The organism is uncultured Streptococcus sp. (assembly GCF_963536705.1).
Lineage (GTDB): Bacteria > Bacillota > Bacilli > Lactobacillales > Streptococcaceae > Streptococcus.
Map to the genome: position 1 here is coordinate 1 of NZ_CAUTAP010000008.1, position 99,334 is coordinate 99,334.

Sequence of the window (99,334 nt, forward strand, 5' to 3'; positions counted from 1 at the left end):
TCAACTAGGATAACAACTATTTTTACTACTTTTCCATGATTATAGGGAGATTATAATCGTTGTTGTTTCAACGGTAGCAAACTGGTTTTTACATAAAGTAATTGATAAACCCAATATAGATCAGAAAGAATTACTTGAAGCTACCGCACAATATAGAAAGTTATTGATACCTGACCTAATAATTAAAGGAGTGGGATTGATTCTATCCTTAATTCTCTATCCTCCGATTATGATGTATAGTGTTTTAATTGCGGCATTTTACATCATAACTTTAAAAACACTATCTGAAAAAAGAGTGAATAACTAAAAAACGGTGACCAAAGTTAGGTGTATTATTTTAATGCTTACAGACCTAAACTATTCCCCTATTTATAATCTATTGATTCATATTTTATGAAATTAATCAGTAGATATCGTTCTGAAAAGCCTTGATAATACGCTGTTTTTAGTCCAACTGAAACCCATACTTTCCAAACCAGGCTTGAAAAAAGCTCGTAAAGCATCACAATTTAGTAAACGTTAAAACTTATTTAAACTTATTGAAAGCATTTCGTATCAAAAATACGGGATGCTTTTTCTGTTCACCCCAAATTTTTGTAACTAGGTGATACTTGAAATTAATACAAATTTGGTTGTTTTTGATAAATCTAAGCAACACTACATGATGAAGTGAAAGGGGATGAATCTTTGATAGTATTCACTTATTGTGAAATATGATATATTTATTAATTAGATGGATGAATACTTCTAGAGTTAAATATAGTATAATAGGGACATACTTTTTGGTTTATTTTTGTTTGTAGTCGGATTATGAAAGAATATCCAATATTATGCGATAAGATAGAATGTTACAAAAAAGAAAGGGGATGCAATCCGATGAAGAAAGACAGATTAATTGTATTGACAGATGCTGTTCTAGCAATTATTATGACCATCTTGGTTTTAGAGTTAGAAAAACCAACAACACCAAGTCTTGAAGCTTTTTGGGATTTACGGCAAAATTTCTTTGCTTGTTTTCTTTCCTTTTTCTGGTTGGGATCGTTATGGATGGCACTAAACACATTATGGGAAAAGGTTGAGAAAATTTCCTCAGAAATTATTTGGTGGAATTTGTTTCTACTCTTGGAGCGGCAGGAGTTCTCTTTGGAGAATTTCATGCCATCCAAGATACCAGTCTGAATGATGTGGTGGACCGGATCTATATAAATGTCAAGGATTTACCGTTTCAGTCCTTGGGAGCTTTAGCTAATATCCTGTCTGATATTAAGAAGGGACTGATTCAAGACAGTCATATCTGGTCTTTCTTCCAGTCATTTTTCAAACAATATCAGTTGATAATCAGCTTAAATCAGATCTATCAGTTTGTCTATCTTTCTCTGATGGAGATCATGTCCTATCTTCACTTTGATTATTGGAAAAAAACGGCTCGGTCAGGAGCTAGTATGAATAAGGAGAACAAATGAAACGTTTAAAAATGTTATGGCATATTATGCAGGTTACGGGTTTTACTCGGTTTGCTCTGAGTTTTGTGACCTTTGTTTTTGGGTCAGGAGGCGTGCTTTTCCTAGTTGAACCTGCTATCACAAATTACGGAGACGGTCTTTGGTATGCTTTTGTGACTTCGACGACTGTCGGCTACGGGGATCTCCTAGCTGTGACCTTGATTGGAAGGATTACCAGTGTCTTCTTGACGATTTATGGGCTCATATTTTTTGGCTGTTTATCAGCTGTTATTTTTAATTATTATACCGATTTAAATAAGGAAAGAGGAGAGGACAAATGACTGCCAATTATTCAACACGGGAATACCGTGAGAAATTATACGATGACCTTCATGTTCGATTGAGAGATACAGCGATTTTGATGTGTGCAATTTTTATTGCCTCTATCGGACTAAATATGAATTCAACAGCTGTCATTATAGGAGCCATGTTGATTTCACCTCTCATGACACCGATTGTTGGACTGGGATTCGGTTTAGCTATTTTTGATACGCGTTTAATCAAGCAATCTCTAGAGGTTTTATTGACTCAAGTGTTGGTCAGTTTGCTTGTCTCGACTCTGTATTTCTGGATTTCTCCCTTGTCTTATGCAAGTAGCGAGTTGATTGCACGAACCTCTCCAACCATTTGGGATGTCCTCATTGCTATTGCTGGTGGGATTGCTGGTGTGATCGGTTCAAGGAAAAAAGAAGCAAACAATATCGTGCCAGGAGTAGCCATTGCTACAGCTCTGATGCCGCCTATCTGTACTGCTGGCTATGGTTTAGCTAATGGGAATGTACGATTTTTATTGGGGGCTCTCTATCTTTTCTTGATCAACTGTGTCTTTATCATGCTAGCCAACATTGTTGGAACAAGAATTTTGATGAGAAAATCTCCTTTAACTTCATTTAAAGAGCTGAGCATTAAAATGAGAATTGGCTTGATATCTTTGATTGTATTGTTGATTCTTCCAGCTAGCTATTCGGCAGTTACTCTGACAATAGAACAAGCGCGCAAAGAAGGGATCAAACAGTTTGTAGGAAAAGAGTTCGCCAATTATACGGTTATTAATCAAGTCTACAAGTCAAGTAACAATGAATTGGTCTTGACGGTTGTTGGAGATCCGATTTCAGAAGAAGAATTAGAAACAATTCGCCAAAAACAAGCCTCTTACGGTATTCAATCTGTTCAATTGAAAGTCAAGCAATTCCATAATTCGGCAAAATTAGATAGTGAGACGATTAAGGAATTTTACGAAAACATTGACAAGTATATCGATCAAAAACTCTCTGAAAAAGATTCACAAAACGATCTCGTAAAAGAAAATGAAGCAGACAAGGATTGAGGACAATGAACTGAATCGGTTTTTACGCCGTGTTTTTCTTGTATCTTCCTCTTTCTTACTTATAGCAGGTTGTTTTTGCTTGAATAAGAAATAAATTAGAAGTTCTATCATCTAAGAAAAATGATGAACAAAAAATCATTTAACTAATGGTGTGAACGTTTAGTGTTTATCAGCTCCATTCTCTGTAATTTTGGGGGTAAAATCCACACCATTCGGATAAAATTAGTTGAATTTGATTGGAAAAAAGCTTTTATAAAAGCGGAGAAAAGTCTTGATATTACGCTGTTTTTAGTCCAACTGAAATTCATACTTTCCAAACCAGGTCTTAAGAAAGCTCGTAAAGCGTCACAATTCTCAAAACGTTAATCAATACGATACTATCAACATTTACAGACATTCAAGAATTTCTCTTGGATGTCTTTTTTGATGTAAAAAACAATTTAACCTAAAAATACACCAAGATTCAAAATCTTGGTGTATTATCTTTTTTTAGATAATTGTTCTCTAAAAAGTTTTGTCATTTGTTTTTGTCCGGCAGGAGTACCTAGTGCTTCTTTGCTTATTTCTCCTTTAAATATTTGTTCCATTAAAAATAGGTAAGCCTCGCCTAAAGCAGTTGTAATTAATCCAGCAGTGGTTCCAGAAATCGTTCCGCCAACTGCTGTTCCTACTCCGGGAATAAATTTGAGTATATTAGAGACAATTGTTTTTCCGAGGAATGTTGCTCCCCCAGACCCTAAGGTTGAGGATACAAAGGCGGTTAGAAAAGTTTTATTTATATCAAGGCCAAATATTACAGTGATGCCAGTAATCATGCTTATCTGGGTTGGAACAAGCATGAATGCATCTGCGAATGGAACTGGAGCGAAACCTTCACCAAAACTTGCTGCTACTGCAGTCGCAATGACTGCCCTAGCATGTTTTTTTTTAGATTCCAGAGATACTTTTTGGATATTTTGGAGAGTATCTTGTAGTTCAGTTGGCAATACCTCAGACATTACATCAATCAAAGTATCTAATCCAAAAGCTTTAGCGACATATTCCTCATCAAAATCCATATCTTGAGCTAAAATTGGCACAACTTTACAAACATCTAAGTTTTCCTGCTCAACATGAGCTTTCATTTCTAGTGCTTTCTTCTTAGGTACAGATTGAGTAAGGACAACAATGATAGGTACCTTAGACGTTTTATTCTTCTCAGAAAACTCTCTAAGCCATTCCACTTCCGAACTATCGAAAGTACGGTTTGAACCGACATTAATACAATACCAAATGCAGTGGATCACCTCATTGATATCATTAGAAGAGTAACCGTTGTTAATTAGGTTAATCACTTCATCTTTGACACTCTCCTGTTGGGTATATGATAATTCAAAGCCGGGTGTATCATAGATAGCCAAAGGATATCCATTTTTTTCAATTTTGCGAATTTCCTGAGTTACTGGTCTACCCAATCCAGTATCGGCAAAATTACCTCTAAACAAACTGTTGATTAGTGTGCTTTTACCGACACCTGATTTCCCAATTACGATGATGTTTAATCTTTTTAAATTGTGAATTCTATCATTAATCGCATTGAGACATTGTTGCGCAATATTGTCAGTATTAATTTGCATGTTCTTCTACCTTTTTATATTCAGATTTTTTAACCAATTTGTCCTTGCAATCAAAAGTTACTTTTCGATGATTAGTTATTTTTACTTGCTTTTTATACAAATAATTTGTAGTTTTTTTCAAAACTTTAGGCAGAATCACTGTAGAAGCTAGAATTAAAACTCCACTTCCTAAGATATATTTTACTTTAGAAGAATTTCTTTTTTTGTTACCTTTTGTCTTTGACATAATATTTCTCACTAATATGATTTTTAAAATAATTATATCATATAAGAAATTAAAAGAGTCAATTTAATGATTTTGGTTATCTCTTTGTTTTAAAGATTTTAGAACAACTTCTCCGATAGAAATTGAAGTAATGTTAGCAGAGTTCTATTAGGTGTAATGAAGAGGATGTAAAGATCTTGAAGATAGAGAAGTAGTTATGTGGTTTTCAGCCTGTCTGGCTCTCCAAGGTACAAGAAAAATAAACCACCTGCCTTGCGTGTGTGGTCCCTAGATGGGTGGCTATGATTTGTAAAATAAGTCTAAGTAAATTGCTTGATAAGATTTAGTAATTTATAGATTTTAAAAAATTTATATAGTAAACTAGATGTGTAGCATTGGGTTTTGAGTGACTGAAAAATTAGTATGGATCGTACCAGTTGTTTTAGAGAATTAATGTGGTATCAAAAAAATTAAGGAGACGTTATGGAGAAACGAACGAAAATCATAATTGCAACAATTGCAACAATAGTTGCGCTCGTAAGTCTGGGAGGATGTGCCATGACTCAAAAAGAAAGTAATAAACAAGATAAGAAAATTACTTCTTCAAAAAAGGCTATCAAAGATGATAAAGAAGCTATCAAGCAAAAACAGCTCGCTTATCTCAAAGAACATGAGCAAGAAATTATAGATTTGGTAAAAGCTCAAAGTCCAAAAGTCGAATCAGTTCAGATTGATTGGGAAGAGACGCAATGGAGTGATGGTGGGCTTACAAATCCCGAGTATTATATTAATGTTTTTGGGCGAATCAATAATATTGAAGAATCGGGTTGGGGAGTGGATATACCGATTAATGATGATGAAAGTGTAAATCTTGAAGAAATGATTATAGGTAATTACATAAGTATCGGAGGTGAACCGATTGACTAATTAGAATTTGAAAAGTTTTAATAATATATGCTTCGTTAGAGGAATCATTCTATAGGCATAAAACTAATAGACATTCAAGAGCTATTTCTTGGATGTCTTTTTTCCATTATTCAACTTCCCATAAAATTCTTCTATTACTTTCATAGAAATTATATATTAGCCAGATAGGGGCAATCATAGTAAAATAGCTATCAAAATAGACTAAAGGAGTTTGGAATGAAGTTAGTTTCTTTATGGTCAAAGGTTTCTCTGGGCTTGCAACTCTTGATTGCTTTGATTTTGGGTGTTCTTGTTGCTCTTATCTGGCCGCAGTTTTCGGCTTTTTACCAATTTCTGGGTCAAGCTTTTATCAGTTTGATTAATATGGTGATTATTCCACTGGTCTTTCCAGTTGTGGTCGTAGCTGTGGCTGGTGTGATCGGCAAGAAATCTTTCGGGAAGCTTTTGTCAAAGAGTCTGCTCTATTTCTTTGGGGTCACGACGGCGATTACTTTTATTTTTGTCTTTGCATCTTATTATCTGGGCTTTGGTCAGGGAGTCAATATCGGTCAGGCGGGATCCAGCATTGACGGGATTGCCAAAAGTATTCAGTTGGATGAGTTTTTGCTTAGCTTCATTCCCTCTAATATCGTCAAGTCGCTTTCAGAAGGGGCTTTGCTTCCTATCATCGTCTTTGCGATATTTTTGGGTTATGGTCTTGGGAGTCTTAAGGAAGACAAGTCACAGAAGTTTATTGATTTATTACAAATTTGGATTGAGGCTATTTATAAAATTGTCGGTGTGATTGTGAAGCTGTCTCCGATTGGTATTTTTGGTTTTATTGCTAAGGATGTGGCTACGACAGGAGTTGACAAGTTGGCCGGTTTGGGGCAATTTGTAGCAGGGACTTATCTGGCTTATGGGGTTCTAGCTTTAGTGATTTTTCCTTTGATTGCTCTTACTTTCAGAATTCCTTATCTAACAAGCTTGCAACGGATTTGGAGTCTTTTGACTTTGGCTTTTGTCTCTGGCAGTTCCAGTGTTGTCCTGCCGCCGCTGTTGAAAGATTTAAAGAAGCAGGGCTATGATGAGCATGTCATAGATTTGGTTGTGCCTTTGGGTTACACTTTTAATCTTGAAGGGGCTGCTGTTTATTTCTCTGTAGCAACTATTTTTATTGCCCATGCTTATGGGATTGCTTTTTCTGTATCAGGACTTTTCTTTACTGTTTTGCTTTTGACTTTGATTGGTAAAACAGCTGCGACGGTGCCTTCTGGAGCGATTGTTGTCTTGCTGGCAGCTGCGCCTCAGCTAGGCCTACCGGTGGAAGGCGTTGCCTTGATTTTTGCGGTTGATTTCTTTGTCAATGCTGGTCGAACTGCCCTCAATGTTCTAGGCCAGGTCTTGGCCGTCAGTGTTATTGAAAAGACGGAAGGCAATGTAGTAGAAGAATCGAAAAGCAGCAAGCTGGCTGTTCGGTATTCATAATGGAGAGGAGACTTATGAGCCAAGCAAAAGTATACGTTATTCATGAAAATTTGGAGTGGACGCAGCACTTGGTCAAGTGGCTGGAGGAAAAAGATGTGCCCTATGAACTATGGGATTTGTCAAGTGGGATTCTAGATTTGCAGAGTCCGCCCCCAACAGGAATTTTCTACAATCGGATGTCTGCTTCTTCTCATACGCGTGGACACCGCTATGCACCTGAATTTACAGAGCAAGTTCTAACTTGGCTGGAAGCTCACGGTCGTAAAGTCATCAACGGCAGCGGGGCTATTAATTTAGAAATAAGTAAGATTAAACAATATTTGAAGCTTTCTGAAGTTGGAATTGCTTATCCAGAGACAGTAGCCGTTTTGGGACAGGAGAATATTCTTGAGGCGGCTAGAAAGCTTAATATTTATCCTCTGATTACCAAGCATAATCGGGCTGGGAAAGGTTTGGGAGTACAGCTCTTCAATAGTGAGGAAGAGTTGGAAGCCTATGTAGACGGTCCTGCTTTTGAGCCTTCTGTGGATGGGATTACCCTGCTTCAGGCCTATATCAAGCCTGCGGATGGTCGGATTCGTCGTTCGGAGTTTATCAACCAGAAGTTTCTTTATACAGTGTCCATCGATTCATCAGAAGGCTTTCAGCTTTGCCCGGCAGATGGGTGTCAGATTGGACAAAGGCCTGCTCAGCTAGAGACCTCGGATAAGTTTCAAATCACGGAGCCGCTGCCTGCTAGTCAAAGGCAGGCTTACGAGACATTTCTAGCTCAGGCTGGTATTGATGTGGCGGCTATTGAGTGGGTAGAGTCGGAGGCAGGTCAGATCTATGTCTATGATGTGAACACCAATACCAACTATAATCCGACAGCAGAAGAAAAAGCAGGAATTTTTGCTCATCAGCATCTGGCAGAATATCTAAAGAACGAGCTGGCAGCATCCTATCCAGAATAAATTTAAAACAAACAAAAGCTTTCCGTTTAGGAGGCTTTTTGTTTTTTTTCATTTCGAAAATATGACATCTGTCATTTTGTTTTTATGACAAACGTTAGGTGAAGCGCTTACAAAAATTTGTTATATTTAGATTATTGAGATTGCTTCTTTTTTATAAAGGAGTTAGGTGCTAAATGAGGTGTTCATTTTGAACAAGAAAAGGTGAAAGGAGTGCGTTATGTAGAAGTGATTTGGTTGTGAGGAGTCTGATTTTATTTTTAGAATATTGAGGTGTGTCATGAAAAATCATCTGGAAAAAGTGTGTAAAAATTGGTTTATGAGAAAAAGCGGCAAGCGTTGGGTTTTTGGGTGTGCCCTGCTGGCTTTTGGAGCATTCTTGTTAGATGGGGGTGGAGTGGTTTATGCGGATGAGGCTAAGGCTAATCCAGCTCCTGCGCAGGTCTTGCAGGCTGATTCATCAGCTGTCTCAGAGCCTGAGAGCGGACAAACAGCTGCTCCTACAAGGAATGCCGATAAGACAGAGAATCTTGTAGCTGGGGAGACTGCTCCAACTGCAGCGACGGAAGCGGATGGTCAGGATGCAGCAGTAGAGTCAGCCAACCAAAAGGCTGATAAGGATAATCAAGTCACAGCAAACGCTAAAGAGACCAAACAGGAAGAAGACGAACAGCCAGCAGCGAAGGAAGTTGCTTCGGAAAAACTCCCTGCCGCAGAGACTGTAGATAAGCAGTCAGGCTTCAATACTAATTTGGCAGAAGCCAAGGGAGACAAAAATGGAGTTTGGGAAGTCCGGGAGCAAGGTCTTTATAGTGATGCCAGAGGCAAAGGTGATAGTTTCTTTTACTCACAAAGTCAGGGCAAGGATTTTGTTTACTCAACGGATGTAACTTTCCTCAGTAAGGAAGGGGCGGCAGCCCTCATTTTCCGCAGTAATAATAATCCGGATGACAAGAGCAGCTATGCAGTTAATATTGATGGTAGTAGCAACAATGTGAAGTTTTGGCGTTGGCAAGGCGGGCGTGACTATCAGTTTATCAATGAAAAACATATCGAGCCAACGGATGATAATAAATATCGTCTCAAGGTCGTTTCTATCGGCTCTTGGGTATCCTACTATGTCAATGATATTCTAGTAGCCAGTTCAGGAGATTACACACTTCAGAGAGATGATAAGGGGCAGAATACTTACTTGTCAGAAGGATATTTTGGCTTACTTAACTGGAATAGTGAGCTGCTTTTTCAAAATACCTTTTATAAAGAAATCACTTCTCAGTCTAATCCCGAGTTGGAGGATATAAGGGTAACTTCTTCGGTTGGGAAAGTAGAGCAGAAAGGTCAGTTTAGTGCTCCTATTACCATCCAGTATGTCAAACATGATGCTGAGACGGTAGACTTGACCGTCGTAGCAAAAAATCCTGCTGCCAAGGTAAGCGTGACCGATGCTGCAGGTAGGGTTTATAGTGATTTGAAGAATATCCCGCTGGCAGTGGGGGCAAACTATTTGACTGTGACCAGCACTGTGACGGATGCGGATGGGCAGGAGGTCAGCCTGACTTACCGGCTTAATGTCCATCGTCGGCAGGCAGATGAGGTATACTACAATGAGCTCTATCGCGGTCAGTATCATTATTCGGTCAAGGACGGTTGGGCCAATGATCCCAACGGGCTGGTTTATTACAAGGGAGTCTATCATTTCTTCTATCAGTTTTATGACGATACCAAGTGGGGGCCTATGCACTGGGGTCATGCGACCAGCAAGGATTTGATTCATTGGGAAGAACAGCCGATTGCCTTTTATCCGGATGCTAATGGAGCTATGTTCTCAGGCTCTATCGTCGCAGATACCACCAATTCCTCTGGTTTGTTTGACAATGACCAGGGCGGTTTAGTCGCGCTGATTACTGCCGATGGAAATGGTCAGCGCATCAAGTTGGCCTATAGTAAAGATGAGGGTCGGACTTGGACGAAGCTTGATCAAATTGCAGCTGACTGGACGGATGATCCACTGCAATCTCAGGATTTTCGTGACCCCAAGGTCTTCCGTTGGGAGGGTAAATGGTTTATGGTCGTTGCAGGCGGACCGCTGAGAATTTATTCGTCTGATAATCTGCGTAATTGGAAGGTTGAGTCAACCTATGCGGATCTCCATACGGAGTGTCCAGATCTCTATCCTCTACTGGCAGATGATGGTAGCCTAAAATGGGTCCTGTCTCGTGGCGGGCGCTCCTATAAGGTTGGTGATTTTAGACAGGTGGAGGGCAAGTGGACTTTCGTCCCAGATGCTGAGTTTGCTCAGGCTGATCAGGTCATGAACTTTGGTAAAGACTCTTATGCGGCCATGACTTACTACGTTCAGGACTTTGGCAGCAAGGCTAATCCAATCCTACCCGACATTATTGAGTCTAACTGGATGAATACCTGGGAAGATTACTGTAATCTGGTAGCCGATACCGTCGGTCAGAAGTTCAACGGGACCTTCAATCTTAACCTCAAACTAGGCCTTATCAAGCAAGACGGAAGCTATCGGCTGACTCAGACGCCAATAGCAGCCTATCAGTCTCTGCGTCAGGAAGACAAGGCTGTATTGTATAAAGACGTGGAAGTTAGTGAGGAGAATGGGCTGTTGAAAGATTTTTCCGGTGATCAGTATGAAATTGTCTCTACTTTCCGGCCAAGTGAAACGACCAAGAAAGTCGGTTTTAACCTGCGGGTTGGAGATGGAGAAGTGACTAGAGTTACCTATGATTTAGAAAAGGAAACTCTCTCTATTGACCGCAGCCAGTCCGGCATTCTTCTCAGTAATAAATTTGCTCAGGTGGATAGTCAGTCCGTCAAGCGCAATGCGGATGGCAGCATAGATCTGCATCTCTATGTGGATCGCTCCAGCCTAGAAGTCTTTGCCAAAGGGTATACTGTAGCGGGTGCCAATCAGATTTTCCCTGCGCCAAATAGCCTTGCGGCTAGTGTGTTTGTAGAAGGTGGTGCTGCTAAGGCTGACATTGCTCTTTATCCGCTGAAGGGCATCTGGAAAGACAAGCAGGTAGTGACCAAACCACTGGAACTAGTGCAGGCTTCTCCTGTAACAAATAATATTTATGTCGGTGATAGTTTGGATTTGAAAGCATATGTCATGCCAGCAAGCGTCTCTCAAGCGGTCAGCTGGAGTGTGGATCAGCCAGACCTAGTCTCTGTCACGGAAGATGGCAACAAGCTACGAGTGACTGCTCTGCAAAGGGGTGTGGTCAAGGTAAGGGCAACCTCTAAGGAAAATCCAATTCTTTCCAAGGTTTTCACCATCAATATCAGCCGTAATGACTTTAAGACCAATGTTCCAGATCTAAAAGCTGTTTCCGGTAAGTGGTATGTCGACGGTGAAAGCCTCTATAATCAGAATACCAGCTCCAATGATTATTATATGGGAGGTCAGAAGATTCCTTTCCCTGAGTATAACTTGGATGTGGATCTCAAGTATCAAAAAGGCTTGATTAACATCTTCTATGCGTCTGAAAATGTTGACCCTCGCAATGCTTATTCTATTCAATTTGGCGATAATGATAAGATTCGACTTTACCGCTTTATGGGAGAAACGATTGCAGAAAGTAGCATGAATGGCAAGCATCTTAATGACGGCCAGTTCCACCATGTTAAGCTAGTGAAAACTAAAAATGGTGTCAGTGTATCTGTGGACGGTGTAGAATACCTGAACCACCAATTTGATACGGTTGAGCCTTATTATAATGATGCCTACGTCGGTCTGGGACTCTGGGATGGGGACTTGGAAGCACGCAATTTCTTTGTGACCAATCTTCATGCCCCAGCAGTTAATAAGGCTTCTCTGCAGAAAGTGGTAGACAGTACGGCTAGTCTAGATCCAAGCCTTTACACAGATGAGACAGTTCAGGCTTACCAGTCAGCCTTGGCTCGAGCCCAGTCTCTCTTGGCAGATGAAAAAGCGGAGCAGGCAGATTTAGATAGAGCAGAGAAGGATCTGAGGACAGCTTTAGCTGCCCTGGATCTGAAACCAAGTCATCAGGTCACTCCGGAAGAAGGGATAAAGGACCTAGTGGAAGAAAAGCCTTTCTTAGAAATCGTAATGGAAGAAATTGCATATCGGACTCGAGAACAGGAAAATCCAGAACTGGAACAAGGGCAGCGGCGGATACTTGTAGCTGGTCAAAAGGGTCAAAAGCGAGTCTTTGTAGAAGTCTTGAACGGTCAGCGAACCGTCCTCGGTCAGGAAGTGCTCTCTCTAGCAGTTGATGAACTAGTAGAAGTTGGCAGCAAGGTGGTGGCTGAAAGTGCTAAACAGCCTTTGACAAGGACCCAGCCTCAAGCTCTCAATCAAGGTGAGGAAGGGAAAGTTATTTCGTCGCCAAGATTGCAGCCAGCTCCCGACTCAGCTCTGCCTAAGACTGGCACTCAAGAAGATAAGTTTCTGCCTCTGGCTGGTTTAGCTTTTCTGGGAATGGGGCTTCTAGCTGGAAGGAAGAAACAAGAAGACTAAGATGCTAAGCGATGGTTATTTGCACATAAAAAGGATGGGTGTTTTCCCATCCTTTTTTGATATAGATACGGCCTGTGAAATGATTAGTTTTTAGCTGAGCACGCTCCAGTATCTGGCAAGAAATTCTACTACATCCATCTGCTTGATTTTTAATCCTCTATCTGAACTTGCATCCGGATGAACATATCGCGGTGCTGCTCCTGGAGTTGTGGCTGTTCATGGATGACCTCGCAGATATAATCCCCCACAGGAGTATATCCAGCTTGGGACAGAGCCTGGTAAAAATGCGGCAGAGCTTTAAGTTCATCTGCAAAGGAAGGGCAATAAGCAACAGCATAATTTCCTGCCGGCAGCAATATTCGATTTAAGTGAGGGAGTTCATTGGGAGTATGATGGAAGAGACAGAGTTGCTTGGAAATCCATCTTTCTTTTTGGAAATCTTCTTGTTTCATAATGGAGCCGACGCGGCTGAAATGGGTAAAAAAAGGACTGTAACGCATAATTTCTTGCTTGAAGCAGCGGAGAGCAAGTTCGTATTCTTCACTTTTCATTTGATAAATATTTTGATCAATTTCAAAAATAAGCAGCTGACGCTCAGGAAAAGTTAGGATCTCCAGTTCATGCTCCCTTTGTTTTTCGCCATAAATCCGTGCACCAGACCGAAAAATTTCGATTTCTTGGATTTGTTTTTCTAAATTCTCTTTTTCCTCTAGAAGGCGCTGATAGCGCTCCTCGATAAGCTGGTGCAGTTGGAAATGGTCTTTGTCAGATAGGATTTCTTTGATGTCTTCTAGAGAAAAATTCAGTTGACGCAGGTACTGAATGGAGTCAACCAGAGAAGATTGATTGATGTGGTAGTAGCGATAGTTGGTTTCTGGATCGACTTTATAGGGTTTTAAAAGATCGATTTGGTCATAGAATCGTAGAGATTGGATGGAAATCTGATTTATTTGGGAAAACTCTCCGATGCGCAAAATTTTTTTCATTTTTTCAAACCCTCTATTGACTCTCTAGTTACTAGAGATATTATACTATAATTGTGAAAGAAATAACAATAAATGGAGGGTTTGCCATGAGAAATACAAAAATTCGTGCTGTCCAATATGGCTGCGGCAAGATGTCTAAAGTGATTTTCAAGTACCTACTGGATCACGGTGTAGAAATCGTGGGAGCTATTGATAACAATCCTGCTGTAGTAGGACAGGATGTTGGTGATTTTGCAGAGCTAGGCCATAAGACTGGTGTCCTGATTTCTGATAATGCTGAACGTGTCTTTGGAGAGTGTGACCCAGACATTGCCATTGTCACCATTGCTTCCTATATGCCGGAAATGTATGATTTTTTTGAAACAGCCATCAAGCATGGAGTTAATATCATCACGACCTGTGAGGAAGCGATCTACCCTTGGACGACCTCACCGTCTGAAACAAATCGCTTGGACAAGCTGGCTAAAAAATATGGTGTCACTGTAATGGGTTCAGGCATGCAGGATATTTACTGGATTAATATGCCTTGCTTGGCTATGTCTGGCCTTAATCGCATTCAAAAGGTGAAAGGGATTGTCAGCTATAATGTGGAAGATTATGGTCTGGCTCTCGCAGAAGCACATGGTGCTGGTTACGATTCAGAGCGATTTGAAAAGGAAATTGCCAGTGCTGAGAGTCTGCCGTCCTATATGTGGAATGCTGCTGAAGCTATCTGCTCTAAGATGAACTGGACTATTCAGGATATTTCGCAAAAGAGCGTTCCTTATATTCTGGATGAAGATGTTTATTCTGAAACGCTGGGACGCACAGTCCCGGCAGGGCAAGTAACGGGGATGTCAGCTGTGACGACCATTCATACCCACCAAGGAATTGAGTTGGAAGTAGAGTGTATTGGCAAGGTCTATCGTGAAAATGACGGAGATATGTGTGATTGGGAAATTACTGGTGAGCCAAATCTAGTCTTCTCAGTCAGCAAGCCTGATACTGTAGCCTTGACCTGTGCCACTATCGTCAATCGAATCCCTTCTGTGTTAGACGCACCGGCAGGTTATGTGACTTCAGAGTTGGCGCGTGAGTTGGCCTATCCGACCTATCCGCTTCATACCTATGTGGAAAAATAGAGAGTTTATAACTAAAAATACACCTCCCGCATCAATTGGGAGGTGTATTTTTAAGTATTAGTCTTCCTTTTTCTTTAAGAGGAAGAGTCCAGCTGCTCCTGCAACCAGAAGTCCAGCTAGCACGAAGCTAGCACGTGTTTCTTGGCTTCCGGTCTCTGGTAGAGTCTGATTGTTGTAGGTCAGGGCTACTGTCCGAGCCGGCGGATTGACAGTGGCAGGTTTCCAGTCAAGTACAGTCTGACTTGGCGCTTGGTAGGTTGGGTCAGGTGTCGCAGGACTTGGGAGGTCTGTCAGCTCGGCCAACTGGCTGCCAAAGATAGCATTGGAAATCCAGCGGTAGAAATGAACAGGGTGAAGGCGGTTAGTCGGATTGCCGGCGTAGACAAAGAGAGGCTTCTCGTTATAGGTACCAGCAATGGCTACGACTTTGTTGGCTAGTTGCTCATTGCCAGGCCACCAGCCAGCGATATAGAAGTCACTTCCGGCAATGCTGGCAAGAGTTCTAAAGTTGGCAGGAATCTTAGCAATCCAGTTACCAGAGTTGGAGTAAAAGAGTCCATCCTTCTTGTAGCCGCTGGTCAGCGGGTCTTGGTCTTGGATAACGGCCTTCATCAGTCCTTCATAATCACTGCCGTTCTTGAAGCGCTCAGCGTCAAATCCATCTAGGATACCTAGTTTTTCCAAGCGCTGCATAGCAGAGCCTCCGACGACGATGGTTGGCTTAAGTCCGACAAGTGACTTGTCATAGTTGTTGCTTTCAAGGACGATGACGTCCGCTTCTTCTGGGCGGTCAACGATTTCAAAGCCCATATTCTTCAGAGCTAAGGCAGTATGAGCTGGTGCGTCCACACCTGCCCATGAAAATTGATGCGGTGGTGCGTAGACCTTGAGAGGCTTCAGAGTTGGTCCCTGTGGAATCTTATAGAGGGCATCACCGTAAATGGCATAGCGATCCAGAAGGCTGGTAAAGGTCGGCGTATCAACGATATAGCCATCGTCTGTCAGATAGACCTTTTTTCCTTCTGCAAGCGCTTGATTGACGGCCTTAACGGCACTTTCAGACGTATTGGCAATGACATAATAAGGAGCTTTCTCGTCAACCAGACTGGTACGTGCAGCACGGAGGGCTGTCACCTCTCCTAGCTTGCCTTCAAAGAGCTTGTCGCCAAAGACTGGCTGGGCTTTGAAGCCTTTCATATCAGGGAAATTGACAACCAATTCCGCATACATAGCTGCCCACTTGGATTCATCTGAGCCCTTGTAGAGGACATGATTGGCATAGCCACGCTTAGCTTGCGCCATATCGACAACCAGATCACCTTTTTTATAGTTGCCGCTGTCTTCTTTGAGTTCTTTGACAAGCACACCGTTGCGCTTGAAATAGTCAATCATATTAAAGGCTTCTTGGCTATCGTTATCTTTATCTAGCCCCATCGGGATGACATAGTAGTCTGGGAAGAATTTTTCCTGGCCTTTTTTAATCCGGCCTACGACCTGACCATCAGGTCCGACGAGTTCATTTTCTGCCTTAGGATCTTCGACCTTATTAATACCGCGCAGGTAGAAGTTGAGACGCATCTCCATGAGTTTATCTGGGTTCTTAGCGAGATAGTCCAGACCTCCTAGGACCGCATAATATCCAGCCTTGTAGGACTCTTGATTGCCCTCTGGGATTTCGATAGTATGTCCCAGGATGCCATGGTACATAGAATAAACCGCTGTGTAGCCGGAGAAGGAATCGTCCCATCCGTCTCCCCAGTCGAGTTTTGGAATGATGTATTTGTCGTAGCCAGAGTTGGCAACGCCGGCCCGCCCCATATGATGGGCATTGTCCAGCATGAGGTCTGCCAAAAGGTCATATTCAAAGTTAGGATCATGCGGCGGGGTTGCTGGCTCAATCAGGAATTCCTTGACAAAGCCATGGATATCATAGAGGGCAATTGGGTTCCATTTGTTAATCAATCCAGCAACGGTGCGGGTTTCAGGATTGGCTTGGTAGCCAGTATCTCGGTTAGGGTCAAGGCCATTGGCCAGAGCCCGCGTGTTGAGGACATCGCCGTCAGGGTTCTCCGTAAAGTCAAAGAGGAAGATAAACTTCTTCAGTAAATCTTGGATGTTGAGAGTGACAAGTTTTTCAGAACCATCGGCAGCGGTTGTTTTGAAGCTGACTTGGTCTTTGGTCGCAAAGGTCTTAAATAGACCTGTGATAATATCAATCCCAGGCTGTTCATCAGCGTGGGTGTTGTTAATGAGCACAGGCAGTTTGTAGTCCAGATTGCCATTTTTGAGAGCTGCCAGCATTTCTGCTGGTTTGGTCAAGGCCTCCGGATTAGTTGTGCTGAGGTAGTCGTCAATGCTCTTTTGGTCAGAACTGATGATACCCAGCTTGATATCACGACCCTGAGCGCTCTTTCCTATGTTCTCAATCTGTACCAAGCGGTCCGTTTTAGCATCCTGTCTGCTCTTTTCAATAGCTGCCAGCATTTCCTCATGACTGTGGAAGTCTTCGTAAGGGCGCAAGATGATATTTTTACGAATGGTCAGTCTCAGGTCCTGACTCGTACCGACCAATTCATGGCTCCCGATAAAGTTTCGATAAGTGCGGCGGATATTGTTGGGAGAGCGCAGGCTGAGATCTTGTCCGAAAAGTTCCTTAAACTGCAGATTCAGATGAAGGTCATTTCCGTCAGCCTTTTCCTCAATTGTGACAAAGGGTTGGCCGGTAAAGGTGCCGCTGTCCATGTTCCAGGTTTTCCAGTCAGCAATCGGTTTATTGTCCAGAGTCCAGGTCAGCTTGCCTGCCTGAGAGCCCTGTCCTTGGACGGTATCCTTGAGCTCTGCAGACTCAGACATATAAACGGTGCCATCAGACAGCTGGGTCTTGGCTTCTTCAGAAGCAGCTGCTCTTGTTTGAGCTGCTGCAGAGACAGCTGGATTGTCCGCTGCAGGAGCAGGATTCTGTTCTTTTTCTCCTGTCTGATTTGGAGCAGCTTGAGCAGCTTCTGTCGCAGGAGTTACAGTCTCTACCTGATTGGCAGCCGGCTGTGACTCAGTGCTGTTCTGCTGGTCAGCTGCGGCCTTGCCCTGAGCTAAAACAGCCATCAATACTGCGGCTGATAAACTCAAAGCCTGAGTATAGAGACGCTTCTTGTATGAATCGTTCATTAGGAAATCTCCTTTGTGTAAAATATTCTATATTTAGTATAACAAATGTCGAAAGCGCTTTCAAACAAAAATAGAAAAAACATACAAAGATGTTCAAAATAGTTTCTCAGGTGAATTGCTGAGCATATGAGATTTTCCTTGTTCTGAGTGCTATTTGCAATATCCGAACCTTCTGTCTTTATTTTCTGAAATAGTATACAAAATCCTCGAATTTATGCTACAATGAGACAAACTAAAAATGATTGGAGCCAAGCATGAAAGCAATTATTACCGTTGTCGGAAAAGATAAAACAGGGATTGTAGCCGGAGTTTCCACTAAGATTGCGGAGCTGGGGCTGAATATTGACGATATTTCCCAAACCGTTTTGGAGGAATATTTTACCATGATGGCCTTGGTCTCAAGCGATGAAAAGCAAGATTTTACGGCCCTTCGCAATGAGTTTGAAGCTTTCGGCCAAGAGCTCAATGTCAAAATCAACATTCAAAGCGCAGCCATTTTTGATGCCATGTACAATATCTAAGGAGTGAAGGATGGATATTAGACAAGTAACAGAAACCATTGCCATGATTGAGGAGCAGAATTTTGATATTCGGACCATCACCATGGGCATTTCACTCTTGGACTGTATCGACACAGATATTGATCGGGCGGCGGAGAAGATTTACCAAAAAATCACGACCAAAGCCAAAGACCTAGTGGCAGTTGGGGATGAAATTTCTGCTGAGCTGGGAATTCCCATCGTCAACAAGCGGGTATCAGTGACTCCGATTTCTCTGATTGGGGCAGCGACAGACAGCAGTGACTACGTGCCTCTGGCTATGGCTTTAGACAAGGCAGCTAAGGAAATCGGTGTTGACTTTATCGGTGGTTTCTCTGCCTTGGTTCAAAAGGGCTATCAAAAAGGCGATGAAATCCTCATTAATTCTATTCCACGTGCTTTGGCTGAGACGGACAAGGTCTGCTCCTCTGTCAATATCGGATCGACCAAGACCGGTATTAACATGACGGCAGTTGCGGATATGGGGCGGATTATCAAGGAAACAGCCCAGTTTTCTGACATGGGGGCGGCCAAGCTAGTCGTCTTTGCCAATGCGGTAGAGGACAATCCTTTCATGGCAGGCGCCTTTCACGGTGTCGGTGAAGCAGATGTGGTCATCAATGTCGGTGTTTCTGGGCCAGGTGTTGTCAAGCGAGCCTTGGAAAAGGTACGTGGTGAGAGCTTTGACGTGGTGGCTGAAACGGTCAAGAAAACAGCCTTCAAAATCACTCGTATCGGTCAGTTAGTCGGTCAGATGGCCAGCGAGCGTCTGGGCGTCAAGTTCGGGATTGTTGACTTGAGTCTGGCTCCAACACCGGCAGTCGGAGATTCAGTGGCTCGTGTCTTGGAAGAAATGGGCTTGGAAACAGTTGGTACTCATGGCACGACAGCGGCACTTGCCCTGCTCAATGACCAAGTTAAAAAAGGCGGTGTCATGGCCTGCAATCAGGTTGGTGGTCTGTCTGGTGCTTTCATTCCTGTGTCAGAAGACGAGGGCATGATTGCGGCAGTGCAGAATGGCTCGCTCAATCTAGAAAAGTTGGAAGCGATGACAGCTATCTGCTCGGTAGGCTTGGATATGATTGCCATTCCAGAGGCGACACCTGCTGAAACCATCGCGGCCATGATTGCGGATGAGGCGGCGATTGGCGTTATCAATCAAAAGACGATAGCTGTGCGGATTATTCCGAAGGGCAAGGAAGGCGATATGATTGAATTTGGAGGGCTCTTGGGAACAGCTCCGGTCATGAAGGTCAATCAGGCTTCGTCAGCTGCCTTTATTGCGCGGGGTGGTCAGATTCCAGCGCCTATTCACAGCTTTAAAAATTAAAAAGCTAGATTTGAAACAGCTTTTAAGAAAGCATCGTCAAGGACAGCTATTCAGTTTCCGAGTAGGAGTTTGCGGGATTGAATCTAGCTGGATGCTTGAAATATAGGGGATTATAAGGAGATTGTTTAGGTTATGAATAAAAGAGAGCTAGCTGAGCTGGCCCTTGATTTAGGTTTGGATTTTGATAAGGAGAGCGGCATTATATATGGCCGTAGAAGGGATTATGCTTTTTATCTAGAGACCATAACAGATGGCGATGAATTTGCGATTTTCTTTTCAGTCAGATGTGAGCAGGGCTATATCGGTCGAGATGCCTTGGAAGCTTTGATCAATGATTCTGAGGTTTTGATTGATTTTGAGAGAGCTGGCTATAACCTGGCCTGTCAGATTTTAGCTAATCAGGATCGGGATCTGCTGCCGGATATTTTGGAGGAGGCTATCGAGGACTGCACCCGCTACTTTGAGGAGCAAGGGCTGGTTAGCGCCTGTGAAAAAACCGGTGAAACCGGAGATGTGGACTTGTATCAGATCAAAGGAGATTGGCTCTTTCTCACGCCATCTAGCTATGAACGGATGGTTTCCATCTCGCAGGATAAGGTGACAAAGCGCTCCCTTCCTCATCAAAGTCCGCAGAAAATACATTATTTTCTGGGTGTTCTCGGAGCATTCTTGACGAGCTTACTTGGTGCATGTCTTGTCTTCTTTCTGACAGGTGCATCCTTGGCCATGGGCTTCATATCAGGTTTTACACTGCTATTTAGCATTGCTTGCTATGAAAAGTTTGTCAAAGGCATTTCTGTTTTAGGAATTGTAGCAAGTTTCTTTTTTACTTTAGCAATGAGCTTTGTAGCTGTTCAAATTGGTTATGCCAATTCTTTTTATCAAGGGGAAGGCAATATTTTGCAAGCCGTTATCGCTATTAATAAAGCGGATCTATCCGGACAGTTTGGTCTTAATTATTGGCTCCATTATCTGTACATTATTTTTGGATGTGTCAGTGCTGTAAAAGTTCATATTAAGTCTCTATAGTTAATTAGATGCTGACTTCACGGTGAGCCGCAGTCTATCAAGATGAGGAAGCGTGTTCTCCCTCTTCTTTATCCTAAAGAATCCGAAGGTCTATACTATAATAAACAAAGAAAAAATAAAAGAGGTGAAGTATGTCAAAAACAAGACTCTATGTTATCCGTCATGGCAAGACCATGTTCAATACTATCGGCCGGGCTCAAGGTTGGTCTGATACCCCGCTGACTGCTAAAGGTGAGCGCGGTATTCGTGAGCTGGGTATCGGATTGCGAGAGTCTGGCTTGCCTTTCGTTAAGGCCTTTTCCAGTGATAGCGGCCGGACCATTCAGACTATGGGGATTATCCTAGAGGAGCTGGACCTGACTGGCCAGATTCCCTATCGCTATGACAAGCGCATCAGGGAATGGTGCTTTGGCAGTTTTGATGGTGCTTATGGGGGTGAGCTTTTTCATGGCGTTATCCCACGTGTTCTTAAGACGGATAATTACAAAGAACTCAGTTGGCCAGATTTGGCGAATGGCCTGGTAGAAGTGGATTCGGCAGGTTGGGCTGAGCCTTGGGACAAGCTAAGCGGTCGGATTTTAGAAGGATTTGAAGCCATTGCTAGAGAGGTAGAGTCCTCTGGTGGCGGAAATGCTCTGGTCGTCAGCCACAGCATGACCATTGGTACCTTGGCTTATCTGATTGATGAGAATATCACGAAAAATCCTAATGTCGAAAACGGCAGTGTCACAGTGCTGGAGTATGAAGATGGTCGCTTTAGCATTCAAGCTCTGGGCAATGTGACTTACCGTCAGGTCGGCGCAGCCATATTAGACCGAGAAAATCAAGAATGAGCAGGAGTTTTGAGACACCTGCTTTTGCTTTGAAAGCCAGATGGCGCCAATTTCTTCATAAAATGGTATAATATGAAAAGAATAACGGAGGAAATGAAATGGCAAAAACAAGATTATACTTGGTTCGTCATGGAAAAACCATGTTTAATACTATCGGCCGGGCTCAAGGCTGGTCTGATACCCCATTGACAGAAGTCGGGGAACGTGGCATTCATGAGTTGGGCATTGGCTTGAGAGAAACTGGGCTTGATTTCAAATTGGCCCGTTCCAGCGACAGTGGCCGGACTATTCAGACCATGGGCATTATTCTAGAGGAACTGGGCCTGACAGATCAGATTCCTTATACCTTTGACAAACGGATTCGTGAATGGTGTTTTGGCAGTTTTGATGGTGGTTATGATGGAGAGCTCTTTATGGGTGTGATGCCTCGGGTTTTCAATATTGAGCACGTTCATCAGCTCAGCTATGCTGAGTTGGCAGAAGGCCTTGTAGAAGTCGATACAGCGGGCTGGGCAGAAAATTGGGAAAAGCTTAGCGGCCGAATTTGGGAAGGCTTTTCAGCCATAGCTGAGGAACTGGAAGCTGCTGGCGGTGGCAATGCCCTTGTAGTCAGCCACGGCATGACCATCGGAACCTTTGTCTATCTAATCAATCGAACTCGGCCTCATGGTTTGGACAATGGCAGTGTGACGGTTGTAGACTATGAAGACGGTAAATTCACAGTAGCTTGCGTCGGAGACATGTCTTATCGAGAGGCCGGTGCCAAAGTAATGGAGGAAGAAGTTGAAGCGCGCTAAACATCGCAAAGAAAAGAGAAAATCGAAGTCTAAAAAGATTGGGTTGACACTTTTGCTGTTAATCGTCTTGTGTCTGGCAGCTGGAGGAACGGCGATTTATTTCCGTCCGTCCTTGTTACAAGATCTGCTTGCAAAGATTCAGTTTTCAGGTTCGTCTAGTAGTTCTGCTACGAAAGGCTCTTCTGGCTCAGAGAGCTCGCAGTCTGATTTGCCCAAGGTGTCTTCTACTGACTGGAATTTGATTTTGGTCAATCGTGACAACCAGCAAGAAGAAAAAACACCTAATCTGATTCAGATCGGAGAGGTACAGGTCGACAGCCGCATTGCTGAAAATACTCGGCAATTTCTAGCAGCAGCCCAGGCGATAGCTCCTGAAGAAACTCTAATCTCTGGCTATCGCAGCCGAGCAGAGCAGGAGGAACTCTATAACGAAAAAGTTGCTGGGGAAGTCGCCAAAGGCTTGTCGAATGAAGAAGCAGTTAGCATCGTGCTGAAACAGGTGCAGCTTCCAGGAGCCAGTGAGCATCAAACGGGCTTGGCTATTGATATGAGTGCTCCAGAAGGCCAGGAGGATGAAGTGGCAGCCAAGATTGCTGAGCTAGCTCCCCAATATGGCTTTGTCCTTCGCTATCCGGATGGCAAGAGTGACGTTACTGGAGTTGATTTTGAGAACTGGCATTACCGTTATGTCGGTGTGGAGAATGCCCAGTATATGCAGAAGCATAATCTGGTTCTGGAAGAATACATCGCCCTACTCAAGGCAGCGGGAAAATAAAAAAGTAAGTCAGGTGTTCCTGGCTTTTTTTATGCTGATTTAGATTTCTAATCCTTTTAGCTTCTGATTAAAGCAGCTTTAGCAACAAACATAGAGATACAAAAACGAACCACTTTCTGTAAAAAATATTTATAAATCCTTGACAACTATATCGGACTGCGATATAATTTTTATATCAAGGTTCGATATATCGAGGTGAAAGTGAGATGAGAAGATGAGTGGATTGACAGAAAAGCTTAGGAGAGTCTATGTGCCAATGACAGAGACAGGTTTTTATATCCTCTTCTGTCTTCAGAAAGAAAGGCATGGCTACAGTATTACTCAAAAAGTCAAGGATCTGACAGAAGGACAGCTATCTATCAGCCCTGGAACCATGTATGGAACCTTGGCAAAGATGGAAAAAGATGGTCTGATTGCCTTTGTTCGTGAGGAAGAAAAGAGAAAACTCTATTCTATCACAGAGCTTGGAAGACAGATTTTAGAGTTGGAAATCCAGCGGATTGAGCGCCTTTACCGCAATAGTAAGGAGGAAGTTTGATGGAAAAGAAAATTGTCTATAAAATCTTTACCATTGCAGACTATGACAGAGAAGCAGCTTATTTTAAAAAAATGCACATCCAGGGCTGGAAATTGAAGAAAGTAAGTTATTCTCCCTTTCTTGTTGCAGTTCGTTATACTTTTGAAGCATGTCCGCCTCAGGAAGTGGCCTATCAATTAGATTTTCGCCCCATGAAGAAGGCGGAGCAAGAATCCTATTATCAACTGTTTGAGGATTGTGGCTGGGAGCATATTACAAACTTTAATCAATTTTCTTATTTCCGCAAGCCAGTTTCTCAGATTGATGCGGAGAGCAATCTTGAAATCTATAATGACGCATGGTCTAAGCTAGAAATGGTCAAACGTTTACTTGTATGGCGGTTTTTACCAGCCATCATGGTTTTGTGTGTCACTACCTATCTCATTCTAGATATTTCCCAGAGAAGTTTGAAAGCAAGTCTGTTATTCAAATCAATCTTAGTAATAGACTGTCTTATATTGCTCATTCTGTTCTGTCAACTGGTCCATATTGCCTTGCGTTTTTGGAAAATGAGGCAGGAGCTGAAAGACTGATTGCAGTTTTGTTAAATACTGTTATGAAAGCGAGGAAAACAATGAACAAGACCATTATTGAAGTGCAAGGCTTGAAAAAGAAGTTCAAGGAGCAAGAAGCCCTGGCAGGAATCGATTTTTCCATCCGAGAGGGAGAGATTTTTGGCTTTCTAGGGCCTTCTGGATCTGGTAAAACCACGACTATCAATATTTTGACTGGTCAGTTGTCTGCAGATGCTGGGACAGCTCATGTGCTGTCTGCACCGGTTGAGGATTTAAAGGTAGAAATCCTGGAGCAGATTGGGATTGTCAGCGATGGCAGCGGTTTTTATGAAAAGATGTCACTTTATAAAAATCTCAAGGCTTATGCTATGCTCTTTGGTGTTAAGATGACAGAAGTCGATGAACTTCTCCGAAAAGTGGGGCTTTATGATAGTCGCAACAAGGTGGCTGAAAAACTATCTACGGGTATGAAGCAGCGCATGTTACTGGTGCGTGCCTTGATTAATCGACCTAAATTGCTCTTCTTGGATGAGCCAACCAGTGGCTTAGATCCGTCAACCTCTCGCACCATTCACGAATTGCTGCTGGAACTAAAAGCTCAGGGGACAACTATTTTTTTGACGACTCATGATATGCAAGAAGCTACCCTCTTGTGTGATCGCTTGGCCTTGCTAAGTAAAGGAAAATTAGTCGAAGTGGGCAGTCCGCATGAGATAATCCAAAAGTATAATACAGATAAGAAGGTTCGTTTAGAATATGAAGATTTGACGATGAAGACAGTTACCTTTGATGAACTGCAAGGTGGTTTGGATTTGTCCAACGTTATCAGTATTCATTCCTGCGAACCAACTTTGGAAGATGTTTTTATCACGTTGACAGGAGGTACCTTAAATGTCTAATAAATTCAAAGGTATGATTTGGCTGAGAGGTCAAGTGACACTAGCTAATAAAAGTATTCTATTGCAGGTTTTTATGCCGATTTTCCTCATTTTTCTCTATAAATTTATTTTTTCTCTGAATGGAGCAGGTAAGGAAATTGGAGTGGATAAACTAGCTATTATGTTGCTTACGATCTCTCTGCCTTTCTCTCTAGCCATGTCAGTTGGAACACCCATTATCATCATTCTAGCTGAGGAAAGAGAAAAACATAATTTGCAAAGTTTGCGCTTGGCTGGTGTGACAGCTGGTCAATACATTCTTTCTGCTTTAATCTGGCCAGCGATTATTGGGATTTTTTATATCGTTATTACCCCAATTTTGGTGGGAGCCAAGCTTTCTAATCAGGTATTCAGCTATAGTTTGGTACTCTTATTGACCATGCTGGTCTTGATTTTCTTCTTTTTAATGGTTGGTCTGTTTTGTAAAAATCAGGTCATGGCACAATCCCTTAGTGTTCCAGCCATGCTCTTGGCGGCATTTATTCCTATGTTTTCAAATATGAGCGAGGATTTATTTAAGGTGCTGCGTTATAGCTTTATGGGCCTCTTTACTAGTTATATGAAAGATTGGTCTCATTTCCATTTATGGAGCGGAGAATTTTTGGCTCTGCTACTTTGGCTGCTTCTTTTTGCAGGAATTTCTTTCTATTTGATGCGCCGTTTGCAAATCTTGGACGACTAATCTAGGTCGCCAGACCGATTTTTAGCACTCTTGTAAAAAGAGTGCTAATTTTTTGAGTTTTTGTCTTGACTTTGGTGTGGAAGAGTGTATAATAGAATCATGAGTTAGCACTCGAGCCGGTTGAGTGCTAATTGAGATTGGAATCTTGATTGGAGGTGATGCCGTGGTCACGGAGCGTCAAAATGAGATTTTGAATTTGATTATTGATATCTTTACCAAGACTCACGAGCCGGTCGGCTCCAAAGCCCTGCAGGATTCTATCAATTCCAGTAGTGCCACCATCCGAAACGATATGGCAGCTTTGGAAAAGCAGGGGCTTCTGGAAAAGGCGCATACGTCCAGCGGCCGTAAGCCTAGCGTGGCTGGTTTTCAGTACTTTGTCAAGCATTCTCTGTCCTTTGATCGTCTCGCTGAGAATGAACTTTATGAGGTTATCAAAGCCTTTGACCATGAGTTTTTCAACTTGGAGGACATTCTTCAACAGGCAGCAGACCTTTTGACCAAGCTCAGTGGATGCACGGTTGTTGCACTGGATGTAGAACCCAGTCGGCAGCGTTTGACAGCTTTTGACATCGTTGTGCTCAGTCAGCACACGGCTCTGGCGGTCTTCACCTTGGATGAGTCCAATACCATTACTAGTCAGTTTATGATTCCGCGCAACTTCTTAAAAGAAGACCTGGATAGGCTTAAAGGCCTAGTAAGGGAGCGGTTTTTGGGACAGACAGTGCTGGACATCCATTACAAGATTCGGACGGAAATTCCGCAGATTATCCAGCGCTATTTCACTACGACGGACAATGTCATCCAGCTCTTTGAGCATATCTTTGGTGATATTTTCAAGGAAAATGTGATTCTGTCTGGCAAGGTTCAGCTCTTGGAATTCTCAGATCTGACGGCCTATCAGTTTTTTGATGACCCGCAGAAAGTAGCATTTGAAATTCGCGACAGTTTGGCTGAAGATCAGATGCAAAGCGTGCGCGTGGCAGACAGTAGAGAAAGCTGTTTGGCTGATCTAACACTGATTTCCAGCAAATTTCTGATTCCTTATCGAGGATTTGGAGTGCTGGCAGTTGTCGGTCCAGTCAATCTTGACTATCAACGGCTGGTCAGTCAGATGAATGTCGTCAACCGCGTGCTGACCATGAAACTGACCGACTTCTATCGTTACCTTAGCAGTAATCACTATGAAGTCCATTAAATATAGTATAAATATTCCTAAAAAGGAGGTGCCTTGTGGCAAAACATAAACAAGAAGAACATCCAGAAGATGTGGAAGTAAAAGAGGAAGCTGTAGAAACAGCTGAACAAGCTGAATCAGCAAGCCCTGAAAAATCAGAGTTAGAACTAGCCAATGAACGGGCAGAAGATTTTGAAAACAAATATCTCCGCGCTCATGCAGAAATGCAGAACATCCAGCGCCGAGCAAATGAAGAACGCCAGCAGCTGCAAAGATACCGCAGCCAGGACTTGGCAAAAGCTATTTTGCCTTCGATAGATAATCTGGAGCGCGCGCTTGCCGTTGAAGGTCTGACAGATGATGTCAAAAAAGGACTGGAAATGGTGCAGGAAAGCTTGATTCATGCTCTCAAAGAAGAGGGCATCGAAGAAATCCCAGCTGACGGAACTTTTGACCATAACTATCACATGGCCATTCAAACAGTTCCAGCCGACGATGAGCACCCAGTTGACACTATCGCGCAGGTCTTCCAAAAAGGCTACAAACTTCATGATCGTATCCTGCGCCCAGCAATGGTAGTGGTCTATAACTAGGCTAGAAAACTTGAAAAATCTTGTCCGAAACGACAATAAACTATGAAGAAAGATAAAAAATTGTTCAGCTTTGCAATAGTGAGCGAAGCGAACCAAAGAGTATCAAAAATAAAATTAAAGTAAAAAGAGGTAAAAATATGTCTAAAATTATTGGTATTGACTTAGGTACAACAAACTCAGCAGTTGCAGTTCTTGAAGGAACTGAAAGCAAAATCATCGCAAACCCAGAAGGAAATCGCACAACACCATCTGTAGTGTCATTCAAAAATGGTGAAATCATCGTTGGTGATGCGGCAAAACGTCAAGCAGTGACAAACCCAGATACAATCATTTCCATCAAATCAAAAATGGGAACATCTGAAAAAGTAGCTGCTAACGGTAAAGAATATACTCCACAAGAAATCTCAGCTATGATTCTGCAATACTTGAAAGGCTATGCAGAAGAGTACCTTGGTGAAAAAGTAAGCAAAGCGGTTATCACAGTACCAGCTTACTTTAACGATGCACAGCGTCAAGCGACTAAAGACGCTGGTAAAATCGCTGGTCTTGAAGTAGAACGTATCGTCAACGAACCAACTGCAGCAGCACTTGCTTACGGTCTTGACAAACAAGATAAAGAAGAAAAAATCTTGGTCTTTGACTTGGGTGGTGGTACCTTCGACGTTTCAATCCTTGAGTTAGGTGATGGTGTATTTGATGTACTGGCAACTGCTGGTGACAACAAACTCGGTGGTGATGACTTTGACCAAAAGATTATCGACCACATGGTGGCTGAGTTCAAGAAAGAGAACGGCATCGACTTGTCAAATGACAAGATGGCGCTTCAACGGTTGAAAGATGCAGCTGAAAAGGCTAAAAAAGATCTTTCAGGTGTAACTTCAACTCAAATCAGCTTGCCGTTTATCACAGCTGGCGACGCTGGACCTCTCCACTTGGAAATGACTTTGACTCGTGCTAAATTCGACGATTTGACTCGTGACTTGGTAGAGCGCACTAAAGAACCAGTTCGCCGTGCTCTTTCTGACGCAGGCTTGAGCTTGTCAGAAATCGACGAAGTAATCTTGGTTGGTGGTTCAACTCGTATTCCAGCTGTTGTAGAAGCTGTTAAGGCTGAAACTGGTAAAGAGCCAAACAAATCAGTGAACCCTGATGAAGTAGTTGCTATGGGAGCAGCTATCCAAGGTGGTGTTATCACTGGTGATGTCAAAGACGTTGTACTTCTTGACGTAACACCATTGTCACTTGGTATCGAAACAATGGGTGGCGTCTTCACTAAGCTGATTGACCGCAACACAACAATTCCAACTTCTAAATCACAAGTCTTCTCTACAGCAGCGGACAACCAACCAGCCGTTGATATCCATGTTCTTCAAGGTGAACGCCCAATGGCAGCAGACAACAAGACTCTTGGACGTTTCCAATTGACAGATATCCCAGCAGCTCCTCGTGGAATCCCTCAAATCGAAGTAACCTTTGACATCGATAAGAACGGTATCGTATCTGTTAAGGCTAAAGACCTTGGAACTCAAAAAGAACAACACATTGTTATCCAATCTAACAGCGGCCTGACTGACGAAGAAATCGACCGTATGATGAAGGATGCGGAAGCAAATGCTGAAGCAGATAAGAAACGTAAAGAAGAAGTTGACCTTCGTAACGAAGTTGACCAAGCTATCTTTGCGACTGAAAAGACTATCAAGGAAACAGAAGGCAAAGGCTTCGACGCAGAGCGTGACGCTGCCCAAGCTGCTCTTGATGAACTTAAGAAAGCGCAAGAAGATAATAACTTGGACGACATGAAAGCGAAATTGGAAGCTCTCAACGAAAAAGCTCAAGCGTTGGCAGTGAAACTCTATGAACAAGCTGCTGCGGCTCAACAAGCCCAAGCAGGAGCAGAAGGAGCTGAAAACGCGGGCTCAACTAAAGCAGACGACGATGTTGTAGACGGAGAGTTTACTGAGAAATAGGCGGTGAGACAGAACTAAAAATTGAAAGTTTTTAGTTCGTAGTCGAACCCCCGCGAGGATGATTAGGATTTTTGGGAGTCTGAAAGACGAACCTAAAATCCAATCAGCTACCGCGTCAAAAATTTTTCAAAAAATATTGTTTTGAAAATTTCACGTCGTAATGATAGGAAGAAATCCAGAGGTTGCAACCCAGCCTCTGTTTTTCGCTAAACTAGAGGGTGACGCTTATGAAGAAAGTGCTCTGTTTAATTTATCCTAATTTTTCACTTTATGAAGTAGTTGGTCTGACCAGTACTTTAGCTCTATCTTTTGGTGTTGAGGTTGATTATGTTGGTACAGATAGAAATGTTATAAGATCGGAAGATGGACTTCCCTGTCAACCTACTGGAACACTGGATGAAGTAGTTATCGAAGACTATTCTTGTGTCATTTTGCCAGGAATGATAAATATTGTCCCTACTCTGCATGATGAAAAATTGATTTCTTTCCTAAGAAGTTTGAAGCAGCAAGAAGTTTTAATTGCAGCTATTTCCTCAGCGCCCATTTTATTGGCGAAAGCAGGTTTATTGAAGGACACTAAATTTACTGGTGGGATTTGGCAAAACTTCTTTGACTATTTTGAATTTCTTCCACGGGAGAATTTCAAAGCTAAAGCGGTCCTGCAAGATAAGAACATCATTACGGCTGTTGGCTTTGCACATCAAGCGTTTGCGAGAAAAGTGCTTCTTAGTCTAGGTTTGGTAGATAATGCTGACAACTATTTTAAAGAACGGAATCAATATTCGGAAGAGGACTTGATATTCACTTTATCAGAAGAAGAGTTTGCTGAAATGAAGCATGAATTTGAAAATACCCTCTGATCAATATTTTCTAAAATTTAAAGAAAGGAACTGAACCCGACCTAAATTCTTGGAAAAAAAGAGAAATCAGCCTAGGAGCATCGCTCCGTTGCCTGATTTCCTATTTTTCAGTCGAATTTTACGGTCTTGGTATCTTATATGAACAATACAGAATATTATGACCGTCTAGGTGTCTCTAAGAATGCTTCTCAGGATGAGATCAAGAGAGCCTATCGGAAATTATCTAAAAAGTACCACCCCGACATTAATAAGGAAGCTGGGGCGGAGGACAAATATAAAGAAGTCCAAGAGGCTTATGAAACGCTGAGCGACGAGCAAAAGCGGGCAGCCTATGATCAATACGGTGCAGCGGGAGCTAATGGTGGCTTTGGCGGTGGTGCAGGCGGCTTCGGTGGCTTTGATGGCTCCGGCTTTGGCGGCTTTGAAGATATCTTCTCCAGCTTCTTTGGTGGTGGCGCTTCGCGTAATCCTAATGCTCCGCGCCAAGGGGATGATCTTCAGTATCGTGTAAATCTCCGCTTTGAAGAAGCGATTTTCGGAGCTGAGAAGGAAATCAAGTATAACCGCGAAGCGACTTGTCGTACCTGTGACGGGTCTGGTGCTAAGCCAGGAACTAGCCCTGTTACCTGTGGTCGCTGCCATGGCTCAGGTGTCATCAATGTTGATACCCAGACACCGCTTGGCATGATGCGTCGGCAAGTGACCTGTGATGTCTGTCATGGCCGAGGAAAAGAAATCAAAAGTCCTTGTGAAACCTGTCACGGAACGGGTCATGAAAAACAGGCTCACAGCGTTAAGGTGAAAATCCCAGCTGGTGTGGAAACTGGTCAGCAGGTCCGTCTGTCTGGTCAAGGTGAAGCAGGCTTTAATGGCGGCCCTTATGGTGATCTTTATGTTGTGGTCCAAGTTGAGCCGAGTGACAAGTTTGAGCGAGATGGCTCTACCATTTACTACAAGCTCAATCTCAACTTTGTCCAAGCAGCTCTTGGTGACAGTGTGGATATTCCAACTGTTCACGGGGATGTGGAGCTGAATATCCCAGAAGGAACACAGACTGGCAAGCGTTTCCGTCTGCGTGGCAAGGGAGCACCGAGTCTGCGTGGTGGAAGCATGGGTGACCAGTATGTTACTGTCAATGTTGTGACACCGACTGGCCTCAACGACCGTCAAAAAGCGGCCCTCAAAGAATTTGCGGAAGCTGGCAATATCTCGGTCAATCCTAAGAAAAAAGGCTTCTTCGACAAAATGAAAGATGCCTTGGAAGATTTGTAATCATATAAAAAGGAGCAGCCTAATGCTGTTCTTTTTATGTTTTCTAGAAGGACATTTGGCAAATGTAGCCAAGTAAGAGAGCAGCTCTAATCAGCCTTTTAATTAAAAGAAATTCACAATAAAAAGCGTAAAGAGATTTTCTCTATTTACTTTTACAAAAATTAATTGTTTTTTTAAGTAAAATCTATTGTAAAAATTTCCTAAAAGATATATGATAATACTATATGTATAAAACGCATCTTTTTAGCCTGCTGGGGAGTTGGTTAGGAAGATAATGGGAGATTAACTTTATACATTTTAGGAAAAAGGGGATTTATAAAGTGAAACGTTTTGAAAAAGTGCAGGAGCGAATTCAGAAATATTCGATTCGCAAATTGTCTGTCGGTGTGGGCTCAGTTGCCATTGCAGCTCTGATTTTTGGGAGCTCTTTGTCCAGTTCGACTGTTGCTGCGGATGAAGTTGGAGGCGGTGCGACTGCTCACTATACTTATGTTGAAGAGCAAGAGCTAACAGAGCAGGAAAAAGGTCTGATTAAGAAAGGTCTGCCTGAAAATCTGCAAACAGGGGAAAATTATTACTTGATTTATCGGAAGCAAGATGGGCAAACTGTCTTGCCGAGTACAGGAAATAACGGTCAGCCGCTTCTCGGCTTATTTGCGGGAACGGCTATTTTGGCTGTCTTGGTATTCTCACGAAAGAAATCTGGTAAGTTACTAGGAGTGCTTTTGCTAGGTAGCTTGGGACAAACTGTGTTGCAGTCTCCTCAAGCGTTTGCGCTAGAAAATCGGGAATTGCTTTCCTATAACCGTCAAGTTGCGGTTTCGTCAGCAGTTTCTGAAGCGGATGTGACTATTGCAGGCTATAACTATATCGGTTACTTTACCGCTTCTGATTTGCGTACTTTGACAGAGACCAAGATAACCTCTTTGCCAGCTGGTCAAGAGGCTCAAGCGCAAGCAGAAGTGTCAGAAGCTGCAAAAGAGGATTCTGATTCTATTGATCGAGCTGCTCAAGCAGGGTTGCTGTATCAGCTGAATCCTGATGAAAGTGATTCTGGCCATATAGGGAATCTTCCAACTCCAGCTCCAACTCCAAATCTTAGTCCAGCTCCTCAGCCGTCAAATCCACCTATAGAAACGGCAAAAGGGGAAAGTTTACAAGAACCTGCCTTGCCAGAGTACAGCGGTGCTGTGAACGGTGAGTCGCTAGTTCAAGCGGAAACTCCAGTCTATACTGCCCCAGTTGGTACAGTTGGAGACACGGCTCCGGTTGAGCCCGCCCTCCCAGAATACACAGGCGGAGTTAATGGCGAATCGCTAGTTCAAGCAGACAATCCAGTATATGATGCTCCAGTAGCTACAGTTAGTGACACGGCTCCGGTTGAGCCTGCCCTCCCAGAATATACAGGCGGCGTTAACGGCGAGTCGGCAGTTCAAGCAGACAATCCAGTATATGATGCTCCGGTAGCTACAGTTAGTGACACGGCTCCGGTTGAGCCAGCTTTGCCAGAATACACAGGTGGCGTTAATGGTGAGTCAACAGTTCAGCCAGAACAGCCTAGTCTGCATACAGACATCAAGCTAGAAACGATTGAACCTCAAGTTGTCAACAAGACAGATGATAGCAAGTACCTTGATGAAGAGACCACTGTCGATGGAACTCCAGGACAAAAAGAAATTGTAACCAGCTATGAAGTCTTGGACGGGAATCGCATATCGGATCCACAAACAACTGAAAGAATCTTGCATGAAGCAGTTGATACAGTGGTCACTCGGGGTAGCAAGGCTCGCATCAATAAAGAAGAATTGAGCAAGCAGCTAGCTTTAGCAGCGGCTGTGGATCCAGGAGTTTACACCAATCAATCCTACCAGCAGCTGCAAGCAATTAAGAATATGGCTGCGACGGTTTATCAAACTTCGTCAAGTCAAGATGAAGTAGATGCGGGTGTCAACCAACTCAAGCAGGCTTTGGCTGACTTATTAGCCCTTAAAGCAGCCCCGACTCTGACTGTTTCAGCAGTTAAGAAGGATGAATTGCAGAAATCAGTTCAGGTCCAATACCAGCTAACGGACAGAGATCAAGCCTTTACTAATGCTCATGTTCGTCTGAAGAAGGATGGCCAGCTGATAGCAGAGCAGAACTTGGCTGCAGGCCAACTAGCAGCCAACTTCACTGGTTTGGACTACTATACACCTTATAAGATTGAGACGACTCTGTCCTATGACTTAGGAAATGGCCCTGAAAGTCAAGAATTAGCTCAAGAAACAGTCCAGCTGGACCTGAAGAAGGTGGAGCTCAAGTCCATTACTAATGTCGCCTTGATGAAAGTTGAAAATGGTCAGACAAAATTGATGCCTACTCTGGCTGAAAAACCAGCAAATCTGGATCAATATTACCTGCACTTTACATCCGACCAGTTCAAGGACACTGTCCTGCCAGTTACCTCTATCGAGGAAGTGGTTGTTGATAACCAGCCTGTCTTCAAGATCCAGGCTCAGCTGCCAGACTTGCTGCAAAGAAGCGCAACGGGTCTTCAAAATAGCTTTGATTTCTATCTGGAAAAAGCCAAGAAGCGTGAAGGAAATGTCTACTATGACTTCCAAGACCTTTTGGACGGCATCAAGGAAAATCCTTCTGGAACCTTTATTCTGGGTCGCAGTATCAGTGCCAAGTTGATTGATAAACCTGCCAACAGCAAGTCTTATCTGCAAGGTGAATTCAAAGGCCAGCTGATTGGTGGTCAAAATGGCGAGCGCCATGCGATTTTAGACTTGGCACATCCTCTATTTGATACGATTACTGGCGGAACGGTCAAGGATATTGACTTTAAGCGAGTCAATATGATTTATCCAGATTCGCAAGCGGGCGATACAATTGCGACAATTGCTGCTCGCTTGAAGAATAAAGGAGTAATCGAAAACGTCAATGTCCAAGGATACTTGGAAGGAAGAGACCATATTGCCGGTTTGGTTAACAATATAGAAGGCCAATCTCGAGTTGAAAATGTCTCCTTTAAGGGACGAATTAAGTCCAAGGGTGGAAACTCTGTGACAGGCGGTATCGCAGGAAGTAACGCTATGTCCTTGGTGAAACGCGCCTATGTCGAAGCCGATATTTGGGTCAAGAGTGGCCAAAATGCAGGTATGCTGGTCGCTCAAAACTTCACTGACTATTCAGGTTCAGGCTGGGGTAATTGGGGCAGATTGATGCAATCAGTTGCCAAAGGTAAGTTAGAGGATGCAGGCTCAAGAAATTCAGCTGGTATCGCTGCTTCCATTTGGCCGTATGGAACTATCAATGACACAGTCAGCTATGCCACAGTAGTGAACGGTAAAGAGCTCTTTAGCTCAGATAATGAGATTACCGACGCTTGGATGGGGCAAAAACTCCAAAACCTTTTTGGTGTTCAGGGACTCAGCTCTGGAACCAAGACAGGAAAAGATGCCAAGTTCCGCCGCTTGACAGAAGCTGAAGCGGAGCAAAAAGTCAAGAGCTATCGGATTACGGCTCTTGAACAAACCAGCGCAAATGAAGTAACAACTGAGAAGCTAAATGCTGCTATCCTGAGAACAAGTACTTATCAAGATAAACCAGGATACAAGGCAGAAAATGAACAGCTTTATCAGAACCTAGAGCGCTTTATGCCTTTCTACAATCAAGAGTTCTTGATTCATGAGGCCAATAAGCTGGTGGATGCTGCTAAGGCGGGCGATTTGTTGACTAAGAAAGTTCTATCAGTTCAAGCGCTGAAGGGCAACCAGTTTGTTGCTGGCGGAAGGGATGCAGATAAGATCTTAGTCCATTTTGAAGATGGAAGCAAGACCATCTACAATCTTCAAAATCAAGCACGATTTGAACAGACGGCTCTGCCGGAATATCAGATTGCAGAGCTTGGTACAGTCTATACTCCAAATCACTCAACGGCTGTCAAAGAAGACTTGCTGACTCAGCTGACTGAGAGCTTGAAGAGCTTTGACCTGTACAGTGATGAAGTCTATCGTTCTGTTGGCCTGCCTAATGATAATGATAGGGTCAACAAAGTGAAGCGCCTCTTCTTGGATGAATCTTTAGCTGAGGTGAAAGCCAACTTGCAGGACATGCTTGGTAAGCTCCTGGCCAATGAATGGACAAGATTCCATGCTGATAATCCAGCGGCCAACGAAACTCTGAAAGCTAAAATTGAAGAGAACAAGACAGCTATCATGATCGGTCTGACCTATCTCAACCGTTATTACGATCTCAAGTTTGGCGACTACAACCTCAAGGAGCTGGTGCTCTTCAAACCAGACTTCTATGGTGAAAAAGTGTCATTGCTGGATCGCTTGATTAAGATTGGTCGTTCGACAGAAAATCAACTGAAAGGGGCAGACAATGTCAATATGTTTGCGCGTCAGTTGAAGGCTGAGTCCAAGTCTAGTGATTTGGTCGCTTACTTGGATTACAACCGTCGCCTGCTGACTGACTTTGAAGACATGGATTCTTGGTTCAAGGATGCAACACGAGGCTTTATTCAGTTTGAAGAACGCCAGTCCGAAGTCGAGGAGATTAAGTCTGCTAAGTATCGCGTCTTTGATAACCTCAACTCTGAATATTTCAGCAACTATATCCTTCCACTTCTAACTTTGAAGAATACGCGTTTAGCCATTCTATCAAACTATAGCACGATGGCCTTTGTCAACAGAGACAAGCGCCGGTCATGGTCTGATGAACGATTTAATGCGCGCATCAAGGAAGTAGCGACCCAGCATCGAAATCACGTAGACACTTGGTACAAACTGCTCTCAGATGATATCAAGTCCAGAATGGTCAAGCAAAATGTAACGGCTGTATGGGATGGTTTCGATGTGGAAGGACGTGGCTGGATTGATGTCAACGGAAATGATAATAAGGGCAATCCTTATGCACCATCCCGCGAGTTCTTTAACCTAGTTGGCGGCAGAGCTGGTGGCTGGTACAAGTCAAATGGCTATGGTGCCCATGCTGCTGGTTCAATCCGTGTGAACTTTGAGGCCTTTGACCTCTTGACGGAATACGGTGTGTCCGTCTTCACGCACGAGCTTACCCACGTCAATGACGGCTATATTTATCTGGGCGGACATGGCAGACGACAAGGTATCGGACCAGAAGGCTATGCCCAAGGGTTGCTCCAATCACCTGTTCCTGATCAGCCAGGTTGGGGTGCTTTGGGTCTCAATATGGCCTTTGATCGTCCAAATAATGGCAGTCTCATTTTCAATAGCTCGCCAAGTCTCTTCAAGAACCGAGCAGACATCGACCATTACATGAAGGGCTATAATGATACCCTCATGCTGCTGGATTACCTTGAGGGACAAGCCGTTGTTGCCAAAGGAAATGAAGCAGTAGCCAAATGGTTCAAGAAGGTTGAACCGAAAGTTGTGGATCCTCGAACCCAATACGACGTCGTAAGAGACTTGACGGCAGAGGAGAAAGCGGCCATGTCAGTCTCATCTGTAGAGGACTTGGTTGATCAAGGCTTGCTGTCTAACCGTGCAGTTGACAATCGAACTTATAATCCTGCTGACTATGACTCTAGTTACATTGCTATCGACTTCATGACGGGTATCTATGGTGGCGGTCAAAACAATACTGGAGCGCCAGGAGCCTTGATGTTCAAGCATAATACCTTCAGAATTTGGGGTTACTATGGCTATGAAAAAGGCTTTGTAAGCTATGCTTCCAATAAACACCGCAAGACAGCCAATGAACAAGGTGTGACTGGTTTGAGCGACAACTTTATCATCAAGCAAATTTCTGAAGGCGAATTTGAAACCATGGAAGCCTTCAAGAAAGCTTACTTCAGACAAGTTGCTGAGAAAGCTCAAAACTTAGGAATTAAGCCAGTGACAGTCAATGGAAAAGTCTACAGCACTTTTGAAGAGCTGAAAGCTGGCTTTGCAGAAGCCGTTGACAAGGATCTGAAGAAGGCTCGTGTCGATGAACGGGCAACCAAGGACTTCAAGTACGCTGTCTTTACGCAGTTGCTCAAGAACACCAACAGTTTTATGGATGAAAACTCCATTTGGGGTTCCTAAGAAAAAGTGTTTAATTGCCTACATGTGTAACTGCAAATAATGACCTTTAGCAATATATAATCAATAACCCATTTGAATTTGTTCTGTTTGTGTCGTCACTGACAGTCTGATTCAGATGGGTTATTTTGTTGCATGATGGCAAGCCGGAACAGAAAAAAACCTGATTCTTAAACGATATTTTTCAAAAAAATCTGTCCCCAGACAGTTCCTGCTTTTAGGGCTTGCTGGGGGCTTTTTTTCCTGCTAAAATAAACACATGACACGTTATAAAGCTATTATTTCCTATGATGGTTATAACTTTGCTGGTTTTCAGCGACAGCCTCATGCCAGAAGTGTTCAGGAAGAGATTGAAAAGACCCTGACCCGTATCAATAAAGGCCAGCCTGTGGTGATTCATGGAGCGGGCCGGACCGACAGCGGTGTCCATGCTCTGGGCCAGGTGCTGCATTTTGATTTACCAGAAGAGCGGGATGAAGAGAAATTGCGTTTTGCCTTGGATACCCAGACGCCGGAAGATATTGATTTTATTAGTGTGGAGCAGGTGTCGAACGATTTTCATTCTCGCTACAATAAGCACAGCAAGACCTATGAATTTTTGGTGGACATCGGCCGCCCTAAAAATCCTATGATGCGCCATTATGCCACGCATTATCCATATCCTTTGGAGCTGGGTCTGATAGAAGAAGCCATTGCTCATCTTGAAGGGACGCATGATTTTACTGGATTTACTGCTTCGGGGACCAGTGTGGAAGACAAGGTTCGGACCATTACTGAGGCCAAGGTTCGCTATGATGCAGAGCGGAATTTTCTGGTCTTTACTTTTTCGGGCAATGGCTTTCTCTACAAGCAGATCCGCAATATGGTAGGTACCCTGCTCAAGATTGGCAATAAGCGTATGCCAGTAGAGCAGATTCAGAGGATTTTAGCGGAGAAAGACCGCCATCTGGCAGGGCCAACAGCCGGTCCAAACGGCCTCTATCTAAAGGAGATTCGTTATGAAGAATAAGTTGATTTTAGCCTTTTCGGGCAATGATATTTTCAGCGGCGGCGGACTGCATGCCGATTTAGCTACCTATACGGTCAATGGTCTGCATGGTTTTGTAGCTATGACTTGCTTGACCGCGATGACTGACAAGGGATTTGAGATTCTTCCAGTTGAGGAAGAGGTTTTTGCCCAGCAGTTAGCCAGTCTCAAGGATGTTCCTTTTTCTGCTATTAAGATAGGACTTTTGCCCAATCTGCAAATAGCAGAGCAGACTTTGGCTTTTGTCAAGCAGCATGGGGATATACCAGTAGTGCTGGATCCTGTTCTGGTCTGCAAGGAAAATCATGACTTGGAAGTCAGTGCGCTGAGAGAAGAAATCATCAAGTTTTTCCCTTATGTCAGCATCATTACGCCAAATCTGGCAGAAGCTCAGCTATTGACCCAAAAAGAAATCAAAAGTCTGGAGGATATGCAGGCTGCAGCCAAGGAGCTCTATGAGCTGGGAGCCAAGCATGTGGTGATTAAGGGCGGCAATCGCTTGAGCAAGGAGCGGGCGGTGGATGTTTACTATGACGGTCAAGATTTTGAGATCATGGAATCGCCAGTGCTGGCCAGTAACAATACCGGAGCGGGCTGCACATTTGCTTCCAGCATTGCCAGTCAGCTGCTTCTCGGCAAGTCTCCGCTTGCAGCAGTTCAATTTTCTAAAGATTTTGTTTACCGAGCGATTCAGCGCTCAGATCAATATGGGGTAGTTCAGTATGAGAAATAATCAAGTTAAAAAATTAGTTATCTTAGCTTTCATTACAGCACTGTCTGTGGTTTTGGGGAATTTTTTAAAAATCCCAACTCCGACAGGCTTTTTGACCTTGTTGGATGCAGGGATTTATTTTACAGCCTTCTACTTTGGCCGCAAGGAAGCGGCTATTGTCGGAGGCCTTTCAGGCTTTTTGATTGATATGATTGCCGGCTATCCTCAGTGGATGATTTTCAGCCTGATTTGTCATGGACTTCAGGGGTTCTTTGCTGGCTTTGAGGGCAAGAAACGCTACCTTGGGCTGGTCTTGGCTGCAGCAGCTATGGTCGGTGGCTATGCCCTCTTTGGTAGTATCATGAATGGTGTCGGGACTGCCCTAGCCGAAATCTCAAGTAATTTTATGCAGAATGCATTTGGTTTAGCAGTTGGATTTGCTCTTTACAAGGCCTTCCCAGAGAGTTTGAAAAAGACAGTCGCAGTGAAATAAACGAGGTGAGACATGGACTTAGCTAAGATTGGAGCAGAAACTCGTCAGATTGTTCTAGATGTTTTGGACAAGGCTGCCTTGGTGAAGGGAGATATTTTTGTTCTGGGTCTATCCTCTAGTGAGGTTGTCGGAGGCCATATCGGTCAGAGTTCTAGTCTGGAAGTCGGACAAGTCATTGTCAAAACCATACTGGATATCTTAGAAGAGAAGGGGATCTTTCTGGCAGTTCAGGGATGTGAGCATCTCAATCGCGCCCTCGTAGTCGAAAGAGCCTTGGCGAACAAGAAGGATTTGGAGATAGTCAATGTTCTGCCTACTCTTCATGCTGGAGGCAGCGGTCAGCTAGCAGCTTTCCAATACATGAAGGATCCTGTCGAGGTGGAGTTTATCGTTGCTCAGGCGGGGCTGGATATTGGCGATACTGCTATCGGCATGCACATCAAGCACGTGCAGATTCCTATCCGACCGATTCTCAAGGAATTGGGAGCTGCCCATGTCACGGCTTTAGCCAGCCGTCCCAAGCTAATTGGCGGGGTCAGAGCGGCCTATCTAGAGGATAAAATCAGGAAGGGATAAAAGGAAAAATAATTTTGAAAAAAACTCTAATTATGCTATAATGGGTTGTATTCAATAAATTTTAAGGAGAAATGACAGAATGTCTGTATCATTTGAAAACAAAGAAACAAATCGCGGTCTTTTGACTTTTAGCATCAGTCAAGAGAAAATCAAGCCTGCCTTGGACCGTGTATTTAACTCAGTAAAAAAAGATATTGCTGTACCAGGTTTCCGTAAAGGTCGCCTTCCACGTGCTATCTTCAACCAACGTTTTGGTGAAGAAGCCCTCTACCAAGATGCTTTGAACGCTCTTCTTCCAGAAGCATACGAAGCGGCTGTCAAAGAAGCAGGTATCGAAGTAGTTGCTCAACCTCAGTTTGATGTCGAGTCTATGGAAAAAGGCCAAGACTGGGTCATCAAAGCTGAAGTAGTCACTAAGCCAGAAGTTAAGCTGGGTGCTTATAAAGACTTGGAAGTAACTGTTGAAGCTAGCAAAGAAGTGACTGACGCTGAAGTAGATGAGCGCATTGAGCGTGAGCGCAACAACTTGGCTGAGTTGGTTCTCAAAGAAGGTCCAGCAGCAGATGGTGATACAGTTGTGATTGACTTTGTTGGATCTGTTGACGGCGTTGAATTTGACGGCGGCAAGGGTGACAACTTCTCACTTGGACTAGGCAGCGGCCAATTTATTCCAGGATTTGAAGAGCAGTTGGTTGGTCACAGTGCAGGCGAAACAGTGGATGTTGTCGTAACTTTCCCAGAAGACTATCAAGCAGAAGACTTGGCAGGCAAGGAAGCTAAGTTTGTGACAACTATTCACGAAGTTAAAGAAAAAGAAGTTCCAGCATTGGACGATGAACTTGCAAAAGATATCGACGAAGAAGTGGAAACTCTTGACGAGCTGAAAGAAAAGTACCGCAAAGAATTGTCAGAAGCTAAGGAAACAGCTTATAATGATGCGGTAGAAGCAGCAGCTATTGATCAAGCAGTAGCAAACGCTGAAATCGTTGACTTGCCAGCAGAAATGGTCCACGAAGAAGTACACCGCGCTGTTAATGAATTCTTGGGCAACATGCAACGCCAAGGAATCTCACCTGACATGTACTTCCAAATCACTGGAACTAGTCAGGAAGACCTGCACAAGCAATACGAAGCAGATGCTGAGTCACGCACTAAGACAAACCTTGTCGTAGAAGCTGTTGCTAAGGCAGAAGGTTTTGAAGCTAGCGCAGAAGAAATCGAAGCAGAAGTAACTTCACTGGCTACAGACTACAACATGGAAGTGGAACGTGTTCGTCAATTGCTGTCAGAAGACATGCTGAAACATGACATTGCTATCAAGAAAGCTGTTGAAGTGATTACAAGCACTGCGAAAGTGAAGTAAGCTTCATCATTCAAAATGAGATTGCTTGAAACTAGTGTATAAATGCACTGGTTTCTTTTTGTACTTATTCCATGATTTTTCCTGGATTTTCTTTTGACGAAAATAGAAATTTATCGTACAATAGAAAGTAGCGAAAAATTGCAAGAGGGCGATAAGCCTTTACTTAATCTTAAAGGAGATAAACTTTGGAATTAGAAGTATTTGCTGGACAGGAAAAAAGTGAGCTTTCTATGATTGAAGTGGCGCGTGCCATTTTGGAAGCCCGCGGCCGCGACCATGAGATGTATTTTAATGATCTGGTCAATGAAATTCAAAACTATCTGGAAAAATCAAACAGTGAGATTCGTGATGCTCTGCCTTTATTCTACACAGAACTCAATGTAGACGGCAGCTTTATTCCGCTGGGAGATAATAAATGGGGCCTGCGTTCATGGTATGCTATTGACGAAGTGGATGAAGAAATCATCGCTTTGGAAGAGACTGATGAGGACGACGCACCTAAGAAACGCAAGAAGAAACGCGTCAATGCCTTTATGGATGGCGACGAGGATGCCATTGACTACAGCGATGACGATCCAGAAGATGAGGACGGCTACGAAGCAGATCCAGCTCTCTCATACGATGAGGAAAATCCAGACGATGAGAAGAATGAAGTGGAAGCTTACGATGCTGAAATCAACGAAATCGCTCCAGATGATCTAGGTGAAGAAGTCGAACTCAACGAAGAAGATGACGACTACTCTGATGAAGATACGGAGACCGAAGAGGAAGAATAAATCAACCAAAAGAAACAAGGGATTTCGTCCCTTGTTTCTTTTAATATTCCTTGAAATATAAGTTCGGAAGGTGTAGAATACTAATAAAATTTAATGAAGAAAAGATGGAGGTATGCTGCTATGAAATTTGTCATTGATAAGAGTCTGAGTGATTTAGGCATTAAGAGTGTCGTTATCGGGATTGCCAAGAATGTCAATCCTCATGCAAAACTGTCTTCCTCATTTCTAAAAAAGAAAAAGGAAATGGAAGACTGGGCTCTGGCATGCGACTTGGATGAGGTGCTTGAGTCGCCAGTGGTTCAAGGTTATATAGAAATACTGCAGCGCGTAGGTCGCAGTGTCAAGAAAAATCCTCCGACGGTTCCCGCGCTGATTCGCAATATCCAGCACCGAGGCTCGCTCCCTCATATTAATAGCATTATTGATATTTATAATGTCGAAGCCCTGCATTCCCTACTGGCTATTGGAGGGCATGATTTTGATAAGATTGAAGATCAGATAGAATTCACCGTAAGCCAAAAGGAAGATGTTTTTTTGCCTATTTTGTCCAAGGAGAAGCATGTTGCCAAGACGGACTATGTCTATCGGGATGCCAAAGGCATTTTGGCTTGGCTGGATGTTCGTGACAGCGAGTATTATAAGTTTGATGAGGAGACCAAGGATGCTATTTTCATCATTCAGGGGAATGCCAATACCTCTGTCGAAATGCGTCTGGAAGCCTTGGAGCGAATCCGACACGATTTAGCAGAGTGCATGCCTGATGTAGAATTCGAAACACATGTTATTAGTATTGAGGAAAATTAAATGGAAGAGGCTTTCCGATTTTTATAGACTATCAGCTTCCTGTTTTTAGGGAGCTTTTTTGCATGCTTTTGATTTCTTTTGTCAGAGTCATAGTTGAAAAAATTAGAAAGGTGGGAATTGATTATAGTTTGCTTTTCTGAAAATAGGAGACATTACTCAATAAAAAATGGTATAATAAACAAAGAAAAGGAGTGTGCCATGACAGAAGCGCTATTAGAAGCTAAATCAATCAGTAAAAAATATGAGGACAGGTATGTCCTGCAGAATACGGACCTAAAAATTGATCATCAGCAGTTTGTAGCAATCTTGGGTCACAGCGGCTCAGGAAAGTCAACTATGCTTAATATCTTATCGTCTTTACTGAAACCAAGTTCTGGACAGGTCTTATACAAAGGAAAGGAGATAGGTCAGCTGAGCAAATCGGCAGTGGCTAAGTTTAGGAGAGAAGACATTGGTTTGGTCTTTCAGCACTATATGTTAATTCCTAATCTAACAGTGGAGGAGAATATTCAGCTGGGCAGCAAGTATGCCGCAGAGACAGCGGACCTAGAAGAATTGGCTTCGCTACTGGGAATTGAGAAACTTTTGAACAAATATCCTCATCAGCTGTCGGGCGGTGAGCAACAGAGGGTCTGCATTGCCAGAGCTGTGATCAAGAAACCGGCTGTCTTATTCTGTGACGAGGCGACGGGTGCTCTGGACAGCGAAAATAGTAAGAACATTATTGTTTTATTGCATGCTATCAAGCAAACCTACGGGACCAGTATCCTTTTTACGACACATAATCGAGAAATTGCCAGAACAGCTGACCGAATACTGATCTTAGAAGATGGCCGTATTGTTAGGGACGACATGAATATGGAGAAGCTGTCACCGAATCAAATGAGTTGGGAGATTTAATATGGGGTTGCTATTTAAATATCTATCCAGAGACTTTTTTGCTAAGAGGACAATGGTGTCCATTCTATCTCTGATTTTAATATTCATTTCCTTTATGTACTTCTTCGTTCATTTCGCGATTGATGCCAATTTACTTCGTTTAGGTGGAGAGCAATTATCAGGCAATGAGTCAGATTATCTTACAGCATTGAAAAGCAATCAGGTCTTGATTCGAAACATTACTGTCGCCATGGTAGCCATTTTCTCCCTCATTTTATCCTTATTCATCAGAGGGACGCTCCAAAGAAATCGAGTGCAGCTAGCCCAGCTGATGTCCCTTGGCTTTTCTTTCTCCAGTGTGCTAGCAAGCTATGCGCTATTAATCAGCGGTTTATCCTTGCTCAGTTCCTTGCTTGGCTTAGTCTTGGGCTTCTGGGGGTCTGACATCCTCCTTTCTGCTAATAGCCAGACCTATCTCGTACAAGGATTGAGTAAAGGACTTTCTCTGCAGTCGGTTATGACGGGAACCCTCTTCCTAAGTCTTTTCCTAGGAGCTCTTACTTATTTGGCAGGACTGACGGTGAGAAAAACAGATCTGGCTTTAATGATGAAACAGACAGACGGGAAAAGCATCCGTCCCGGTTTGATAGAGAAGTTGATTCAAAAGCTGCCGATGAAGCATAAATTCAAATTTAAGCTAACTCTAAATCATTTTAGCACCTTAGGTCTCTTGTTGATTGCTATCGTTACATTTAGCATCATGTTTGTCTTAAGCTTGTCTCTTACTTTTAGCTCCTCTAAAATCCTTGAATCTCAGAAGGTCGGCCGGCACTATTCTTATGATATCAGCTATGATAACTACCGAAAGGAGGAGGCTGAGTCAGCTTCAGATTCTGTAACCTATCTGAGATACGATGTTGATTTAATGATAAAAGGCGAAACTATAGCCTATCAGGCGCTTTCATTTACCAGTCAAAATGACTTATTTCAGCTGATTGACAGTAAGGGAGAAATTCTAGATCCCACACAAGGTGTCTTTGTAAACCCTGAATTGCGGGAGAATTACGGTCTTAAAGTTGGGGATACTCTAGAGTTAAGAGTAAAGGGAAAGCGGCATCAGATAAAGATAGCTGGATTTGCGGAGAATGCTGATTTAAAGACGATATATATTCCAAGAGGCCAAGCATCCGCTATGGTAAATGAAGCTGACGATCGTTTTAATGGCAGATTGACCAATAACGCTCAAGAAAAAGGTCAGGGAAAAACTCGCTCCCTAGAGGAAAAATTATCAGCGATTCAAAGAAGTCAAACTTCCAACAAAGCAAGCGCTATTATCAACCAAAGTATCGGTGTTATAACAGGCTGTTTATTGATTTACCTAGCGGTGTTTATTGGCTTGAATGGTAATATGAAGACTCTATTGATGTTTGATTTACTAGGATATGAGGAGAGAGAGGTTTATCGTATCCTGCTTAACCCCTACATTGTGATTAGCAATCTACTTTTCTTGCTCACTCTGCCTGTGGCCGTCTATGCTGCAAGGAATATCCAGATTATGACTTCTCTTCAGACAGGGGACTATATGCCATTCCAGATCAACTGGATTACTTTCGTTTATATGTTTGTTATCTTGAATGCCTTATGTTTTATCATTAGATTTTTATTTATTCGAAAGGTTAAAAAAATCAGGGAGGATAATCGGCAGGAAGAATTCTTATCAGAATGGTGAGAAACGGCATGAAGATTTTTAAGATAAGAAGTCGGACATCTTGAAAGGAATCCGACACGATTTAGCAGAGTCCATGCCTGATGTAGAATTTGAAATACATGTTATTAGTATTGGTGAGAATGAATGAAAACCGAATGAAAACATTTGACAATTTTTTAGGTTTGCGATATCATACTGTTCGGGCACCTCTTTTAGAGGTCAGAGCTTCCTGTTTTCAGGGAGCTATTTTTCTTTTTCAGACAGAATATGGGAAATCCTCCTCTAGATAAGTTTCCAGCAACGACGTGGTTGCTGAAATGAATTGTTTTATGAAAAGGAGCACGTATGTCAACTAAATATATTTTTGTCACTGGCGGTGTAGTTTCTTCTATCGGGAAAGGGATTGTGGCAGCTAGCTTGGGTCGGCTTTTGAAGAACCGAGGCCTCAAGGTTACGATTCAGAAATTTGACCCCTATATCAACATTGATCCTGGCACCATGAGCCCTTATCAGCATGGGGAGGTGTTTGTGACAGATGATGGAGCTGAGACGGATCTGGATCTGGGGCACTATGAGCGTTTTATTGACATTAATCTCAATAAATACTCCAATGTCACCACTGGTAAGATCTATAGCGAAGTCCTACGCAAGGAGCGTAAAGGCGAGTATCTGGGGGCGACGGTCCAAGTCATTCCGCATATTACGGATGCTCTCAAGGACAAGATCAAGCGGGCAGCACGGACGACGGACTCGGATGTGATTATCACAGAGGTCGGTGGTACAGTGGGGGATATCGAGTCTCTTCCTTTCTTAGAAGCTTTGCGCCAGATGAAGGCTGACGTCGGAGCAGACAATGTCATGTATATCCATACAACTCTCCTGCCCTATCTCAAGGCAGCCGGTGAAATGAAGACCAAACCGACTCAACATTCTGTCAAAGAGCTGCGAGGTCTGGGGATTCAGCCAAATATGTTGGTCATTCGGACTGAGCAAACAGTTGGACAAAACATCAAAAACAAACTGGCTCAATTCTGTGATGTAGCGCCTGATGCGGTCATTGAGTCGCTGGATGTAGAGCATCTTTACCAAATTCCTCTTAATTTGCAGGCCCAAAAGATGGACCAAATCGTCTGCGACCATCTGAAACTGGATGTACCGGTAGCGGATATGACAGAGTGGTCAGCTATGGTTGAGAAAGTGATGAGTCTGGAAAAGCAGGTTCATATTGCTCTGGTCGGTAAGTATGTTGAGTTGCCAGATGCCTATATTTCAGTTGTCGAAGCGCTGAAGCATGCCGGCTATGCCAATGATGCGGAGGTTAAGATTGACTGGATTGATGCGAATCAGGTAACTGCCCAAAACGCAGCAGAGCTTCTTGGAAGTGCGGATGGGATTATCGTTCCGGGTGGTTTTGGTCAGAGAGGAACTGAGGGTAAGATTCAGGCAATCCGCTATGCGCGTGAGCAGGATGTGCCTATGTTGGGGATTTGCTTGGGCATGCAGCTAACCTGTGTCGAATTCGCCCGTCACGTCCTGGGATTGGCAGATGCTAACTCAGCGGAGCTCAATCCAGACACACCATTTCCGATTATTGATCTCATGCGTGATCAGATTGATGTCGAAGACTTGGGTGGAACGCTGAGACTGGGGCTCTATCCTTCTAAACTTAAGCGTGGCTCTAAGGCAGCAGCGGCTTACGACTATCAAGAAGTCGTTAAGCGCCGTCACCGTCATCGCTATGAGTTTAACAATGCTTTCCGCGAGCAGTTTGAGGCAGCTGGATTTGTATTTTCTGGAGTTTCACCAGACAATCGCTTGGTCGAAATAGTGGAAATCCCAGAAAATAAATTCTTCGTTGCTTGTCAGTATCACCCAGAGCTTTCCAGCCGACCGAACCGAGCTGAAGGTCTTTATAGGGCTTTTGTCACAGCAGCGGTAGAAAAGAGCCAGGAGAGATAGACTTGCTTTTTCTAGGATAAGCGATTTTTCTAGAGAAATGTTGTAATGAAAAATAAAAGGAGGGAAGAAGATGTTTCTAAACATTTTAGCTAGTATTCGTACTAATAATTTTCAAGATGAGCATTGTATAGAAAAAATCCAAGCTCTCTGGCAGGAACAAGAGGGAGCTGTGAAAGAAGCTTTTGCCCAAGGGGAGCCGGTTTATGCCGTCTATCATGACTATGCCAGTGATTACAAAGGAGACTACAGTCTCTCTATCTGCCGTTTGACAGATGGGGAAGTCTATGATTTTGATACATCCGAGCAGACCTATCAAGTATTTGAGGCTGATAAGGAAGATCCGCAAGCGATTCTTCATGCTTGGCAGAGGATTTGGCAGGCAGAAGAAACAGGTGAGCTTCGTCGGGACTACACTATTGACTTTGAAAAATACGATCCCGGCCAAACGGTGGCTGTCTTTATTGCAACGCAGCAGCCTTGAGTTTTCTGTGTTCCTGCTTTAGCTTCATTTCGCTTAGATTTCCTAGATTTGCTGATTGAGTAGAAAGTTGATTTTTTGAAATAAACTAAAAAATATTCTTGACAAGCCTTAGCTGTCCTGTTATACTAGTAAGGTACTCAATCGCGGGGATGGCGGAATTGGCAGACGCGCAGGACTAAGGATCCTGTGACCGCTTTAGGTCGTGAGGGTTCAAGTCCCTCTCTCCGCATCAAGTAAGCTGGCTTCGGCCAGCTTTTTCTTTTTGCAATAGAGACGCTTAAAAAGGCTAAGTGTCTACCTGCAATTCTTTAAAATTTCAGGAAAAACTAGCAATTTTAGTGAAAAAGTGATAAAATAAACAATGTAAGTGGTTTAACCACAAAAAATAAGAGGAGGCCTGATAAGAATGGCAATCGTTTCAGCAGAAAAATTTGTCCAAGCAGCTCGTGACAATGGTTACGCAGTTGGTGGATTCAACACAAACAACCTTGAGTGGACTCAAGCTATCCTGCGTGCGGCAGAAGCTAAGAAAGCACCAGTGCTTATCCAAACTTCAATGGGTGCTGCTAAATACATGGGTGGCTACAAAGTTGCTCGCAACTTGATCGCTAACCTTGTAGAATCAATGGGCATCACTGTACCAGTTGCGATTCACTTGGACCATGGTCACTACGAAGATGCACTTGAGTGTATCGAAGTTGGTTACACTTCTATCATGTTTGATGGTTCACACCTTCCAGTAGAAGAAAACCTTAAATTGGCTAAGGAAGTCGTTGAAAAAGCACACGCTAAAGGTATCTCAGTAGAAGCTGAAGTTGGTACTATCGGTGGTGAAGAAGACGGTATCATTGGTAAAGGTGAATTGGCTCCAATCGAAGACGCTAAAGCAATGGTTGAAACTGGAATCGACTTCTTGGCAGCTGGTATCGGTAACATCCACGGTCCATACCCAGCAAACTGGGAAGGTCTTGACCTTGACCACTTGAAGAAATTGACAGAAGCTCTTCCAGGCTTCCCAATCGTATTGCATGGTGGTTCAGGTATTCCTGATGACCAAATCCAAGCAGCTATCAAACTTGGTGTTGCGAAAGTTAACGTTAACACTGAATGCCAAATCGCATTCGCTAACGCAACTCGTAAATTTGCTCGTGACTACGAAGCAAACGAAGCAGAATACGACAAGAAAAAACTCTTCGACCCACGTAAATTCTTGGCTGACGGTGTAAAAGCCATCCAAGCATCAGTTGAAGAACGTATCGACGTATTCGGTTCAGAAGGTAAAGCTTAATCTAGCTGAAGACTACAAAACAGAAACCTGCCCGTAAGGGTGGGTTTTTTGTGTTTGCTTTTATAGAGGATATACTTAAGACTACTATATCCAAAATTGTTAAACGAATGTAATTTTTTACAATGATTCTAAGACTACCCTTGGAGAACGAATATAACAGCTTTACGCCTGTTTTCAAAGGAAATCACTGTCTTTTCCAAAGTAAATTGGAACATCTAATTTTTAGGAATACAAAGTAGCTAAATTAATGATAGAACTTTCATTCAAAATAACAATATGATTTTTCTAGTTTTGTGATCTAAGTATTAAAAGTATCCTGATAGATAAGGAAGATAAAAAATTAATAATAAAAACCAATAATAGTTGACTTTTTTGCAAGAAAATCTTAAAATAAGACTATAAATTTAAACGAGGTGCTCTATGGAAAATTTACCAATCCAAATCTTTAAGTTTGCTCAAGTATTTTCAACAAGTCACAAGAGAGATATTGATAAAATATTTTTTGATAATGAGTTTGAAACTAAGAATAGTCTACCAATTTTAATTTGGGATTTTATTTATCGTGATATTGTAAATACTGCTAAAGTAAATGATTTAATATCACCCACTATGTGTATGGGTGCTCTGTGGACGGCAAGAGGAATAATTATTGAGGGTGTCCTGTATGTTTTTATGATGAAGAAAAGATTTGAAGGTGTAACTAATAAATACGAAAAGCATCACTATCTTACTTGTATAGCACGTGCAAAAAATTCTCATTTAAATGGAAAAGAAGACGGTAAACTATCCATTGAATTATTCAATGACCTAGATGATGATGGGATGAGCAATTCTCAAATTGAACAAGCTAAGAAATTATTGGGAGATTATTATGATTCTATTGATGAGATTAGGGTCGTTACCTTTGATAAAAAAACTAAAGAAGTGATTGTTAATCAGGTAAATGCCTTTTGTGAATTTATTGATGCTGTAAATATCACAGAATTTGATTTTACAAAACTTGAAGAAGATGGACGTGGAAATAATCCTGAAAAACCTCTTGTGGCATTGAAATCTGGCGTACAGAAACAATTGGAGTCACAAAAGCATGTTAGTCTTCCTGTTGAAAAGAAGGAAGAGAATACTAAATTATGATATTTTATATAAAACAGGAGTAAATAATGCTTCAGATTAGTTTTAATGGTGCTCGCTTAAAAGAGGCAAGACTTTTTAACAAAAAAAGTATTACTCAGATTGCAGAGTTTTTAAACGTTTCAAAACAAATGGTTTCTAAATATGAAAAAGGACGAGCAACGCCAAGTGAAGAATCGTTAGAAATATTGGAAAAGAAATTAAAGTTTCCGAGAGATTTCTTTTTTGGAAATGATAATTTTAGCTTAAGTTCTACAGGCACATTTTTTAGAAGTCGTTACACAGCGACTCAAACAGAAAAAATGCCTGCAGAAATAAATAAAAACTATGTTGCTTTAATAAGAGATTATTTGGGAAAATTTATTGATTTTCCAAATCTTGACTGGGGCCTTTCTGGTTTAGACTATACTCCACAAGAATACGCAAGCTACATAAGAGAGAAATGGGAACTTGGAGATAGACCAATTGATAACTTGTCGTTGTTGATGGAAGAAAAAGGTTTTGTTATTTCTAGAATAGACACTCAGAGTGATAAAGTTGATGCTTTTGGTTCAGCTGTTAAAGTAAATAATAATGAGTATTATGTTGTTATATTAGAAGGGACAGAGTATTCATTCTATCGTCAGCAGTTTAGTTTAGCCCATGAATTAGGACATTGGTTAATGCATGAAAATTGTAAGTCGCCTCAAGACATGGGAGCAATTGAATATAAGCAAATGGAAGACGAAGCGAATGAGTTTGCGGCTGAATTTCTATTGCCAAAGGATTCGTTTAAAGCTTCTATCATTGGGCATGAAAATGATCTAGAGTACTACAGGTATCTAAAAAGAATTTGGCAAGTCTCAATTAGTATGATGATAATGCGTGCTAAGTCATTGAATATCATAGATTCCAATGAGTATACAAACTTGTATAAGAAACTTAGTTACAGAGGTTGGAGAAAAAATGAGCCCTTAGACTCAACGAAATTGATTAGCAATCCTCTATCTTTAAAACAGTCAGTAGAGCTATTAGTGGAAAATAGAATTGTAATGGATATATCCGCTGATATTTATAGAGTATACAATAAATTGTTGCCGAATTTTTTAATTGAGGATTTATGCGGCTTAGAGGCAGGATATCTTGATGAATTGAATGATAGGTATCCAAATCTTATTAGTCTTACTAAAGAAAGAATAAGAAGAACATAGAATAGTCCGAAGCGTATTATGTGATTAAACATTTGTAGGGATTTTAGAATTAGGAGAACTATGGATATTGGTATTCGTGCTGATGGAATGACTACATCAGACTTTGAAAATTTTGCCATTGAGATTGTAAAGAAAAAATTTAAGAATAGTAGTCTTCATGGGTTTAAGGAAGGCAAAGATGATGGTATTGACGGCATTGATGATATTGCTTCTCCCTCTCTCGTTATCCAAGCTAAACGATGGCAGGTAACAAAAAATCATGCTACAGCTGTAAAACTTTTGAAAGAGGAAATTGATAAGATTGCTCTGACCAAAGAAAAATATGGTTGGGAAGCTGGTTTCAATTACGTTATTGTTACAAGTATGGGGCTATCTCCTGCGGGTTTAAAGGAGATTCGTGATTACGCAAATAAAAAAATTCCTAATGCTATTCCAACTGATGATTATATTATATTCTCTTCTACGTTAATAACTCTTTCCCAACAGAAAGAATATAGAGAGATTTTTATAAAGTATGGATTGCTGGAGAAAGATATAACAAATGTTTTGAGAAATATTAAGTTGAAAAATATAGAGGCGGAATCAAAAGACTATTTTTCAGATTTTGATGCTCACTATTTTGTTGAAACACGTTTTCTAGGAGAAGCTTATCATATTTTACAAAGGGAACATATTTTATTAATTCAAGGGCCAGCTGGAATTGGTAAAACAACAACTTGTTCAATGCTTGGAAATCTATTTTTAAATAATAAGAAGAATATCTTTGATATCATTATGCGTAGGGTAGAAGATATTAATGAAGTTCTTAGATTATATAATGAAAATTATCGAGATAATGAGGATAGAAATCTTTTTGTGGTTTTTGATGATTTCTTGGGGCGTAATAAGTTTGATGTTGGAGAGAGGGTATTACAAGATATAAAAAAATTATATTCGGCCTCTACTAACACCAATAACCTTTTTATTTGTTTAAACTCTCGTACTCAAATTCTTCAAGATGCAACATTGATAAATTTTGAGTTTCAAAAATTAATAGATGAAAAATTCACAGAGCAAAGAAGATTTATCATTGATTTATCTAAGTATTCTGTTATTGACAGAGCTTACATTTTCAGGAAAGTATTTGAACGAAAAGTACAATATCTTACAAATACCGATAAAGTAGAACTTGTAGGAAAATATAACAACCTTATTGGAAAGGATTGGAGGAAAATTGTACGACACCGAAATTATTTTCCTAGGTCAATAGAATTAATAGCAAATAATTTCAAGGAAGCTAGCGGAAGTTTTTATGATTATGTAATGTATTATCTTGACCATCCCAATCAGCTTTATAATAATTTATTCGATAATCTGAAGATTGAAGAGAAATATTTGCTATTTTCTTTATTACAATTCGATGCTTATCCTGTTGAAGAAGAGTGGTTAATAAATTCACTTCATACTTTGGAACTTAATCCAATATTTGATTTTAAAAAATCGTTAAAAAAACTAGATGGCTCATGGCTAGCTTTTACAAAGGAAAGCTTTGACAGTATAAGTAAGGTGGACTTTTTTAATCCTAGTATTATTGACTTTTTAAATGATAAATTAAAAGAGTATCCCAATATAACCCAAAAATTAACTCAGAATTCTATTTATCTTCATCAATTATGTAAAGGATGTGGTAGTTATATTTTAGGTGAATTAAATGACACACAGGCTATGTTTTTTAGTAAACTATTGGCTGATTGGAACAACTTCAAAGATAAAGATGATTTTATTGGCGAAAAAATCCTATCTATTATATATTTAAATCAATTTTCAAAATTTAAGACTGATTTTGAGGAGTTGCTGAGAATATATGATGGGCGGAATAATTTAAATATTTATCAGAATGGGTGGAGTAATATTATTAGTCAGATTTATTTTTCTGATGATAAAGCAATGAAAAGAGTATTTCTGAGTATTCTTGATGATAAAAGTGTTTTAGATAAACTAGTAAATAGTCCTTATCTTGACTCGGAAGAACTAGATGCTATTGTAAATGCAATAAGTGAGATAATTTATGAGGTAAGTATAGAAAATGATGATTATCAAGAGGGTTCTTTAAAAGAGATGTACTGCTATAGCGTTTTTAGACAGAAAAAAATTGAGTTGCTCCAAGATTATTTAGACAGTAGCAATACTTTGGAAGAGGAAGACGTTGATTTTACTAATGACCCAGATGGCTTTGATTTGGATTGGGAAGTTGAAGGACAGGTTTCAGAATTTCAAGAAAAGTTAACTGAAAAGTTAACGGATATTTATCAATGGGATGATATCAAAGTGGAGAAATTTGATTATTCCAGTTTACAATTCAATCTTGAAGAATATCTGCAACAGAAATACAATAGCTTTTTATATGCGGATGAAGACTATGATAGATGGAGAGATGCGCAACTTGAAGAAAGGAATACAGAAGAAAGTGATACATTAGAAAGTATTTTAAACAAACCATTGTTATAGTTTAGAAAGTAAGGTGCTAGACTAATCTCAGAAGTCACTAGGATCTTACATACACAACCTATTTTTCGTACAATAATATTCTGAAAAAACTAAAATAATGTAGTAGTGGCTTTTTAGTTTCATTCTTGTGTTTTAGTCTCCACATTTGTATTTCACAAAATCAGTTTACAAAAGGAAAATGAATTACTAACATCTATCAGTCAAAAATTCGTAGTTAATAGACATCTAATGAGTGTCTATGATATCAGAAAAAACGATTTTACTTAGTTCACACGGGAATTTGATAGGAATACTACTTCATCACTTTTATTCCAGTTTTGATTATGAAAAATGGGAACAGATGACCTTTTCAGATTGTTTTCTAATTGATAGAAATGGGATTGTGAAAAGAATTATGAAAGATTAGCGACTTGCTTAAATAGTGAATTATATTGTTCAAAATAGTTCTCTTTTTACAATACTAACCTGCCCTTATAGGCAGGCTTTTTTGGTTCGTAAAAATAAAATAAATTTTAAATATCTATGTTCCTTTAGGGGTAAAAGTGGTAGTATAGTGAGGAGATAAGATTCTGTTTTTCCTGAGTTAGGTGGGGAAATGGTCTGTAACATGAATTGAATGATAGGATATTGAGAAACGTATGGCAATGATAGAAGTAGAGCATCTTCAGAAAAATTTTGTGAAGACGGTTAAGGAACCAGGCTTGAAGGGGGCTTTGCGCTCCTTTATTCATCCTGAAAAGCAGACCTTTGAGGCGGTCAAGGATTTGACCTTTGAGGTTCCTAAGGGACAGATTTTAGGCTTTATCGGGGCTAATGGTGCTGGGAAGTCGACAACCATTAAAATGCTGACCGGGATTTTGAAGCCCACTTCTGGTTTGTGTCGGATTAACGGTAAAATTCCGCAGGACAATCGTCAAGATTATGTCAAGGACATTGGAGTTGTCTTTGGACAAAGAACCCAGCTGTGGTGGGATTTGGCTCTGCAAGAGACCTACACGGTCTTAAAGGAGATTTATGATGTGCCAGACTCACTTTTCCATAAGCGCATGGACTTTTTGAATGAAGTCTTGGATTTGAAGGAATTTATCAAAGACCCCGTGCGGACTCTTTCACTGGGTCAACGGATGCGTGCGGACATTGCTGCTTCCTTGCTCCATAATCCTAAGGTTCTCTTTTTAGATGAGCCGACCATTGGTTTGGATGTTTCGGTCAAGGATAACATTCGCCGGGCCATTACCCAGATCAATCAGGAAGAAGAAACAACCATTCTATTGACTACTCACGATTTGAGTGATATTGAGCAACTCTGTGATCGAATTTTTATGATTGACAAGGGGCAGGAGATTTTTGATGGAACGGTGAGCCAGCTTAAAGAGACCTTTGGAAAGATGAAGACTCTTTCTTTTGAACTGGTGCCAGGCCAAAGTCATCTCGTCTCTCAGTTTGAAGGCTTGCCTGATATGACCATTGATAGACAAGGAAATAGCCTCAACATTCAATACGATAGTTCCCGCTACCAGTCAGCTGATATTATCAAGCAAACCTTGTCTGATTTTGAGATTCGCGATTTGAAGATGGTGGATACGGATATTGAGGATATTATCCGTCGCTTCTACCGAAAGGAGCTCTAAGATGGTCAAATTGTGGAGACGTTATAAACCCTTTATCAATGCAGGGATTCAGGAGTTGATTACCTATCGAGTCAATTTTCTTCTTTATCGGATTGGTGATGTCATGGGAGCTTTTGTCGCTTTCTATCTTTGGAAGGCGGTCTTTGATTCCTCGCAAGAGTCCTTGATTCAAGGCTTTAGTATGGCAGATATCACCCTCTACATCATCATGAGTTTTGTGACTAATCTTCTGACCAGGTCGGATAGCTCCTTTATGATCGGGGAGGAGGTCAAGGATGGTTCCATTATCATGCGCTTGCTGAGACCAGTTCATTTTGCGGCCTCCTATCTCTTCACCGAACTTGGTTCCAAGTGGTTGATTTTTATTTCTGTTGGAGTTCCATTTCTATGTGTCATTGTATTGGTAAAAATCCTTTCTGGGCAAGGGATTGTAGAAGTGCTGGGATTAACTGTCCTTTATCTCTTTAGCTTAACGCTGGCCTACCTGATTAACTTTTTCTTTAATATCTGCTTTGGATTTTCAGCCTTTGTATTTAAAAATCTATGGGGTTCTAATCTACTCAAGACTTCTATAGTGGCCTTTATGTCGGGGAGTTTGATTCCCTTGGCTTTCTTTCCTAAAATTGTTTCAAATATTCTTTCCTTTTTGCCTTTTTCATCCTTGATTTACACTCCGGTTATGATTATCGTTGGGAAATACGATGCCAGTCAGATTCATCAAGCGCTTTTGCTACAGTTTTTCTGGCTCTTAGTGATGGTGGGCTTGTCTCAGTTGATTTGGAAAAGAGTCCAGTCATTTATCACCATTCAAGGAGGTTAGTATGAAAAAATATCAGCGCATGCATCTGATTTTTATCAGACAGTACATCAAGCAAATCATGGAATACAAGGTTGATTTTGTGGTTGGTGTTTTAGGTGTCTTCCTGACCCAAGGCTTGAACCTCTTGTTTCTCAATGTCATCTTTCAACACATCCCCTCGCTAGAAGGCTGGACCTTTCAAGAGATTGCCTTTATCTATGGTTTTTCCTTGATTCCCAAGGGACTGGACCATCTCTTTTTTGACAATCTCTGGGCACTGGGGCAACGATTGGTGAGAAAGGGAGAGTTTGACAAGTATCTGACTCGTCCTATCAATCCTCTCTTTCACATCCTAGTCGAGACTTTTCAGATTGATGCCTTGGGTGAGCTCTTGGTCGGTGGAATTTTACTAGCGACAACGTTCTCTAGCATTACTTGGACTATTCCCAAGTTCTTGCTTTTCCTAGTCTGCATTCCTTTTGCGACCCTGATTTATACTTCTTTGAAAATCGCGACAGCCAGTATCGCTTTTTGGACCAAGCAGTCAGGTGCTATGATTTACATTTTCTATATGTTTAATGATTTTGCCAAGTACCCGATTTCCATTTACAATTCGCTCCTTCGTTGGTTGATTAGTTTTATCGTTCCTTTTGCTTTTACAGCCTACTATCCTGCTAGCTATTTCTTGCAGGACAAAAATGGGCTCTTTAACATTGGTGGTTTGATTCTGATTTCCCTTGTTTTCTTTTTCATTTCGCTCAAACTCTGGGATAGGGGATTGGATGCCTACGAAAGTGCGGGTTCGTAAGATGGAAAATATGTTTAGTCCTAAAGCTTAAAACATGAAAGGATTTAAAGATGGTAGCGATTGAAGAAGTGAAGGAAGAAAAACAAAAGATGATAGCAGTCAGTGAAGTTTTAAAGGATCTACCAGAATGGTTTGGAATACCTGAAAGTACACAAGCTTACATTGAAGGAGCTAGGGATTTACAAGTTTGGGTTGCTTATCAGGAGAGTAAATTGGCTGGCTTTGTAAGCTTATCTTATTCTAGTGAAGATTGTGCAGAGATTGACTGCTTAGCTGTTAAGAAATTCTATCATAGAGCGGGAATTGGTAGTCAACTTCTAGAAGTTTTAGAAAAATCTGCTCGTCAAAAAGCATCCTATCTGCAAGTAAAAACGGTAGCACCAGGTTATTATCCTACCTATGACAGAACTAACGCTTTTTATCAGGCTCAGGGCTTTAAAAAGTTAGAAATTTTTCCTGAACTTTGGGATAAAAGCAACCCTTGTTTGATTTGGGTTAAGAAATTGTGAAATTCTAACTTGACAAAAAAACTCAAGATGCTAAAATAAAGGGGAAAAGACGCCGATTTAGCTCAGTTGGTAGAGCAACGCACTCGTAACGCGTAGGTCACAGGTTCGATCCCTGCAATCGGCAGAAAGAAAACCAGCAACTTTTTCATGGGTTGCTGGTTTTGTTTATCTAATTCTTATAAAGAAGTAAGAAAAGTTAGACCGCCTAATATCACTCCTGCCGCATTGGGAATGATAAGGATCCAGTCTTTTTTAGGTTCTTTGGTCCAACCATAGATTACCCAAATTAAACAAGAAACTGCTGCGAATAGTGGTTGGAATGGTTGAGCTTTTTCTCCTTGTAAGTTAGCGATAATTTGTGGAATATATGCAATAAAGACAAGGATCCCAATAAAAGCTCCAATAGATCCGACAAAGCGATTAATTTTTTGTTTAGACATATAGTACCTCCTGAGGTACTATTATATCAGAAGGAAAAAAGTTTTCAAATTTGTTTGATCATAAAATAAGACAGATATTCAATATGTGTAAGTCGTGCTTTTATACTAAACGAATCTATTGGAGAGTCTAGGATGAGAAATCAAATTTGCTTAACATTTTTTGAGAAGGGTAAGCTACCACTTAGTTATCAAAAATAACCACTTACTGAAAATGCCTTGTTTCTTTTTTGAAAATTGTTATAATGAAGTCAGAAGCAAGGAAAGGAGTGGCTATGAAGATTAGGATTGAGCTTGATACAGATATGGCAGAAACTGAAGTCGTTATCCGAACGGCTCAATATGGTGAAGAGGTGGCTCGGATTCAAGCAGCTCTTGAACAAGCCAACCGTCAACCGATAGCTTTCTATAAGGATACAAGTGAATATTTTGTCGATTTGAAGAATATTTTATTTTTTGAAACGGATGCTACCAAAATTTATGCTCATAGCAGGGATGATGCTTATGAAGTCAAATTGAAGCTATACGAATTAGAAGAGAGACTTCCGGCATATTTCTGTCGCATTTCAAAGTCTACTATTGCCAATGCCAAGGCTATTTACGCTTTGGATAAATCATTTTCGGGAACCAGTACTATCCAATTTTATGACACACATAAACAAGTGCACGTTTCCCGACACTACTATCAAATTTTAAAAGAAAAGTTAAACGAAACGAGGTAATTTTCATGAAAAAAACAATTTTTGGAATCGGCTTTTTAGTCTTGGCAGCTTGGGTTCTGCTGCAGGGGAATTTTGGGATTCCTGCCTTCAATTTTAATATTTGGCCCATGCTAGTAGTTGCAATGTTTGCCTATTTCGCCTTGGAAAATTTCTTAGAAAGAGACTTTGGCACTGGGCTGATCATGGCAGTTATTGCGCTGATTATTGCCAATGCCGTTTACCACTTTTTAGCTATTTCAACAGGAACCTTGGTTTTGGGTGGTATTCTGGCTTGCATCGGTCTCAATATGATTTTCAAGCCCCGGCGCATTTTTAAGGGGCGTATCTTCTCAACTGCCTCTTCTTCCTCAAAAGATGATATTGCTTTTGGCAGCGGCACGCGCTATATCAACTCAGATAACTTCACCTATGAAAAGTTAGACTGTGCTTTTGGCAGTGCATCGGTTTATTTTGATAATGCGACTATCGAAGGGGACTCAGCAACTTTTGAAGTGGATCTGTCTTTTGGCAGTGTGATGCTTTATGTGCCCAGCGACTGGCGTGTAGAGCTGGATGTAGATAATGCCTTTGGCTCTGTCTACAATCCCCGCAATGTCAATGAAAAGAGAAAAACTCTCTATGTCAAAGGCAACGTAGCTTTCGGTTCTTTGAAGATTAGCTATGTTTAGGAAAACGGATTAATTTCGAAACTTTGGACAAATGTACTTGTCAAACGTCAAGTTTTTTGGTAATATAGGAAGGTATGTGGTGCTAGCACATCCGTAATATTAGATCTAATAGGAGGAAACACGATAATGGCTAAAGTATGTTACTTTACTGGTCGTAAGACTGTATCAGGAAACAACCGCTCTCACGCGATGAACCAAACAAAACGCGCTGTTAAACCAAATCTTCAAAAAGTTACTGTTTTGATTGACGGTAAACCTAAAAAAGTTTGGGCTTCAGCTCGTGCCCTTAAATCAGGTAAAGTTGAACGCGTTTAATTTTTATTTAAAAGGATGGAAATTTTCCGTCCTTTTTTGCTTGTAAATTTCCGCCTAGACAGTTGATTTAGACCCTTCCTCTTTTACACCCTGTATAAAATATGGTAGAATAAACTATAAAATACTTTTGAGGTACAAATTATGACTGTGAAAATTAATACAAAAGATGGTCAAATTGAGCTGACTGATGATGTGATTGCGACAATCGTCGGCGGTGCAGCGACTGAAATTTTTGGTGTAGTTGGCATGGCCAGCAAAAATGCAATCAAGGATAATTTTCAAGCCCTTTTAGGAAAAGAAAACTATGCTAAGGGCGTGGTTGTGAAAGCGACTGATGAAGGTGATATCGCAGTTGATGTCTACACTGTGTTAAGCTATGGAGTCAAAATCAGCGAAGTTTCCAAAAACATCCAAGAGCGTGTTAAATTCAGTTTGGAAAACAAGCTCGGAATTACTGCCCATGCAGTGAATGTTTATATCCAAAATATTAAAGTCGTAGGAGAATAATCGTGGCAAATATTACTACTAGTTTATTTCAAGAAATGGTGCAGGCGGCATCTACTCGCTTAAATAAACAGGCTGAATATGTAAACTCTTTGAATGTCTTCCCGGTTCCAGATGGCGATACAGGGACCAACATGGGCATGACCATTGAAAATGGTGCCAAGGAAGTGTCAGATAAGTCTGCTTCAACAGTTGGCGAAGCGGCGGGTATCTTTGCGAAAGGCCTTTTGATGGGCGCGCGTGGTAACTCAGGAGTTATCACTTCCCAGCTTTTCCGCGGTTTTTCTCAAAGTGTGAAAGAGCATGAAGAGCTGACTGGTGAAGATCTAGCTCTGGCCTTTCAGTCTGGTGTAGAAGTGGCTTACAAGGCAGTTATGAAGCCGGTTGAGGGAACGATTTTGACTGTTTCCCGCGGTGCGGCTATCGGAGCCAAGAAGAAAGCTGAAGTCACTAATGATGCTGTAGAAGTTATGAAAGCAGCTCTTGAAGGAGCAAAGGCTGCTTTGGCTAAGACACCGGATATGCTGCCGGTTCTGAAAGAAGTCGGTGTTGTGGACTCTGGCGGTCAAGGGTTGGTCTTTATCTACGAAGGCTTCCTGTCTGCTCTTACAGGCGAATATATTGCTTCCGAGGACTTCGTGGCGACACCTGCGACCATGTCTGAGATGATTAATGCTGAGCATCATAAGTCTGTAGCTGGCCATGTTGCGACAGAAGACATCACTTTCGGCTATTGTACTGAAATCATGGTGGCCCTTAAGACAGGACCAACCTATGTAAAAGATTTTGATTATGATGAGTTCCGCAACTACCTAAACGATTTGGGAGATTCCCTGTTGGTAGTCAACGATGATGAAATCGTCAAAGTCCATGTCCATACTGAAGATCCAGGATTGGTTATGCAGGAAGGTCTCAAGTACGGTAGTTTGGTCAAGGTCAAGGTTGACAATATGCGCAACCAACACGAAGCCCAGGTTGAAAAGGAAGAGCGCTCAGCTAAGCCGGCTCAAGAAAAAGAGTTTGCGATTATTGCTGTAGTGGCTGGTGATGGTCTGGCTGAAATCTTTAAGGCTCAAGGAGTTGACTACATCATCTCTGGCGGGCAAACTATGAACCCATCAACGGAAGACTTTATCAAAGCTGTGGAGCAAGTCAATGCTCGTAATATTATTATCTTGCCAAATAATAAAAACATCTTCATGGCAGCCCAATCAGCAGCAGAAGTGATTGAACAGCCTGCAGCTGTTATTGAGACTCGCACGATCCCTCAAGGCTTGACCAGTCTCCTAGCTTTTGATGGCGGCAAGACTATCGAGGAAAACCAAGAGCGTATGACTGCAGCCTTGGCAGAAGTAGTCAGCGGCAGCGTGACGACTGCGGTTCGTGATACGACGATTGATGGCTTGGAAATTCATGAAAATGACAACCTCGGTATGGTGGATGGTAAGATTGTTGTTTCTAATCCAGATATGCTGACGGCTTTGAAAGAAACGTTCAGCAAGATGCTCAATGAAGACAGCGAGATTGTCTCTATCTATATCGGTGAAGACGGCAGCGAAGAGTTGGCTAGCAGTCTTGCTCAAGATTTGATGGAACAATTCGAGGATGTCGAAGTAGAAATTCATCAGGGCAGTCAGCCGGTTTATCCATATATTTTTAGTGTTGAATAGCATAAAAAGGCAATCGAAAGGTTGTCTTTTATTATTTTATAGAAAATACTTAGACAAGAAACTGGTATTATGTTATACTGTAACAAATAAAAAGTAAAAAAGGTGAACTATGAAAAAATTTTTCATTCTTGTTATTTCTGCTTCGGTACTCTTGACGGGCTGTGTGTTTCCTAGCTTCAGCAAGCATCGTCCTAGACATTCTTCTGAATCAGCAGCTTCTTCTAGGCGGACTAAATCCAGCTCTAGCTCCAGCTCTAGCAAGTCATCCAGTTCTTCTTCTGAAAGTACAGAGATTGTTTCTAAAACCTTGGTTGGAGACATTGAAGAAATCCATCATCGTGATACAATTACCTATCAGGGCAAGAAAATCTTGAATCTTCGGATGGAATTGCTTACTTCCTTGCCAGAAGAAGCTAGTGCGGCATCAGCTACTTTGACTCCAGAGGAAATGACGACTATCATTCGTGAAGGAATGCAGTCTGATTCAAACTATGTAGCAGCTAAGAGTTTGGAAGGTGTTAATATTGACTATTCAGTTACAGCGGATAAAAAACTGCAGACCTTGATTGAAATTGATTTGCAAAAGGTCAATGTCGAAGAGGTGGAAAAGAACAGTTTCTTCCAAGGTTTTGGACTGAAGGACATTAAGGATATTACACCTGAGATGTTCATTCTGAGTCTGAAGCTCAATGGTCTCAAAGAAGAGGTGCAGAGCTAAAGTTTAAAAAGCGTTGGTCACCTCATCTTACAAATTGAGTAGCTAGTTTATTGAAAAATTTTTTAGATTAAGCTGCTTTAATTCCAGCTTCTATCTAAATTGCAACAGACATACAACTAGTCGGCTCCTCTCAACGAGGGGGACCGGCTTTTTTGTGTCTTCATGCAGAAGGGAGATAAACAGATTATTCCAATATTTGCTAGCTTTGTGCTCTAAAAGCAGAATAGTGACATTTGTCATGTCAGCTGGTGACAAAATTAACTAGTAGGAAAAATTTCTTTGCCTTATAATATAGTTAACAAAATGATAAAAGATTGCTGTAAGAATTCAAAAAGCATTTGGTCTTTATTATTCTTCCGGCTTTGGAAAAATAAAGGAAAGATGCACATGCGCTTTATTGAATCAAAGGAGGAGTAAAATGGAACTGATTGAAGTAAAGAAGCTTTCTAAAAGCATTCATGGTAAGGAGATTTTAAAGGATATTTCGTTTGGAATCTCCCAAGGTGACTGTGTGGCCTTGATTGGTCCCAACGGAGCAGGTAAAACGACTCTCATGGATTGTTTGCTGGGCGATAAGTTTCTGACAGCAGGTGAAGCAAGGATTCAGGGACTAAAGCCGACTGACAATCATCTCAAGCAGTCGGTAGCGATTTTACCACAGGAAAATACAGTGGTGGAGGATTTGAAGGTCAAGGAACTCTTGACGTTCTTCCAAGCTATTTATCCAAATAGTTTGTCCAATCAAGAAGTTGATGACTTGCTGCAATTTACAGACAAGCAAAAGAATCAGTTGGCCAGCAAGCTGTCTGGTGGACAAAAGCGTCTCTTCTCTTTTGTTCTGAGTCTGATTGGCCGTCCTAAGATTCTATTCTTGGACGAACCGACTTCTGCTATGGACACCTCTACTCGTCAGCATTTCTGGGCAATTGTTAATCAGCTCAAGCAGCAGGGAGTGACCATCGTTTATTCTTCGCACTATATCGAAGAAGTCGAGCATACGGCAGATCGGATTTTGGTGCTGCACAAGGGCGAGTTGATTCGCGATACAACGCCTTATGCCATGCGCAGTGAGGAGCAGGAAAAACACTTTACCTTGCCGCTGACTTATCAGTCTGTGCTGGAAAAACTGGATAATGTGACTGATTTAGAAATCAAGCAAAAGGCTTTATCTTTTGCTACTAGGGATGCTGGACAGGTCTGGCAGGTTCTTCAGGAAAACGGCTGTACAATCGAAGAGATTGAAGTACGTAACCGTACCCTCTTGGATAGTATTTTTGAAACGACACAAGAATAGGAGAGTAATCATGAAAAATATGGCAAGTCTTATGAAGATTGAGTTGATTTTAATGAAGCGGCAGGCTGCTTATTATCTCTTGTCTATTGGTCTGCCCAGCGTATTTTACCTGATTTTCTCAGGAATGATGTCTGGAAGTGATACGCCTGAACATGTGCTTCGAGGCTACCTCTTCTCTATGACTCTTTTTAGTATCATGTCTAGTGCTTTCTTTAGCATTCCAAGCACTTTGCAGTCTGATAAAAATAATAACTGGCAAAAAATGATTCAGCACTCGCCGATTTCTATGGTAAAATACTATATATCAAAACTCTGTAGTACGCTGTTGACTTTCATGCTTTCCATTATCGTGGTCTTTTCAGTCGGGCATTTTGTACGCGGGGTCAATCTGCCAATGGTGGACTGGCTCGTTATTGCCTTGATACTTCTGGTAGGAAGTGTGGTCTTTATTGCCATGGGTGTATTGGTCAGCCTCTTGCCAAGTGCTCAACTCATGTCTGTAGTGGGCAATATTGTCTATATGGCACTGGCTGTTCTGGGCGGTCTATGGTTCCCTCTGACTATGTTTCCAAAATGGCTCCAGCCAATCGGTAAGTTGACGCCAAGTTATCAACTGATGCAAGTCGTGTCTTCTTATTTAGAACACCATCAGTTTAATGGCAAGGCTGCTTTGATTGTTCTGATTTATACGGTTTTGGTTAGCATTCTTGTGCTGCAGCTCAAAAAGCGAATTGAGGTAAAATAAAAGCATGTGGGAAAAACTTAAACAAGTTCACTATATGTTTCATATTGCGCTGGTCTTTATCATCTTTCCAGTGGCGGGAGTAATCAGCGGGGAATACCCGCTTTTCCTCTTGCTCTGGACAGCTATTTTTGTTGTGGCTTACTATGCGGTTTTGCTAAGTAACCATCGCCTTATTCAATTTTTTTCTTGGTGTTTTTTGGTTGCTTACATATACTATGGTTCTGTCTGGTTAAATACAGGATTTACCTGGTATATTTTTTATCTATCTAATCTGCTGATTTATGAGCTGGATGATGTCTCGTTTAAATCCTGGCGTTTTTGGACCTTTATTGATTTGCAGCCTGCTATTGTGCTGACTAATTATTTGATGGGGAATGTTGGTCCAGCAGAACTACTCTTCTTTATTGTCACTTTTCTCTTTTCGGATGGTTTGACCTTTGGTCTCCATCGGATTCAGACGACCGAGCGAATCAAGGAAGAAAAGACCAAACAAAATGCCCAGCTGAATCTCTTTCTAGCAGAAAATGAGCGCAATCGGATTGGCCGTGACTTACATGATAGTCTAGGACATACCTTTGCTATGCTCAGTGTTAAGGCGGAGCTAGCTCAGCAGTTTTTGCAGATGGAAGCCTATGAAAAGGCAGCAAAAGAACTGCAGGAAGTGCAAGAGATCAGCAAGAAGTCCATGGCTGATGTTCGGCGGATTATTAACGATCTAAAGAATCGGACGCTGGACGAGGAACTAGTGACCATTCGAGCCATGCTGGAGATGAGCGGCGTTCAGGTAAAAATAGATAACCAGCTCAATGTTGCCAGTATCCCACCGAGTCAGCAGTCAACAATCAGTATGATTTTGCTGGAGGCAGCGACCAATATCATCAAGCATGCCAAGGCTAAAAAGAGTAATTTTTCTTTGGTAAAGAAAAACGAAAAACTTGTTTTAGACATTCAGGATGATGGTTGTGGTTTTCAAAAGCTGACTGGTCGGGAGTTGCATAGTATTCGAGAGCGACTGTCTGCCTTGTCAGGAACGATTGAGATTCTTAGCAGCCAAGATCCGACGTGGATTCGGATTGAATTGCCATACGGAGGGAAGGAAGCATGAAACTTTTGTTAGCAGAAGATCAAAGTATGCTGAGAGATGCTCTAGCTCAGCTCTTGCAGCTGCAGCCAGATGTCGAAGAAGTCTATCAGGCCGCAGATGGGCAGAAGGCTATTGACTGTCTTAGCTCAGAAACTGTTGATGTAGCTATTTTGGACGTGGAAATGCCCCACCAAACCGGCCTAGACGTTCTCGAATGGGTCAAGGCCAATCGACCCAACATCAAGGTCATCATCGTCACAACCTTCAAGCGACCGGGCTACTTTGAGCGAGCTGTTAAGGCGGATGTAGATGCTTATGTGCTCAAAGAGCGCAGCATTGCGGATTTGATGAAAACCATCCAAACCGTTCTAGATGGGCAAAAGGAATATTCGCCGGAATTGATGGAGGTGCTAATGACCAGTAGGAACCCTCTCTCTCAGCAGGAGAGGCTAGTCCTGCAAGCTGCGGCGACTGGCCTGTCCAATAAAGAAATTGCTGAAAAACTCTACCTGTCAAATGGAACGGTTCGTAACTATATGTCTGCTATTTTGACCAAGCTAAATGCTGAAAATCGAACAGAAGCCGTCCGAATCGGCCAAGAGAAAGGCTGGTTATAGCTATAAGATTCAGCTTTGGAGAAAAGGTGAGATAAGTTAGTTTTTAGCTAAAGTGAATATCTGTGTGAGGAATATTCCAATGAAGTGTCAGTACTATAAATATAGTTCTGACTTTTTATCTTTTATTAGAAAAAACATTCGGATTTAGAGAAAAAATGTAGAAAAACATTCTGCATGGCTTGCAATTTTTTTCAAAAATGTTATCATAGTAGAAAGCTTTTTGAATTTTTAGAAAATTGTAAATAAATGAAAGGGGAAGAATGGAGAAAATCAAATTAGAAACTTCTAAGACAGGCTCAGAGCTTGTTTTGGAAACCTTGAAAAGTCTTGGTGTTGATACGATTTTTGGCTATCCCGGCGGTGCTGTACTGCCGCTTTATGATGCTATTTATAGTTTTGAAGGCATCCGTCACATCCTAGGCCGCCATGAGCAAGGTTGTGTTCACGAAGCAGAAGGCTATGCTAAGTCTACTGGGAAAATCGGAGTAGCAGTTGTGACCAGTGGTCCGGGAGCGACCAATGCCATTACCGGTATTGCTGATGCCATGAGTGATAGCGTCCCCCTTTTAGTCTTTACTGGTCAGGTAGCCAAGGCTGGGATTGGTAAAGATGCTTTTCAGGAAGCGGATATTGTTGGGATTACGACTCCTATAACCAAGTATAATTATCAGGTTCGGGAGACGGCAGACATTCCGCGTATTATTACAGAAGCTATTCACATTGCGACGACAGGTCGTCCTGGGCCAGTCGTTATTGATTTGCCTAAGGATGTATCGGCTCTGGAAACGGACTTTATCTATGATAGCAAGTTGCATCTGCCGAGTTACCAGCCGACTATTGAGCCTAATGAATTGCAGATTAAGAAGATTATCAAGCAGATTTCTAAGGCTAAAAAGCCGGTCCTTCTTTCGGGAGGGGGTATCAGTTATGCCGAGGCAGCAGCGGAATTGGTTGCGTTTGCGGAGCGGTATCAGATTCCAGTAGTCACTACTTTGTTGGGGCAAGGGACCATTGCGACAGACCATCCTTTGTTCTTAGGTATGGGTGGAATGCACGGTTCTTTTGCGGCCAATATTGCTATGACTGAGGCCGACTTTATGATTAGTATCGGCTGCCGCTTTGATGACCGTCTGACTGGTAATCCGAAAACCTTTGCTAAAAACGCTAAAGTAGCACATATTGATATTGACCCAGCGGAAATTGGAAAAATTATCAGCGTGGATATTCCTATCGTAGGGGATGCTAAGAAAGCCCTGCAGATGCTGCTGAATGAAGAGCAGGTGCATAATAATACCAGCAAGTGGATTGAAAAAGTAACTCAGGATAAGGAACGGGTTCGCTCATATGATAAGAAAGAACGTGTCGTCCAGCCTCAAGCTGTCATTGAGCGCGTGGGTGAGCTGACCAAGGGTGATGCTATCGTCGTAACAGACGTGGGTCAACACCAAATGTGGGCCGCCCAATATTATCCGTATAAAAACGAGCGTCAACTGGTAACGTCTGGTGGTCTAGGAACCATGGGCTTCGGTGTTCCAGCAGCGATTGGGGCTAAGATTGCCAACCCGGATAAGGAAGTGGTGCTCTTTGTCGGAGATGGTGGCTATCAGATGACAAACCAAGAGATGGCTATTCTCAATATCTATAAGATTCCGATTAAGGTCATCATGCTTAACAATCATTCGCTAGGCATGGTGCGCCAGTGGCAGGAAGCTTTCTATGATGGTCGTACCTCTGAGTCTGTCTTTGAAACATTGCCAGATTTCCAGCTCATGGCTCAGGCTTATGGTGTTAAATCCTATAAATTTGACGATCCAGAGACTATTGTCCAGGATTTGGAAGTCCTGAAGGAAGATATACCGATGTTTATTGAGGTAGATATTTCTCGCAAGGAGCACGTTCTTCCAATGGTGCCAGCTGGCAAGAGCAATCATGAGATGTTGGGGGTGAAGTTCCATGCGTAGAATGTTGACAGCTAAACTCCAAAACCGTTCGGGGGTTCTGAACCGCTTCACGGGTGTCCTTTCCAGACGTCAGGTTAATATCGAGAGTATCTCAGTCGGAACGACGGAAAATCCAGAAGTATCCCGTATCACCATCATCATTGATGTGGCTTCATTGGCAGAAGTCGAGCAGATTATCAAGCAACTCAATCGTCAGATTGATGTGATTCGAGTTCGAGATATTACGGACCGTCCTCACTTAGAGCGTGAAGTGATTCTGGTTAAGGTCTCGGCTCCAGCTGATAAGCGAGCAGAGATTCTGTCTATTATCCAGCCATTCCGGGCAACAGTTGTGGATGTAGCACCTAGCTCCATTACCGTTCAGATGACTGGTGATGCGGAGAAGAGCGAGGCTCTGCTTCGAGTCATTCGCCCATATGGTATCAAAAATATTGCTCGGACTGGAGCAACAGGCTTTACCCGAGATTAAATCAAACCTTTAATTTGTTAAAACCGCCTAACAGGCAATAAAAATAGAAAAGAGAGTAAAACTTATGGCAGTAACAATGGAATACGAAAAAGATGTAAAAGTAGCAGCACTTGACGGTAAGAAAATTGCCGTAATCGGCTATGGCTCACAAGGTCATGCCCATGCGCAAAACTTGCGCGATACAGGCCACGACGTGATTATCGGTGTTCGTCCTGGTAAGTCATTTGACAAGGCTAAAGAAGATGGCTTTGATACTTATACAGTAGCAGAAGCTGCTAAGTTGGCTGATGTTATCATGATTTTGGCTCCAGATGAAATCCAACAAGATCTCTATGAAGCAGAAATCGCTCCAAACTTGGAAGCTGGAAACGCAGTTGGATTTGCTCATGGTTTTAACATCCATTTTGAATTTATCAAAGTTCCTGCCGATGTAGATGTCTTCATGTGTGCACCGAAAGGCCCTGGTCACTTGGTTCGCCGTACTTTCGAAGAAGGTTTTGGTGTTCCAGCACTTTACGCAGTATATCAAGATGCAACTGGTAATGCCAAAAACATCGCCATGGACTGGTGTAAGGGTGTTGGTGCGGCTCGTGTTGGTTTACTTGAAACAACTTACAAAGAAGAAACAGAAGAAGATCTCTTTGGTGAACAAGCTGTCCTTTGTGGTGGTCTGACTGCCCTGATTGAAGCAGGATTTGAAGTTCTGACCGAAGCTGGTTATGCGCCAGAATTGGCTTACTTTGAAGTGCTGCACGAAATGAAACTGATTGTGGACTTGATCTATGAAGGTGGCTTCAAGAAGATGCGCCAATCTATCTCAAACACAGCTGAATATGGCGACTATGTATCTGGTCCGCGCGTGATTACTGAGCAAGTCAAAGAAAACATGAAAGCGGTCTTGGCTGATATCCAAAATGGTAAATTTGCTAATGACTTCGTTGATGACTATAAAGCTGGTCGTCCAAAACTCACTGCTTACCGTGAGCAAGCGGCTAATCTGGAGATCGAAAAGGTTGGTGCAGAATTGCGTAAAGCAATGCCATTCGTTGGTAAAAACGACGACGATGCTTTCAAGATTTATAATTAAGATAAAGAGCAGATAAGACATTAGGGGTTGGAATGCGAATTCCCAGCCCCTTGTTTTGCTTGATAGAGAATAAACTGGAAGAATAGGGAAGGAAAAAATATGCTCAGAGCAAAAGATATCACTCATGCTCATAAAGTGTTAAAAGATGTGGTTGTCAATACTCCGCTTGACTACGACCACTATTTGTCGGAGAAGTACCAGGCCAAGATTTACCTGAAGAAGGAAAATATGCAGCGGGTACGCTCTTTTAAACTCCGCGGGGCTTATTATGCCATTTCTCAACTTAATGAAGAGGAACGTCAGCGTGGGGTTGTCTGTGCTTCTGCGGGAAATCACGCCCAAGGAGTGGCCTATACTTGTAAGGAAATGAAAATTCCAGCAACTATTTTTATGCCTATCACGACTCCTCAGCAGAAGATTGGTCAGGTTCGCTTCTTTGGCGGTGAATTTGTGGATATCAAGCTGGTTGGAGATACCTTTGATGCTTCGGCCAAGGCTGCGCTTGACTATACTAAGGCTGAAAATCGCACCTTTATCGATCCTTTTGACAATGATGATGTCCAAGCTGGTCAAGGAACAGTGGCTTATGAAATCTTAGAAGAGGCTAAGAGAGAAGCTATCGATTTTGATGCAGTTTTAGTACCAGTTGGCGGCGGCGGACTGATATCAGGAGTCTCAACCTATATCAAAGAAAGTCAACCAGCTATCGAAGTTATTGGTGTGGAAGCCAACGGTGCCCGCAGTATGAAAGCAGCTTTTGAAGCTGGAGGTCCGGTCAAGCTTAAAGAAATCGACAAATTTGCTGACGGCATCGCAGTTCAGAAGGTCGGTGCGTCAACCTATGAGGTTACACAAAAGAATGTTCAAAACCTTATTGGTGTAGATGAAGGTCTTATTTCAGAGACCATCATTGACCTATATTCCAAGCAAGGAATTGTCGCAGAGCCAGCTGGTGCTGCAAGTGTTGCTGCTTTGGAAGTACTGAGCGAGTATATCAAGGGGAAGACTATCTGCTGCATTATCTCAGGTGGTAATAATGACATCAACCGGATGCCAGAGATGGAAGAACGGGCACTTATTTATGATGGTATCAAGCACTATTTCGTGGTTAACTTCCCGCAGCGTCCGGGTGCCTTGCGTGAATTCGTAAATGATATTTTAGGACCCAATGACGACATCACTCGTTTTGAATATATCAAGCGGGCAAGCAAGGGAACGGGTCCAGTTCTCATTGGTATTTCTCTGGCTGATAAGCATGATTATGCTTCTTTGATTAACCGTATTGAGCAGTTTGATCCCTCCTTTATCAATCTGAACGGGAATGAAACACTCTACAATATGCTTGTCTAATTGTAAATATATTTTAGCCTAATTTGTATGCTTTCGTTTGAAACTGCAAATTAAATATGTTAGAATATACTATAGTGAATCAAGGAGGCTTGAACATGTTGTTTATTCCATTTTTCTTTATCATATTGATCATAATCTTTATATTCTTGTTGCTTAGTGCAGTCTATGTGGTTCGTCAGCAATCTGTGGCAATCATTGAGCGTTTTGGACGCTACCACAAAACTAGCAGCAGCGGTATCAATTTCCGTCTTCCTTTAGGGATTGATAAGATAGCGGCTCGTGTTCAGCTGCGTTTGCTGCAGAGCGAGATTGTCGTTGAGACCAAGACACAGGATAATGTTTTCGTAACTATGAATGTTGCGACCCAGTATCGCGTAAATGAGAACAACGTGATTGACGCTTATTACAAACTTATGCGGCCAGAAGCACAGATTAAGTCCTATATTGAAGATGCCCTTCGTTCCTCCGTTCCAAAACTGACCTTGGATGAGCTCTTTGAAAAGAAGGACGAAATTGCCCTAGAGGTCCAAAAACAGGTAGCTGAAGAAATGTCGACCTATGGCTATATCATTGTCAAAACCTTGATTACCAAGGTTGAGCCTGATGCTGAAGTTAAACAGTCTATGAACGAAATCAATGCGGCGCAGCGTAAGCGTGTGGCTGCTCAGGAATTGGCTGAAGCGGATAAGATTAAGATTGTGACAGCTGCCTCTGCAGAAGCTGAGAAAGACCGCCTGCATGGGGTTGGTATTGCCGAGCAGCGTAAGGCCATTGTGGATGGTTTGGCAGATTCGATCAAGGAATTGAAGGGCGCCAACATTGAGTTGACAGAAGAGCAGATTATGTCTATTCTTTTGACCAATCAGTACCTGGATACGCTGAATAATTTTGCAGATAGTTCGGGTAATAATACCATCTTCCTTCCAGCAAATCCAGAAGGTGTCGAAAGTATTCGGACTCAGATACTTTCAGCCCTCAAAGCTAAGTAAAGAAAATTCAGAATTATTTAATTTGTTCGAATTTGGTTTGTTTAAGTTGACAAACTGTATAAAAACAATTATAGTAGTTGATGTAGCTAGAATAGAGAGGAGTAAGAAATGGCTAAATCTAATTTCGAGAAAGTAGAATCTGTTGTTAGTTGGGTACGTGATAAGAAGATCACCGGTTACCGTATTAGTAAAGAAACAAATGCACGTGAAATGTCTATCATTGCTCTTGCTCAAGGACGTGCAAAAGTGAAAAATATCTCTTTTGAAACAGCTCTTGGCTTGATTGATTTCTACGACAAAAACCATGAAAAATTTGAAGACTAAACTTCAAAATTGTGCAACTGATATTGCTCATTAAATCAAAAAAGGAATCTGGACTTAGTTCCAGATTCCTTTTTTGATTTTGAAAATAATAGTTTAGCTGAGGAAGCGCTGCAGGAATTCTTTGGTTCTTTCTTCTTTTGGATTGGTAAAGATATCCTGCGGGCTGCCAGCTTCAGCAATGACGCCCTTGTCCATAAAGATAACACGGCTGGAAACATCACGGGCAAATTCCATCTCGTGGGTTACGACAATCATAGTCAGCCCTTCCTGAGCCAGTTCTTTCATGATTTTCAGAACTTCACCAACCATTTCAGGGTCGAGAGCTGAAGTCGGCTCGTCAAAGAGGATGGCGTCAGGATTCATGGAGAGGGCGCGGGCAATAGCGACCCGCTGCTTCTGACCGCCTGAGAGTTGCTTAGGCTTGGCCTGCCAGTATTGCTCGCCCATGCCAACCTTGTTGAGGTTTTCTTTGGCAATTTTCTCGGCTTCTGACCGTTCTTTTTTCAGGACAGTTGTCTGAGCGACGATGGTATTTTCTAGGACATTAAGATTTTCAAAGAGATTGAAAGACTGAAAGACCATGCCCAGCTTTTCACGGTAATGGGTCAAGTCGTAATTCTCGTCCAGGACATTCTTGCCGCGGTAGAAAATTTGTCCGCCAGTTGGCGTTTCCAGAAGGTTAATGGATCGCAGGAAGGTTGACTTTCCACTGCCAGAGCTGCCGATGATGGAAATTACTTCTCCTTTATGAACGGTGAGGGAGATGTCCTTGAGGACTTGGTTTTCACCGTAGGACTTTTTGAGGTTTTTAATTTCTAAAATGGTTTCTGTCATGATTTCACTTCTCCTGTCTGCATTTGATTGGCACCTGTCGTGTAGTTGTCTGTGTCGAAGCGTTTTTCAACATAGCGCAGGATGCGTGTCACGCTGAATGTCAGGACAAAGTAGATTACAGCGATAATGGTAAAGGTTTGGAAGTATTGGTAGGTCTGGGTAGCGATAGTATTTCCAGAGAAATAAAGCTCAACTACCGAGATAACGTTCAACACGGATGTATCCTTGATGTTGATGACAAATTCGTTACCAGTTGCGGGCAGAATATTGCGGACAACCTGAGGCAGTACAATCTTACGCATGGTCTGGCCATGGGTCATACCCAGTGCTGTTGCGGCCTCGAATTGCCCCTTATCAACGGCAAAGATACCACCGCGGACAATCTCGCTCATATAAGCTCCAGTATTGATGGAGACGATGAAAATGGCAGCGATAGTCCGGTCGATAGAAATTCCAAAAGCCTGGGCTGTTCCGTAATAGATAACCATAGACTGAACAATCATTGGAGTTCCGCGGAAAATCTCAATATAGACATTTAAGAACCAGCCGAAGATTTTTTGCAATGATGCTAGGAGTTTATTCTTAGAAGCTGGTGCCGTCCGATAAACGCCAATCAGCAGTCCGATGATGAGACCTGCGATGGTCCCTGTAATCGAAATGAGTAGAGTCAAACCAGCTCCGCGTAGGAATTGAGGCCAGTTTTCAGCCAGGATCTTAGCCACTTGACTGAAGAATGATTCATTCGTTGTTTCACTATCCGTATCAACAGGCTGTTTCTGAATCATCTCATCCATCAGCTTGACTTGATCATTCGTAGAAATCTTAGCGATTGCTGCATTAGCTTGCTCGATACGACTGTCATCCTTGCGCATACCAATGGCAATAGAAGCATCCTCTTCGCCAACTTCAAAGCCTTTCTCAAACTGAATCATTTTGAAGTTGGAGTTGGCAGTCTCAGCAGTCAAGGCTTCTGGCCGCTCAGAGATATAGCCATCAATAACTCCAGATTCCAAGGCTTGACGCATCTGAGCAAAATCGCCCATAGCTGTTTCTTTTTTGGCACCAGGCAGTTGGTCAATGAGATTGTAGAGGTAAACTCCTTGCTGGGAAGTGATTTTAGCGTCTTTGAAGTCTTCTAGAGTCTTAGCGGATGCATATTTTCCATCTTTACGAACTAGGAGAACTGGCTCGCTGGTGTAGTAACTGTTAGAAAAGGCGATTTCCTTTTTCCGCTCGGCAGTTGGACTCATACCTGCAATAATCATGTCAATTTTGCCGGAGGTCAGAGCAGGAATTAAGCCATTCCAAGAAGTCTTGACAACCAGAGGTTCCTTGCCCATCTCTTGAGCAATTTTTTTGGCAATCTGCACATCGTATCCGTTGGCATATTGGTTGGTGCCTTCGATTTTTACAGCACCGTTGGAATCGTCATCTTGAGTCCAGTTGAAGGGGGCGTAGGCTGCCTCCATACCGATTCTCAGGTAGTCATCGGCTTGGATAACTTGGGCTGTTCCTAAAGCGACCAGGAGGGCAGTAAATAAAGTGAGTAATAATTTCTTCATGGGTTTCTCCTGCTTATCTAATAATAGTTCTTCCTATTCTATCGAAAATTACCGTTCTTTTCAATCCAAGTAAGCCCTTACTTGATAAAAATGATATAATAGAACAAAATATCTGTAAAGAGAGGTTGAGTATGAAACGATATTTTTATCTCCTGTTAGTATTATTTTCCTGCCTTTGTTTTGGTCGGGTTGTCTCGGCTGTTGACTATGATATTGAATCCTATCAAGGCGATCTGGCCTTGCGTGAGGACAATACAGCTACCTACACAGAGAAAGTGACCTACAAGTTTAATGACGACTATAATGGTCAGATTGTTTCGCTGGGCTCTGCTGGAAAGATGCCTAATGGCTTTGCCATTGATGGGAATCCGACGGTCTCGGTTCTGACGAATGGTGAACCAGATATGGACATTAACCCCCAAGTCAAAGACTTGGGAGATGGCTATGAAGTCAAAATCTATAACTCCGGAAACGACGGTGACAGAGTTGTTGTCACTGTAACTTGGCAGCTGAGAAATCTCCTTTTTCTTCACAGGGATATTGCTGAGCTCAACTGGACTCCTATCAGCGACTGGGACCAGGGGATAGGAGAGGTCGTCTTGACAGTTTCTGGCTTGAGCAATCCAGATAAGAGCGAGCTCTTTGCTCATAGTGGCTACTTTGGCACCCAGCCTTTCGTGGATAAGGATGGCACTGACTATCTGGTCAAACTCAATGGAATTGGCTCGGGCGATAATGTCGAGCTCCACGGCTATTGGGATCGACAAGCGGTCTCTCTTGTGTCCCAGAATGAAGACGAGAGTAACTACTTGCCAACCTTTAAAGCTCAGGAAGAAAAGATTGCCCGCAAGACGGTCTTTTACCGGCAGCTAGGAGAGATTTATATGCCCTTGCTGCTCTTATGTGCCATCCTTGTAGCGGCTATTCTTTATTTTGTCTTTATCCAGAAGATCAAGCCTAAGCAGTCTTATCCCAAGAATGCCCGTCTATACGAAGCTCCTCAGGACTTGGCTCCCCTTGTCTTGGCGGAAAATATTTACGCGGTAGACATGGAGGATGTCGATCCGACTAGGGGCGGTAAGGCAGTGCTGAACTTTGAAAACATGGTTCAGGCGACTTTGTTAGACCTGCTGGATAGGGGCAATCTCCTCCTGCAGGGAGATGCTGAAAATCCTGTTCTGCAAATAGCGACCTATGATGGACTGGCGGACTTTGAGAGACGTTTTCTGGGCATGGCTTTTAACAAGCAATCCCAAGCCAGTGTGAAAGATCTATTTTCAGCCTATCAAATTTCAGAAGATATTTATAAGCACAAGTCTTCTGCAGATGAGTCCTATATCCGTAACATCGGTAGTAATATCAAGTCCTTATTTACTAACAGTTTGCGCTCCCTATCTAAAGAAGTGCGCTCGGAAGGCAAGCGTTTGGGTCTCTTTGGTCACTACCGGCCTCTTAAAGTTCAGGAAAAGAGATTGCTGATTACTGCCATTATTCTAGCTAGTGCTGTTTTGTTGTTCTCTCTTGGAGTTTTGTTTGTCTATATGGCCGCTTTTGAAAGTCTTATCTGGATATATATTCCCTTAGCATTGGTGGGACTTGTTATGATTTGCATTTTTGCTAGTAAGGCACAGCTTTATTGGCGAGACGGTGTCCTGAATGATGAAGGTGCGCATGATTACTATTTGTGGAGAAGTTTTTCAAATATGCTGCGAGATATTGCTCATCTGGACAAGACAGAAATCGAAGGCATTATCCTGTGGAACCGTCTCTTGGTCTATGCGACCCTCTTTGGCTATGCAGATCGCGTCAGCCGAGTCATGGCACTGCGTCAGATTCACTTGGAAAATCCATCTATGGACAGCTATGTTCAGGCTAACTTGCATTATGCCTTCTATAGCAGTATGCACAGTTTCTCAAACTACGGCCATGTAGCCACCACAGCCAGCAATTTCTCTGTCTCATCTGGCGGAAGTTCAGGTGGTGGTTTCTCCGGCGGCGGAGGCGGTGGAGGCGGTGGAGCTTTCTGATAGACAAGCCCTCGCCTATCTGGAAAAGTCTTAGTACTGGCTTTTCCTAGCCTTAAAATTGTGATATAATAAGACCTAATACTCTTTGGGAATTTAACTGCGACTTTCCTTGAGTAAACCCTTGTTTCAGGAGTATTCTATGTTTATCATTGAAATTTTCATCTCTATTATTTACGGTATCATCGAAGGAATCACAGAATGGCTGCCGATTTCCAGTACGGGGCACCTGATTTTGATTCAAGACTTTATCCAGTTTAAAAATCAAAGTCCAGCCTTTATGGAAATGTTTAATGTCGTTATCCAGCTGGGAGCTATTTTGGCGGTTGTCGTTATCTATTTTGACAAGCTAAACCCTTTTAAACCGGGCAAGTCAGCACGTCAGGTTCAAAAGACCTGGCAGCTTTGGGCCAAGGTGGTCGTGGCAGCCTTGCCGGCTGCTGTTATCGGCTTATTCTTGGATGATTGGTTTGAAGCGCATTTCTACAATCTGGTCTCTGTGTCAGTGATGCTGATTGTCTATGGGGCGGCTTTTATCTATTTGGAAAGGCGCGAGCATGAGGAGCCTGCTGTGACAGATTTGGCCTCTCTTCCTTACAAGACTGCCTTGCAAATTGGTCTCTTTCAGATTCTAGCTCTCTTTCCTGGGACTAGCCGTTCTGGTGCCACCATTGTCGGCGGTCTCCTAAATGGTGTCAGTCGTTCTGTCGTGACAGAGTTCACTTTCTACCTGGGGATTCCCATTATGTTTGGCGCTAGCGGCTGGAAAATTCTCAAGTTCATCAAGAATGGGAACAGTCTAGGATTTGGGCAAATCTTCTTGCTCTTAGTTGCCATGGGGGTGGCCTTCGGTGTCAGTCTAGTCGTGATTCGTTTCCTGACAGACTACGTCAAAAAGCATGACTTTACAATTTTTGGGAAATATCGGATTGGCCTAGGCGGCGTGCTTCTGGTTTATGCAGCATTCAAAGCCTTGATGGGATAAAAGGGGGAGATTTTAATGTTTCCCTGACTCTCTCATGTAGTGAAATAATAAGCTCTCGGAATTTTCTGAGAGTTTTTTCTTGCAACCTCCATTTTCAGACCAATACTAGCTATTTTTTGAAATACGGGGGATTTTTTAGTATAATAGTAGGACTAGAAGTGTATGAGGTAGAGATATGGAAATGAAACAGATTAGTGATTCGACCATAAAAATCACGATTCAGCTGGAAGATTTGGAAGAGCGCGGCATGGAAATGGCTGATTTCTTGGTCCCCCAAGAAAAGACGGAAGAGTTTTTCTATACCATCTTAGATGAGTTGGAAATGCCGGATAATTTTTTGGACAGCGGTATGCTGAGTTTCCGTGTGACGCCTAAGCCAGATAAGGTGGATGTTTTTGTTACCAAGTCTAAGTTGGATAAGAATCTGAGTTTTGAGGATTTGGCAGATCTGCCAGACATGGATGAGCTGTCTCATATGTCTCCGGATGAATTCCTCAAGACACTGGAAAAGAGCATTTTTGAAAAGAGCAAGGAAGACATAGAAGCAGTCCAATCTTTGGAAACAGCCGAAGCAGAGGAAAGGGAGCAGCTTTCTCAGGAGCCGGTGGATGAGCAGTCGGCAGAAAATGCAGAGCGTTACATTTACTATATCCTGCGTTTTGAAGATATTAAGGCTGCTGCGGCCTTTGCCCAGACGGTGGACTATAAGATTGACTTATCAGAACTTTATAAGTATGATTCGGCTTATTATTTGACGATTTTAGTAGATGTTGAGGGTTTTCCAGAGCGTTATCCAGCTTGGCTCTTGGCCAAAATGCGTGAATTCGCAGATGATTCAGATATCACTCGGGCTGTGTTGCAGGAGCACGGTCATCTGCTTTTGGTGACAGATGCGGTCTCCGGCCTGCAGAAGGTTGAATGCATATGATTACTTTTCCTTTAAAGTTTATCTTGGTATTGTTGGGAACTTTTTTTATCGGGGTGATTCTGACACCCTTGGTTCGGCTCGTAGCCTTTAAGATTGGTGCGGTAGATTATCCCAATGCTCGCCGCATCAATAAAAAGCCCATGCCTAGCAGTGGGGGGCTGGCGATTGTAGCGGCCTTTTCTATCTCTACTCTGCTCTTGATGCCGCAGATTGTTGCTGTAGATTTTTTTGGACAGACTTATTTTGATTATGTTTGGCCAGTCGTTCTAGGTGGTTTGATTATTGCCTTTACAGGCCTGGTCGATGATATCAAAGAGCTGTCGCCCATGCTGAAAATGGGGGGGATTGTTCTGGCTGCCAGTCTAATCTGGTGGCTGACGGATTTCCGATTGGATGATTTTAAGCTTCCTTTTGGCGGACCTTTCCTGCACTTTGAGTCTTGGCTGTCCTATATTTTGACAGTGGTATGGATTATTTCTATCACCAATGCAGTTAATTTGATTGACGGTTTGGATGGTCTGGTGAGCGGGGTGTCCATCATCTCCTTGGTGACGATGGGGATTGTTTCTTACTTCTTTTTGCCCCAGCACAATCTCTTTTTGACCTTGACTATTTTTGTCTTGGTCTTGTCAATTGCAGGTTTTTTCCCTTACAATTACCACCCAGCTATCATCTATCTTGGTGATACAGGAGCCCTCTTCATCGGCTTTATGATTGCCGTCTTGTCTTTGCAAGGGCTGAAAAATGCGACGGCTGTTGCAGTAGTGACTCCTATGATTATCTTAGGAGTGCCGATTACGGATACTTTTCTGGCGATTATCCGCCGTACTCTATCTGGCCAGAAATTCTACACACCTGACAAGCACCATCTCCATCATAGACTCTTGTCCTTGGGACTGACTCACCGAGGGACAGTGCTGGTTATCTACGGAATTTCGCTGGTCTTTGCCATGATTTCTCTCTTGTTGAATGTTTCCAGTCGAATTGGTGGCGTGCTCTTGATGATAGGCTTACTTCTGGGAGTTGAACTCTTTGCTGAGTTGGTCGGAGTTTTGGGGCCCAATCGTACTCCTTTGCTCAATATTCTCCGCTTTATTGGCAACTCCTCCTACCGAGAGGAAGTTCGGCGGAAATGGCGTCAAAAGCGGAATAAATAAGAATAGCTCTAAACAAAATAAAAGCCTTTTGGGCTTTTTTTTGGTATACTAAAGTATGTAAATCAGCTAAGCAAAGAAAGGAAAAAGAAATGTCTGTCTTAGAAATCAAAGATCTTCATGTTGAAATCGAAGGGAAAAAAATTCTCAAAGGGGTGAATCTCACTCTGAAAACGGGAGAGGTTGCAGCTATTATGGGCCCAAATGGAACAGGGAAGTCTACCTTGTCTGCAGCTATCATGGGTAATCCTAACTACGAAGTGACTCAAGGAGAGGTGCTTTTTGATGGAGTCAATATCTTGGAGCTGGAAGTAGACGAGCGTGCTCGCATGGGACTCTTCCTGGCTATGCAGTACCCTAGTGAAATTCCTGGCATTACTAATGCAGAGTTTCTCCGTGCTGCTATGAATGCTGGCAAAGAAGACGAAGAAAAAATCTCTGTCCGCGACTTTATCATGAAGCTGGATGAAAAGATGGAACTGCTCAACATGAAAGAAGAAATGGCTGAGCGCTACCTTAATGAAGGTTTCTCCGGTGGTGAAAAGAAGCGCAATGAAATCCTGCAGTTGCTCATGCTTGAGCCGACTTTTGCACTCTTGGATGAGATTGACTCAGGTCTGGATATCGATGCTCTTAAGGTTGTGTCCAAAGGGGTTAATGCTATGCGTGGTGAAGGCTTTGGTGCTATGATTATCACTCACTACCAACGCTTGCTCAATTACATCACTCCAGATGTGGTTCATGTCATGATGGATGGTAAAGTCGTTCTTTCTGGCGGCCCAGAATTGGCAGTCCGCTTGGAGAAAGAAGGCTATGCTAAATTGGCTGAAGAGTTGGGCTTCACCTATACTGAAGAAGCCTAGTCAAACATTCTTTTGACTTTGATAAAAGATAGGAGAATGACATGACTAAAGAATTGATTCAAGAATTTTCACAGCTACATGCAGAGCCAGACTGGCTCTTTCAACTGCGCCAGCAGGCCTTTGATAAAATTGACCAGTTAGAATTACCACGTATTGAGCGGGTTAAGTTCCACCGCTGGAATCTGGGTGACGGCCGTATTTCAGAGAGTGAGCCACTGACAAGTGTTCCAGACTTTACAGCTCTAGATGACAATCTCAAACTTGTTCAGTTGGGAACTCATACTGTTCTGGAGCAATTGCCAGCTGACTTGGCAGCGCAAGGTGTGGTTTTCACTGATTTCCACACTGCCTTAGAAGAGATTCCAGAGCTGGTAGAGAAGCATTTTATGTCTGCGGTCAAGTACGACGAGGACAAATTGGCAGCTTACCACACTGCCTATTTCAACAGCGGTGCCGTTCTTTATGTGCCGGACAATGTTGAGATTGATCAGCCAATTGAAGGAATTTTTTATCAGGACAGCGAAAGCGATGTTCCTTTTAACAAGCATATTTTGATTATCGCGGGCAAGCATTCCAAGGTTAACTACTTGGAACGCTTGGAAACTTACGGCGAGGGCTCTGTTCCAGTAACAGCCAATATCACTGTCGAAGTTATTGCTCAGGCTGGAGCTCAGATTAAGTTTTCAGCTATTGATCGCTTGGGCGAAAATGTAACGGCTTATATCAGTCGTCGTGGCAAGCTGGATAATGATGCCATGATTGATTGGGCTATTGGCGTTATGAACGAAGGCAATGTCGTGGCTGACTTTGATAGTGACCTCTATGGCAAGGGTAGCCATGCGGATATGAAAGTGGTGGCTCTCTCAAGCGGTAAGCAGGTTCAGGGGATTGATACCCGCGTAACTAACTATGGCTGCAACTCTATCGGAAATATCCTGCAGCACGGGGTTATCCTAGAAAAAGGAACCCTGACCTTCAATGGTATTGGACATATTATCAAAGGTGCCAAGGGAGCGGATGCCCAGCAGGAAAGTCGGGTTCTCATGCTGTCTGACCAGGCTCGCTCAGATGCTAATCCCATCCTTTTGATTGATGAGAACGATGTGACAGCTGGTCACGCGGCTTCTATCGGTCAGGTAGATCCAGAAGATATGTATTATCTCATGAGTCGGGGTCTTGATAAGGCGACGGCTGAACGCTTGGTCGTGCGCGGCTTCTTGGGCTCAGTGATTGTAGAAATCCCTGTTAAAGAAGTTCGTGATGAAATGATTGAAAATATCGATATTATTCTCGCAAAAAGATAAAAAGCTGGGCCTTGTCCCTTGTAAGTAGATAGGAGTCTTCATGACTGGATTTAATGCAGAAGCAATCAAGCAAGATTTTCCCATTTTGGACCAAATTGTCAATGATGAGCCTTTGGTTTATTTGGACAATGCGGCGACAACCCAGAAACCCAAGCAGGTGCTGGCAGCGATTGAAAACTACTATCTTAGAGACAATGCCAACGTCCACCGCGGTGTGCATACGCTAGCCGAGCGGGCGACAGCAGCTTATGAAGCAGCCAGGGAAAGAGTTCGTTCTTTTATCAATGCGGCTTCTAGTAGAGAAGTCCTCTTTACGCGAGGAACCACGACGGGACTTAACTGGGTGGCTCAGTTTGCGACTGAAAGGTTGCAGCCTGGTGATGAAGTGCTGATTTCTATCATGGAGCACCATTCCAATATCATCCCTTGGCAGGAAGCTTGTAGGAAGACTGGAGCCAAGTTGGTCTATGTCTATCTCAAAGACGGTGCTCTGGATATGGAAGATTTCCGTGCCAAGCTCAATGAGCGAACCAAGTTTGTCTCTCTGGCTCATGCTTCTAACGTCCTTGGAGTTATCAATCCCATCAAGGAGATTGCCCAACTGGTTCATCAGCGAGGAGCACTTTTGGTGGTGGATGGAGCTCAATCCATTCCGCACATGAAGATTGATGTGCAGGATTTGGATGTGGACTTCTTCGCCTTTTCGGGGCATAAGATGGCAGGCTCGACTGGTATCGGAGTTCTCTATGGCAAGGAAGAGCTGCTAGAGCAGATGTCGCCTGTCGAATTCGGTGGCGAAATGATTGATTTCGTCTATGAACAGGAAGCGACCTGGAAGGAATTGCCTTGGAAGTTTGAGGCTGGAACGCCGAATATGGCAGGAGCAATCGGTCTTGCGGCGGCCATTGATTATTTGGAAGACTTGGGTATGGATGCCATTGCCCAGCATGAGCAGGACCTGATTGCCTACGTATTTCCTAAGCTGCAGGCAGTGGAAGGTTTGACCATTTATGGCTCTCAGGATTTGGCCCAGCGCTCAGGCGTGATTGCCTTTAATCTGGAGGGGCTTCATCCGCATGATGTCGCGACGGCTCTGGACTACGAAGGAGTGGCTGTTCGGGCAGGGCACCATTGTGCCCAGCCTCTGCTCGCCTATCTGCAGGTGCCAGCGACTGTGCGAGCCAGCTTTTATATCTACAATACCTATGCGGATTGCGACAAGCTGGTAGATGCTTTAGAAAAGACAAAGGAGTTTTTCAATGGCACTTTCTAAGTTAGACAGTCTTTACAAGGCGGTTGTGACTGACCACTCGGCTCACCCCCATCATCATGGGAAACTGGAAGATGTGGAGCAGGTAGTCCTTAATAACCCAACCTGCGGTGATGTCATCAGCCTGTCTGTGAAGTTTAATGCTGAAAATCAGATTGAAGATATTGCCTTTGTGAATTCCGGCTGTACCATCTCAACGGCTTCGGCCAGCATGATGACGGATGCGGTTCTGGGCAAGACAAAAGAGCAGGCCCTGGAATTAGCAGAGGTCTTCTCGCAGATGGTTCAGGGCCAGGAAGACAGTCGCCAGAAAGAATTAGGAGATGGAGCCTTTTTAGCAGGCGTTGCCAAATTCCCGCAGCGAATTAAGTGTGCGACCTTGGGTTGGAATGCCCTCAAGCGAGCAATTGAAGAAGATAAAAAGTAAGAATGTGAAAGGAAATTATGTCAGAAGAAAGAGTAGAACCAAAACCGATTGATCTCGGTGAATACAAGTTTGGTTTCCATGACGATGTTGAACCTGTTCTCTCGACAGGGAAAGGGCTGAATGAAGCGGTCATTCGTGAGCTTTCTGCAGCCAAGGATGAACCAGAATGGATGCTGGATTTCCGCCTCAAATCCTACGAGGCTTTCAAAAAGATGCCGATGCAGACTTGGGGGCCGGATTTGTCGGAAATTAATTTTGATGACTTGATTTATTACCAAAAGGCCTCTGATAAACCTGCTAGAAGCTGGGATGAAGTGCCTGAGAAGATCAAGGAAACCTTTGAGAAGATTGGGATCCCAGAAGCAGAACGGGCCTACCTAGCTGGTGCGGCTGCCCAGTATGAGTCCGAAGTGGTTTACCACAACATGAAGGAAGAGTTCCAAAAGCTAGGAATCGTTTTCACGGATACCGACTCAGCTCTTAAGGAATATCCAGAGCTTTTCAAGCAGTATTTTGCTAAGCTGGTCCCTCCAACAGATAACAAGCTAGCAGCTCTCAACTCCGCCGTCTGGTCTGGTGGTACCTTTATCTATGTACCAAAAGGTGTCAAGGTAGATGTTCCCTTGCAGACTTATTTCCGGATTAACAATGAAAATTCTGGTCAGTTTGAGCGGACTTTGATTATTGTCGATGAGGGCGCTAGCGTCCATTATGTTGAGGGATGTACAGCTCCGACTTATTCCAGCAATAGCTTGCATGCTGCGATTGTTGAAATTTTTGCCCTTGATGGTGCCTATATGCGCTACACCACTATTCAAAACTGGTCAGATAATGTCTACAACCTCGTGACCAAGCGGGCGCGGGCAATGAAAGATGCGACAGTTGAGTGGATTGACGGGAACCTTGGTGCGAAAACGACTATGAAGTACCCGTCTGTCTATCTGGATGGACCTGGAGCGCGTGGAACCATGTTGTCTATTGCCTTTGCCAATACCAATCAGCATCAAGATACAGGTGCTAAGATGATTCACAATGCTCCGCATACCAGCTCATCTATCGTGTCTAAGTCCATTGCTAAGGGCGGAGGTAAAGTGGACTACCGCGGCCAAGTGACCTTTGGAAAGAATTCTCAGAAATCTGTCAGCCATATTGAGTGTGATACGATTATCATGGATGATATTTCTGCGTCAGATACCATTCCCTTTAATGAAATCCATAACTCTCAGGTAGCTCTGGAGCACGAGGCCAAGGTTTCTAAGATTTCAGAAGAGCAACTCTACTATCTCATGAGCCGTGGCTTGTCTGAATCCGAAGCAACTGAAATGATTGTCATGGGCTTTGTCGAGCCATTCACCAAAGAACTGCCTATGGAGTATGCTGTTGAGCTTAACCGCTTGATCAGCTATGAAATGGAAGGATCAGTTGGTTAAAAAGTGCTAATAGTGTTTGGTTAATTTTCGCAATGAAAGATAGCATTGACTTATCTGGAGGTTAGAATGGGTTTTTTAAAACGTTTATTTGGTAAGGTAGAAGAAGTTAATAAGGGGGAGGCGACGATAGAGGAATTGAACCAACCCTTTGCTCCTAGTCTTGAAGAAGAGGCAGATAACTACTGGTTTCAAATGGAACAAAATATTTTGATAAATGCTGTTAAGGCAGCGGGTGGACCTGATAAGGTGGAGCGAGCTTTTGTTCTTGTTAATTTTAAACAGGGACAGGAAACATTCGAACTATATTATCAAGTTGATGGGAAACTAATATCGTGGAGAGAAATGGATTCGGATGTAGTGAAAAAGCTTGAGAATCAGCTTATTCCTCAAGCGCCAGAAGTAGCGCGTGCGGTTAATTCTGAGTATAAAGATGCAGGTGTTCCTTTAATTGATTATGCTATGCTTCAGTTTGAAACTCAAACGATGGCTTGGTTTGGTCGTAAGATTATGACTGTTTCACCAGAATCGAGTCTCACTTTTCAAGAATTAGCAGCTGGTTGGTGGGCTGTCTTGGAAGAGGCAATTCCAACACATCCGTTAGACAGTGATAGTGCTTTGCCCTACTTCGAAATTTAATTGTTTTCTTCTTAATCAAAACATACAAAACAGCCGCGAATCATTTGATTCGCGGCTGTTTTTATAATTTCTCGTTAACATAGCGGACGAAGTCATTCCACCAGACCTTAAAGAAAATGCTTTTTTCCACCTCTTGGCCGGCCACCATTGTGACAGAAGGTGCTTTGTTTTCCAGATAGCCTTGACCGATCGGTTCAGGGTCGGTATAGGTCAGGGTACCAAGTTCAGTATTTTTTTTCAGCGGAGCTTGGAAGCCTTTTTCGTTGGTAGAAAATTCCACCTTGTGCTCAGCCTGATTGGCGATGCGCTCAATGATGGTGAAATCCTTTCTGGCAACGGCTGGAACGGTCTTTTGCTTGCCGTCAATAACGGTTGACTTGCTTTTATTGTAGGCCTCCCCCTCAGCCACAATAGTCGTCTGGGTGAAGTTTTGCGAAACATAGTTCATTAAAGACGCTGTGGCTACAAAGCGTGCGTAGGGGTCGCCGTCAGTTTGCTCAACGTCCAGCACAACTGTAATCATGCGGATGCCATTTTCAGTAGTCGTCGCAACAAAGGAAGAGCCACCCTTATCCGAACTGCCGGCTTTGAGTCCGTCTACACCTGAGCGGAAGTTGGACTGGTTTTCCAACATGAAGTTATAATTTTCCAGACTCGTCCCTGCAATTTTAGCTGTGGACTTGGAAGTGATGTCTGTCACTTGAGGGAAGTCCATAATCAGATGCCGGCTGATAACAGCCAAGTCGTAGGCACTGAATTTATTTTCAGTGTCCTTGCTTTTTTTAGATGTGCTAGCTGAGGCGCTATACTCTGTTTCTTCAGTTGCGTATTCTAGAAGAAGAGTATTCAGCCCTGTGGAGTTCACAATAGTAGCATCTTTGATTCCCCATTCTTTAAGCTTAGCCTTCATCATTTCGACGAAATTTTCTTCGCTGCCTCCAACCTTCTCAGCCAAGGCAATCGTGGCACTGTTGGAGCTGGACATCAAGGAAGCGGCAATCAAGTCTTTGACTTTGTAACGTTTGGCTTCCAAAGGGACATTGCTGATATTTGGATTAGATGTTAGATTGTAGGCGTAGTCTGAGATATCAACATAGGTATCGGCAGTCAGGTCTCCTCTGTCAATGGCTTCATAGACCAGATAGACGGTCAAAAGATTGGTGATGGAGCCGACTTCGATTGGAGTATTAGCATCTTTTTCGTAGAGAATCTTTCCAGAAGTAGCGTCCACAGCCATTGCACTCTTAGCGGCAATGTTGAAATCATCTGCTGCAACCTTGCTGGCGGTCATTCCGACCAAAACTAGTAAACATAGGAATAATCGTTTCATTTCTTTCCCCTAAAACAAGATATAACCATTGTATCATAAAATTCTCTTTTCTTTTATAAATCAAGGATAATAAAAGATTACAAAATAAATGTAAAGAAAAGTAGAGCAATCTCTTTTAAAAGATTTTTTATAAAAGCATCTTTCACAAAATCTCACAAAATAGAAAAATATTTGAAAAAACACAGTTAAACGGACTGAAAAATAGAAAATTATTATTTTTTTACATAAAGCGTTTGTTTTTATAAAAAAATATTGTATAATAATACAATATAAATTGAGAAGGAGAATGCTCATGAAAAAATCTAAATGGTTGGCCATTACTGGACTGACAGTCGTGTCAACACTGATTTTAGCTGCTTGTGGAAACTCTAGTGCCAGCAATACCTATTCTTATGTCTATTTGAGTGACCCTGATACTTTGGACTATGTCAATTCAAATCGGGCTACTACGTCCGATGTTATTACAAACTTGGTGGACGGCCTTTTAGAAAATGATAAATATGGCAATTTGGTTCCATCTATTGCGGAAGACTGGACTGTTTCAAAGGATGGTTTGACCTATACCTATAAGCTTCGTAAAGATGCTAAGTGGTACACATCAGATGGTGAAGAATATGCAGAGGTTAAAGCACAAGACTTTGTAGCAGGTTTGAAGCACGCGGCAGATGAAAATTCTGAAGCTCTTCCTATCGTCCAAAGCTCTATCAAAGGCTTGGATGCCTATGTCAAAGGAGAGTCTAAAGACTTCTCAACAGTTGGAGTAAAAGCAGTTGATGACCACACGGTCGAATACACGCTCAACCAGCCAGAAAGCTACTGGAACTCTAAGACGACCATGGGGATTCTGTTCCCCATCAATGAGGATTTCTTGAAGTCACAAGGCAAAGATTTTGGTACCGTAAAACCTTCTTCCATTCTTTATAACGGACCTTATGTTCTGAAAGCATTCACTTCTAAGTCTGTCATTGAATATGCTAAAAACCAGAACTATTGGGATAAGGACAATGTCAAGGTTGAAAATATAAAACTGACTTATTTTGATGGTTCGGATCAGGAATCCTTGATCCGCAACTTCTCAGACGGGGCTTATTCTCAAGCACGGCTTTACCCTACGAGCTCTAACTATGCTTCTGTAGAAAAGCAGTACAAAGACAATATTATTTACACACCACAGAATTCAACTAGTTTCTATTTTGCTTTCAATCTGAATCGTAAGACTTATAATCATTCGTCTAAGACATCAGATGCTCAAAAGGCATCAACTACAGCTGCTATTCAAAATAAAGACTTCCGTCAGGCAATCAACTTTGCCTTTGACCGGACATCTTTTGGAGCTCAGATGAATGGTAAAGATGGGGCGACTAAACTCATCCGTAGCTTGCTAGTTCCTCCTAGCTTCGTGCAGGTTGATGGCAAAGACTTTTCAGATGTAGTAGAGAGCAAACTTCCTACATACGGTGATGAGTGGAGCGGTGTCAAACTGACAGATGCCCAAGACAGCATCTACAATGCTGATAAAGCCAAGGCGGAATTTGCCAAGGCAAAAGAAACCTTGCAAGCTGAAGGTGTAGAATTCCCAATCCATATTGACGTCCCTGTCGATCAGTCTGACAAGGTTTTGGTACAACGGACGAATTCCTTCAAACAGTCTGTCGAATCAGCGCTTGGCCAAGAAAATGTCGTTATTGATGTTCAGCAAATGTCAACAGATGACTTTGATAATTCTGCCTACTTTGCAGAAACAGCAGCTCAGAAAGACTACGATCTCAACATGTCTGGCTGGTCAGCAGACTACCAAGATCCATCAACTTATCTGAATATCTTTAACCCTGAAACAGGTGATGCTGCAGATAATATTGGTATAGAAAAAGGGAAAAATGCTGATGTGGCAAATAAGGTTGGCTTGAATGAATACAAGGCTTTGCTGGATGAAGCTGATCAAGAAAAACAAGATACAGATGCTCGTTACACCAAATACGCAGCAGCTCAGGCTTGGTTGACGGATAGCTCCATTGTTATTCCTAGTGTTTCTGGTGGTGGTTCACCAGTCGTTCAGAAGGTTGTGCCATTTACCAAGTCTTACTCTTATGTCGGAATCAAAGGAGATGCCTATGTCTTTAAGAACATGGAGCTCCAAAATGATATTGTTACAGCTAAAGACTATGAAGCGGCTCTTAAGAAATGGGAAAAAGAAAAGGAAGCATCCAATAAAAAAGCCCAAGAAGACTTAGAAAAACACATTAAATAAGGTTCTGAACCGCGAGCTTTTGATTCTTTATAAACAGTTTGGAATCAAAAGTTTGTGAATACGATAAAGCGAGACTGAGACATTTTGTCCCAGTCTCTTTTTTATATGACTCTCTATTGCATTGAAGCGTTTACATCCTGTCGCAGAAGTGCTATAATGAAAGTAATCTTAATGAAAACTGGAGGAAGTTTATGAAAACATCTAAGTTAGCTGCAGCTGCTGGGCTTGTCATTCTCTCTGCAGGAATTCTGGCTGCCTGTTCGTTTGGTGGCTCCAATTCATCTGGGAAAAACTATAGCTATGTTTATACGGCAGATCCAGATACGCTGGATTACACTGTGTCCAATAAGCGGGCAACCAATGAGATTATGGCTAATGTAGTGGATGGTTTGCTAGAAAGCGATAAGTATGGTAACTTAGTGCCTTCTCTAGCGGAAGATTGGACCGTTTCAAAAGATGGTCTAACCTATACTTATAAGCTTCGTGAGGGAGTGAAATGGTATACTTCTGATGGTGAAGAGTATGCAGATGTGACTGCTAAGGACTTTGTGACCAGTCTGAAGCATGCCGCAGACAGCAAGTCTGAGGGTCTCTATATCATTCAAAAATCTGTTAAAGGCTTGGACGACTATGTCAATGGTAAAATAACTGATTTCTCCCAAGTGGGTGTCAAGGCGGTGGATGATTCTACTGTTCAATACACTTTGAATCAGCCAGAAAGTTTCTGGAATTCTAAGACAACCATGGGGATTCTTTTCCCAATTAACGAAGAATTCCTGAAATCAAAAGGTGACAAGTTTGCTCAGGGAACGGATCCGACCAGTGTCCTCTATAACGGTCCGTTTATCTTGAAATCTATCACTTCCAAATCTCAAATTAGCTTAGAGAAGAATCCAAACTATTGGGATAAGGAAAAGGTGAAAATTGACACTGTCAAATTTTCTTACTACGATGGTCAAGATACAGAATCTCTAGTGCGTGGCTTCTCTGACGGCAACTACACCATTGCTCGTCTTTTCCCAAATAGCTCCAACTTTGCCAGTGTGAAGAAACAGTATGGCGATAATATCGTCTACACTCCTCAAGGTTCAGGAACCTTCTTTGTCACAACTAATATCGACCGTCAGTCTTACGAGCATACTTCTAAGACAACGGATGCACAGAAATCTTCTACTAAGAAAGCACTGCTCAATAAAGATTTCCGTCAGGCTCTGCTTTTTGCCTTTGACCGTACTGCCTATTCTGCACAAACCAATGGTGAAGAAGCAGCAGACAAGCAGCTTCGTAATACCTTTGTTCCGCCAACCTTTGTACAAGCTAATGGTAAAGAGTTCGGCAGCATTGTAGAAGAAAATCTGGCTAGCTACGGTGATGAGTGGAAGGGAGTCAAATTAGACGACGCTCAGGATGGTCTTTATAATCCAGAAAAAGCCAAGGCAGAATTTGCCAAAGCTAAGGAAGCGCTGCAGGCAGAGGGAGTAGAATTCCCTATTCATCTGGATATTCCGGTTAGCTCAGCAGATACCAATGGTGTTAAGAGTGTTCAGTCACTGAAGCAGTCTATTGAATCCAATCTTGGCTCTGACAATGTGGTGATTGACATTCAGCAGATGACAGATGATGAGTTGAATAACATCACCTACTTTGCGACCTCGGCATCTCAAGAAGACTGGGACTTAAATAATAATCTTGGCTGGAGCCCAGATTATAACGATCCATCTTCTTATTTGGAAATCACTGGCTCTAAGACTGGTGAGAATGTTGACGGCTACTTTGGATTTGATCCTGGTACAGACAATGCGGCAGCTAAAGAGGCTGGCTTTGAAGAATATGACAAACTCTTGGAAGACGCAGCTGCGGAAAACGAGGATATTAACAAACGTTACGAAAAATATGCTGCAGCTCAGGCTTGGCTGACAGACAGTGCTCTGTTGATGCCAGCTTGGTCATCTGGTGCAACACCAAGTGTCCGTAAGGTTGTTCCATTCTCAGGACCATTTGCTTGGACTGGAAACAAGGGTGAATATAGCTTTAAATATGTTGAAATCCAAGATAAACCAATAACGACTAAAGAATATGAAAAAGCGCGTGAAAAATGGGCAAAAGAAAAGGAAGAGTCCAACAAAAAAGCTCAAAAAGAACTCGCAGAACATATCAAATAAAGCAAGAAAATCCCATTGTAGCTACAATGGGATTTTTGATGATTTTAGAGGCGGAATGGGCGAGACTAAGGTTGTCTAATCCTAGATGACAGACATGCGGGAAAACCAATTGCATAAACATCTTAGGGTGTTAGTGAGCTAACTTAATATTCTGAAAATTTATTTTACTTTTAGTACTATCTATGCTATAATCTTAATTAAATCTAAAAATCTAAAAGATGGAGAAACCCATATGAAACAAAGTAAAGTCCTTGCGCTAGCAGGAGTCACTCTTCTTGCAGCTGGCTTTCTTGCTGCTTGCTCTGGCTCTAAGCCAAACACAAAGTCAGGCAGTTCAGACTCTTCAAACACCTTTAATTATATCTACGAGACAGATCCTGAAAACTTGAACTATCTCACTTCAAGTAAAGCTGCTACAACAGACTTGACTGCCAATGTCATTGACGGTCTTTTAGAAAACGACCAATATGGAAACTTGGTTCCTTCAATGGCAGAGGAATGGACTGTATCACCAGATGGAAAAACTTATACTTATAAGCTTCGCAAAGACGCTAAGTGGTATACTTCCGAAGGTGAAGAATACGCAGATGTTACAGCAGAAGACTTTGTTACAGGTCTTAAGTATGCAGCAGACAATAAATCTGAAACAATCTACTTGGTTCAGGATTCTGTCAAAGGGCTTAAGGACTATATTTCTGGGAAGATTGATTTCTCAGAAGTAGGAATCAAAGCAGTGGATGATCATACTGTTGAGTATACTCTTAATGAGCCAGAAAGCTTCTGGAATTCTAAAACTACAATGGGAATTCTCTACCCAGTAAACAAAGACTTTTTGAAAAACCAAGGTGATAAGTTCGCTCAAGCAACTGATCCAACAAGCTTGCTTTATAACGGACCTTTCTTGCTCAAATCATTGACTTCAAAATCGGAAATCCAATTTGAGAAGAATCCTAATTATTGGGACAAAGAAAATGTTCACGTAGATGCAGTGAAACTCTCTTTCTATGATGGACAAGATCAAGGGAAACTAGCTGATCAGTTCAGCCAAGGCGCATTGACAACAGCCAGACTCTTCCCAACTAGTGCGACCTATGAAAAGGTTGAAAAAGACTTTAAAGATAATATCGTCTATACACCTCAAGATGCCTCAACTTTCTTAGTAGGTACAAACATTGATCGTCAGTCTTACAACCATACTGCTAAGACGTCAGAAGCTCAAAAAACTTCAACTAAGAAAGCCTTGCTTAACAAGGACTTCCGTCAGGCTTTGACCTTTGCCTTCAATCGTGAGTCCTATGCATCTCAGATTAATGGTAAGGACGGAGCAGACAAACTTCTTCGTAACCTTTACATCCCACCTACATTTGTGCAGGCTGGTGACAAGTCCTTCGGTGAGCTAGTTAAGGAAAAAGTAGTAACTTATGGCGACGAATGGAAAGATGTTGACTTCTCAGATGGTCAAGATGGTCTCTATAACGAGAATAAAGCAAAGGCTGAATTTGCTAAAGCAAAAGAAGCTTTGAAAGCCGATGGCGTAGAATTCCCAATCCATCTGGACATTCCGGTTGATCAAACAGCTACTTCTAAAGTACAACGTGTTCAATCCCTCAAGCAGTCTATTGAAAAGACCTTAGGAAAAGATAATGTTGTGATTGATGTTCACCAATTGTCTAAGGATGAAGTGACTAACATTACCTTGTTTGCTCCTTCTGCTGCTGAAGAAGACTGGGATATTTCAGACAATGTCGGCTGGACTCCGGACTATCAAGATCCATCTACTTATCTTGACATCATCAAACCTGGTGGTGAAAATACCAAGACCTTCTTAGGATTTGATGGCACAGATAATGCCGCAGCGAAACAAGTTGGTTTGGATGAATATACCAAGCTGGTGGACGAAGCGGGTGCAGAAAAGCAAGATTTGAACAAGCGTTATGAAAAATATGCGGCAGCTCAGGCTTGGCTAACTGATAGTGCTTTGTTGATTCCGGTAACTTCTAGAACAGGCCGTCCAACCTTGACTAAGGTAGTACCATTCTCAGCGCCGTTTGCTTGGTCTGGTGCTAAGGCGCGTGAAGCAGCAAGTTATAAGTACATGAAATTACAGGATGAGACTGTAACGACAAAAGATTATAATAGCGCTCAGGAAAAATGGAATAAAGAACGTGTGGAATCTAATAAAAAAGCTCAAGAAGAATTAGCAGACCACGTGAAATAAGCTTGCTAAGAGAACTTTCTCTATTAGAGGAGAAAGTTCTTTTGGAATTTAAAGGAAACGATAAATGAAAAAATATATTTTTATGCGTATCTTACGCTCAATTGTGTCGATTTTCTTGGTGACGACCCTGACTTATGCCATTATCTATACTATGGTGCCAAGAAGGTTGATTTTCAAGCAGGATCCTAACTATAATAAGATAGCTACCAATAAAGATAAAAAAGCTAACTATGAAAACACTATCTTTGAGCGGATGGGCTACATTGACTATTATGATACTAAGGAACTTCAGGAGAAGGCCAGCAAGGAAGATTCTTCTGTTACCACAGAAGCTACTGAAGCAAACGAGAAGATTTATCAGAAGTATGTTGATAAACTTGGTAATGGTTGGAAATTGCAGAAATTCCCACTGAGCGGAGAATTCTATGCTGTACGTGAAGTGCCTGTGTATGAACGTGTCTTTGAGTTCTATGCTAATTTGATTCAAATTGACCATCCAAATGTTATCCAAGATGAGGAAAATCCAAACCTAGAGCGTTATATCCGGTTTGAAAATGATCCTTCTGTCGGCTGGTCTCTTGTGGGTTCTGGTACCAAGCATAAGTATCTGCTGTACTTTAATGGTCAGTTCCCATTTGTCCACCAGAACTTTATTACCTTTAATTTAGGTAATTCTTATCCAACCTATGCCAATATCCCTGTTCTGCAGGTTATTACTCAAGGACAAGGACAAACTAAGTCTTCCGAAGTTCAATTTCCAACAGGTAAAAAGACATCGTCTGTTAACATTTACTCTCGTACTTACAAGACGCCAAGCAAAGCCGATTCACAGGACATTGCTAAGTTTGGTAAGGGAGATGCCTATACAGCGACTCAAAGCAACTATCAAAATCCATCCATGATTACCAGCTCAGCTATTATCGGTTTGATTGGTGTGGCTCTGTCTTATCTGATTGCTATTCCGCTTGGATCTTACATGGCTCGACTCAAGAACACATGGTTTGATAGCATTTCTACTGCTGGCTTGACCTTTATGATGTCACTGCCAACCATTGCCTTGGTCTACATTGTCCGTTTGGCGGGCTCTGCTGTTGGTCTTCCAGACTCCTTCCCAATCTTGGGAGCGGGAGATTGGCGTTCTTATGTCCTTCCAGCTGTTATTCTAGGGCTTTTGAGTGCTCCTTGGACAGCGGTTTGGATTCGTCGTTATATGATTGACCTTCAGTCTCAGGACTTTGTCCGCTTTGCCCGTGCGAAGGGGCTCTCAGAAAAAGAAATTTCTAACAAGCACATCTTTAAAAACGCTATGGTGCCGCTGGTATCTAGTATCCCAGCTTCTATCGTTGGTGTTATTGCAGGTGCGACTCTGACAGAAACTGTCTTTGCTTTCCCTGGTATGGGTAAGATGCTGATTGATTCTGTTAAGGCATCCAATAACTCTATGGTTGTTGGTCTTGTATTCATCTTCACATGTCTGTCTATCTTCGCTCTCTTGCTGGGTGACATTCTGATGACTGTACTGGACCCACGTATTAAGTTAACATCAAAAGGAGGTAAATAATGGCTACAATTGATAAAAGCAAATTCCAATTTGTCAAACGTGACGATTTTGCCTCTGAAACGATTGATGCTCCAGCCTATTCTTACTGGAAATCAGTCATGCGTCAATTTCTGAAAAAGAAATCAACCATTACCATGCTGGGGATTCTGATTGCCATTATTCTCATGAGCTTCATTTATCCTATGTTTTCAAACTTCGACTTTAATGACGTGAGCAAGGTAAATGATTTTAGCATGCGTTATATCAAGCCAAGTGCCCAGTACTGGTTTGGAACAGATAGTAATGGTAAGTCTCTCTTTGATGGTGTTTGGTTTGGTGCCCGTAACTCTATTCTTATTTCGATTATTGCGACGGTTATTAATCTGGCTATCGGTGTTATCATCGGCGGTATCTGGGGAATTTCCAAAACAGTTGACCGTGTCATGATGGAAGTCTACAATATCATTTCAAACATCCCAGCCCTCTTGATTGTCATTGTCTTGACCTACTCTATCGGTGCTGGTTTCTGGAATCTTATTTTTGCCATGACGATTACTGGTTGGGTCGGTATTGCCTACACTATCCGTGTGCAGATTATGCGCTATCGGGATTTGGAATACAACCTTGCCTCTCGTACTCTTGGTACACCAACTCTCAAGATTGTAACGAAGAACATTATGCCGCAGTTGGTATCTGTTATCGTGACCACCACTTCACAAATGTTGCCAAGCTTTATCTCTTACGAAGCCTTTCTGTCCTTCTTTGGATTAGGGCTTCCTGTAACAGTGCCAAGTTTGGGACGCTTGATTTCAGATTATTCTCAAAACGTGACGACAAATGCTTACCTCTTTTGGATTCCACTCACAACTCTGATTTTGGTATCCCTTACTTTCTTCGTAGTTGGTCAAAACTTAGCCGACGCTAGCGATCCACGTACACATAGATAGGAGTAAATATGACAAAGAATGAAAATGTAATATTGACTGCTCGCGATATTGTCGTGGAATTTGATGTTCGCGACCGAGTTTTAACAGCCATTCGCGGAGTCTCTCTGGACTTGATTGAAGGTGAAGTACTGGCTATTGTTGGTGAATCTGGTTCAGGTAAGTCTGTCTTAACCAAGACCTTTACGGGTATGTTAGAAGAAAACGGCCGTGTAGCTAAAGGAACCATTGACTACCGCGGTAAAGATTTGACAACTCTTCGTAGTAACAAAGATTGGGAGCCGATTCGCGGTGCAAAAATTGCGACTATCTTCCAAGATCCGATGACGAGCTTGGATCCCATTAATACGATTGGAAGCCAAATTACAGAAGTCATTATCAAGCACCAAGGAAAATCAGCCAAAGAGGCTAAAAAAATGGCCATTGATTACATGAGTAAGGTTGGGATTCCAGATGCGGAAAAACGTTTCGAAGAATATCCTTTCCAATACTCAGGTGGTATGCGTCAGCGGATTGTTATTGCTATTGCCTTGGCTTGCCGTCCTGATATTCTTATCTGTGATGAGCCGACAACGGCCCTTGATGTAACGATTCAAGCGCAGATCATTGACTTGCTCAAATCCTTGCAGCAAGAATATCATTTCACAACCATCTTTATTACGCACGACCTTGGTGTTGTGGCCAGTATTGCAGATAAGGTTGCGGTCATGTATGCCGGTGAAATTGTAGAATACGGTACAGTTGAAGAAATCTTCTACGAGCCAAAACATCCTTATACATGGAGCTTGCTATCCAGCTTGCCTCAGTTGGCAGATGCGAATGGTGCACTTTACTCGATTCCTGGTACTCCGCCGTCACTTTATTCACCAATCAAAGGGGATGCCTTTGCTTTGCGTTCTGACTATGCCATGTCAATTGACTTCGAAGAAGAAGCACCGGCTTTCAATGTGTCAGATACTCATTGGGCTAAGACATGGTTGCTGCACGAAGATGCACCTAAGGTTGATAAACCAGAGATTATCGAAAACCTGCATGAAAAAATTCGTTCAAAAATGGGCTTCAATCAATTAGAAGCTTAGGAGGAAGGAAATGACTGAAAAATTAGTTGAAATTAAAGATTTAGAAATTTCCTTCGGTGAAGGAAGTAAGAAATTTGTGGCAGTTAAAAATGCAAATTTTTTCATCAATAAGGGAGAAACTTTCTCTCTTGTAGGAGAGTCAGGCTCTGGTAAGACTACTATTGGTCGAGCTATTATTGGCCTTAATGATACCAGTGCAGGTGATATCTTCTATGAAGGCAAAAAGATTAATGGTAAAAAGTCAAAAGCAGAAGAAGCGGACTTGATTCGCAAGATTCAGATGATTTTTCAAGACCCGGCTGCCAGTCTGAATGAACGTGCAACGGTTGACTATATCATATCTGAGGGGCTCTATAATTACCATTTGTTTGATAGTGAAGAAGACCGTCAAAGAAAAGTCAAAGATATCATCAATGAAGTCGGCTTGTTAGCTGAGCATTTAACTCGCTATCCTCACGAATTCTCTGGTGGACAGCGTCAGCGGATTGGGATTGCTCGTGCTCTGGTCATGCAACCAGACTTCGTAATTGCAGATGAGCCGATTTCTGCCTTGGACGTATCTGTTCGGGCTCAGGTTTTGAATCTTTTGAAAAAATTTCAAAAAGAGCTTGGCTTGACGTATCTCTTTATTGCCCATGACCTTTCGGTAGTTCGTTTTATTTCTGATCGTATCGCCGTGATTTACAAAGGTGTCATTGTAGAAGTGGCAGAGACAGAGGAATTGTTCAACCATCCTGTCCACCCTTATACACAATCCCTGCTCTCAGCTGTTCCAATTCCAGACCCAATCTTGGAGCGTAAAAAAGTGTTGAAGGTCTATGATCCTGAACAGCACGATTATTCAGTTGATAAACCAGAAATGGCAGAGATTCGTCCGGGACACTATGTCTGGGCTAATAAAGCTGAACTTGAAAAGTATAAACAAGAGCAAAAATAGAAAAAATGTCCGAAAGGGCATTTTTTGCGCCTTTAAAAGAAAGAGTGTAGGTCAATTTACCAGCCTCGAAGGTATGCAAAACAATCCATCAATTTAAAAATAATATTTTTTTAATTTTTTTCAAAAAAGGTATTGACAGTTGGTGGGTATAGGTGATATACTAATATAGTTGTCGCG

85 protein-coding genes, 2 tRNA genes and 2 pseudogenes are annotated in these 99,334 nt (G+C 42.3%); 81 read left to right on the forward strand and 8 right to left on the reverse strand.

Annotation, left to right across the window (positions count from 1 at the left end):
* Positions 1–52 precede the first annotated feature (52 nt).
* The 5 genes and pseudogenes from RWX26_RS05790 to RWX26_RS05810 form a co-directional block, all read left to right on the forward strand.
* Positions 53–307, forward strand: a pseudogene (locus RWX26_RS05790) (hypothetical protein); the annotation flags it as partial.
* A 569-nt stretch (positions 308–876) separates the two neighbouring features.
* On the forward strand, positions 877–1,179 hold the full coding sequence (locus RWX26_RS05795) for a TMEM175 family protein (protein ID WP_006151097.1): 303 nt from the start codon (positions 877–879) through the stop codon (positions 1,177–1,179).
* Complete coding sequence (locus RWX26_RS05800; protein WP_000397555.1) at positions 1,104–1,463, forward strand: hypothetical protein; 360 nt, start codon at positions 1,104–1,106, stop codon at positions 1,461–1,463. The genes RWX26_RS05795 and RWX26_RS05800 overlap by 76 nt, the downstream gene beginning before the upstream one ends.
* On the forward strand, positions 1,460–1,783 hold the full coding sequence (locus RWX26_RS05805; protein ID WP_314580043.1) for a potassium channel family protein: 324 nt from the start codon (positions 1,460–1,462) through the stop codon (positions 1,781–1,783). The genes RWX26_RS05800 and RWX26_RS05805 overlap by 4 nt, the downstream gene beginning before the upstream one ends.
* Positions 1,780–2,829: a DUF389 domain-containing protein gene (locus RWX26_RS05810; RefSeq protein ID WP_314580045.1), complete on the forward strand. Its 1,050-nt coding sequence runs from the start codon at positions 1,780–1,782 to the stop codon at positions 2,827–2,829. The genes RWX26_RS05805 and RWX26_RS05810 overlap by 4 nt, the downstream gene beginning before the upstream one ends.
* A 479-nt stretch (positions 2,830–3,308) precedes the next feature.
* On the opposite strand, the gene RWX26_RS05815 is transcribed toward RWX26_RS05810, so the two are convergent.
* Positions 3,309–4,445: a YcjF family protein gene (locus RWX26_RS05815; RefSeq protein ID WP_002911688.1), complete on the reverse strand. Its 1,137-nt coding sequence runs from the start codon at positions 4,443–4,445 to the stop codon at positions 3,309–3,311.
* Positions 4,435–4,671 (reverse strand): hypothetical protein, encoded by a 237-nt coding sequence (locus tag RWX26_RS05820; protein ID WP_002911689.1) that lies wholly within the window; start codon positions 4,669–4,671, stop codon positions 4,435–4,437. The genes RWX26_RS05815 and RWX26_RS05820 overlap by 11 nt, the downstream gene beginning before the upstream one ends.
* Before the next feature lie 462 nt (positions 4,672–5,133).
* On the opposite strand from RWX26_RS05820, the gene RWX26_RS05825 reads away from it, so the two are divergent.
* The 4 genes from RWX26_RS05825 to RWX26_RS05840 all read left to right on the forward strand — a co-directional run bounded on the left by RWX26_RS05825 (position 5,134) and on the right by RWX26_RS05840 (position 12,501).
* The gene (locus tag RWX26_RS05825; RefSeq protein ID WP_002911690.1) at positions 5,134–5,577 is read left to right on the forward strand and encodes a hypothetical protein; all 444 of its coding nucleotides are present in this window, start codon (positions 5,134–5,136) and stop codon (positions 5,575–5,577) included.
* Positions 5,578–5,793: 216 nt separating this feature from the next.
* Entirely contained in the window at positions 5,794–7,044 is a 1,251-nt protein-coding gene (locus RWX26_RS05830; protein WP_002911691.1) for a dicarboxylate/amino acid:cation symporter, read from the forward strand.
* A gap of 14 nt (positions 7,045–7,058) precedes the next feature.
* Positions 7,059–7,997, forward strand: coding sequence for a RimK family alpha-L-glutamate ligase (locus RWX26_RS05835; RefSeq protein WP_004192329.1), 939 nt, complete (start codon positions 7,059–7,061; stop codon positions 7,995–7,997).
* 277 nt (positions 7,998–8,274) lie between these two features.
* Positions 8,275–12,501: a GH32 C-terminal domain-containing protein gene (locus RWX26_RS05840; RefSeq protein ID WP_314580051.1), complete on the forward strand. Its 4,227-nt coding sequence runs from the start codon at positions 8,275–8,277 to the stop codon at positions 12,499–12,501.
* A gap of 149 nt (positions 12,502–12,650) precedes the next feature.
* Here RWX26_RS05840 and RWX26_RS05845 read toward each other — a convergent pair whose 3' ends face one another.
* Positions 12,651–13,487 carry a helix-turn-helix domain-containing protein gene (locus tag RWX26_RS05845; protein WP_314580052.1) on the reverse strand — a complete coding sequence of 279 codons (837 nt, stop codon included), beginning with the start codon at positions 13,485–13,487 and terminating at the stop codon, positions 12,651–12,653.
* Positions 13,488–13,573: 86 nt separating this feature from the next.
* Here RWX26_RS05845 and RWX26_RS05850 point away from each other — a divergent pair, with 86 nt between their 5' ends.
* Positions 13,574–14,608 carry a Gfo/Idh/MocA family oxidoreductase gene (locus RWX26_RS05850; RefSeq protein ID WP_314580054.1) on the forward strand — a complete coding sequence of 345 codons (1,035 nt, stop codon included), beginning with the start codon at positions 13,574–13,576 and terminating at the stop codon, positions 14,606–14,608.
* Between the two features lie 57 nt (positions 14,609–14,665).
* On the opposite strand, the gene RWX26_RS05855 is transcribed toward RWX26_RS05850, so the two are convergent.
* The gene (locus RWX26_RS05855; protein WP_314580055.1) at positions 14,666–17,773 is read right to left on the reverse strand and encodes an LPXTG-anchored zinc carboxypeptidase; all 3,108 of its coding nucleotides are present in this window, start codon (positions 17,771–17,773) and stop codon (positions 14,666–14,668) included.
* Positions 17,774–18,027: 254 nt separating this feature from the next.
* Between RWX26_RS05855 and RWX26_RS05860 the strand changes: the two genes are divergently transcribed.
* The 38 genes and pseudogenes from RWX26_RS05860 to RWX26_RS06045 all read left to right on the forward strand — a co-directional run bounded on the left by RWX26_RS05860 (position 18,028) and on the right by RWX26_RS06045 (position 58,452).
* The gene (locus tag RWX26_RS05860; RefSeq protein WP_002893729.1) at positions 18,028–18,294 is read left to right on the forward strand and encodes an ACT domain-containing protein; all 267 of its coding nucleotides are present in this window, start codon (positions 18,028–18,030) and stop codon (positions 18,292–18,294) included.
* Positions 18,295–18,304: 10 nt separating this feature from the next.
* Entirely contained in the window at positions 18,305–19,642 is a 1,338-nt protein-coding gene (locus tag RWX26_RS05865; protein ID WP_314580056.1) for a PFL family protein, read from the forward strand.
* A gap of 132 nt (positions 19,643–19,774) precedes the next feature.
* Entirely contained in the window at positions 19,775–20,671 is an 897-nt protein-coding gene (locus RWX26_RS05870; RefSeq protein WP_314580057.1) for a hypothetical protein, read from the forward strand.
* A gap of 131 nt (positions 20,672–20,802) precedes the next feature.
* A complete protein-coding gene (locus RWX26_RS05875; RefSeq protein WP_314580058.1) occupies positions 20,803–21,504 on the forward strand; it encodes a histidine phosphatase family protein in 702 nt (233 codons plus the stop codon).
* A 98-nt stretch (positions 21,505–21,602) separates the two neighbouring features.
* The gene (locus RWX26_RS05880) at positions 21,603–22,301 is read left to right on the forward strand and encodes a histidine phosphatase family protein (protein ID WP_314580060.1); all 699 of its coding nucleotides are present in this window, start codon (positions 21,603–21,605) and stop codon (positions 22,299–22,301) included.
* Complete coding sequence (locus RWX26_RS05885; protein WP_314580061.1) at positions 22,288–23,076, forward strand: M15 family metallopeptidase; 789 nt, start codon at positions 22,288–22,290, stop codon at positions 23,074–23,076. Before RWX26_RS05880 ends, RWX26_RS05885 begins: the two co-directional genes overlap by 14 nt.
* A gap of 214 nt (positions 23,077–23,290) precedes the next feature.
* Positions 23,291–23,614 carry a PadR family transcriptional regulator gene (locus RWX26_RS05890; RefSeq protein ID WP_002920200.1) on the forward strand — a complete coding sequence of 108 codons (324 nt, stop codon included), beginning with the start codon at positions 23,291–23,293 and terminating at the stop codon, positions 23,612–23,614.
* Entirely contained in the window at positions 23,614–24,186 is a 573-nt protein-coding gene (locus RWX26_RS05895; RefSeq protein ID WP_314580062.1) for a DUF2812 domain-containing protein, read from the forward strand. The genes RWX26_RS05890 and RWX26_RS05895 overlap by 1 nt, the downstream gene beginning before the upstream one ends.
* 23 nt (positions 24,187–24,209) lie before the next feature.
* On the forward strand, positions 24,210–25,067 hold the full coding sequence (locus RWX26_RS05900) for an ABC transporter ATP-binding protein (protein WP_314580063.1): 858 nt from the start codon (positions 24,210–24,212) through the stop codon (positions 25,065–25,067).
* Positions 25,060–25,788 carry an ABC transporter permease gene (locus tag RWX26_RS05905; protein ID WP_314580065.1) on the forward strand — a complete coding sequence of 243 codons (729 nt, stop codon included), beginning with the start codon at positions 25,060–25,062 and terminating at the stop codon, positions 25,786–25,788. Before RWX26_RS05900 ends, RWX26_RS05905 begins: the two co-directional genes overlap by 8 nt.
* Positions 25,789–25,951: 163 nt before the next feature.
* Positions 25,952–26,986 (forward strand): heat-inducible transcriptional repressor HrcA, encoded by a 1,035-nt coding sequence (gene hrcA, locus RWX26_RS05910; protein ID WP_011837494.1) that lies wholly within the window; start codon positions 25,952–25,954, stop codon positions 26,984–26,986.
* A gap of 35 nt (positions 26,987–27,021) precedes the next feature.
* Positions 27,022–27,558, forward strand: coding sequence for a nucleotide exchange factor GrpE (grpE, locus tag RWX26_RS05915; protein ID WP_125445614.1), 537 nt, complete (start codon positions 27,022–27,024; stop codon positions 27,556–27,558).
* A gap of 137 nt (positions 27,559–27,695) precedes the next feature.
* Positions 27,696–29,525 (forward strand): molecular chaperone DnaK, encoded by a 1,830-nt coding sequence (gene dnaK, locus RWX26_RS05920; protein ID WP_002905346.1) that lies wholly within the window; start codon positions 27,696–27,698, stop codon positions 29,523–29,525.
* 227 nt (positions 29,526–29,752) lie between these two features.
* Positions 29,753–30,385 (forward strand): DJ-1/PfpI family protein, encoded by a 633-nt coding sequence (locus tag RWX26_RS05925; RefSeq protein WP_314580068.1) that lies wholly within the window; start codon positions 29,753–29,755, stop codon positions 30,383–30,385.
* A 138-nt stretch (positions 30,386–30,523) separates the two neighbouring features.
* Complete coding sequence (dnaJ, locus tag RWX26_RS05930) at positions 30,524–31,657, forward strand: molecular chaperone DnaJ (RefSeq protein ID WP_002905343.1); 1,134 nt, start codon at positions 30,524–30,526, stop codon at positions 31,655–31,657.
* Positions 31,658–31,977: 320 nt separating this feature from the next.
* Positions 31,978–37,710 (forward strand): ZmpA/ZmpB/ZmpC family metallo-endopeptidase, encoded by a 5,733-nt coding sequence (locus tag RWX26_RS05935; RefSeq protein WP_314580070.1) that lies wholly within the window; start codon positions 31,978–31,980, stop codon positions 37,708–37,710.
* A gap of 256 nt (positions 37,711–37,966) precedes the next feature.
* Complete coding sequence (truA, locus tag RWX26_RS05940; RefSeq protein ID WP_002911730.1) at positions 37,967–38,716, forward strand: tRNA pseudouridine(38-40) synthase TruA; 750 nt, start codon at positions 37,967–37,969, stop codon at positions 38,714–38,716.
* Positions 38,706–39,467, forward strand: a complete 762-nt coding sequence (locus RWX26_RS05945) for a bifunctional hydroxymethylpyrimidine kinase/phosphomethylpyrimidine kinase (protein ID WP_314580072.1) — start codon at positions 38,706–38,708, stop codon at positions 39,465–39,467. Before truA ends, RWX26_RS05945 begins: the two co-directional genes overlap by 11 nt.
* Positions 39,457–39,939, forward strand: a complete 483-nt coding sequence (locus tag RWX26_RS05950; RefSeq protein WP_002911733.1) for an ECF transporter S component — start codon at positions 39,457–39,459, stop codon at positions 39,937–39,939. Before RWX26_RS05945 ends, RWX26_RS05950 begins: the two co-directional genes overlap by 11 nt.
* Positions 39,940–39,951: 12 nt before the next feature.
* Entirely contained in the window at positions 39,952–40,515 is a 564-nt protein-coding gene (locus RWX26_RS05955) for a TIGR01440 family protein (RefSeq protein WP_002911734.1), read from the forward strand.
* A 79-nt stretch (positions 40,516–40,594) separates the two neighbouring features.
* On the forward strand, positions 40,595–41,878 hold the full coding sequence (gene tig, locus RWX26_RS05960) for a trigger factor (RefSeq protein WP_002911735.1): 1,284 nt from the start codon (positions 40,595–40,597) through the stop codon (positions 41,876–41,878).
* A gap of 185 nt (positions 41,879–42,063) precedes the next feature.
* Complete coding sequence (rpoE, locus tag RWX26_RS05965) at positions 42,064–42,654, forward strand: DNA-directed RNA polymerase subunit delta (RefSeq protein WP_002898937.1); 591 nt, start codon at positions 42,064–42,066, stop codon at positions 42,652–42,654.
* A gap of 120 nt (positions 42,655–42,774) precedes the next feature.
* Positions 42,775–43,458 (forward strand): B3/4 domain-containing protein, encoded by a 684-nt coding sequence (locus tag RWX26_RS05970; protein ID WP_009660116.1) that lies wholly within the window; start codon positions 42,775–42,777, stop codon positions 43,456–43,458.
* Positions 43,459–43,656: 198 nt separating this feature from the next.
* Positions 43,657–44,358 carry an ABC transporter ATP-binding protein gene (locus RWX26_RS05975; protein WP_002911738.1) on the forward strand — a complete coding sequence of 234 codons (702 nt, stop codon included), beginning with the start codon at positions 43,657–43,659 and terminating at the stop codon, positions 44,356–44,358.
* Between the two features lies 1 nt (position 44,359).
* Complete coding sequence (locus tag RWX26_RS05980) at positions 44,360–46,066, forward strand: FtsX-like permease family protein (protein ID WP_002911740.1); 1,707 nt, start codon at positions 44,360–44,362, stop codon at positions 46,064–46,066.
* A 324-nt stretch (positions 46,067–46,390) separates the two neighbouring features.
* Complete coding sequence (locus RWX26_RS05985; protein ID WP_314580080.1) at positions 46,391–48,004, forward strand: CTP synthase; 1,614 nt, start codon at positions 46,391–46,393, stop codon at positions 48,002–48,004.
* A 70-nt stretch (positions 48,005–48,074) separates the two neighbouring features.
* Positions 48,075–48,485: an effector binding domain-containing protein gene (locus RWX26_RS05990; protein WP_314580082.1), complete on the forward strand. Its 411-nt coding sequence runs from the start codon at positions 48,075–48,077 to the stop codon at positions 48,483–48,485.
* Between the two features lie 143 nt (positions 48,486–48,628).
* Positions 48,629–48,714, forward strand: a tRNA-Leu gene (locus tag RWX26_RS05995).
* A gap of 177 nt (positions 48,715–48,891) precedes the next feature.
* Entirely contained in the window at positions 48,892–49,773 is an 882-nt protein-coding gene (locus RWX26_RS06000; RefSeq protein WP_002908770.1) for a class II fructose-bisphosphate aldolase, read from the forward strand.
* 420 nt (positions 49,774–50,193) lie between these two features.
* Positions 50,194–50,907 (forward strand): DUF5986 family protein, encoded by a 714-nt coding sequence (locus tag RWX26_RS06005; RefSeq protein ID WP_314580083.1) that lies wholly within the window; start codon positions 50,194–50,196, stop codon positions 50,905–50,907.
* 26 nt (positions 50,908–50,933) lie between these two features.
* Positions 50,934–52,094 carry an XRE family transcriptional regulator gene (locus RWX26_RS06010; protein WP_314580084.1) on the forward strand — a complete coding sequence of 387 codons (1,161 nt, stop codon included), beginning with the start codon at positions 50,934–50,936 and terminating at the stop codon, positions 52,092–52,094.
* A gap of 60 nt (positions 52,095–52,154) precedes the next feature.
* The gene (locus tag RWX26_RS06015) at positions 52,155–54,581 is read left to right on the forward strand and encodes an ATP-binding protein (RefSeq protein ID WP_314580086.1); all 2,427 of its coding nucleotides are present in this window, start codon (positions 52,155–52,157) and stop codon (positions 54,579–54,581) included.
* Positions 54,582–54,825: 244 nt separating this feature from the next.
* A pseudogene (locus RWX26_RS06020) lies at positions 54,826–54,987 on the forward strand (phosphoglycerate mutase); the annotation flags it as partial.
* Between the two features lie 232 nt (positions 54,988–55,219).
* A complete protein-coding gene (locus RWX26_RS06025) occupies positions 55,220–56,212 on the forward strand; it encodes an ATP-binding cassette domain-containing protein (RefSeq protein ID WP_049553360.1) in 993 nt (330 codons plus the stop codon).
* 1 nt (position 56,213) lies between these two features.
* Positions 56,214–57,032: an ABC-2 family transporter protein gene (locus RWX26_RS06030; protein ID WP_049553359.1), complete on the forward strand. Its 819-nt coding sequence runs from the start codon at positions 56,214–56,216 to the stop codon at positions 57,030–57,032.
* A 1-nt stretch (position 57,033) separates the two neighbouring features.
* Positions 57,034–57,819 carry an ABC transporter permease gene (locus RWX26_RS06035; protein WP_002905302.1) on the forward strand — a complete coding sequence of 262 codons (786 nt, stop codon included), beginning with the start codon at positions 57,034–57,036 and terminating at the stop codon, positions 57,817–57,819.
* Positions 57,820–57,869: 50 nt separating this feature from the next.
* Entirely contained in the window at positions 57,870–58,328 is a 459-nt protein-coding gene (locus RWX26_RS06040) for a GNAT family N-acetyltransferase (RefSeq protein WP_002902392.1), read from the forward strand.
* A gap of 51 nt (positions 58,329–58,379) precedes the next feature.
* A tRNA-Thr gene (locus tag RWX26_RS06045) sits at positions 58,380–58,452 on the forward strand.
* Positions 58,453–58,504: 52 nt separating this feature from the next.
* On the opposite strand, the gene RWX26_RS06050 is transcribed toward RWX26_RS06045, so the two are convergent.
* Positions 58,505–58,768 carry a SemiSWEET family transporter gene (locus RWX26_RS06050; protein WP_002902394.1) on the reverse strand — a complete coding sequence of 88 codons (264 nt, stop codon included), beginning with the start codon at positions 58,766–58,768 and terminating at the stop codon, positions 58,505–58,507.
* Positions 58,769–59,040: 272 nt separating this feature from the next.
* Here RWX26_RS06050 and RWX26_RS06055 point away from each other — a divergent pair, with 272 nt between their 5' ends.
* The 16 genes from RWX26_RS06055 to RWX26_RS06130 all read left to right on the forward strand — a co-directional run bounded on the left by RWX26_RS06055 (position 59,041) and on the right by RWX26_RS06130 (position 73,282).
* Positions 59,041–59,487 (forward strand): LytTR family DNA-binding domain-containing protein, encoded by a 447-nt coding sequence (locus tag RWX26_RS06055; protein WP_023917202.1) that lies wholly within the window; start codon positions 59,041–59,043, stop codon positions 59,485–59,487.
* Positions 59,488–59,492: 5 nt separating this feature from the next.
* Positions 59,493–60,155 (forward strand): LiaF transmembrane domain-containing protein, encoded by a 663-nt coding sequence (locus tag RWX26_RS06060; RefSeq protein WP_002905297.1) that lies wholly within the window; start codon positions 59,493–59,495, stop codon positions 60,153–60,155.
* Between the two features lie 126 nt (positions 60,156–60,281).
* Positions 60,282–60,470 carry a 50S ribosomal protein L28 gene (gene rpmB, locus RWX26_RS06065; RefSeq protein WP_001140948.1) on the forward strand — a complete coding sequence of 63 codons (189 nt, stop codon included), beginning with the start codon at positions 60,282–60,284 and terminating at the stop codon, positions 60,468–60,470.
* A 141-nt stretch (positions 60,471–60,611) separates the two neighbouring features.
* A complete protein-coding gene (locus tag RWX26_RS06070; protein WP_002893676.1) occupies positions 60,612–60,977 on the forward strand; it encodes an Asp23/Gls24 family envelope stress response protein in 366 nt (121 codons plus the stop codon).
* A 2-nt stretch (positions 60,978–60,979) separates the two neighbouring features.
* The gene (locus RWX26_RS06075) at positions 60,980–62,644 is read left to right on the forward strand and encodes a DAK2 domain-containing protein (protein WP_002902400.1); all 1,665 of its coding nucleotides are present in this window, start codon (positions 60,980–60,982) and stop codon (positions 62,642–62,644) included.
* Between the two features lie 109 nt (positions 62,645–62,753).
* Entirely contained in the window at positions 62,754–63,362 is a 609-nt protein-coding gene (locus RWX26_RS06080; protein WP_002902401.1) for an SP0191 family lipoprotein, read from the forward strand.
* Between the two features lie 418 nt (positions 63,363–63,780).
* Positions 63,781–64,656, forward strand: coding sequence for an ABC transporter ATP-binding protein (locus RWX26_RS06085; protein ID WP_314580099.1), 876 nt, complete (start codon positions 63,781–63,783; stop codon positions 64,654–64,656).
* Between the two features lie 10 nt (positions 64,657–64,666).
* On the forward strand, positions 64,667–65,401 hold the full coding sequence (locus RWX26_RS06090) for an ABC transporter permease (RefSeq protein ID WP_314580100.1): 735 nt from the start codon (positions 64,667–64,669) through the stop codon (positions 65,399–65,401).
* A gap of 4 nt (positions 65,402–65,405) precedes the next feature.
* The gene (locus RWX26_RS06095) at positions 65,406–66,506 is read left to right on the forward strand and encodes a sensor histidine kinase (protein WP_314580103.1); all 1,101 of its coding nucleotides are present in this window, start codon (positions 65,406–65,408) and stop codon (positions 66,504–66,506) included.
* A complete protein-coding gene (locus RWX26_RS06100) occupies positions 66,503–67,102 on the forward strand; it encodes a response regulator transcription factor (protein WP_002893668.1) in 600 nt (199 codons plus the stop codon). Before RWX26_RS06095 ends, RWX26_RS06100 begins: the two co-directional genes overlap by 4 nt.
* 260 nt (positions 67,103–67,362) lie before the next feature.
* Complete coding sequence (locus RWX26_RS06105; RefSeq protein ID WP_314580105.1) at positions 67,363–69,063, forward strand: acetolactate synthase large subunit; 1,701 nt, start codon at positions 67,363–67,365, stop codon at positions 69,061–69,063.
* A complete protein-coding gene (gene ilvN, locus RWX26_RS06110; RefSeq protein ID WP_002898887.1) occupies positions 69,056–69,532 on the forward strand; it encodes an acetolactate synthase small subunit in 477 nt (158 codons plus the stop codon). Before RWX26_RS06105 ends, ilvN begins: the two co-directional genes overlap by 8 nt.
* Before the next feature lie 64 nt (positions 69,533–69,596).
* Entirely contained in the window at positions 69,597–70,619 is a 1,023-nt protein-coding gene (ilvC, locus tag RWX26_RS06115) for a ketol-acid reductoisomerase (RefSeq protein WP_125357312.1), read from the forward strand.
* A 99-nt stretch (positions 70,620–70,718) separates the two neighbouring features.
* Complete coding sequence (gene ilvA / locus RWX26_RS06120; protein ID WP_125347104.1) at positions 70,719–71,969, forward strand: threonine ammonia-lyase IlvA; 1,251 nt, start codon at positions 70,719–70,721, stop codon at positions 71,967–71,969.
* Between the two features lie 56 nt (positions 71,970–72,025).
* The gene (locus RWX26_RS06125) at positions 72,026–72,958 is read left to right on the forward strand and encodes an SPFH domain-containing protein (protein ID WP_002893654.1); all 933 of its coding nucleotides are present in this window, start codon (positions 72,026–72,028) and stop codon (positions 72,956–72,958) included.
* A 108-nt stretch (positions 72,959–73,066) separates the two neighbouring features.
* Positions 73,067–73,282, forward strand: coding sequence for a hypothetical protein (locus RWX26_RS06130; protein ID WP_002893653.1), 216 nt, complete (start codon positions 73,067–73,069; stop codon positions 73,280–73,282).
* A 93-nt stretch (positions 73,283–73,375) separates the two neighbouring features.
* On the opposite strand, the gene RWX26_RS06135 is transcribed toward RWX26_RS06130, so the two are convergent.
* On the reverse strand, positions 73,376–74,116 hold the full coding sequence (locus RWX26_RS06135; protein WP_002893646.1) for an amino acid ABC transporter ATP-binding protein: 741 nt from the start codon (positions 74,114–74,116) through the stop codon (positions 73,376–73,378).
* A complete protein-coding gene (locus RWX26_RS06140; protein ID WP_314580112.1) occupies positions 74,113–75,678 on the reverse strand; it encodes an ABC transporter substrate-binding protein/permease in 1,566 nt (521 codons plus the stop codon). The genes RWX26_RS06135 and RWX26_RS06140 overlap by 4 nt, the downstream gene beginning before the upstream one ends.
* A 131-nt stretch (positions 75,679–75,809) precedes the next feature.
* Here RWX26_RS06140 and RWX26_RS06145 point away from each other — a divergent pair, with 131 nt between their 5' ends.
* The 10 genes from RWX26_RS06145 to RWX26_RS06190 all read left to right on the forward strand — a co-directional run bounded on the left by RWX26_RS06145 (position 75,810) and on the right by RWX26_RS06190 (position 86,699).
* Positions 75,810–77,705 (forward strand): DUF2207 domain-containing protein, encoded by a 1,896-nt coding sequence (locus RWX26_RS06145; RefSeq protein WP_314580114.1) that lies wholly within the window; start codon positions 75,810–75,812, stop codon positions 77,703–77,705.
* Between the two features lie 139 nt (positions 77,706–77,844).
* Positions 77,845–78,687, forward strand: coding sequence for an undecaprenyl-diphosphate phosphatase (locus RWX26_RS06150; protein ID WP_314580116.1), 843 nt, complete (start codon positions 77,845–77,847; stop codon positions 78,685–78,687).
* A gap of 175 nt (positions 78,688–78,862) precedes the next feature.
* Positions 78,863–79,615, forward strand: a complete 753-nt coding sequence (gene mecA / locus RWX26_RS06155; RefSeq protein WP_314580118.1) for an adaptor protein MecA — start codon at positions 78,863–78,865, stop codon at positions 79,613–79,615.
* Positions 79,606–80,772 (forward strand): MraY family glycosyltransferase, encoded by a 1,167-nt coding sequence (locus RWX26_RS06160; RefSeq protein ID WP_314580120.1) that lies wholly within the window; start codon positions 79,606–79,608, stop codon positions 80,770–80,772. Before mecA ends, RWX26_RS06160 begins: the two co-directional genes overlap by 10 nt.
* A gap of 89 nt (positions 80,773–80,861) precedes the next feature.
* The gene (gene sufC / locus RWX26_RS06165; protein ID WP_002893635.1) at positions 80,862–81,632 is read left to right on the forward strand and encodes a Fe-S cluster assembly ATPase SufC; all 771 of its coding nucleotides are present in this window, start codon (positions 80,862–80,864) and stop codon (positions 81,630–81,632) included.
* Positions 81,633–81,673: 41 nt separating this feature from the next.
* Entirely contained in the window at positions 81,674–82,936 is a 1,263-nt protein-coding gene (gene sufD, locus RWX26_RS06170; protein WP_314580121.1) for a Fe-S cluster assembly protein SufD, read from the forward strand.
* A 40-nt stretch (positions 82,937–82,976) separates the two neighbouring features.
* Positions 82,977–84,209 carry a cysteine desulfurase gene (locus RWX26_RS06175; RefSeq protein WP_314580123.1) on the forward strand — a complete coding sequence of 411 codons (1,233 nt, stop codon included), beginning with the start codon at positions 82,977–82,979 and terminating at the stop codon, positions 84,207–84,209.
* Entirely contained in the window at positions 84,196–84,633 is a 438-nt protein-coding gene (gene sufU, locus RWX26_RS06180; RefSeq protein WP_002902442.1) for a Fe-S cluster assembly sulfur transfer protein SufU, read from the forward strand. The genes RWX26_RS06175 and sufU overlap by 14 nt, the downstream gene beginning before the upstream one ends.
* Before the next feature lie 17 nt (positions 84,634–84,650).
* Positions 84,651–86,063, forward strand: a complete 1,413-nt coding sequence (sufB, locus tag RWX26_RS06185; protein WP_002893631.1) for a Fe-S cluster assembly protein SufB — start codon at positions 84,651–84,653, stop codon at positions 86,061–86,063.
* Positions 86,064–86,129: 66 nt separating this feature from the next.
* Positions 86,130–86,699 carry a hypothetical protein gene (locus RWX26_RS06190; protein ID WP_002893629.1) on the forward strand — a complete coding sequence of 190 codons (570 nt, stop codon included), beginning with the start codon at positions 86,130–86,132 and terminating at the stop codon, positions 86,697–86,699.
* A 61-nt stretch (positions 86,700–86,760) separates the two neighbouring features.
* Here the strand turns inward: RWX26_RS06190 and pbp3 are convergent, their stop codons facing one another.
* Complete coding sequence (pbp3, locus tag RWX26_RS06195; RefSeq protein WP_002925889.1) at positions 86,761–88,029, reverse strand: D-alanyl-D-alanine carboxypeptidase PBP3; 1,269 nt, start codon at positions 88,027–88,029, stop codon at positions 86,761–86,763.
* Positions 88,030–88,321: 292 nt separating this feature from the next.
* Between pbp3 and RWX26_RS06200 the strand changes: the two genes are divergently transcribed.
* The 7 genes from RWX26_RS06200 to RWX26_RS06230 all read left to right on the forward strand — a co-directional run bounded on the left by RWX26_RS06200 (position 88,322) and on the right by RWX26_RS06230 (position 99,157).
* Positions 88,322–90,277: a peptide ABC transporter substrate-binding protein gene (locus tag RWX26_RS06200; protein ID WP_032911845.1), complete on the forward strand. Its 1,956-nt coding sequence runs from the start codon at positions 88,322–88,324 to the stop codon at positions 90,275–90,277.
* A gap of 191 nt (positions 90,278–90,468) precedes the next feature.
* The gene (locus tag RWX26_RS06205) at positions 90,469–92,439 is read left to right on the forward strand and encodes a peptide ABC transporter substrate-binding protein (RefSeq protein ID WP_314580128.1); all 1,971 of its coding nucleotides are present in this window, start codon (positions 90,469–90,471) and stop codon (positions 92,437–92,439) included.
* 232 nt (positions 92,440–92,671) lie between these two features.
* Positions 92,672–94,657: a peptide ABC transporter substrate-binding protein gene (locus RWX26_RS06210; protein ID WP_314580130.1), complete on the forward strand. Its 1,986-nt coding sequence runs from the start codon at positions 92,672–92,674 to the stop codon at positions 94,655–94,657.
* Between the two features lie 64 nt (positions 94,658–94,721).
* Positions 94,722–96,218 carry an ABC transporter permease gene (locus tag RWX26_RS06215; RefSeq protein ID WP_314580131.1) on the forward strand — a complete coding sequence of 499 codons (1,497 nt, stop codon included), beginning with the start codon at positions 94,722–94,724 and terminating at the stop codon, positions 96,216–96,218.
* Positions 96,218–97,144 (forward strand): oligopeptide ABC transporter permease OppC, encoded by a 927-nt coding sequence (gene oppC, locus RWX26_RS06220; RefSeq protein WP_002920135.1) that lies wholly within the window; start codon positions 96,218–96,220, stop codon positions 97,142–97,144. The genes RWX26_RS06215 and oppC overlap by 1 nt, the downstream gene beginning before the upstream one ends.
* 8 nt (positions 97,145–97,152) lie before the next feature.
* Entirely contained in the window at positions 97,153–98,220 is a 1,068-nt protein-coding gene (locus RWX26_RS06225; protein WP_002898856.1) for an ABC transporter ATP-binding protein, read from the forward strand.
* Positions 98,221–98,230: 10 nt separating this feature from the next.
* Complete coding sequence (locus RWX26_RS06230) at positions 98,231–99,157, forward strand: ATP-binding cassette domain-containing protein (protein ID WP_002922228.1); 927 nt, start codon at positions 98,231–98,233, stop codon at positions 99,155–99,157.
* The last annotated feature ends 177 nt before the right edge of the window (positions 99,158–99,334 follow it).

Bases quoted from the DNA above. Each gene is read 5' to 3' on its own strand.
- RWX26_RS05795 (WP_006151097.1), top strand. From the start codon at position 877: ATGAAGAAAGACAGATTAATTGTATTGACAGATGCTGTTCTAGCAATT.
- RWX26_RS05805 (WP_314580043.1), top strand. From the start codon at position 1,460: ATGAAACGTTTAAAAATGTTATGGCATATTATGCAGGTTACGGGTTTT.
- RWX26_RS05810 (WP_314580045.1), top strand. From the start codon at position 1,780: ATGACTGCCAATTATTCAACACGGGAATACCGTGAGAAATTATACGAT.
- RWX26_RS05815 (WP_002911688.1), bottom strand. From the start codon at position 4,445: ATGCAAATTAATACTGACAATATTGCGCAACAATGTCTCAATGCGATT.
- RWX26_RS05820 (WP_002911689.1), bottom strand. From the start codon at position 4,671: ATGTCAAAGACAAAAGGTAACAAAAAAAGAAATTCTTCTAAAGTAAAA.
- RWX26_RS05825 (WP_002911690.1), top strand. From the start codon at position 5,134: ATGGAGAAACGAACGAAAATCATAATTGCAACAATTGCAACAATAGTT.
- RWX26_RS05830 (WP_002911691.1), top strand. From the start codon at position 5,794: ATGAAGTTAGTTTCTTTATGGTCAAAGGTTTCTCTGGGCTTGCAACTC.
- RWX26_RS05835 (WP_004192329.1), top strand. From the start codon at position 7,059: ATGAGCCAAGCAAAAGTATACGTTATTCATGAAAATTTGGAGTGGACG.
- RWX26_RS05840 (WP_314580051.1), top strand. From the start codon at position 8,275: ATGAAAAATCATCTGGAAAAAGTGTGTAAAAATTGGTTTATGAGAAAA.
- RWX26_RS05845 (WP_314580052.1), bottom strand. From the start codon at position 13,487: ATGAAAAAAATTTTGCGCATCGGAGAGTTTTCCCAAATAAATCAGATT.
- RWX26_RS05850 (WP_314580054.1), top strand. From the start codon at position 13,574: ATGAGAAATACAAAAATTCGTGCTGTCCAATATGGCTGCGGCAAGATG.
- RWX26_RS05855 (WP_314580055.1), bottom strand. From the start codon at position 17,773: ATGAACGATTCATACAAGAAGCGTCTCTATACTCAGGCTTTGAGTTTA.
- RWX26_RS05860 (WP_002893729.1), top strand. From the start codon at position 18,028: ATGAAAGCAATTATTACCGTTGTCGGAAAAGATAAAACAGGGATTGTA.
- RWX26_RS05865 (WP_314580056.1), top strand. From the start codon at position 18,305: ATGGATATTAGACAAGTAACAGAAACCATTGCCATGATTGAGGAGCAG.
- RWX26_RS05870 (WP_314580057.1), top strand. From the start codon at position 19,775: ATGAATAAAAGAGAGCTAGCTGAGCTGGCCCTTGATTTAGGTTTGGAT.
- RWX26_RS05875 (WP_314580058.1), top strand. From the start codon at position 20,803: ATGTCAAAAACAAGACTCTATGTTATCCGTCATGGCAAGACCATGTTC.
- RWX26_RS05880 (WP_314580060.1), top strand. From the start codon at position 21,603: ATGGCAAAAACAAGATTATACTTGGTTCGTCATGGAAAAACCATGTTT.
- RWX26_RS05890 (WP_002920200.1), top strand. From the start codon at position 23,291: ATGAGTGGATTGACAGAAAAGCTTAGGAGAGTCTATGTGCCAATGACA.
- RWX26_RS05895 (WP_314580062.1), top strand. From the start codon at position 23,614: ATGGAAAAGAAAATTGTCTATAAAATCTTTACCATTGCAGACTATGAC.
- RWX26_RS05900 (WP_314580063.1), top strand. From the start codon at position 24,210: ATGAAAGCGAGGAAAACAATGAACAAGACCATTATTGAAGTGCAAGGC.
- RWX26_RS05905 (WP_314580065.1), top strand. From the start codon at position 25,060: ATGTCTAATAAATTCAAAGGTATGATTTGGCTGAGAGGTCAAGTGACA.
- dnaK (WP_002905346.1), top strand. From the start codon at position 27,696: ATGTCTAAAATTATTGGTATTGACTTAGGTACAACAAACTCAGCAGTT.
- RWX26_RS05925 (WP_314580068.1), top strand. From the start codon at position 29,753: ATGAAGAAAGTGCTCTGTTTAATTTATCCTAATTTTTCACTTTATGAA.
- dnaJ (WP_002905343.1), top strand. From the start codon at position 30,524: ATGAACAATACAGAATATTATGACCGTCTAGGTGTCTCTAAGAATGCT.
- truA (WP_002911730.1), top strand. From the start codon at position 37,967: ATGACACGTTATAAAGCTATTATTTCCTATGATGGTTATAACTTTGCT.
- RWX26_RS05945 (WP_314580072.1), top strand. From the start codon at position 38,706: ATGAAGAATAAGTTGATTTTAGCCTTTTCGGGCAATGATATTTTCAGC.
- RWX26_RS05950 (WP_002911733.1), top strand. From the start codon at position 39,457: ATGAGAAATAATCAAGTTAAAAAATTAGTTATCTTAGCTTTCATTACA.
- RWX26_RS05955 (WP_002911734.1), top strand. From the start codon at position 39,952: ATGGACTTAGCTAAGATTGGAGCAGAAACTCGTCAGATTGTTCTAGAT.
- tig (WP_002911735.1), top strand. From the start codon at position 40,595: ATGTCTGTATCATTTGAAAACAAAGAAACAAATCGCGGTCTTTTGACT.
- RWX26_RS05970 (WP_009660116.1), top strand. From the start codon at position 42,775: ATGAAATTTGTCATTGATAAGAGTCTGAGTGATTTAGGCATTAAGAGT.
- RWX26_RS05975 (WP_002911738.1), top strand. From the start codon at position 43,657: ATGACAGAAGCGCTATTAGAAGCTAAATCAATCAGTAAAAAATATGAG.
- RWX26_RS05980 (WP_002911740.1), top strand. From the start codon at position 44,360: ATGGGGTTGCTATTTAAATATCTATCCAGAGACTTTTTTGCTAAGAGG.
- RWX26_RS05985 (WP_314580080.1), top strand. From the start codon at position 46,391: ATGTCAACTAAATATATTTTTGTCACTGGCGGTGTAGTTTCTTCTATC.
- RWX26_RS05990 (WP_314580082.1), top strand. From the start codon at position 48,075: ATGTTTCTAAACATTTTAGCTAGTATTCGTACTAATAATTTTCAAGAT.
- RWX26_RS06000 (WP_002908770.1), top strand. From the start codon at position 48,892: ATGGCAATCGTTTCAGCAGAAAAATTTGTCCAAGCAGCTCGTGACAAT.
- RWX26_RS06005 (WP_314580083.1), top strand. From the start codon at position 50,194: ATGGAAAATTTACCAATCCAAATCTTTAAGTTTGCTCAAGTATTTTCA.
- RWX26_RS06010 (WP_314580084.1), top strand. From the start codon at position 50,934: ATGCTTCAGATTAGTTTTAATGGTGCTCGCTTAAAAGAGGCAAGACTT.
- RWX26_RS06015 (WP_314580086.1), top strand. From the start codon at position 52,155: ATGGATATTGGTATTCGTGCTGATGGAATGACTACATCAGACTTTGAA.
- RWX26_RS06025 (WP_049553360.1), top strand. From the start codon at position 55,220: ATGGCAATGATAGAAGTAGAGCATCTTCAGAAAAATTTTGTGAAGACG.
- RWX26_RS06030 (WP_049553359.1), top strand. From the start codon at position 56,214: ATGGTCAAATTGTGGAGACGTTATAAACCCTTTATCAATGCAGGGATT.
- RWX26_RS06035 (WP_002905302.1), top strand. From the start codon at position 57,034: ATGAAAAAATATCAGCGCATGCATCTGATTTTTATCAGACAGTACATC.
- RWX26_RS06040 (WP_002902392.1), top strand. From the start codon at position 57,870: ATGGTAGCGATTGAAGAAGTGAAGGAAGAAAAACAAAAGATGATAGCA.
- RWX26_RS06050 (WP_002902394.1), bottom strand. From the start codon at position 58,768: ATGTCTAAACAAAAAATTAATCGCTTTGTCGGATCTATTGGAGCTTTT.
- RWX26_RS06055 (WP_023917202.1), top strand. From the start codon at position 59,041: ATGAAGATTAGGATTGAGCTTGATACAGATATGGCAGAAACTGAAGTC.
- RWX26_RS06060 (WP_002905297.1), top strand. From the start codon at position 59,493: ATGAAAAAAACAATTTTTGGAATCGGCTTTTTAGTCTTGGCAGCTTGG.
- rpmB (WP_001140948.1), top strand. From the start codon at position 60,282: ATGGCTAAAGTATGTTACTTTACTGGTCGTAAGACTGTATCAGGAAAC.
- RWX26_RS06070 (WP_002893676.1), top strand. From the start codon at position 60,612: ATGACTGTGAAAATTAATACAAAAGATGGTCAAATTGAGCTGACTGAT.
- RWX26_RS06080 (WP_002902401.1), top strand. From the start codon at position 62,754: ATGAAAAAATTTTTCATTCTTGTTATTTCTGCTTCGGTACTCTTGACG.
- RWX26_RS06085 (WP_314580099.1), top strand. From the start codon at position 63,781: ATGGAACTGATTGAAGTAAAGAAGCTTTCTAAAAGCATTCATGGTAAG.
- RWX26_RS06090 (WP_314580100.1), top strand. From the start codon at position 64,667: ATGAAAAATATGGCAAGTCTTATGAAGATTGAGTTGATTTTAATGAAG.
- RWX26_RS06095 (WP_314580103.1), top strand. From the start codon at position 65,406: ATGTGGGAAAAACTTAAACAAGTTCACTATATGTTTCATATTGCGCTG.
- RWX26_RS06100 (WP_002893668.1), top strand. From the start codon at position 66,503: ATGAAACTTTTGTTAGCAGAAGATCAAAGTATGCTGAGAGATGCTCTA.
- RWX26_RS06105 (WP_314580105.1), top strand. From the start codon at position 67,363: ATGGAGAAAATCAAATTAGAAACTTCTAAGACAGGCTCAGAGCTTGTT.
- ilvN (WP_002898887.1), top strand. From the start codon at position 69,056: ATGCGTAGAATGTTGACAGCTAAACTCCAAAACCGTTCGGGGGTTCTG.
- ilvC (WP_125357312.1), top strand. From the start codon at position 69,597: ATGGCAGTAACAATGGAATACGAAAAAGATGTAAAAGTAGCAGCACTT.
- ilvA (WP_125347104.1), top strand. From the start codon at position 70,719: ATGCTCAGAGCAAAAGATATCACTCATGCTCATAAAGTGTTAAAAGAT.
- RWX26_RS06125 (WP_002893654.1), top strand. From the start codon at position 72,026: ATGTTAGAATATACTATAGTGAATCAAGGAGGCTTGAACATGTTGTTT.
- RWX26_RS06130 (WP_002893653.1), top strand. From the start codon at position 73,067: ATGGCTAAATCTAATTTCGAGAAAGTAGAATCTGTTGTTAGTTGGGTA.
- RWX26_RS06135 (WP_002893646.1), bottom strand. From the start codon at position 74,116: ATGACAGAAACCATTTTAGAAATTAAAAACCTCAAAAAGTCCTACGGT.
- RWX26_RS06140 (WP_314580112.1), bottom strand. From the start codon at position 75,678: ATGAAGAAATTATTACTCACTTTATTTACTGCCCTCCTGGTCGCTTTA.
- RWX26_RS06145 (WP_314580114.1), top strand. From the start codon at position 75,810: ATGAAACGATATTTTTATCTCCTGTTAGTATTATTTTCCTGCCTTTGT.
- RWX26_RS06150 (WP_314580116.1), top strand. From the start codon at position 77,845: ATGTTTATCATTGAAATTTTCATCTCTATTATTTACGGTATCATCGAA.
- mecA (WP_314580118.1), top strand. From the start codon at position 78,863: ATGGAAATGAAACAGATTAGTGATTCGACCATAAAAATCACGATTCAG.
- RWX26_RS06160 (WP_314580120.1), top strand. From the start codon at position 79,606: ATGCATATGATTACTTTTCCTTTAAAGTTTATCTTGGTATTGTTGGGA.
- sufC (WP_002893635.1), top strand. From the start codon at position 80,862: ATGTCTGTCTTAGAAATCAAAGATCTTCATGTTGAAATCGAAGGGAAA.
- sufD (WP_314580121.1), top strand. From the start codon at position 81,674: ATGACTAAAGAATTGATTCAAGAATTTTCACAGCTACATGCAGAGCCA.
- RWX26_RS06175 (WP_314580123.1), top strand. From the start codon at position 82,977: ATGACTGGATTTAATGCAGAAGCAATCAAGCAAGATTTTCCCATTTTG.
- sufU (WP_002902442.1), top strand. From the start codon at position 84,196: ATGGCACTTTCTAAGTTAGACAGTCTTTACAAGGCGGTTGTGACTGAC.
- sufB (WP_002893631.1), top strand. From the start codon at position 84,651: ATGTCAGAAGAAAGAGTAGAACCAAAACCGATTGATCTCGGTGAATAC.
- RWX26_RS06190 (WP_002893629.1), top strand. From the start codon at position 86,130: ATGGGTTTTTTAAAACGTTTATTTGGTAAGGTAGAAGAAGTTAATAAG.
- pbp3 (WP_002925889.1), bottom strand. From the start codon at position 88,029: ATGAAACGATTATTCCTATGTTTACTAGTTTTGGTCGGAATGACCGCC.
- RWX26_RS06200 (WP_032911845.1), top strand. From the start codon at position 88,322: ATGAAAAAATCTAAATGGTTGGCCATTACTGGACTGACAGTCGTGTCA.
- RWX26_RS06205 (WP_314580128.1), top strand. From the start codon at position 90,469: ATGAAAACATCTAAGTTAGCTGCAGCTGCTGGGCTTGTCATTCTCTCT.
- RWX26_RS06210 (WP_314580130.1), top strand. From the start codon at position 92,672: ATGAAACAAAGTAAAGTCCTTGCGCTAGCAGGAGTCACTCTTCTTGCA.
- RWX26_RS06215 (WP_314580131.1), top strand. From the start codon at position 94,722: ATGAAAAAATATATTTTTATGCGTATCTTACGCTCAATTGTGTCGATT.
- oppC (WP_002920135.1), top strand. From the start codon at position 96,218: ATGGCTACAATTGATAAAAGCAAATTCCAATTTGTCAAACGTGACGAT.
- RWX26_RS06225 (WP_002898856.1), top strand. From the start codon at position 97,153: ATGACAAAGAATGAAAATGTAATATTGACTGCTCGCGATATTGTCGTG.
- RWX26_RS06230 (WP_002922228.1), top strand. From the start codon at position 98,231: ATGACTGAAAAATTAGTTGAAATTAAAGATTTAGAAATTTCCTTCGGT.